Consider the following 115,343-nt stretch of genomic DNA (forward strand, 5'->3'; position numbering starts at 1 on the left):
AACCGCGCAACATCATCCTGACCGTGCGCTACACGCCGGCTTTGTAATCCAGGCAGGTTTCCGGCGCTACACTTTTCCACTCTCGATAAAGATATCCGATGCGACATTTCCGTTTTCAAGTTACCCCCCTCGCCCTGGCCGCCATGCTGGCCCTGGGCAACATCCCCCTGGCACAGGCGCAAACCTTGTTGCCCGTCAAACTGGCCATCGCCGCCCAGCCGCTGGGGCAAGCCCTGAATGAACTGGCGCGGCAAGCCAATCTGCAACTGCTGTTTTCACCCGACTTGGTGGCCGGCAAGACGGCACCCGCCGTCAGCGGCACCCTGAGCGTGGCCGACAGTCTGGAGCGCCTGCTGGCCGGCAGCGGCCTGATGGCTGCCATCGACGGCAACAGCGTCATCATCCGCCCGGCGCCCGCCGCCACGGGCAAGGTGGCGACCCTGGCGGAAATCACCGTCAGCGCGCGCCAGGACGCGACCATCGATACCGAGCTGACGAAGTCGTATGCGGCGCAGGCGGTGAGCATCGGCAAGGGCCGGCAAAGCCTGCGCGAGATTCCCCAGTCCGTCTCCGTGCTGACGCGCCAGCAATTGAACGACCAGAATTTACTGAGCCTGGACGACGCCATGCGCGGCGTGACGGGCATCACCGTCGAAGCGAGCAGCACGGGCGGCAACCACGGCAATTTTTACTCGCGCGGCCATGCGCTGGACTCGGTACAGGTCGATGGCGTGATGACGCCGGCCAGCACGGGCAACGATCTGTCGGCCGGCTTCGGCCTGGCCATCTATGACCGAGTGGAAGTGCTGCGCGGCCCCGCCGGCCTGCTCCAGGGCGCGGGCGACCCGGGCGGCAGCATCAACCTGGTGCGCAAGCGGGCGCGCGACACCTTCGCCGCCAGCGGCGTGCTCAGCGCGGGTTCCTGGGACCGCTACTATGCGGAAGCGGACGTCACGGGTCCCTTGAGCGCGGACGGCAAGGTGCGCGGCCGCCTGGTGGCCGCGTATGAACACCGGCGCTCCTTCGTCGACCATGTGTATGCGGAAAAACCGCTGCTGTACGGCACCGTCGCCATCGACGTGGCGCCGGGCACCGTGCTGACGGGCGGCGTCACATATCAGCAATACAAAGGCCGTCCCGCCTTCGGCCTGCCCGCCTATGAAGACGGGCGCCTGCTCGACGTGCCCCGCTCCACCTATCTCGACCCGGCGTGGAACCACATCACGGAAAAGGTCACGGAATATTTTGCCGAACTCGATCACAAACTGGACAACGGCGGCCAGTTCAAGGTGACCGCCCTGTACCGCGAGCAGGACGAGCCATCGCGCAACTTCGGCTGGCCCGATTGTTCGGCCGACCCCGTCACGGGCGACAGCTGCCTGATCAGCTGGACCTACCGCAGCCACTGGAAGACGCAGGGACTCGATGCCTGGCTGGCGACGCCGTTCCAGGCGTTCGGCCGCAGCCACGACCTGATCGTGGGCGCCGACTACCGCCAGGTGCACAAGAATTTCCGCTACGGCGGCGGCAACACTGCGCCCATCAATATCTTCCACCCGGATAACAATATCGCCCAGCCCAGCTACACTTTTACTGACGGCAACGACAACCGCACCAAACAGTTCGGCCTGTACGCGCGCACCCGCCTGCAAGCGACGGACCGGCTGGCCGTCAACCTGGGCGGACGCCTGACGCACCGGAACAACCATACCGTCAACCGCAATACGTATTTCAACCAGTTCACCGACGTCAGCAACACCATCAAGGCCAAGTTCACGCCGTATGCGGGCATGGTCTATGAGCTCGACAAGCAGGTCTCGGCCTACGGCAGCTACACGCGCATCTTCTCGCCCCAGATCACCACGGACGCTGCCGGCCAGCCCCTGAAACCACGCACGGGCCAGCAATTCGAACTGGGCTTGAAGGCGGAACTGTTCGACAAGAACGTCAATGCGCATGCGGCCCTGTTCCGCATGGAAGACGAGAACCGCGACATGCCCGATCCGGCCAACCCGCTGTTTTCCATCGGCGCCGGCAAGATGCGCAGCCAGGGCCTGGAAGCCGAGCTGAGCGGCAGCCCCCTGCCGGGCTGGAACATCACGAGCGGCTATTCCTACACCAGCACGCGCACCCTCGAAGGCAGCGATGACCAGAAAGCGCAACTGTATTCCTTCATCGCGCCTCGCCACAACTTCAACCTGTGGACCAACTATCGGCTGGCCGGCGCGCTCGACAAGATCAGCGTGGGCGGCGGCTTGCGCAGCGTCAGCAGCATGTACCGCCTGAACGGGCCCGTGAAATTCGAGCAGGGCCCCGTCACCACGGTGGGCTTGCAGGCGGGCTACCGCCTCAGCCCCACGCTGGAGCTGTCGTTGACGGTGAACAACCTGTTCGACAAAAAATACTACACGCGCGTGTGGGCCGCGTATGGTTCCAACTTCTATGGCGAACCGCGCAACGCCATGCTGACCCTGCGCGGCCAGCTGTAAAAACTCCCGCGCCCCCGCGTCCGCACGGCCGCCGCCAGCAATGGGGCGGTCGTTCTCGTTTACAACATCGCACTCTTGCATGTCTCGCAACCCCACACTATAATAAGAATAGTTCTCATTCACATTTAGACTCTCACCAGAGTCTGCACGCAGCCGGCTGGCTGATGCGCAGCTGGATGACACGCTGCGCCAGCCAGGCATCCCCGCCAAGCAAGCCTCCCCCTATCAATCAGGAAAAAAAGGAAGTTCCATGGCACGAATACGTTCGCCGGCCGGCGTAGCGCCGCCACTTCCCGGCACCGATGCGCCGCTGCGACCACCACGTTGCTCCTAACAAAACAAGGGATACACCATGCACATCACTTCCATCGCGCCCCCCGGCGCCCTCGCCACCGCCCTGCTGGGCGCGGCCTTCGCCTGCGGCAGCGCCAGCGCCCACCAGATCTGGCTGCAGCAGGACGGCAAGGCGGCCAGCGTGTACTTCGGCGAATTCGGCGACAACCTGCGCGAAGCATCGCCCGGCCTGCTGGACAAGTTCAGCATCAGGAACGTGACGTGGGTATCGGCCAAGGGCGCGCAGCCGCTGCAGGCAAGCAAGACGGCCGGCGCGTTCATCCTGAATGGCAAGGTGGGCGCCGGCGAAAGCATCATCGTCGAGGAAGACAACTACCCGTCGTGGGAAGAGAAGAAGGATGGCAAGGCCACGCGCACCGTGTGGATTCCCGCCGCGCGCCTGGTCGCCGACGGCAAGGCGCAAACACAAGCGCTGACCCTGGACCTGGTACCGACCGGCAAACCCGGCCAGTTCCAGGTCAGCTACCAGGGCAAGCCGCTGGCGCAAGCCAAGGTCAACGCCGTGGTGCAATCGGGCTGGGGCAAGGAAGCGTGGAGCGATGCGCAAGGCCTGGTCAGCTTCCCGCTGCCATGGAAGGGCACGTATGTGCTGGAAGTGCAGCACACGGACAAGACGCCCGGCCAGCGCGGCGCGCAAGCGTATGACAAGGCCATGTTCGTGACCACCCTGAGCCTGGTGCAGCCGCAAGGCGTGACGCCGCTGCCGGCCGGCCCGGCCCTGCCACCGAGCAAGGATCACGACTGACCATGCAAGCGCCTGCCATCCTTAAAATGCCGCGCCTGCGGCTCTCCGCCGGCGCCGTCTACCGCCTCGGCGTGGCCTCGCGCAGCGTTGCGGCCATCGGCGGCGGCTACGTGCTGGCCGCGCTGGTCACCATGCTGCTGTCGGTGAGCCTGCCCATGGCCCGTTCCGAAGCCGTCATGACGGCCACCCTGCTGTCGTTTGCCATCTACACCTGCGCCGTGATGTGGGTCTTTGCCACGCGCAGCGCCCTGCGCGCCTGGCTCGGGCTCGCAATCCCCGCCGCCGTCATCGCCGCCATCCTGCAGTCGATGGACGCACTCTCCTGGAGTCTCGCATGAAAGAAGGTTTCCGCCAGTCGATGGCATGGCTGCATACCTGGTCCGGCCTGCTCGTCTGCTGGATCTTGCTGCTGGTGTTTTGCGCCGGCACGGCCAGCTACTACCGCAATGAAATCACCTTGTGGATGCAGCCCGAACTGCATGGCGCCGCCGCCAGCGACGTGACGACGGAAGTAGCGGCCACCGTCGCGCAACAAGCGATGCAAGAGCGGGCCACGGGCGCCACGCGCTGGTTCATCAGCCTGCCCGGCGAGCGCAATCCGGCCACGCAGCTGGGCTGGAGCAAACCCTCGAAGCCAGGCGAAAAGAAACGCGGACGGCGCGGCAATTTCCATAGCGAGCAAGCCGACCCGGCCACGGGCGAGGTGCTGTCCAAGCCGCGCGAGACGCGGGGCGGCGAATTCCTCTACCGCCTGCATTTCGACCTGCACTACATGTCGGCCATCTGGGGCCGCTGGATCGTGGGTTTCTGCGCCATGTTCATGTTCGTCTCCATCATCAGCGGCATCGTCACGCACAAGCGCATCCTCAAGGATTTGTTTACCTTCCGGCCGAAAAAGGGCCAGCGCTCGTGGCTCGACGCGCATAACGTGACGGCCGTGCTGGCCCTGCCTTACCACATCATGATCACCTACACGGGCCTGGTCACGTTGATGTTCCTGTACATGCCATCCGGCGCCACGGCCGCCTACAAGGGTGACAAGGACGCCTTCTTCGCCGAAGCCTTCCCGGGCCGTTCGGGCGACAGCAAGCCGGCCGGCGTGGCCGCGCCCCTGACGCCGATCGCTCCCCTGGTGCGCCAGGCGGAGCAGCACTGGGGCGGCAAGGTCGAACGCATCTCCGTCAACCACCCGGGCGACACCAACGCCACCATCACGCTGTCGCGCGCGTCCGGACGCGACATGTCGTCGAAGCAGCCGTCGATGGAATTCGATGGCGTTTCCGGCAAGCTGCTGGCTACCGACGGCGACGCGCTGCCCGGCGCGGCCGCCACGCACGGCGTGATGTATGGCCTGCACATCGCGCATTTCGGCGGCCCGCTGCTGCGCGCCCTGTTCTTCCTCTCCGGCCTGGCCGGCTGCGCCATGGTCGCCACGGGCGCCCTGCTGTGGGCCGTCAAGACGCGCCAGAAGCAGGCCAAGGCGCTGGCCGCCGGCAAGCGCGCCAGCTTCGGCCTGCGCCTGGTGGAAGCGCTCAACATCGGCGCCATTGCGGGCATCCCGATCGCCTTCGGCGCCTACTTCTGGGCCAACCGCCTGCTGTCGGTGACGATGGAAGAGCGGGCGAAAGAAGAAATCGCCTGCTTCTTCGGCGCCTGGGCCCTGGCCGCCATCATCGCCCAGCTGCGCCCCTCGCGCGCCATGTGGCGCATGCAGCTGGCCGCCGGCGCCTTCCTGCTGGCGTCCCTGCCCGTGCTGAACATGTTCACCAGCGATGCACACCTGGGCGTGACCCTGTTCCTGGGGCGCGGCCCCGTGGCGGTGGCCGCTTTCGACCTGGTGGTGCTGGTGCTGGGCCTGGGCCTCGCGTATGCGGCGTTCAAATTGAAACCGCTGCCCGTGAAGACGGCCAAGGCGGCACCCGTAAAACCGGCGCCAACGATGGAGGCCGCGTGATGGAATTACTAGCCAATTTCCTCGTCTTCGCCCTGTGCTATGCGGGCCTGTCCGCACTGTGCCTGGCGATGGACCGCCACTACGCCGATCTGCACGGACGCGGCGCCGAACCGCCCGCCCCGCTGCGCCGCCGCTTGCAATGGACCGGCTGGCTGGCGCTGGCGGCGGCCCTGGCCTGGGCCATGCACATCGCCGGCGGCGGCTACGGCCTCGTCTACTGGGTCGGCAGCCTGACGGGCTGCGGCTTGCTGCTGATCTGGCTGCTGCCCTACGCCCCCCACCAGGCCATGCGCCTGGCGCGCATGATCGGCGTGGCGGCCGTGCTGGCCGCCGTCGCGCTGGCCATTCTGTGAACTACGCCGGGGCGCCGCACCTGAGCAGCGCCTCGACGCCTTCAGGCCCCATGGCGCGGCCGAGAAAATAGCCAAACGCCTCGTCGCAGCCCATCTCGGCCAGCAGCTCCAGCTGCTCGCCGCTTTCCACGCCGCCGGCGATGGTGCGCAGTCCCAGCGTGCGCGCCATGGCCACGATGGCGCGCACCATGGCGCCGTCGCCGCCCGGCTTGCCCACGTCGTCGACGAAGCACTTTTCAATCTTCACGGCATCCGTGGGGAAGCGTTTCAGGTAATTGAGCGACGCATCGCCCGTGCCGAAATCGCTGATGGCAATGGCCATGCCCAGCTGGCGGAACTGGCGCAGTATCAGTTCGCAGTTCTGGTTGCGGTCGATCAGGATGCCGGCGGCGATTTCCAGTTCGATGCAGTGCCCCGGCACGCCGGCCGCCTCCAGTGCGGCGGCAAAATTGCGCGCGATATCGCGCTGGTAGAACTGGCGCGCCGACAGGCTGACGGACACCGTCAGCATCTGCCCCTGTGCGATCCAGCTGCGCGCCTGTTGCACCGCCGTGGCCATCACCCACGCCCCCACCGGCAGGATCAAGGCGCTTTCCTCCAGCACCGGTAAAAAGTCGAGCGGCATCATCAGGCCCAGTTCCGGGTGCTTCCAGCGCAGCAGCGCCTTCACGCCCGTGATCCTGCGCGTCTTCAGGTCCATGCGCGGCTGGTAGTACAGCGCGAATTCGTTGCGTTCGAGTGCATGGCGCAGGGCCGTCTCGAGGATGGTGCGCGAGTATGTTTGCGTCTGCATGCGCGCGGCGTAGCGCAGACAGGTGCCCGGCGCATGGCGCTTGGCCGCATACATGGCCAGGTCGGCCTTTTCGATCAGCGCGTTGACGTCGTCGTCGTCGTCCGGGTACAGGGCCACGCCCACGCTGGCCGCCACCGACAGGCTGTATTCGCCGATGACGAAGGGGGCGGCGATGGCGCCGACGATCTTTTCGGCCACCCGCTCGGCGTCGTGCGCCGTGCGCAATTCCGTCAGCAGGATGATGAATTCATCGCCGCCCTGGCGCGCCACCGTGTCGACCTTGCGCACGCATTGCTGCACCCGGCGCGCGAACTCCGTCAGCACCTGGTCGCCCACGTCGTGCCCCAGGCTGTCGTTGATGGATTTGAAGCGGTCGATGTCGACGAACAGCACGGCCAGCAAAGCCTGGTGGCGGCGCGCATAGGCGATGCCGTGCTCGAAGCGGATCTGGAAATGCAGGCGGTTCGGCAAGCCCGTCAAGCCGTCGTGGTGGGCGATGAATTCCAGCTGCTGCTCGGCGCGCCGGCGGGCCGACACATCGTGCAGCAGCAGCACCGCGCCGCCCTGCGCCAGCGGCGCGCAGCTGTACTGCACGTCGATGCGCTTGCCGTCGAGAGGACGCAGCAGCACGGCGCCGCGCGCCACCTCCAGCACTTCCTGGCGCGCCACGCAGTCGCGCACCTGGCGCGCCGCGTCGATAGGCGTACCGTCGTGGAACAGCGGCAGCAGCCCGGTCACGGGCTGGCCCAGGCCATCGTCGCCCAGCAGCCCGCCCATGGCGCTGGCGCGGGGATTCAGGTACTGCACCATGCCATCGTGGTCGGTGCCGATGACGGCGGCCGGCAGCGCATGCAGCAGCGCCAGCGCCTCTGCCATGCGCTGCGCCTGGGCCGCCTGCAGCACCGCGCCGGTCGCATGGCGCATGCGCCACATGCGCGCCGCCTGCCACTGGCAAGCCAGCAGCACGCTCAGCATCACGGCCAGGGTCAGGCACAGCGCCAGCAGCAGCGCCGTCATGCGTCACCCGGCAGGCGGAAAGTACGGGACATGGTTTTCCTTTGCAACGCGCGCCATGCGGCCGGGCGCAGATCCATGCGGAAAGGAAATAGTATAAGAATTTCGGCAAGAATTTTGCCTGATGAAGCGCCGCTTGACTGGCATCAAGCGGCGCTGGGCACGCCCGCCTCAGGCCAGCGACAGCCTGCGGGCCTGCGCGGCGCCAGCCGGTACGGCCACGCCGGGCGTCCCGTGCAGCTGGAAGATACTGACGGCGTCGGCCAGGCTGGCCGCCTGCTGCTGCAGCGCATCCGCGGCGGCGGCGGCCTGCTCCACCAGCGCCGCGTTCTGCTGCGTCACGCCATCCATCTGGCTGATGGCGATGCTGATCTGCTCGATGCCGTCGCGCTGCTCCACGCTGGCCACGGCGATCTCGCCGATGATGGCGTTCACGCGCTGCACGCTGCTGACCACGTCATCCATCGTGCGCCCCGCCTGGCTGGCCAGCACGCTGCCCTCTTCCACCGTGCGCACGGATTCGCCGATCAGCTGCTTGATTTCCATGGCCGCTGCGGCCGAGCGGTGCGCCAGGCTGCGCACCTCGGTGGCGACGACGGCGAAACCGCGCCCCTGCTCGCCCGCGCGCGCCGCTTCCACCGCCGCATTCAGGGCCAGGATATTCGTCTGGAAGGCGATGCCGTCGATGACGGCGATGATGTCGACGATGCGTTTGGAGGAGGCATTGATATGGCTCATGGTCTGCACCACCTGCGCCACGGCCGCGCCGCCGCGCTGCGCCACGTCGGATGCGCCGCCGGCCAGCTGGCGCGCCTGGTCGGCGTTGTCGTTATTCTGCCGCACGGTGGACGTCAGCTCGATCATCGAGGCGGCCGTCTGTTCCAGCGAGCTGGCTTGCTCTTCCGTGCGCGAGGACAGGTCCATATTGCCGCTGGCGATCTCGCCCGACGCCATGGCGATGGCGTCCGTGCCGGTGCGCACCCGTCCCACGATGGCGGCCAGGTTGCCGCTCATGGCTTTCAGGGCCCGCAGCAGGTCGCCGATTTCATCGCGGCTGCCGTCGGCCACCACGGCGCGCAAGTCTCCCGCCGCCACTTGCTGGGCGATGCCGACGGCCGCGCCCAGCGGCACGGTGATGCTGCGGATCAGCCACCACACGGTGACGCTGCCGACAACGAGCGTCACCAGCACCGTGGCCAGCATGGCGATGCTGGCGCTGCGGTGCGCCGCGTCATCCTGCTCCTTCATCTGCGCCATCAGGCCGTGCGACTGCTTGCCGATGGCCGCGACGATGGCGTCGATCTGGCGCGTCGGTTCGCGATCCATGCCCTTGACCAGGGCATCGACCGTGTGGGCGCTGTCGGCGCGCGCACCATCATACTTTTGCAGCGCCGCCAGGTAGCTCACGCCCAGCGCGCCGTGCGCCTGCAATGCATGCTCCACGGGCGCCGTGTCGAGCTTCAGCGCCCCCATCATGGCTTGCAGGCTTTTCAATTCCTTGCGCGTCTGCGCGCCGCTGGCGACGAACGCTTCGCGGTAGCGCTGGAAGGCTGCCGCATCGCCGCCGCGCAGCAGGATGTTTTTCCATTCCTGCACCTGGATCTTGAATTCCACCTGCGCGCTGCGCGCCGCGTCGACGGCTTCCGTCAGGGCCACGGCGCGCTGCATGGCGTCCGCGCTGCGCGCGCTGGCCGCGTCGAGCGCGCTCCAGCCGCGCGCGCCAACGAACACCAGTGCAAGAAAGAAGAAGGTGCCCAGCAGACCCAGGCGGATGGAAATTTTCAGGTTCGCGAGTTGCATGTGTTTCTCCCGGCGGCAAGAACAGGATGGCAACAAAGGCGCCGCCAAATCTATCCAATTCCCACCAAACAAGGAAATCATGCGGCGCGCCCCGTGAAAAACCAAGCAGTGCTTTCGCTAGAGAAACACTTTCAACATAGAAACAACAAATTACAAGGAAAAGTTGACTAAGCAGCCACATCGCCGGCCGCAGCGCCCGCGAACTCCTCGCGCAGCAGCGGATACAAGCGCCGGTAGCGCGCCAGCCGTTCGTCGAGCACGCCGGACGGCTGCGGCGCCACCGTTTCCTGCATGGGCGGGCGCGTGCACACCTGCGCGGGCGGCAAGCCTGTCACCGCCATCTGCGCCAGGCGCGCCGCGCCCAGGGTGCCGCCGGCCACGCCGTGGTCGTGGCGCAGCACGTGCAAGCCCGAGGCGTTCGCGCACAGCTGCGCCCAGAAGCGGCTGCGCGAACCGCCGCCCACGAACGACGCTTCTGTCAGGTGCGTGCCGGCGCCGCGCAGGGCTGCATTGCCGTCGGCCATGGCAAAGGCCACGCCTTCCATCACGCTGTAGGCCAGTTCCGCGCGTCCGTGCTCCGTCGACAGGCCGAAAAACACGCCGCGCGCCGCAGCGTCGTTGTGCGGCGTGCGCTCGCCGCTCAAATACGGCAGGAAGACGGGCGCCGTGCGCGCCTCGACGTTTTCCGCCAGTTTCACCAATTCTCCGATGTCGTTCGACTGCGTCAGCCGCGCCACCCAACTGAGGCTCGACGCGGCGCTGAGGATCACGCTCATCTGGTGCCAGCGCCCGGGCAGGCAATGGCAGAACGCGTGCACGCCCTGGCCGGGATTCGGTGCAAAACCGTCGCTGCCGGCGAACAGCACGCCGGACGTTCCCAGCGACAGCAAGCCCGCGCCCGGCTCCACCACGCCCAGGCCCACGGCCGCCGCCGCGTTATCTCCCGCGCCGCCGGCCAGCAGCACCGTGTGCGCGATGCCCCATTCCTGGCACAGGGCCGGGCGCACCTGCGCGGCCGCCTGGCTGCCTTCCACCAGGCGCGGCATGTGTTCGCGCAAGAGGCCGGTGGCGGCCAGCATGCGCTCGGACCAGTCGCGTTTGGCCACGTCCAGCCACAGGGTGCCGGAAGCGTCGGACATGTCGGAGACATACTCGCCCGTCAGGCGCAGGGCCACGTAATCCTTGGGCAGCAAGACTTTACTGATGGCGCGGAACAGCGCCGGTTCGTGCTTTTGCAGCCACAGCAGCTTGGGCGCCGTGAAGCCCGGCATGGCCTGGTTGCCCGTGATGGCGCGCGACCCGGGCACCAGCGCTTCCAGTTCCGCGCATTCGGCGGACGCGCGCGTGTCGTTCCACAGAATCGCCGGGCGCAGCACGCGCTGCTGCTCGTCGAGCAGGGTGGCGCCATGCATCTGGCCCGACAGGGCGATGCCGCGCAAGCCGGAAAACGCCAGCGGCTGGGCGCTGCGGATGGCGGCGATCACGTCCAGCGTGGCCTGCCACCAGTGTTCGGGATGCTGTTCCGACCAGCCGGGATGGGGACTCGACACGCGCAGGGCCACGCCGCTGCTGGCGAGGATGGTTTGCGCGTCATCGGTGAGGATGGCCTTGACTTCGGAAGTGCCGATATCGATGCCGAGATAGGTCACGATGGTTCCATGAAAAGTGTATGGGCGGCCGCGTGCGGCGGCGATGTCACGCTATGGTAAGCGCCCGGCGCCGCCGGCAGCGGGCTTTTCCGCATACTTTTTCCCGCTTTGCCGGTACGCGCCGGCCAAGCTAGCCAACCAATCTAGCCATGCTGGCGGAAATCGCGGCGGTAGACATTCGTATCCTTGCCGTCCGGCTGGCGCCGCGTAAAGCGTTCGAAGCGCAGCCCCAGCTTGTTGAGCAGATTGATCGACGCCTGGTTCTGCAGCGAGGTGATGCCGTACAGCGTGGGCAGGCGCAGCACGTGCTGCGCATGCCGCACGATGGCCGCCGTCGCTTCCCAGGCATAGCCCTGGCCCCAGTAGGCGGGACGCATGGCGTAGCCGATATCGGGGCCGGGCAGGCTGTCGCGGCGCACCAGGCCGGCCATGCCCACGGGCGCGCCATCGCTGCGCCGCTCGACGATGTACAGGCAGTCGCCATGCGCGCGGAACTGCGCCATCGGTCCCGACTCCAGCGCGGCGCGGGCCGCTTCCAGGGTATGGATGTTGCGCTGGCCGATGTTGGCGATCCACGACGGGTCGTTGACCAGCTCCATGTAGAAGGCCGCATCGTCCAGGGTGGCCGTGCGCAGGCGCAGACGGGACGTCTCGATCACAATGACGGCGCCGCTCATGCCGGCCACTGCATCGGGTCGGTCAACAGCTGGTACATCACGTAGGCATCGACATAGCCCAGCTGCGCATGGCGGTAGGCCAGCGGCAGGGTGGCGACCACCGTGAAACCCAGCTTTTTCCACAGGGTGACGGCGGCCAGGTTGGTGCTGACGACGAAGTTGAACTGCATCGCCAGGTAGCCCGCGCGGCGCGCCTCTTCCATGCAGTGCACGCCCAGCAGGCGGCCCACGCCCACGCCCTGCGCGGCCGGATCGACCATGAACGAGGCATTCGCCACGTGCGATCCATGGCCCGGCTGGTTCGCCACCAGCTTGTACATGCCCAGCAGGCGCTCGCTGCCCATCACGGCGACGAAGCTTTGCACGCCGGGGCCGAACCAGTAGGCGTGGCACTCTTCGCGCGTAGTATCGGCGGGGAAGGTGTAAGTGTCGCCGCCGGCCACCAGGGTCTGGAAGATCGGCCACATGGCGTCGAAATCGGCTTCGTTGGCCGGGCGGATATCAATTTCTTTCAAGGCGGTGCTCCCGATAACAAGTGATGGCCGATTGTATCAGCGCCCCAGGCGAAAGTTCACACTCTCGGGCCGCCCCGGCAGGTGCAGGCGCGATTGCGCGCGCGGCGCCTCGCTGACGACTTTCCCGCGCCGCAGCACCAGACGCCGCGCCGCGCGCAGGCGCAGCGCTTCCACGGTGCTGCCGCAATCGAGGATCAGCAAGTCCGCATGGCAGCCGGGCGCGATGCCGTAGCCGTCCAGGCCCAGGATGGTCGCCGGCGTTTCCGTCACGGCCAGGAAGCACTCGTGCATCGCCTGCTGGCCCGTCATCTGCGCCACGTGCAGTCCCATGTGCGCCACTTCCAGCATGTCGCCCGAACCGAGGCTGTACCACGGGTCCATCACGCAATCGTGGCCGAAGGCGACGGGAATGCCGGCGGCCAGCATCTCGGGCACGCGCGTCATGCCGCGCCGCTTCGGATACGTGTCGTGGCGCGCCTGCAAGGTGATGTTGATGAGGGGGTTGGCGATGGCCGCCACGCCCGCCTCGCGGATCAGGGGCAGCAGCTTGCTCACATAATAATTGTCCATCGAGTGCATGGAGGTCAGGTGCGAGCCCGTCACCCTGCCCTGCATGCCAAGGCGCTGGCTGTGGAAGGCCAGGGTTTCAATGTGGCGCGATAGCGGGTCGTCCGACTCGTCGCAATGCATGTCGACCATCAGCCCCCGCTCGCAGGCAAATTCGCACAGCAGGCGCACGGATTCCGCGCCATCGGCCATGGTGCGCTCGAAATGCGGGATGCCACCGACCACGTCGACGCCCATGGCAATCGCGCGTTTTAAATTATCGAAGGCGCCCGGGCTGCGCAGGATGCCGTCCTGCGGGAAGGCCACCAGTTGCAGGTCGAGATACGGCGCCACTTGCCGCTTGACGTCGAGCAGCGCTTCCACGGCCAGCAGGCGCGGGTCGCAGATGTCCACGTGCGAGCGGATGGCCAGCAGTCCGCGCGCCACGGCCCAGTCGCAATACTGCAGCGCGCGCTCCACCAGCGCGTCCTGCGTCAGCTGCGGCTTCAGCTCGCCCCACAGGGCAATGCCTTCGAGCAAGGTGCCGGAGGCATTCACGCGCGGCAAGCCGTAGCTGAGCGTGGCGTCCATGTGGAAGTGGGCGTCGACGAAGGGCGGCGTGACGAGGTCGCCGGCGGCGTCGATCTCTTGCGCACCCGTCACGGGCAAGGCGGGGCCGACGGCGGCGATGCGGCCGCCCTCGATGGCGATATCGATGGCGCGGCGCCCGTCGGGCAGGCTGGCATTGCGGATGACAAGGTCCATGCGGACACTCCTTCGGTTGACTACGGTATCGGGTGCTTCCAGTGCATTGTCAGCTTATCTTCCTCAAGGATGCTGCAGTGCACGAATATAGTCACTGGCAAAAGCGTAGCCATAGATTTCATGACAACGCTTTGCGCGCGCGCAAACTTCCTGCAAATGCTGCCAGGCGCATGAATACATGCGAACATGCAGAAAACACGCGGTGCACGCCCTTGAGAAAATAGCTTTCAACTAACTCGAATCACCGCTAGAATATTCATATTGCGTTGCATCATAATCAGTCCATGTTTAGCTGTTCAGCACGCTACCCATTTTACAAAACGCGGCCAACTCTGGTTTTCGGGATTTTGCAGAGCGTTTTGCCAGCATTTTAATCCGTACAAAGGAGTAAATATGTTTCCGCTTCCAGAACACATTTCCAGCGCCGCCAAGTCGCAACTGGAAAACCAGCTGCAAATCTTCAGCCTTCTGACCAGCAAAGTCTTTGAAAGCGCCGAGAAAATCATCGCGCTGAACCTGAACGCCGGCAAGGCCGCCATCTCGCAGACGGCAGAAACGGCGCAGCACCTGCTGGTCACGCAGGATCCGCGCGACTTCTTCAGCTACAGCACCAGCCAGGCGCAGCCGAATATCGCTAGCGTGCTGGCCTACAGCCGCCAGTTGTTCGGCATCGCCTCGGGCACCCAGGCGGAATTGCTGGCCTCGGCCAAGGCCCGCCTCGATGCGGCCGCCCCTGCCGTCGCTCCGGCCCCTGCCGCAGCCAAGCCCGCGCTGGCCGTCGCCCCGCCTGCACCAGCGCCGGCGCCGGCGCCGGCAGCGGCACCTGCCCCCGTTGCCGCCAAGCCTGCCGAAGTAGCCAAACCGGCCGCCAAGGCCGCGCCAGCCCCCGCTCCTGTTGCCGCGCCGGCAGCCAAGCCAGCGGCAGCGCCTGCCAAGGTTGCCGAGAAGGTTGCCGACAAGCCTGCCGTGAAAGCCGTGGAAGCCAAGCCGGCGGCCAAACCGGCAGCCAAGCCGGAAGCGGCCAAGCCCGCACCGGCTCCTGCCGCAGCACCAGCGAAAGCGGCCGCGGCCGCGGCCGCGCCAGCCCCCGCCAAGCCGGCCGCGAAATCATTTCCTACGAGCAAACCGGCCGCCAAGCCGGCCAGCGCCGCCGGCAAGACCGTGGCCAGGGCCGCCGTGAAGCACGCCCCTGCGCCGGCGGCCAAGGCGGCAGCCAAGGCAGCGCCCAAGGGCACGCCATCGAAGCAGCTCGACATGCTGGGCGGCGGCAAGGGCAGCGGCCGCAAGTAAGCCTCCTGCACGGCAGTGACGCAGCAAAACAACGGGCTACGGCCCGTTTTTTGCGTGCCCGTCCACAGCGCGCTTTTCCGCCTTGTTGTATCCTACGCGTACTTTTCCGTCCGCGTGCCCGTCCTTCCGCCCCGCGACACCCCATTACTCAAAACAAAAGGTAACCATGAGTTTATCGAGGCTCATCGCCGGCTTCGTGCGTCAGCATTGGCCGGCGTATGCCGCCGCCGCCGTCATGCTGACCGGCGTGGCAACACTGACCGTCTGGATCCCGCGCCGCGTGGGCGCCATCATCGACGCCCTGGCCGCGCACCGCATGACGGCCGCCGAACTGTGGCTTGAGCTGCTGACCCTGCTCGCCGTCGGCGTCGTCATCTACTTCCTGCGCGTGGGCTGGCGCATCACCCTGTTCAAGGCCGCCTACCAGCTGGGCGTGATGCTGCGCACGCGCTTCTACACGCGCATGTCGCAGCAGGGCGCGTCGTTCTACCAGAACCAGCGCACGGGTGACCTGATGGCGCTGGCGACGAACGACATCGACGCCATCGAAATGGCCGCCGGCGAAGCCATGCTGGCCGGTTTCGACGGCACTTTGACCCTGCTGATGGTGCTCGGCATCATGCTGCTGGGCGTGGACTGGCGCCTGGCCTGCATCGCCTTGCTCCCCTTCCCGCTGATGGGACTGGCCTTCTGGCGCATTTCCAGCCATATCCATACGGCGTCGACGGATTCCTTGAAGCGCTTTTCGGCGCTGAACGACCATGTGCAAGAGTCCTTGTCGGGCGTGCGCACCTTGCGCGCGCTGGGCCTGGAAGAGCGCAGCAGCGCGCAGTTTTCCACCCTGGCCGGCCACGCGGCCAACGCCAGCCTGACGGCGCAGCGCTGGGAAGCGGCGTACGAACCTGCCGTCGGCCTGACCCTGACGGCCGCCACGGCGCTGACCCTGGGCCTGGGCGGCTACCTCGTGTGGCAAGACCAGCTGACCATCGGCGCGCTGACGAGCTTTTCCATGTACCTGGGCCAGCTGATCTGGCCCATGTTCGCCGCCGGCTGGGTGCTGTCGTTGATCGAACGGGGCCGCGCCGCCTGGCAGCGCCTGCAGCCGATGTTAGATGCGCCGCTGGCCATCGACGACCATGGAACGATTGATACGCTCACGCCCGGCCCCCTGCAATTGCAGGACATCGGCTTTGCGTATGCGGGCCAGACGGCGCCCGCGCTGTCCGGCATCTCGCTGCTGTTGCAGCCGGGCCAGACCCTGGGCCTGGTCGGTCCCACGGGCAGCGGCAAGTCGACCCTGCTGCGCGTGCTGCTGCGCCAGGTCACGCCGCAATCGGGCACGGCCACGTGGAACGGCCAGCCGCTGGACGCCTACACCCTGCATGCGCTGCGCGCGGCCATCAGCTGGGTGCCGCAGGAATCGTTCTTATTCTCCGCCACTATCGCCGACAATATCGCGCTGGCCCGCCCCGGCGCCACGCGCGAAGAAGTGGAACGGGCGGCGCAGCTGGCCGATATCCACGCCGATATTTTGCAGTTCCCGGACGGTTATCAAACGCACGTGGGCGAAAAAGGCATCACCCTGTCCGGCGGCCAGCGCCAGCGCGTGGCGATTGCCCGGGCCCTGCTGGCCGACAACGGCCTGCTGCTGCTCGACGATGCCTTATCCGCCGTCGATACGGGCACGGAAACGCGCATCCTGCAGCACCTGGAGGAATTGCGCCGCAAGCGCCCCGAGCGCAGCGCCATCATCGCCAGCCACCGCCTGAGCGCCGTCGTCAACGCGGACCTGATCCTGGTGCTGCGCGACGGCCACGTGACGGAAACGGGCAACCACGACGCGCTGATGCAGCGCGACGGCTGGTATGCCAGCCAGTGGCGCTATCAACAACTGGAGGCCAGCCTCGATGCCATCTAAGAACGACCAAGCCACCACCGCCACGCCATCCGTGCGCCGCCAGGCCGCGCAAGCCGTCGGCCTGCTGCGCCGCGCCGCCGCGCCCGACCTGCGCCATTTATATTGGGCCACGTTCTGGCTGATTCTCGCCGCCGCCCTGGAAGTGACGGGCCCCATTTTAGGCAAGGCCCTGATCGACCAGCACTTGCTGCCGCGCAACCTGGACTGGACGCGCATGTCCCTGCTGCTGGGCGGCTGCCTGCTGACGGGCTGGGTCGCGTCCGGCCTGCGCTATTTGCAGCTGGTGCGCCTGTCCGGCCTGGCCATGCGCTCGGTGCAGCGCCTGCGCGAAACCGTCTACCAGCACGTGCTGCGCCTGCCGATGAGTTTTTTCGACCGCGCCATCACGGGCCAGCTGGTCAGCCGCGTCACCAACGACACGGAAGCCGTGAAATCGCTGTACGTGCAGGTGCTGTTCGTCATCCTCGACAGCTCCATCGTGCTGGTCGGCACCATGGCCGCCATGGCCTTCCTCGACTGGCGGCTGATGCTGATCGTGCTGGCGCTGCTGCCGGCCGTGCTGCTCATCGTCTTTTTGTACCAGCGCTGGAGCGCGCCGGCCGTCACGCGCGCGCGCGCCCTGCGCAGCGAGATCAACGGCCAGATCGCCGAATCGATCGGCGGCATGAGCGTGCTGCAGGCGAATAATGCGGAAAAGCGCTTCGGCGCGCGCTTCACGGGCATCAACCAGGACCATTACACGGCGCGCATGCAGGAATTGCGCGCCAACGCCTGGCTGCTGCGCCCCGCGCTCGACATGCTCAACATCGTGCTGCTGGCCGTCGTCATCTTCAGCTTCGGCCGGCGCGAGATGGGCGCCGTGGAAGTGGGCGTGCTGTATGCGTTCATCAGCTACATCGCGCGCGTGATCGAACCCTTGATCCAGATCACCATGCAGTTCAGCCAATTGCAGCAATCTGTGGTGGCGACGGCGCGCGTCTCGGCCCTGCTCGATGAAGCGCAGGCGCTGGAACACGCGCCCGGCAAAGCCGCGCCGGCGGCACGCCATGGCGCGCATGACGGCAACACGCCCGCCGTGGACATCGCGCGCCTGACGTTTGCGTATGTGGAAAACCAGCCCGTGCTGCACAAGCTGTCGCTGAGCATCCCGCAGGGCGCCTTCTTTGGCATCGTCGGCCACACGGGCAGCGGCAAGTCGACCCTGCTCTCCTTGCTGCTGCGTTTTTACCCCGTCACGCAGGGCAGCATCGCCATCAATGGCGTGCCCCTCGACAGCATCGACAACGAGCAGTTCCGCGCCGACGTGGGCCTGGTGCCGCAAGACCCGTTCCTGCTGGCCGCCTCGGCGCGCGAAAACATCGACATGGGCCGCGGCTACACGCAGGCGCAGATCGAGACGGCGGCGCGCGCCGCGCATGCGCACGACTTCATCGCCGCGCTGGAGCACGGCTACGACACGCCGCTGGGCGAAGGCGGTTCGCGCCTGTCGTCGGGGCAGAAGCAGCTGATCGCGATTGCCCGCGCGCTGGCCGGCCAGCCGCGCATTCTGCTGCTGGACGAAGCGACCTCGCGCATCGATAGCCAGACGGAGCAGATCGTGCAGACGGCCCTCAATGAATTGCGCGGCAAGGTGACCATCATCGCCATCGCCCACCGCCTGTCGACCATCCGCGAAGCGGACCGGATCATCGTGCTCAACCATGGCCGCATCACGGAAGCGGGCCCGCACGACAGCCTGATGCAGATCGAAGGCGGCCTGTACCAGCGCCTGTATCTGCTGCAGCAACTGGCAGTCTGACAGGCAGGGGGCGCCGTTGCATGGCGCCACTTTTTTTCTGTACGGCATTAGAAATGCCGTACAGACGGGAGTATATTCATCTGGCGGGCAGCGCCGACGGCCCCAACCACACTTCCGGGGGGCACCATGCGCAGCAAACTGTCGATCAAGAATATCTTCACCGCCATTTTCCTGCTCAGCCTGGCGCTCTCCGTCATCAGCCTGTGGGCGCTGTTCCGCGTGGCGGGCAAGCAGGCCGAGGCGAACCGCGTCACGGAAACGCGCTACCAGTCCTACCTGCTGGCAGACGAACTGCGGCAAAGCTCGGACGACCTGACGCGGCTGGCCCGCACCTACGTCGTCACCGGCGACGCCAGGTATGAGCAGCAATATCTGGACATCCTCGACATCCGCAACGGCAAGAAACCGCGCCCCGACCATTACGAACGCATCTACTGGGACTTCGTGGCGGCGGGCATGCCCGTGCCCGCGTCGACGGGCCCCGCCGTGCCCCTGGCCGAGCTGATGCGCAAAGCCGGCTTCAGCGAGCAGGAATTCGCCAAACTGCAGGAGGCCCAGGCCAATTCCGACGGCCTGGTCAAGACCGAGGTGATCGCCATGAACGCCGTCAAGGGCCTGTTCGACGATGGCAGCGGCAACTTTACCAAGAAGGGGCCGCCGGATCCGGAAATGGCCCGCACCATCATGCATGATGCCGCCTACCACAGCAACAAGGGCAAAATCATGCAGCCGGTGAATGAATTCCTCACGCTGCTCGACCAGCGCACGAGCACAGCCGTGCAGACGGCGATGAGCGGCACCATGGCCGCCTACTCCGTCACGGTCGGCGTGCTGCTGGTGTCGGTGATGGTCTCGCTGCTGTGCCTGTTCCTCGTGTACCGCCACATCAAGCGCAGCCTGGACCAGGCGATCGCCACGGCGCAGCTGATCGCCGGCGGCGACCTGAGCATCGACGCCGTCATCGAAAGGGCCGACGAAATCGGCGTGCTGCTGCATGCGATGAACACCATTAACGCCAACCTGACGGGGCTGATAGGCGATATCCGCAGCAGCACCGGCGAAATGTCGGTGGCCACGCACGAAATCGCGCTGGGCAATGCCGACCTGTCGGCGCGTACTGAAGCGCAAGCCAGTTCCCTCGAAGAAACGGCCAGTTCGATGGAAACGCTGACGGCGACGGTGCGGCAAAACGCCAGCAACGCCGGCGAGGCGAACCAGCTGGCCGCCACCGCCTCGGCCGTCGCCGTGCAGGGCGGCGCCGTCGTCGCCCAGGTGGTCAGCACGATGGGCGCCATCAAGGAAAGTTCCAGCCAGATCGCCGACATCATCGGCGTCATCGACGGCATCGCCTTCCAGACGAATATCCTGGCACTGAACGCGGCCGTCGAGGCGGCGCGGGCCGGCGAACAGGGGCGCGGCTTCGCCGTCGTCGCCGGCGAGGTGCGCAGCCTGGCTCACCGCAGCGCTGCCGCCGCGCAGGAAATCAAGACCCTGATCGGCGCCTCCGTGGAACGGGTCGACGCCGGCAGCAAGCTCGTCGACGAGGCGGGGCGCACCATGGCGCTGGTGGTGGAATCGATCCAGAAGGTGGCCGCCATCATGAGCGAGATCACCAGCGCCAGCCACGAGCAAAGCGCGGGGATCAGCGAGGTTAACCAGGCCGTCACGCAGATGGACAACATCACGCAACAGAACGCCGCCCTGGTCGAGCAGGCGGCGGCCGCTGCCGAGAGCCTGCAGGAACAGGCGCAAGCCCTGATCACGGCAGTCGCCATCTTCCGCCTGAAGGGCAGCGCGCCAGGCCCGGCGGCCCTGGCCCTGCGCTGAAGCGCAGCCAAAGTGTGCATTTTCGCAAAAATCTGCACATGCCATGATATTTCTTGATTGCAACATCATATAATCGCTGCAGACAAGCATGGTCATTGCGGGGGCGGGACGTTGGCAGGCAGACAGAAACGGGCATCATGGGGCAAGGCGCATTGGCTGCTGGCATTGGCCTGCCTGCTGCCGCCCGCCGCCCATGCCCAGGCCGGCAACCTTGAGCAGCATATCGCCGCCGTGCGCGAGGATGGCCGCTTCGTGCCCGCGCGCGCCCTGCAGCGCCTGCAAGAGGTGGAAACGCAGGCGCGCAGCGCCCCCCTGCCCGTACGCGCAGAATTCCTTACCCAGCTGAGCAACGCCCGCATGCGCCTGGGACAGAACGACCTCGCCATGCAGCTGGCCGAGGAGCTGATCGGCTATGCCCGCATGAACAAGAGCGACGTGGCACTGGCGAAAGGCATACTCTGCAAGGCCTACATCACGTTCGCCATGAACGAACGCCGCGCCTCGCACCTGCTGGCCTTCGAAGCGGAACGCATCGCCAACCGCACGGACGACTTGCCCGTGCGCGTGCAGGCGACCATCAGCGCGGGCCAGTCCTGGGCCGAGGAAGGCAATTTTCCGTTTGCGCTGGCCAAGCTGCAGGCGGCCGTCGACCTGGCGCGCCAGAGCAACTCCCCCTCCAGCCTGGCCGCCGCCCTGAACGCCCTCACCCTGCTGTACACGCAGATGCGCGAATACGACAAGGGCTTCGAGGTGCTCGACGAGCTGCTGGCCGTATCAGGCACGCTGGCATCGCCGGGCCGCATGGCGCAGGCCAAGAATACGGAATACGGACTGGCGCTCGATGCGCAGCAGCCGCAGCGGGGCCAGCGCGCCCTGCTGGCGGCCCTGGCGCTGGAACGCCAGCTGGACGCGCGCGGCATGGTGGCCGTCACCCTCGTCAATCTGTCGGACAGCTACCTGAAGGAAAACGACTACGCGCGCGCCCTGCGCTACGCGAATGAAGCCATCACGGCGGGGCGCCTGGTCAACAACGAGCAGGTGGAGGCGACGGCGCGCCTCAACATCGGCCAGGCGCTGATCGGCCAGGGACGCTTGCAGGAAGGCAAGCAAAGCGTGGCCACGGGCCTGGCCTACTACGAACGCACGGCCAACCAGCCGGATATGCAGGCCGTGCTGCTGGAATACGGCACGGCGCTGGAAAAGGCGGGCGACCTGCGCGGCGCCGTCACGGCCTACCACCGCGAGCGGAGCATTTCCAACCAGCTGTTCGAGAAACAGCGGCAGAAGGCCGTGTATGAATTACAAGAAAAATATGAAGCGGAAAAGAAACAGCGCCAGATCGAGCTGCTGAGCCGCGAAAATCAGCTGAAAAGCACGGAAATCGACAACCGCCGCCTGCAGCAGCGCGTGTGGTGGCTGCTGGCGCTGGTGCTGGCGATGGCGTCCGTCATCGTCGGCTTGCTGTACCGCAAGGTGCGCCACGCGAACGTGCAGCTAAAGGTGAAGAACCAGGAACTCAAGCGCCAGAGCTCGCGCGACCCGCTGACGGCCCTGTACAACCGCCGCCATTTCCAGGAATTCATGCGCAGCCATGCGGGCAAGCCGCAGCAGACGCACACGGGCAGCGACGTGGTGGGCGCGCTGTTCCTGCTCGATGTCGACCATTTCAAGCACATCAACGACCGCTACGGCCATGCGGCGGGCGACCTGGTGCTGACGACGATCGCCGAAACCCTGCATGAAGTGTTGCGCGAAACGGACATGATCGTGCGCTGGGGCGGCGAAGAATTCCTCGCCTTCCTGCCGGCCGTCGCGCGCGACGGGCTCGACGATATCGCGCGGCGCATCCTCAACGGCATGGCGGCGCAACGCATCGACTACCAGGGGCAGAGCATCGAGGTGCACGTGTCCGTGGGCTTTGCGCCCTATCCGCTGGCGCCGCTGGGACGGCCGCTGACGTGGGAACGCAGCGTCAACCTGATCGACATGGCCCTGTACCTGGCCAAGGCGCACGGGCGCAACCGGGCGTATGGCTTGCGCGGTTTCCATCACGTGGAACGCACGACCCTGGAAGCGGTGGAGCAAGACCTGGAACGCGCGTGGCGCGACGGCTATGTCGATTTGAGCGTGGTGCTGGGGGGAACGGACGGGATGGATGCTGCAAGTACAGGGACAGGGACAACGGCGCACGGCAGGCCAGCGGGCGCCAGCGATGGCGTGGCCGCGGCCGCCATCACCTGACGGTTGCCGCCGTGACCGGACCGGCGGCAGCCGGCCCTGGCGCGCTTATTGCGGTGATTACTTGTGCGCGGCGTCCTGCATCTTTTCGCCGGCTTTTTCCACTTTCTTGCCCACGGCATCGGCCGCTTCGCTCATCTTCTTGTCGGCGTCAGCGGCAACCTGGTCCATCTTGGCGCCCGTATCGGCTGCAGCCTTGCTCACGGCGTCGTCAGCCTTGGTCGCGGCAGCCTTGATGTCGGCTTCTGCCTTGGCAGCGGCCGCATCGATCTTCTGGCCAGCTTGTTCCGCAGGACCGGCGGCGACATCGTCCTTCTTCTGGCAGGCAGCCAGTGCCACAACCATCATCCCGGCGGCGCACACGGTCATCCAATTTTTGCTTACTTTCATGATATTCCCTTTCATTGTTATCAAAAGACACAGATCAGTTCGCAATATACACCCGCCTAAAATTTTCTAGCGTGCGCTAACGCACATAAAATCAGGCTTTTGTGGCGTAGTTGTAAGCAATGGTATCTTGACATCGTCATGGCACCTTGCACGCTGGGCACAATGTTGCTGTGTGCTATTGGCCCGGCGCAGCGTCCAGCAGCGAACGTTCGAGCAATTGCGACAGCGCCGTGCGCAGCGCCTGCGTGCGGGCCGCCAGTTCCGGCCGCTTGTAGCGCTCGGCGGCGATCAGGCTGCTTTCCAGGCAGGTCCGGTCCGATCTGGCCAGGCAGGCGTCGGCTGCATCGAGCTGGGCGCTCGCTTGCGCCACTTTCACCCTGGCGTCGAGTTCCAGGGTGTCGGGATCGTCGCCCCAGCGCTTCACATGCGCGGCCAGGCGCGTGGCGGCCAGGTCCGGCTTGCCCGCGTCGAGCGCCTGGTTGACGCTGCCCTGCAGCACCATCCACGCCTGCGCCCGCTGCTGTTGCCTGTCGCAGGCGGCGGCGGACTTGGTGATGCTTGCTTGCAAGCGTTTGATCTGCGCGGCGGGCGCCTTGGCGCTTTTCAGCACGGCCAGCGCGCTGCGCGCCCCGTCCAGGTCGCACTGCACCGCCAGCGCAGCGGCGGCCTCGACCTGTTCCGCCACGCTGGCCGGCTTGTCGGCGGGCTTGTTATAAAACCAGATACCGGTCAACACCACGGCCGCCGCGATCCACGTGCGCAAGCGCACGGGCGGGCGCGGCGGCGGCACCGATCCCCTGGCCGCAGGCTTGGCGGGCGGCGCTTTGGCTGGTGCGGATGCCGGTGCGGGAGCCGGTGGCGGGACTGGCTGGGGCGCGGAAGCTGGCTGGGGCGCGGGAGGAGGCGTGGGCGTGGGCGCGGGAGCCGGCACCGGCGGCGGCACGCGCGGCACCGGCGGCGGCACGGGGTCCAGCATCACCGGGGCCGGCGCCGCCACCTTCGTCAAAACAGGCGCAGCCCCCGCCTGGCGCTCGCCACAAAACGGGCAATGCACCACGCGCAGCGGCAAAGTCCGGCCGCAAGCGGCGTTGATGCAAACGTCATTCACTGTTTCAGACACGTTCCAACCTTTGTTGCTCATGCAACGAAACAGGGCATACCATCATATCGAATACCCTCTCCGTTACACGAACTCTGCTTATCTCTGCTGGCGGAGATAGCGCAGACTTAACGCTCCGCCTTCACCAGCCCTAATGCTCGTTCCTTTTCCAATATTACCTCACGATCACGGTTCAGCAGCTTCGCACGTGCCAACCACTTTGCAGCCGCACCCAGATCATTTGATGCCGCACTTTTTTCCGCCAGTTTGATGTAATGATCAACTATCTTGCTAGCGAGGCCTTTGACCTCTTCGCCACGATATTGCCCATCAGGATCAATCTGCCGGATTTGATCAAGCGAAGCCTTGGCCGAACTTTCCGGAGGATCAGTATATTGAGCTCGCTCGATATAAAGAGAAGCACGACGCAACTGATCATCGATTTCAGAGCGATCCCCCTCATTAAGCTTAACGGCCTTCGTATCCACCGCGCGACTTTCATTGACTTGCGCCACCGTGCTTGAAGCCTGTACATCCTTTGATGATCGCATCGCAAAAAAAATGACTGCACCAACAACCGCAACGGCGACAATCACCAATCCCGCTTGGGAACCGAGCCATTTTTTTGTATCCGTCGAGCGCGAAGCACCGTTTGCCTTGCAAAAACTAGCCACATACTCCTCTGCTATGCGTGGATCCAGCCCGGCACGTTTTCCTGGCGCCTTGTTCACTACCTTACTCAAGGCCAGACGTTCTTCCTTCTGGTCCAGCTTCTTGTCATTGTCCGTGAACTGGTGCAGCAGCCTATCCAATTCCTCCACAAGCGCACGCTCAGACACGGCAGAATACTCATCCAACTGCTCACGGATCACCAATTCTATTTCTCTGCTCACAATACCGCGTGCGGCCGCTTCTTCTTTAATACGCCGCTCTTCACCACGATCCAGATAATAATCATCGTCCACAGCCGCAGCGACACGGTTCTTCAGCCAATCCAGATCCGATTGATTCATGTTTTCCTCGTTTATTAAAAATTATGATTTGAACATTCAAGCAAAAATCATTCTTCACTACTACAAAATTTTCCAGCCCCAGATACCTGACCTCTGCATTACGCTATTTTCCCGGCAAAAGTCGTTGATGTACTTCTCCGCCATCTCAGGATCAACCCCCTTCATCAGGCCCGAACGCGGTTTACAGACACTTTGCAAAGCATCCACACGACTCTTTTTATCCAGTTTTTTCTCAGTATCGGTAAACACGTGCAACAGTGCAGCAAGCTCATCCAACAATGCTTTTTCATTGACGACATTAAAACGTTGCAAAGTCAACGACAAAATCGACTCAACCCGCTTCACGTCTAGTCCCAGATTATTTTTTCCATATCGCAACAAAATACTAAAAGTTGCGCTATCGCAATATGAATCGGCAATATTGTCGACGATATGAAGACTGAATTTTTTCTGTGCATCCTCCGTCAGGACGAGAGCTGGTAAGGGCTCTCCTTTCGGCGCACTAACGCTGTATCGGCCGGAAACGGCATTGCCTACCTGTTCATGCATAGGTATCGGGAATGGCGTATTCTTATCGATGCTTGGAGGGACGAATAGTGGTGACACTACTTTCACTTTAATGGAGGTTTGCTTCACGCCACAAAAAGGACAAAAACTCACAGTCCAAGGAAATGTCGACTGGCAAGTCAATTCTTGGCATTGATATTCAATTTCCTGTTTCACAAAATACCTCTTCATACGTCCCTCATACGCCACAGGGAAAAATCATCCTGTCATGACGATGAAATCGGCATCAATAAACTTGCAATCAAACATCTTAAATTATCTTTCAAATAATAACGCATCCTCTGCCACCAACACCATCTATTTCCAACATAACAAAACGTATAGCCCCAGGTCTGCTCTGTCCGCCTATGAAAGTCCGCATCACGTGCCGCACAAATAGCTGCCGCCACAATTCAGGAGGTTTGAGACTGATCAATCCTTGTTTCATCGCCACGTCCTAAGCTACAAGCACAGGCCACGGACAAGGAGATTGCCATGCCAGCCCACCTGATCATCGAAGACGGCCAGCCCTCGTGGTGGGACAGCGCCGATATCTGGGTCGTGCCGGGCAATGATCCGAATGGCCCGCCCGGCGCGCCCATTGCCGGCATCAGCAATTACCTGTGGGGCCGCGTGCACAACACGGGCAACAGCGTCTCGAACGGCGTGCGCGTGGACTTTTACTGGGCCGACCCTTCCGGCCAGATCGCCGTCGGCGCCGCCACGCTGATCGGTTCCGCGTTTGCCGACTTGCCGCCCGGCGCCACGCAGGAAGTGCTGTGCCTGGTGCCCTGGATCCCCGTCATCGTCAATGGCGGCCACGAGTGCCTGCTGGCCGTGGCCCACGGGCCTGGCGACGTCAACCCGCTGCCCGATCCCCTGCCCAACGGCTTTCCCTTCCAGCCCAAGCAGCACGAGCAGATTGCCCAGCGCAACGTCACCGTGGTGCTGGCGGCAAGGCGCGCGCAATTGCTGTCCATCGCGGTGGCCGCCCTGCCCCGCGCAACGAAAAAAGTGGAACTGCAGATCGAGTATGGCGGCGAGCTGCCGGAGCGCCTGCTGGCCACGCTCGGACTTGAGCGGTGGCAACCGGCCAGGGATGCCCAGCTGGTCGCGGGCCTGGCGCGCACGCCCCACTGCAATGGCGACGTGCCCGGCGAGCAAAAACTGGCGCTGGAAGTGCCGCGCGGCCAGGCGCAGGCCGTGTACCTGAGCCTGCGCGCCGAAGCCTTGCCGCCACGCCAATATGCGCTGCTGCGCGTACTGGAAACGCAGGAAGGCAAGGTCATGGGCGGCATCACGTATGTCGTCACCGATCTGGAAAAAGAACAAGCTCAAGAACAGCAAAGCCCCGAGGAGCAGGCATCATGAGCGATACCCCCATGCAGGTGCTGACGCGGCCGTTCGCGATCGAGCCCGTCACCAATATCATGCTGCCCGATGGCATCTTCGACAATGCCATCTATGGCTTGCGCATCGCCGCCCACGTCACGAACACGTCCGGCAGCCCGCTGACGAATGTCACGGTGTACCTGGAAAGCGTGGGCGACCCCGGCATCGTGCCCGTGGCGCGCACCTTCTTCTTTGCCAGCGTGCCCGCCGGCGCGGCCATGCTGGTGATGTGGGACGCCGACTTCCAGCACGCCACGCCCCGCAAGCGCCTGGTCAGCTTTGTCGCCAAGGCCGACGGCTACACGCCGCACCGCTCGATCCAGCAAATCTTCGTCTCGCAGACGCGCTTCGACAGCATGAGCAATACCTATACCTGCACGGTCGAGGAAGGCACGCTGGAACTGTCCAAGCCGCAGGGTCACCTGCCGGGCAAGCGCTGGGGCAGCACGGGCACGGATGGGAAGGAGTGCCGCTGCCCGCCCGGCTTCGGGCCCATCGTGCCGACCGGCATGACCCTCGTCTGGACGCCGAATCCCGCCTACGGGGGCACGCATGGGGATTTGCCGTTTTCCGATCCGTGGTGGAAGATTCTCGCCATCATCATTGCCATCATCGCCGCGCTGGTGGCCATCATTTCGGCGGCGCTCGGCTCAGGCAAGGCCAGCTTCAGCGTGGGCGGCACCTTCGAGGAAACAGATCCCAGTGTCGATTGCTGCTCGCTCGAAGGGGCCGGCTCGGGCCAGCCCGAGTTCACGGTCGCCGGCGTGGCCTCGGCCATCGCCTCGGGCGCCATCGCCGTCGCCTGCTCCGATATCGCGGACCCGTTCTGGCGTGGCCAGGAAGCAACACCACCGGCCGCCGGCGAACTGACCCTGGCCGAAAGAGTGGTGGCGAAATGGGTGTTACCGGAAGCGCCGAACGCGGGCCTGCCCTACACGGCCGACATCAGCTGGGAGTATGAGCGTTTCACCACGGGCGCCACCTACCAGCACGCCGTCACCGAAACGCAAGTCAACATCCATGTGGCGGGGCCGGTGGAAACGGATACGCCCGCCGTCGTGCAAGCCTATGAACCGTTGTGGCTGCGCGCCAGCTTCAAGCGCGACGATGGCAATGTCTTCCGCGGCACGGAACTGTACGCCTTCGTGCTGTTCCAGGCGCCGCAGGGCCTGTACTTCGTGGAATCGCTGACCGACGACGGCCTGGGCTTCGACCCGGGCGCCAATGACGGCGTGTACGCAGGCAGCCTGGACTTGAAACGGGCTTACCGCACCCTGCTGCAATACGATCAAAAGGTCTTTGGCACCTGGCGAGTCTTCGTCTTCGCCCAGGACGTCAACCTGACCAAGCCCGGCACGCCGCCCGAAATCGCCGCCCAGCACATCGGCGGCATGTTCGTCGCCAGCGCCATCGAAATCACCTTCGACGACACCCTGCCCTGCCCGCTCAAGGCGCAGGCGAATATCATCGTGGTGTGAGGGGGAAAATCGAAAACGGCTGGGAAAAACGCGCAGGGCCAAGCGCCGCCCCCAAGACAGTACGCCAGGACCGAGGGAAAGGCTACAAACTGTGGCCTTTCGTACAGCCGTTCGTAAGCGCGCCAAGAGCGGCTGAGAAAATGCTCAGGGCTAGGCGCCGCCTCGAAGACAGTACGTCAGTACGGCGAGAGGCAGGCAACAACGCCTTGGGCGTTTTATCAGCCGCTCTTAGACTTTGACGGCGTCAACTTTTGCAATCACGGTACGCGGGATGATATCCGTAACCGGACACGTATCCATCGCATCCGAATACGCGAGCCAGCGCTGCAGGCTTTCCATGCGGCGGATGGTGATGCCCTTGCCGTTAATGTAGCCGATCTGCTCGAAATAGGCGGGGTTGGTGGTCAGCTTCGACACGGTGGGCGCATTGTCCACCAGGCGGTCGTAGGCCTTGCGCGCCTTGTGCTCCCACTTGGCCAGCACGGGGTCGTCGAAGCGGTTGCTTTCAAAATACACGGTGATGGTGCGGTCGTGGTTGGCAAAGCCGACGATGGCCGCACCCTTGCGTATGGTCAACAGGACATCTTCCTTGACGCCCGTGACGGGAACAAAGACGGCAGCGCGCCCATCCGTATCTGGCCGCTCCATGGGAATATCTTGTCCGATTATGCTCATCACATCACACTCTTTGTAATCGCCTGTTGGCCTGTTGTATTTGTATCTGGTTTTTGAAAGCATGTCGTACGCACGCGGACGGGGCCGCTGCGACTGGCCGCTGCCAGGCTCGCTGCCATGCCCTGTCATACCGTTTCATACCATTTTTCAAATAATACATTGCTGTAAAGCACTACACAAGATAATCAGGGCCGCGGCGCCCCCATGTCCTCCGCCGGATGGGGAATGGTGTGCCCCGCAGCAATCGCCTTATAATGCTGCGATTACTTCACGCCCCCACCTTCGCACCATGACGCTTCCCGAGAATGACACCAGCCGGCTCGACGCCATCAGCGCCGCCGCCACCGAAGTGGCCGCGCAAAACGTGGCCGACCTGCTGGCCATGGCCATCTGCCACCGCCCGGACGAACCATCCCTGATCGTCTGCGACAAGCGCAGCTGGCTCAATGTCGTGCTGACGGAAGCGTACCGCCAGGCCTTGCCGGACGCGAGCTTCATCGACTTCGACGAGGTCACGCCGGACGCCGTGCTGGCCGCGTTTGCCGACCTGCCGGCCGGCAGCCTCGTCGTGCTGATCCAGTCGACCAGCTTCCGTCTGGAAGCGTTCCGCATCCGCATCGAGCTGTTCAAGCGGGGCCTGAAAGTGATCGAACACGTGCATTTGTCGCGCATGCCCGGCGTGCAGGGACTGCACTACATCGCTTCGCTGGCCTACGATCCCGCCTACTACCGGGGCGTGGGCCACGCGCTGAAGGCGCGCATCGACGGCGCCCGCCACGGCATGGTCGACAGCGGCGGCGAGCAGCTGGTCTTCGCTTCCCCCTTCGAAGCGGCCAAACTGAATATCGGCGACTACAGCGGCATGAACAACATCGGCGGCCAGTTCCCGCTCGGTGAAGTGTTTACGGAAGCGCAGGACCTGGAAGCGGTGAACGGGCGCGTGCGCATCTTCGTCTTCGGCGACACGCACTTCATGGTCAACCGCCCCGACACGCCAATTACCCTGATCATCGACAAGGGCAGAGTCACAGGCACGGAAAACGCCACGCCGGAATTTACCGCCATGCTCGAGATCATCCGCGCGCATGAAGGCGAAGTGTGGGTGCGCGAACTGGGCTTCGGCATGAACCGCGCCTTTTCGCGCGAACAGCTGGTCAACGACATCGGCACGTATGAACGCATGTGCGGCATCCACCTGTCGCTGGGCGCCAAGCACGGCGTGTATACAAAACCGCAGTTTAAGCGCAAGGATGCGCGCTACCACGTCGACATCTTCGCCGTCACCGAAGCCGTTTATCTGGACGACGAGCGCGTGTACGCCGATGGCGCGTGGACGCTGGAAGCCGTCGCGTTCAATTGACCGTCAGCTGAAAAATCCGGCGGCGTCCAGCTCGCGGTCCCACGGCGGCACGGGCTGGTATTCGGCCACCAGGAAATCGATCAGCGCGCGCACCTTGGGCGACATTTGCCGGCTGGCCGGATACAGGGCGCTCAAGTGATTCAGCGGCAGCGCCCAGCCGGACAGCACGGGCAGCAGGCTGCCATCGAGCAGATTGCGCCAGGCGAGGAACGTGGTGCTGTAGACGATGCCCAGTCCCCGCTGCGCCGCCTGATGCAGCACCAGGCCATTATTGGCCGTAAAGCCCGCCTGCACGCGCACGCTCACTTCCTCGCGCTGTTCCCCTTCTCCCCGCTGGAAATGCCAGTTCGTGCCATCGGTCAGGTGGCTGAAATGCAGGCACTGGTGCTGCAATAAATCCTGCGGCGACTGCGGCACGCCCCATTGCGCCAGGTAGGCGGGACTGGCGCACAGCACGGCGCGGCACGGCGCCAAAGGCCGCATGGCCAGCGCGCTGCTGTCCGGGATGCCGCCCACGCGGATGGTCAAGTCGAAACCGTGGCGTATCGGGTCGAGCAGGGCATCGTCGACAAACAGCTCGGCCCGCACCTGCGGGTGCAGCAGGCTGAAACGGGCGACGGCATCGGCCAGCCACGCGCTGCCGAAACTCGATGGCGCCTGGATGCGCAGCGGCCCGGCCAGCTCCGCCCCCGCTCCCGCCTGCGCCACGTGCGCCACCATGCGCGCCGCTTCCTGCGCCTGGCTGACGGTGGCCATGCACGGCGCCAGGTAGGCGCGGCCCGCATCCGTCAGGCTCACTTCGCGCGTGGAGCGGTGCAGCAGGCGCGCATTGAGGCGCTCTTCCAGCTGCATGATGGTCTTGCTGACCATGGCGCGCGTCAGGCCCAGGCGCTGTCCCGCCGCCGTGAAGCTGCGCAGGCGCGCCACTTCGACAAAGATTTCCATCGCTTTTAGTTGATCCATGTCAAAGATTGTCTGCGTTTTGGCGACAATCTGTCAACCAGAGGGCGATTGTTTGCCACCCTCGTCCATCCTACAATGGCGCTTTCCACTGACCTTCCGGAGCCGCCGCCATGCTAACGATCGAACAACAAGAACAATACCAACGCGACGGCTATATCATCCTGCCCGGCTTCAAGGGCGCGGATGAAATCGCCGCCCTGCGCGCGCGCGCCGGGCAGATTGTCAACGAATTCGATCCCAGCGTCAGCCAGTCGATCTTCACCACGCGCGACCAGGCGAAGAACACCAACGATTATTTCCTCGCCTCCGACAACACCATCCGCTGCTTCTTCGAGGAAGAGGCGTTCGGCCCGGACGGCCAGTTGAAACAGGACAAATCGCTGTCGATCAACAAGATCGGCCACGCCATGCATGACCTGGACCCCGTCTTCCGTGCCTTTTCGGCCGACCCGAAACTGGCCGACGTGGCGCGCGACCTGGGCCTGGCGCAAGCCCAGGTCTGGCAATCGATGTACATATTTAAGCAGCCCGGCATCGGCGGCGAAGTGCGCTGGCACCAGGACGCCACGTATTTCGAGACCACGCCGATCAGCGTGACCACCTTCTGGTTCGCGCTGGAAGACGCGACCCTGGACAACGGCTGCCTGTGGGCCGAGCCGGGCGGCCACCGCGGCCCCCTGCGCGAGCGCTTCATCCGCAACGGCGACCAGGTGCGCGTGGAAAAACTCGATGCCATGCCCTGGCCCGACGACAGCACGGCCGTGCCGCTCGAAGTGAAGGCCGGCGCCCTCGTCTGCTTCCACGGCTTGCTGCCTCACTACAGCGCGCCGAACCGCTCGCCCGTCTCGCGCCACGCCTACACCTTGCATGCGACGGACGGCCAGACCGAATACGCGGCGCATAACTGGATACAGCGCGACGCGGCGTTTCCCGTGCGGGGCTTCGTCTGATGCGCATCCAGGTTTTCGCCGCCCACTGGGGCAATAACGACCTGGCGCCCGAGGTCTTCATCGACAAAGTACTGACGGCCGGCTTCGACGGAATCGAGATGTCGCTGCCGCTGGACGCCGCCCTGCGCGAGGAATGGACGGACCGCATCGCCAGGGCTGGCCTGGACTTGATCGCCGCGCAGTGGGAAACCGTCTTCCACGCTGACTTCGCCCTGCACCGCGCCGCCCTGGCGGAATTGCTGGAAAACGCCTGCCTGGCGCGCCCCGTGCTGGTCAACACCCACACGGGCAAGGATTTTTATACGCCGGCGCAGAACGGGGAATTGATCGACCTGGCCGCCGCCATCTCGGAAAAGCACGGCGTGCCCATCGTGCATGAGCTCCACCGCAGCCGCTTTTCCGGCCACCCGATGCTGCTGCTGCCGTATCTGCAGCAGTATCCGCAACTCCCCTTGACGGCCGACCTGTCGCACTGGTGCTGCGCCTGCGAATCGCTGCTGGAAGACCAGCCGCAGACCCTGGCGCAGGTGCTGCCGCTGGTACACCACGTGCATGCGCGCGTGGGCCATGCGCAAGGGCCGCAGGTGGCCGACTTCCGCGCGCCGGAAGCCAAGCCGGCGCTGGACGCCCACCTGGCGTGGTGGGACGCCATCGTCGCCCTGCGCCGCGCCTCTGGCGCCGAACGCATGACGTTTACGCCGGAATTCGGCCCCGCGCCGTACACGCAAACGCTGCCCTGGACGCAGCAACCGGTGAGCGATGCGTGGGAACAGAACGTCGCCATGCTCGCCCTGCTGCGCGCGCGGTACGCCGGGTAAAGCGCCCGCGTCCCGGCGCCGGATCGCCAGGTCCGGCGCCGCGCATTGCAATTAAATAGCGCACTATATATACTGTGCCCATGGATACCACCCCCGCCCCCAACCCCTTGCACCAGGTGCCGCGCCTGGACAGCCAGCTGTGCTTTGCGCTGTACTCGACCTCGCTCGCCATGAACAAGCTGTACCGCAAGCTGCTGCGCAAGCTCGGTCTTACCTATTCGCAATACCTGGTGATGATGGTGCTGTGGGAGCGCGACGGCCTGACGGTGTCGGAAGTGGGCGAGCGCCTGTTCCTCGACTCGGCCACCCTGACGCCCCTGCTCAAGCGCATGGAGCAATCGGGCCTGTTGACGCGCACGCGCGCCGCCAGCGACGAGCGCCAGGTCATCATTTCGCTCACAGAGCAAGGCGACCAGCTGCGCCACGCAGCGGCCCTGCTGCCCGAAGCCATCCTGACGGCCAGCCACTGCAGCGTGGAACAAGTTGTGGACATGAAACAACAGCTGAACCAGTTGCGCGACAGCCTGATGAAAAGTGAGTAAACGCACTGCTTTTCCGAGCAAAATAAGGCGAAATATCCCCCTGACAGCGCCAGGCAAAAGCTGGCGCACAATCCGCCTTTCTTTATTACAAATCGATACAAGGATGGCCCCACCCTGCGTATAGAATAGTTGCCACTATTTCCTTACAACAACATCAGGGTGAATATGCGCATACCTTTCGGCTCCGTTGCCTCGTTGGCTCTCTGCTTTACCGTGTCGGCCTTCGCTGCCGAACCATTCGACGACAAGTTCCGCCAGCTCGAAGAGGTGCTGCCCACCCCGAATACCTACCGCACCGCGTCCGGCGCCCCTGGCCACGCCTACTGGCAGCAGCGCGCCGACTACACGATCCGCGCCACCCTGGACGAGGCCAAGCGCGAAATCGCCGGCAGCGGCAGCATCACCTACCATAACCAGTCGCCCGATACCCTCGGCTACCTGTGGCTGCAGCTGGATCAGAATATCTACAAGCCCGATTCCGACGCGCGCCGCATGACCACGGCGCCCTCGCGCCAGGCATGGGCCAGGACGGCGGGCGAAGACACGATGAAGTTCGAAGGCTTGCGCGGCATGCTGGCGCGCGGCGACTTCCAGGGCGGCTTCAATATCCGTGCCTTGAAGGGCGCTGACGGCCAGCCTTTGAAGTATGTAGTGAACCGCACCATGATGCGCGTCGACTTGCCGCAGCCCCTGAAGCCGGGCCAGGACTTCGTCTTCCAGGTCGACTGGGATTACCGCATCAACGAACAGAAGGTGCTGGGCGGGCGCGCCGGCTATGAAGTCTTCGACGACAAGAATGCGCTGTTCGAAGTGGCGCAATGGTTCCCCCGCATGGCGGCCTATTACGACGCGGCCGGCTGGCAGCACAAGCAGTTCCTCGGCTCCGGCGAATTCACGCTGGAATTTGGCGACTACGACGTGCAGCTGACCGTCCCCGCCGACCATATCGTCGCTTCCACGGGCGAGTTGCAAAATCCGCAGGACGTGCTGTCAGGCGCACAGCGCGAGCGTCTTGAAAAGGCGCGCCGCAGCGACAAGCCCGTCGTCATCGTCACGCAAAAAGAGGCGGAAGCGGCCGAGAAAACGGTGAGCCGCGCGCAAAAGACGTGGCACTTCAAGGCGGCCAATGTGCGCGACTTCGCCTGGGCCTCGAGCCGCAAGTTCATCTGGGATGCGCAGGGCTACAAAAAGGGCGGCAGCGACGTGATGGCCATGTCCTACTATCCGAAAGAGGGCAATCCGCTGTGGGAAAAATACAGCACGCAAGCCATCGTGCACACGATAGAACAGTACAACAAGTACAGCATCGACTACCCATACCCGACGGCCATTTCCGTCAACGGTCCGGTGGGCGGCATGGAGTATCCGATGATCTCGTTCAACGGCCCCCGTCCCGTGAAGGACAAGAAAACGGGCGCGCTCACGTACTCCAAGCGCACCAAGTATGGGCTGATCGGCGTCATCATCCACGAAGTGGGCCACAACTACTACCCGATGATCATCAACTCGGACGAACGCCAGTGGACATGGATGGACGAAGGCCTCAACACCTTCGTGCAATACCTGGCGCAGCAGGCGTGGGAAGAAAATTACCCGGCCTCGCGCGGCGAACCGCGCGAAATCGTCGACTACATGCGTAGCCGCGACCAGGTGCCCATCATGACCAATTCTGAATCGCTCTTGCAGTTCGGCAACAACGCCTACGCCAAGCCGGCGGCGGGCCTGAACATCCTGCGCGAGACCATCCTCGGGCGCGAGCTGTTCGACTACGCGTTCAAGGAATATGCGCAGCGCTGGAAATTCAAGCGTCCCACGCCCGCCGACTTCTTCCGCACCATGGAAGACGCCTCCGGCACGGACCTGGACTGGTTCTGGCGCGGCTGGTTTTATACGACCGACCCGGTCGACATCAGCATCGACGGCATCAGCGAATACGGCGTGAGCTCGAAAGATCCGGCAACGGAAAAAGCCTGGAAAAAGGCGCAAAAGGACGCCCAGCCGGAATCCGTCACGAGCCGCGCCAACAAGGGCATGCCGCGCCGCGTCGACGCGCATCCTGAGCTCAAGGATTTCTACAACCAGCACGACGATTTCACGGTGACCAACAAGGATCGCAACGCCTACGCCGAAGCGCTGGCCGGCCTGGAACCGTGGGAGAAGGATTTGCTGAAACAAGGCAAGCACCTGTACCTGGTCGACCTGTCGAACGTGGGCGGCATGGTCATGCCCCTGATCCTCGAGATCGAGCTAAAAAGCGGCAAGAAGTACGTCGAGCGCGTGCCGGCCGAAGTATGGCGCTACTCGCCGAAGAAAATCACCAAGGTCGTCATCACGGATGAGCCGATGGTGGGCCTGGTGCAGGACCCGTACTGGGAAACGGCCGACATCGACACCAGCAACAATAGCTGGCCGAGAAAAATCACGCCCTCGCGCCTGGAACTGTTCAAGAGCGAGAAGTCGCCCAGGGAGAACCTGATGCGCGATTTTCATACGCCGTTGAAAGACAGCGGCAAGGCCAGGGGCGACGAGGCGTGAAGCGCTGGCGCCTCCTCGCGGCGAGCCTGCTGGCCTGCGCCAGCATGGCGGCCGGCGCCCACAATTTTCACATGGGCATCGCCGACATCAGCTACAACGGGGCCAGCGGCAGCACCGAAGTGGTGCACACCTACACGGGCCACGACGTCGAGGCGCTGCTGACGAACCTGTACCAGCGCCAGTTCGACCTGGGCCAGGAAGACAGCGAAGCGGCCCTGCGCCGTTATGTCGAAAAACAGTTTTACCTCGTGGGGCCGGACGGCAAGCGATTGCGCCTGAACTGGGTCGGCATGAAGGTCAATGCCGACAACGTGGTGATCTTCCAGGAAATCGAGCACACGCGCCTGGTCCCCGCCACGCGCATCCACAACCAGTTGCTGATCGACTTCCTGCCCAGCCAGCGCAATACCCTCAACGTGCAGGACAGCGGCAGCATCCAGACGCTGATCTTCGACCGCCAGAACACGGAATTGCCGATCCGCCAAGCCCCAGTACACCCATGACGCCACGCTATCTGCCCCTCTTCCTCGCCGCCCTGTTTTCCGCCACCGCCGCCCATGCCGACGACATCTTCCAGCGCGTGCTGGTCGACGGCTCCCGCCTGAACCAGCTGGGCGTGGCCGATTCGGCCAACGCGGGCAGCGTCACGCAACAGCAGCTCGACGCGCGCACCAGCTACCGGCCCGGCGAATTGCTCGAAGCCGTACCGGGCTTGATCGCCAGCCAGCATAGCGGCGAGGGCAAAGCCAACCAGTTCTACTTGCGCGGCTTCAACCTCGATCACGGCACCGACTTGCGCACCACCGTCGACGAGATGCCCGTCAACCAGCGCAGCCATGGCCACGGCCAGGGCTGGACGGACCTGAACTTTTTGATCCCCGAACTGGCCATGCGCCTCGATTACAAAAAGGGGCCGTATTCGGCGGCGCAAGGCGATTTTTCCTCGGCGGGCGCGGCGTCCGTCATCTACGCGAACCGACTGACGCAGGGCATCGCCAGCGCGGGCATCGGGCAAAACGGCTTTCGCCGCGCCCTGCTGGCCGATACGCTCGATGCGGGCGACGGAAGCCTGCTGTACGCGCTCGAAGCGCAGCACAACGATGGCCCGTTCACGCAGCCGGACCGCTACCGCAAGCGCAATGGCGTGCTGCGCTACAGCGAAGGCTATGCCAACAACGGCTTCAACGTCACGGCCATGGCGTATGACGCCAGCTGGAACGCCACCGACCAGATTCCGCTGCGCGCCGTGCAGGACGGCAGCTTGGGCCGCTTCGACGCCATCGATGCCAGCGATGGCGGCAAGGCGCAGCGCTACAGCCTGTCGGGCGCCTGGCGCCAGACGACGGACGACGCGTCGTCCAGGGTCAGCGCGTATGCGATCGCCAACCGCCTGGCCCTGTTCTCGAATTTTACGTATGCGCTGGACGACCCGCTCAACGGCGACCAGTTCGCCCAGCCCGACCGGCGCGTGACGGCCGGCGTCAATGCCAGCCACACTTGGCACCGCCACACGGACAGGGGCAGCAGCGACACCACCATCGGCCTGCAGCTACAGAACGACAATATCCACAATGGCCTGTACAACACGCGCCAGCGCCAGATCCTGTCGACCACGCGGCAAGACCATATCGTTGAAACCAGCATCGGCGTGTATGGCGAAAACAGCACGCGCTGGTCGCGCACGCTGCGTACCGTGGCCGGCCTGCGCGCGGACGCCTACCGCTTCGACGTGCGCAGCGACCGCGCCGCCAATGCGGGCACGGCCAGCGACCATTTGTTCAGCCCCAGCCTGAGCGTGATCGCCGGTCCGTGGCGCGAGACGGAAGCGTATTTCAACATTGGCAATGGTTTTCACAGCAACGACGCACGCGGCACGACCATCACGGTCGATCCGAAGACGGGCGAGGCGGCCGGCAAGGTCACGCCATTGGTACGCTCGCGCGGCCTGGAACTGGGCTTGCGCAGCGCCGCCATCGCCGGCCTGCAAACGTCGCTGTCGCTATACCGCCTGGACTTCGATTCCGAGCTGCTGTTCATCGGCGACGCCGGCGCCACCGAGGCGGGCCGCCCCAGCCGCCGCTACGGCATCGAGTTTTCCAGCTACTACAAGGCGGCCAGCTGGCTGTCGCTGGACCTGGACCTGGCGTATGCGCGGGCACGCTCGCGCGGCAGCGACCCGGCGGGCGACTTCATCCCCGGCGCCATCGAAGGCGTGGCCCAGCTAGCCATGACGCTGACGCCGCAGGGGCCATGGTCAGGGTCCTTACGCCTGCGCTACTTCGGCCCGCGCCCCCTGATCGAGGACAACAGCGTGCGTTCCGCTGCCAGCGTGGGCTTGAACGGGCGTATCGCCTACCAGATCGACAAGACCCTGCGCATGGAACTGGAAGGCTACAACCTGGCCAACCGGCGCGACTCGGCCATCGATTACTACTATGCCTCGCGCCTGCCCAGCGAGACGCAGCCGGTCGACGATATCCACTTCCATCCGGTGGAATCACGCTCGCTGCGCCTGACCCTGGTAAAGAATTTTTAACTCAACAAGAATAATTCGTATCGCACACTGCACAGGAATCGCCGCGAAGTCGTAGAATGCCAGGCTGGATAAACTGATACAGGCCGCGTTCCGGCCGGCACCGCCATGAGCACTTCCGCACCGATCTTTACCGACCCGTCCCACGTCAAGGACGCCTTGCGCGATGACGGCTATGCCGTCCTGCGCCCGCAGGACGTAGCCGCGCTGGCAGGCTGCCCGCTCGACGCGCTGCGCGCGCTGGAACCAAGCTGGAATACGCTGACGCTGGACAATTACCTGAAGGATGGCGGCCGCTACCGCCGCCGGCGCCACTCATGCTTCGTGCAGGATGGCGAGCGCCTGACGCAGACGGCGCACCGTCCGCACTGGCAACCGGTGGAATACAACGCTCTGCACGGCGGCATGCACCGCCTGTTCGAACCGGTCGAACCGGCTATCGTTGCGCAAGCGGCCTGGCAGCAGCTGATCCGCGCGCTGGGGGACGCCTGCTCGCAGGTCAAGGGCCGCCAGCCGTGGTTCATCGAGGCGCACCAGTTCCGCATCGATACGACCGATGGCATCGGCCGCCCCACGCCGGAAGGCGCGCACCGCGACGGCGTCGACTTCGTCGCCGTGCTGCTGATCGGGCGTGAACAGGTCAAGGGCGGCGAGACGCGCATCTTTGAAGCGGACGGTCCCAACGGCAAACGTTTTACCCTGACCGAGCCGTGGTCGCTGCTGCTGCTCGACGATGCGGCCGTGATCCATGAATCGACGCCGATCCAGCCCGTCGGCGAACATGGCCACCGCGACACCCTCGTGCTGACCTATCGCGCCGGCCAGTTCCAGGGCGAAAACTGATAGACGGCCACAGCATTCCCATGGGCCAAAATAGTTACTTGGAAGTTACTTTTACAGACCTAAATCCGATATAGTCACAGGATGTCGATCTTGCGCGCTCAACGCGCCCAGCATCACCACACTGAAATCCTAGGAGAGGTCTGTGGACTCCAACAACCAAATCAAGCCTGACGAAATCGAGATCCTGATCGTCGAGGACAGCCCGACCCAGGCGGAGCGCTTGCGCCGCCTGATCCAGTCGCTGCACTACAACGCGCGCGTGGCGGCGAATGGCCAGCTGGCCCTGGCCGCCATCCGCGAGCGCAAGCCGCACCTGGTGCTGTCCGATATCGTCATGCCTGAAATGAATGGCTACGACCTGTGCCGCGCCATCAAGTCCGATCCGACCCTGCGCGACATTCCCGTCATCCTCGTCACCTCGCTCAACGACCCGAAGGACATCATCCGCGGCATCGAGTGCGGCGCCGACAATTTCATCCGCAAGCCCTATGCGGAAGACTACCTGCTCAACCGCATCAGCCACATGCTGATGAACCAGAAGCTGCGCAAGAACCAGAACGTGGAAATCGGCATCGCCCTGTACCTGGGCGACCAGAAGCACTTCATCAATGCGGAGCGCCAGCAAATCCTCGACCTGCTGATCTCCACGTATGAACAGGCGGTGCAGGTCAACGGCGAACTGCAGGCGCGCGAACGCCAGGTGATCGAGCTGAACATGCGCCTGGCGCACCATGCGGCCGAACTGGAAACCATCAACCGCGAAATCGCCCTGAAAAACCTGGAACTGGCCGAGGCGAGCCGCATGAAGTCCGCCTTCATCGCCAACATGTCGCATGAATTGCGCACGCCGCTGAACGCCATCATCGGATTCACGGGCGCACTGCTGATGAAACTGCCCGGCCCCCTGACGTCGGACCAGGACAAGCAGCTCAATACCATCCGCGCCAGCGCGCGCCATCTGCTCTCCTTGATCAACGACATCCTCGACGTGGCCAAGATCGAAGCGGGCAAGCTGACCCTGTCGATCGAGCCGGTGCACTGCCAGGACCTGATGGCCGAAGTGGCCGACACCCTGCGCCCCCTGGCCCAGCAAAAGGGCCTGGCGCTGGAGATGGCGCTGGGCGAAGCGGGCCAGCCGCCCGCCATCATCGACACGGATCGCCGCGCGCTGACGCAAATCCTCATCAACCTGCTCAACAACGCCATCAAGTTCACGGAACAGGGCACGGTGCGCATCAGCCTGGCCCAGCGCGAGGAAGACGGCGTGCTGGTGACGGAAATGAGCATCGCCGACAGCGGCGCCGGCATCAAGGAAGAAGACCAGGCCAAGCTGTTCCAGGCCTTCTCGCAGCTCGATTCCACCTCCACGCGCCACGTGGAAGGCGCGGGACTGGGCCTGTACCTGTGTCAGAACCTGGCCAACGCCATCGGCGGCGCCCTGTTCTTCAACAGCGACTACGGCTCGGGCAGCACGTTCACCCTGGCCCTGCGCAGCAAAACCTGAACTGCGATGCACCGCAACATGCCATTGTGATGTTTGCCATCCTGGAGAGATAGATACAGTAGTTCTACGGTATTGCACTGCAACATATTCAGCGCTATAGTGAACCTGTCTCCTCCAATTCGTTCTCCGAACATTGGATTCAGCCCGCGCCAGTTCGCGGGCTTTTTTTTGCCTGCGTTGTCCATGATCTTCATCTTTCCTTAACTAAATCAAGCGATTTAGTTATATCAATCGTTTGAGATATATGATTAAATCTCCGACATGATTGAAAAAAACATTTCCCCAACACCAAGCGCCGACGACGGGCGCAAGCCCCGCTCCGATGGCGAGCAGTCGCGCGAGCGCCTGCTGCACAGCGCCATCCGCCTGTTTGCCGAGCAGGGCTACGCCAAGACCTCCACGCGCGAACTGGCACAGGCGGCCGGCACCAACGCGGCGGCCATCCGCTATTATTTTGGCGACAAGGCGGGCCTGTACCGCGCCGCCTTCTCCCATCAACTATCGAATCCACAAGACAATATCGCCCTGTACGAGCAACCGCATTTCACCCTGCGCCAAAGTCTGGAAGGCTTTTATGCGCAATTGCTCGCCCCCATGCAGCAGGGAGAAATCGCGCGCGATTGCATGCGCCTGTGGTGCCGCGAGATGCTCGAACCGACGGGCCTGTGGGCGCGCGAGGTCGACCAGAACATCCGTGCCGAACACGAGGCGCTCACGCGCGTGCTGGCGCGCCACCTGGGCGCCCCCGACGACAGCGACGACATGCACCGCCTGGCGTTTTCCATCGCCTCGCTCGCCCTGCAGCACATGGTCGGCGCCGAGGTGCTGCACACCCTGCGTCCGCAACTGATGGAATCGGCGCACGCCATCGATACCTGGCTGGCGCGCATGACCGACTACGCGCTGGCCATGGCCGACGTGGAGCGCCGGCGCCTGGCCCTTCCTCCCTCCCCCCCCACCGCTCAACGACAAGCACAAGGACCAGCATGACGACTATTCGATGCACCGTTCAAGGCGCCCTGGCCGCCGGCATCGCGCTGGCGCTGGGCGGCTGCGCCCTGCAGGGACCGCCCGCCGCGGTGGCCGCCAGCGCGCCCGCGCAGTGGCAGGCGCCGCTGCCGCACGACGGCAAGCTGACGGACCTGGCCAGCTGGTGGCAGGGCCAGGGCGACAGACTGCTGGTGGAATTGATCACCGATGCGCAGCAGGCCAGCCCCACCATCGCCGCCGCCGGCACGCGCATCGCGCATGCGCGCGCCGACAGCATCGCCAGCGGCGCCGCGCTGGCGCCCAAGCTCGATGCGACGGGTAGCGTGGTGCGCACCAGCCAGCAATCGGCGCAGCCCGGCGGCACCACCTCGCAGGCGGCCTTGCAGGCGTCATGGGAAATCGATGTATTTGGCGCCAACCGTGCCACGCGCGATGCGGCGCAGGAGCGCTACGACAGCGCCAGGGCAGGCTGGCATGAGGCCCGCGTCTCGGTGGCCGCCGAAGTGGCAAACCAGTACTACGCCTTGCGCACCTGCCAGCAATTGCAGGCCGTGGCCGAACAGGATGCCGTCTCGCGAAGCGACTCGGCGCGCCTGACGGCATTGAGCGCCGGCGCCGGCTTCCAGCCGCCCGCCAATGCCGCCCTGGCCCGTGCCAGCGCCGCCGAAGGCGCCAGCCGCGCCATCGAACAGCGCACCGCCTGCGACGTGAATGTCAAGGCGCTAGTGGCCCTGTCGGCCCTGCAGGAAGAGACGCTGCGCCAGAAGCTGGCGGCCAGCCCCTTTGTTGCGCCCTCGCCCGTGGCGATTGCGCAACTGCCGGCGCAAACCCTGGGCCAGCGTCCCGACATTTACAGCGCCGAACGCGAAGTGGCGGCCGCCAGCTTCGAAGTACGCGGCGCGCAGGCGCAGCGCTATCCCCGCCTGAGCCTGGCAGGCTCCATCGGCAAGGGCAATATCCGCGCCGGCGGCAGCAGCATCACGGCCAGCACCTGGAGCATCGGTCCGCTGGCCGTCAGCCTGCCCATCTTCGACGGCGGCACCCGCCGCGCCCAGGTCGATGCCGCCACGGCGCGCTACGACGAAGCGGTGGTGAAGTACCGCGCCGGCGTGCGCCAGGCCGTGCGCGAAGTGGAGGAAGCATTGGTCAACCTGGCCAGCACGGACGAGCGCAGCGGCCACGCGAAAACGGCCCAGGAAGGCTACCGCGTGTCGTTCGTCGCCACCGAAGACCGCTACAAGAATGGCCTGGCCAGCCTGATCGAACTGGAAGACGCGCGCCGCACGCGCCTGGCCGCCGAAAACACGGTGGTCAACCTCGAGCGCGAACGCAGCGCCGCCTGGGTGGCGCTGTACCGCGCCGCCGGCGGCGGCTGGAACAGCAGCAGCGCCATCGCCAACAACGCCCCCTGACGGATACGACAACATGAAAAAAATGACCTTGAAACCGATGGCGCTCGCGCTGGCCGCCCTTTGCGTGGCGCTGGGTGCCGGCGTGGCCCTGTACTCCCCGTCGTCCACGGCGGCCGACGAGGCAAAGGACAAGAACGCGGCGCAAAAACCCGCACTCACCGTCACCACGGCCAAGCCGCAGACGGCCAGCCTGCCCATCAAGCTGAGCGCCAACGGCAACGTGGCCGCCTGGCAGGAAGCCGTCATCGGTAGCGAATCGAACGGCTTGCGTCTCACGGACGTGCGCGTGAATGTCGGCGACGTGGTGCGCGCCGGCCAGGTGCTGGCCGTGTTCTCCAACGACACGGTGAACGCCGACGTGGCGCAGGCCAGGGCCGCCGTGCTGGAAGCGGAAGCGAATGCGGCCGAAGCAGCCGCCAACGCCCAGCGCGCCCGCTCGCTGCAAAGCACGGGCGCCATCAGCGCGCAGCAGATCAGCCAGTACCTGACGGCCGAACAGACGGCCAACGCGCGCATTGCGTCGGCCAAGGCGCAGCTGGCGTCGCAGCAGCTGCGCCTCAAATACACGCAGGTGGTGGCGCCCGACAGCGGCATCATCTCTGCGCGCTCGGCCACCGTGGGGTCGGTGGTGGGCGCCGGTACGGAATTGTTCCGCATGATCCGCCAGGGCCGCCTCGAATGGCGCGCCGAAGTGACGGCCACCGAGCTGCTGAACCTGAAACCGGGTACCCTGGCGCAGGTCAAGGCGGCCAACGGCAGCGTCTTGACGGGCAAGGTGCGCATGATCGCTCCCACGGTCGACCCGCAGACGCGTTCCGCCCTCGTCTACGTGGACCTGCCAGCCAGCAGCGGCAACAACGCGCCGTTCAAGGCCGGCATGTACGCCAGCGGCGAATTTGAACTGGGCACCTCGGGCGCGCTGACGGTGCCGCAGCAGGCCATCGCCGTGCGCGACGGTTTTAGTTATGTCTTCCGCCTCAATGCCGACCAGCGAGTCAGCCAGATCAAGGTGCAGGCCGGACGGCGCCTGAGCGACCGCATTGAAATCCTTGGCGGCATCACGGCCGACACGACGATCGTCGTCAGCGGCGCCGGCTTCCTCAATGACGGCGATTTGGTCCGTAATGTGAAAAACCCGGTTCAGACGCCGGTGGCTGCACCGGCAGCGAAAAAGTAAGGAGAGGCCATGAACTTTTCCTCCCTCTCGATCAAGAATCCGATCCCGGCCATCATGCTGTTCGCGCTCTTGACCCTGGCCGGCCTGCTGGCCTACAAGGCCAATCCGGTGCAGGATTTCCCCGACATCGAACTGCCCATCGTCACCGTCAGCGCGGTACTTCCCGGCGCCGCGCCGGCGCAACTGGAAACGGAAGTGGCGCGCAAGATCGAAGACTCCGTCGCCACCCTGCAAGGCGTCAAGAACATCTACACCAAGGTGCTCGATGGCGTCGTCACGGTGACCGTCGAATTCATCCTGGAAAAGCAGATCGCCGAAGCCGTCAACGACGTGCGCGACGCCGTCGCAAGGGTCAAGGCGGACATGCCGGCCGAACTGCGCGACCCCACCGTCACCAAGGCATCCACGGCAGGGCGCGTGGTGCTGACCTTTATCGCCACGGCAAAACCCGGCGTGGACAACCCGCTCGACTCTCCCGACCTGTCCTGGTACGTCGACAACACGGTGGCCAAGCGCCTCTTGACCGTGCCCGGCGTGGGTGCCGTCACCCGCGTGGGCGGCGTCTACCGCGAGATCCAGGTGGAACTCGACGAGGCGCGCATGGCGGCGCTGAAAGTGTCGGCGCTCGACGTCTCGCGGCAGCTGCGCCTGGTGCAGCGCGAAGCGCCGGGCGGCCGGGGCGACGTCAGCGGTGCCGAGCAGTCGGTGCGCACCATCGCCACCGTGAAAACGGCCGATGAACTGTCGCGCGTGGAAGTGCCGCTGCCGGACGGACGCCATGTGCGCCTGGACCAGGTGGCCAGCGTGCGCGACACCATCGCCGAGCCGCGCGCACTGGCCGAGCAGGATGGCAAGACCGTCGTCGCCTTCGAGGTGTTCCGCACCAAGGGCGCCAGCGAAGTGGCCGTCGCCAACGGCGCGCGCGCCGCCATCGCCGACCTGCAGAAGGAAAACCCCAGCGTGGTGCTGCAGCAGTCGATCGACAATGCCTTCCCCGTCGAGGAAAACTTCGACGGTTCGATGGAGCTGCTGTACGAAGGCGCGCTGCTGGCCGTGCTGGTGGTGTGGTGGTTCCTGCGCGACTGGCGCGCCACCCTGGTCGCCGCCGCCGCCCTGCCCCTGTCCGTGATGCCGGCCTTCCTCGGCATCTACTGGTTCGGCTACACGCTCAATACCGTCACCCTGTTGTCGCTGGCGCTGGTCGTCGGCGTGCTGGTCGACGACGCCATCGTGGAAATCGAAAACATCGAGCGCCATCTGCGCATGGGCAAGTCACCGATGGAAGCGGCCATGGAAGCGGCCGACGAAATCGGCATGGCGGTGATCGCCACCACCTTCGCGCTGGTGGCCGTGTTCCTGCCGACGGCCTTCATGAGCGGCATTCCCGGCCTGTTCTTCAAGCAGTTCGGCTGGACGGCCGTGCTGGCCGTGCTGGCCTCGCTGGTGGTGGCGCGGCTGCTCACGCCAATGATGGCGGCCTACATATTGAAACCGCTGCCGCACAAGGAAGAACAGGATGGCTGGCTGATGACGCGCTACCTGACGGTCATGCGCTGGTGCCTGAACCACCGCGGCATCACGGCCATCGCCGCGGCCCTGTTCTTTGTCGGCGCCATCGCGCTCGTGCCGCTGCTGCCGACCGGTTTCGTGCCGGCTGCCGACCGCGCGCAGACGCAGATCAACCTGGAACTGCCGCCCGGCTCCACCCTGGCGGAAACGCAGGCCGTGGCAGCCATGGCGCGCGACGCGGCCATGCGCACGCCGGGCATCCAGGGCGTCTTCAGTTCGATTGGCGGGGGCTCCAGCGGCGACGCCTTCGCCCCCGGCGCGGCGGCCGAGGCGCGCCGCGCCGTGCTGACCCTGACCACCGTGCACCGCACGGAGCGCAAGGAATCGATGGCGGACCTGGAAACGCAGCTGCGCCACAAGCTCGATACGATCCCCGGCGCCCGCTTCACGGTGGGGCCGCCCGACACGGGCGTCAAGATGCAACTGGTGCTGCGCTCGGAAGACCCGGTGGCGTTGATGGCGGCGGCGCAAAAGGTCGAGCGCGAGCTGCGCGGCCTGAAAGGCATCGGCAACGTCAATTCCAGCGCCTCGCTGGTGCGTCCGGAAATCATCGTGCGCCCCGATTTCGCCAGGGCGGCCGACCTGGGCGTGACGGCGGCAGCCATCGGCGAGACCGTGCGCGTGGCCACGGCCGGCGACTACGACACGGACCTGACGAAAATGAACCTGCCCGAGCGGCAGGTGCCGATCCGCGTCAAGCTGCCCAACAGCGTGCGCGCCGACCTGGCCGCCATCGAGCGCCTGACCGTGCCCGGCAAGAATGGCCCCGTGCGCCTGGCGAACGTGGCCACGGTGACGATGGAAAGCGGCCCGGCGCAGATCGACCGCTTGAACCGCAGCCGCAACGTCACGCTCGACGTGGAACTCGGTTCGCGCACGCTCGGCGAACTGAATGAAGAAGCGCGCGCGCTGCCGTCGATGAAGAATCTGCCGCCGTCCGTGAAGATCGCCGAACTGGGCGACGCGCAGGAAATGGCGTCGCTGTTCGCCAGCTTCGGCCTGGCCATGCTGATCGGCGTGCTGTGCATCTATTGCGTGCTGGTGCTGCTGTTCAAGGACTTCATGCAGCCGGTGACCATCCTGGCGGCGCTGCCGCTGTCGATCGGCGGCGCCTTCGTGGCACTCCTGATCACGGGCAGCGCCCTGTCGATGCCGTCGATGATCGGCCTGATCATGCTGATGGGGATCGTCACGAAAAACTCCATCCTGCTGGTCGACTATGCGATCCTGGCGCGCCAGGCCGGCATGAACCGCTTCGATGCGCTGGTTGACGCCTGCCACAAGCGCAGCCGCCCCATCCTGATGACGACGATCGCCATGGGCGCCGGCATGATGCCGCTGGCGCTGGGCTGGGGCGCCGATCCCAGCTTCCGTTCGCCGATGGCCATTACCGTCATCGGCGGCCTGATCACCTCGACGTTATTGAGCCTGCTGGTGGTGCCGGCCGTGTTCACCTATATCGACGACCTGGAGCACCTGCTCAAGCGCGGCATGGCGAAACTGCGCCGCCAGCAGGCGCCGCTGCGGCGCGATGACAGAGTGGCGCTGGAAAAATAAGCGCCACGGCTGATTGCAAAAACGCCCCCTGCGGGCAAGGAAGCGGGGGACCGGCCACCAGGCCGCGCTCCCCCGCTTTCATCTATCTGGCATACTGCGCCCATTCTCCATGAACGCAATTTGCCCTGCCTATGAATTACCCCACTCCGCTGGCCCTGCTGTTGATATGCTCCCTGCTGGGCGCCTGCTCGGAAAAAACCGCGCCCGCCAAGGCACAGGAAGCCGCCGACGCGCCGGCAGCAGCCGTCGAACCGGCGCCGGCCGACATCGTGCCGCCGCCTGCCGCCACCGCGCCCAAGACCGACGAAATGAACACGCCGCAGGCACGCGAACACGAAGCGGCCATGATGCGCGCCGTCTTCGGCAAGGCCTACCGCGGCGACAGCGACGACGCGCTGGCCGACCTGCCCGATCCGGACAACCACGTCGACAAGCTCAGTTACGTCGTCAGCGCCGTCAGCCACAAGCTGCTGCCCGATGGCGGCGCCATCCTGGTGGCGAATGCGGAAACGGCCAATACGGAAGGCACGGCCGAATCGGCGCATGCCTCGCCGGGACTGCTGAATGTCTTTTTCCTGGCGCCCAAGGGCGCGCCGGAAGACGGCCAGTGGCAAGTCGTGAAACGCCTGGAAAACATCGCCGCCCTGGGCTCGTCGGGGCAGCTCGGCGAAGTCCACTGGGTCATGCTGGGCGCGAACAAGCCGGGACTGGCGATCCGCCACGGCTATACGGGCCAGGGCTACACCATCACGCAACTGGCCCTGTTTGAAATCGGCGACGGCAAGGTCAGCTCGCTCGATGGCGCCATCGACCTGTACTCGGACAATATGGGCGCCTGCGGGCCTGAAACGGACGAGTGCTGGATGGTCAAGGGAAACTGGCGCTTCGCGCCGGCGCGCAATGGCGGCGCCTACGATGACTTGCTGATCGATTTCAAGGGCGCGTCCGAAAAGATCAAGCCGGGCGTCACGGTCAAGCCGGACGAAGACCCGCCGCGCATCGCCACGCCCCTTAACGGCCACGCGCGCTATGGCTTCGATGGCAAGGGGTACAAACTGCTTGAAGGGAAGAATACGGTGCCTGGCGTGTAAGCGTATCCGCACCAGGCACCGGCAAGCCAGCTACCGGCGCGCCGCGTCCAGGCGCGCCAGCAGCGGCGCATACATCGAACGCGTATGGCTGCTCCAGCGGGCCATGGCGCTGTCGATATCGAGCAGCAGGCGTTCCGACAACACCTTGTCGCCCTGCTGCAGCGCCCAGATCGCGCACTCGGCGCGGCACTCGAAACTGTTGTAGCGCGTCAGCGCATCGTCGAATTCCGCCTTCGCTTCCACCTGGCGCCCGCTTTGCGCCAGCGCGCGCGCCGTCAGCAGGGACACCATCTCGGGACGGAAATGGATATCCGTGCGGCGGATGAATTCCAGGTGCGTCAGCGCTTCGGCGCCGCGCCCGCACTCCAGATAGGCGCGCGCCGCGCCCAGGCGAATTTCCAGGTCCGATGAAAACGCTCCCCGCAGGCAGGCTTCGTACGTCGCTGCCGCTTCCTGCGCATCGCCCGCTTCCAGCTGCGCGCTGGCCAGACGCATCTGATTTTGCGCCGTCGGCGTGTACTCGAAGGCGGCCTTCGCCTCGCGCAATTCGCGGTTCGGATCGAGCACCTGCACGGCCACCGAAGCGACCTTGCGCGCGCCTTGCGGCAGGCGCGAATTGGGCAGGTAGATGGCGAAGAAATACACCACGCTGCCCAGCAGCGGGAACATGAATAAAATGAGCAGCCAGTACAGCTGCTGCCCGTTGCGCACCACGTGAATCGCAAAGAATACCGCGATCAGGATGTGGATGCCTATGCCAAAAATCGTCATACTGCGACCTCGTTCGTTCGTGATGGAAGCGGCTGGCACCATGCCGCCGCTTTTCCTGGTGAGAATATTACACTGGCCGCGCCGTGCACACGCCCCTATTGCGCCTTGGCCGACCAGCCGCCGCCCATGGCGCGGTACAGGTCGACCGAGGCGACGAGGATGCGCGTCTTCAGCTGCAGCAGTCCCACGTCGGCGCTGTACAGGGTGCGCTGGGCGTCGAGTTCTTCCAGGTAGGAGGCGTAGCCATTGCGGTAGCGGTTATGCGCGATGCGCAGAGTATCAAACGCCGCGGCGCGGCGCGCGTCGTTTTCCACGGCTTGCTGCTGCAGCCGGTAGAGGGCGCCCAGGCTGTTCTCCGTTTCGGCGAAGGCGTTGCGCACCACGTTTTCATACGCGTACACGAGCTGGTCGCGCTGCGCGCCGGCGGCCTCCGTCTGCGCCTGCACGCGGCCGCCATCGAACAAGGGCGCGGCCGCCAAGGCCGTCAGGCGCCACAGGGCGGTCGGCGCATGCAGGAAATCGGTCAGGGTCGTGGCTTGCCCGCCGCCCGCCGCCGTCAGCTTGAACGAGGGCAGCAGCTGGTCGCGCGTGGCGGCCAGGCTGGCGTTGGCGGCCGCCAGATTGTGTTCCGCGCGCGCGATGTCGGGCCGCCGGCGCAGCAGTTCGGACGGCAGGCCGGCCGGCACGCCAGGCGCGGCCAGCTCGGCCAGCGGCAAGCCGCGCGCGATGGGGCCGGGATTGCCGCCGACGAGGACGGCCAGCGCGTTTTCCTGTTCAAATATCTGCCGCTGCAGCTGCGGCACCTGCTCGGCCGCCGCATGGTATTCCGATTGCGCCTGCAGCCATTCCAGGCGCGAGCTGTAGCCCACCTCGAACTGCTTGCGCGCCAGTTCGCGCGACTGTTCGCGCAGCTGCAGGGTCGATTGCGTCAGCGCCAGCTGCGCGTCGAGTCCCCGCAGGTTCAGGTAAGCGGTCGCCACGCTGGCGGCGATCGACAGGGCCGCCGCATCGAGGCTGGCCTGCTCGGCGCGGTAGCTCTCGCCGGCCGCATCGCTCAGACTGGCCAGCCGGCCCCACACGTCGATTTCATAGCTGGCCTGCAGTTCCGCCTGGAAGACATTCGTCACGTACGGCTTGCCGCTGGAGGCCAGGGTGCGCGTGCGCGTGGGCGAACCGTCGAAGGCCAGGTTGGGCGCGCGGTTCGCGTCGGCCTGCGCCAGACGCGCGCGGTACTCCTGCACGCGGGCGCGCGCCACGCGCAAGTCGCCATTGCGCGCCAGCGCTTCGCCCACCAGGTCGCTCAGCACCGGGTCGCCGAAGGCTTGCCACCACAGCTGCTCGACATGGGCGTCAGCCGCCGCAGGTGCGCCGATGGCTTGCGCGCGCCAGCCGGAAGGCAGCTGCAGTGCCGATGCAGGCTGAGGCGGCGCCTTGGCGGCGCAGCCTGCCAGCGCCAGCGCGGCGGCCATCAGCAGGTGACGGCGCTTCATGGCTTGGCCTTCTTCGGCGGTGGCGGCGGCGCGGGATTGTCCGCCGAGTCGTTCAGCACGGCCGACGTGTCGACGCTGACCACCACCGACATGCCGGGCACGAGGCGGCGCGCATTCGCCTGGCCCGGATCGATGCGGATGCGCACGGGAATGCGCTGGGCAATTTTGAGGTAGTTGCCCGTCGCGTTATCGGCCGGCAGCACGGAAAACTCGGACCCGGTGGCCGGCGAGATGCGCTCCACCTGGCCCGTCAGCACGGCGCCGTCGAGCGCGTCGACGTGGAAGGTGGCGCTTTGCCCTTCCTGCACGCCGTTCATCTGCGTTTCCTTGAAATTGGCGATCACCCACATCTGGCGCGGCACCAGCGCCATCAGCTGCGCGCCCGAATTCACGTACGCGCCCTGGCGCACCGTCACCTGGCCCAGCTGGCCGTCGGAGGGCGCCACGATGCGCGTGTTATCGAGGTCGATCTTCGCCGCCTTGACGGCCGCCTGCGCGTTGGCCACGGCAGCCTCCAGCGCCTGCTTGTTGACCACCACCGAATGCACGCTTTGCTGGGCGATGTCGAGATTGGCCCTGGCTTGCGCCAGCGCGGCCGCCATCTGCGCCTGCGTGGCGCGCGACTGGTCGTGTTCGCGCTGCGACAGCGAACCGTCAGCCACCAGCTGCTCCACGCGATTCAAATCGGCGCTGGCCTTGCGCGCCTGCGCTTCCGCGTTGGCCAGCGCCGCCTCGCTGACGGAAATGCCCGCCTGCGCGCTGGCCTTCTGCTGCGCCCAGTTCGACAGGGCCGCCTGCTGCGCGGCCAGCTGGGCCTGCGCCTGCTCGTAGCGCTGCTGGTAGATGCGGTCGTCGATGCGCACCAGCAGCTGGCCCTCCTTGACGTCCATGAAATCCTGCACCGTCACTTCCACCACATAACCGGACAGCTGCGTGCCGATGATGGTCACCTGCCCGCGCACGGTGGCGTTTTCCGTCGTCACGATGGGGCTGGTGAACGGCGGCAAACGCCATGCATACAGCACGATCAGCACGCCCACCAGGGCCACGGCGGCAAAGGCCAGCGCGGACAGCCACTGGTGGCGCCGGTCCGGCTGCGCCGTCGAAGGGGCGGCGGGTGCGGGTGCGGTGGGAGGTACTGGTGGCGTGGTGTTATTTTCTGTCATTGCTCGGTTCCGAATTGGTAATGGGGACGATGGACATGGCCGTCTGCGCATCGCGCACGGGGCCGACCAGGCGGCGCGCGCCGGTGGTGATGCGGGTCCAGGACTGGCTGACCAGCATCCACAGCAAGGTGGCGATGGCGACGCCGGCGATCATCAGGAAAACGTCGTTATAGGCGAGGACATTGGCTTCGCGCGTGGCGACGGCGCCCAGGCGCGCCACGCCCTGGGTGCTGCGCAGGGCCGGGTCCATCAGCACGCCGCCGTAGCTGGCGGCACCGGACTGCACGCGCGCGGCCACCTGCGGGTCGAGCATGGTGAGGTGCTCGACCAGGTAGCTGGAATGGTATTTCTCGCGCGCCGTCTGGATGGTGCCGACGATGGCCGAGCCAAGGAGTCCACCCAGGTTCTGCGTCATGGTAAACATCACGGAAAAACTCACCAGGTTGCGCGGTTCGGCGATCACGGCGCCCATGCCGGCCACCATGGTGGGGCCGAGGAAATACGTGCCGCCAAAGGCCAGCAGGAACTGGCTGACATACATGTTGACGGGGCGCGTCTGGCTGGTGGCGTGCGCGTCGATCAGGGCGCCGGCAGCGATCAGCAGCAGCGCGAACATCAGCGAGCGATTGAGGGTGGCCGGATTGATCGTCAGCGCGCTGACCACCAGGCCCGCCACGCTTCCCAGCAGCACCACGATGAACAGGTTCTGCATCTGGTCCGTGTTCAGGCCCAGCGCCTGCAGGAAGCCCACGGCGCCCGTCGATTCGGACAGCACGATGCGAAACAGCAGCACGGATAAAAACAGCTTGGCGATCTTGCCCGTGGTGAGCCAGCGCGTGTTGAGCAGCGGGCGCGCGCGGTTATGCTCGATGGCCAGCGATGCGGAGATCAACACGATGGAGCCCGCCAGGCACACGCCCACCCACTCCGATTCCATCCACCACGCCGTGCGTCCCTGCGCCAGCACGGCGCACAGCAGGGCCACGCCGGGCGCGAACAACATAAAGGTGAGGAAATCGAGCGGCTCGAACGTTTGCACCCTGTCGCCGGGCGGCAGTTTCAGGGCCAGCACGCAGCCCAGCGCCAGCAGGGCCAGCCCCAGCTCGAACAGGTACAGGCCGTGCCATTCGCCGATCTGCAGCAGTTCGGACGTGAAGATGCGCGCCAGGGGCAGCGCCAGCTGGGCAAAGCCCAGGCCCAGCACCACGCCCTTCAGGCGGTGCCGCGCGGGAAACGCCTGCAAGGTGTAGTACAGCCCCAACACGCCCAGCGCGCCACCCACCATGCCATGCGCGGCGCGCACGGCGATCGCCGACGGCAAGGTATTCGCATACAAGTGGGCGAAGGTGACGAGCGCATACAGCACCAGGAACGCTTCCGTAAACAGGCGCAGGCCGAACTGCTGGCGAAACTTCACCAGCAGCAGATTCATGGACACGATGGTCATCACGTAGGCGGCCGGCAGCCACTGCATCTGGTAGGCATAGGCGGCCAGCGAACCTTGCAGGTTCAGCAAATTGGCCGTCACCAGGCCGTTGCCGAGCCCCCCCGTCAGCGCGACGATCAGCCCGACGATGAAATACGCGACACGCTTGGGCGTCGAATGCTCGGGCATCGATGGCGACCCGGGCAAGGTCGGGCGTTCGCCCGGCCCCCAGGTGCGAGGTGTGTACTTGTCCATGCGGTAATCGCGATCCGGTTTGCTGAAGCCGTTCTTTGCTGCAGTGATAGAAATAGTTGCAAATGAACAGTTCTAGTCAGCAGCATATCATCGCAGGACGTTTTTATTGTTTACATTGTTGCGCACCGTCGCACACGGTGACGCCAGCGGGGCAAGCCAGGCCTGCCCCCCTGACGCTCACGCGGACATCATATGCGCGGCGGGTCCGTCTCGCGCGCAAACGCCCGGTGCGCGGCCAGTGCCTTTTTAAAGGCCGCCACGCCTTTCAGCACGTCGCTCGAAGGCACGACGATGACGGCGGGATCGGGCTTGCCATCGGGCAGGGTCGTCGGCACGCCGGCCTTGTCCAGCAAGCCCTTGCCCGCGCCGATGGCCAGTAGCGGCTTGCAGTGGCGGTATTGCAGGCGCAGGAAGTCGAGCGCATTGGCGTCGCTGCCCAGCTGCTGCACGGCGCCCTGGCCGTCCGGCACCACGACGGCGTCGAACACCACGGAAGGTCCCGTTTCCAGCGATATTTCCACGGCCAGCGGCGCGCCGCCGCTCGTGTCGACTTTCCCTAGGTTGCTGCCCACCAGGCGCGGCACGGCGCCGTCCGCCAGCAGCGAGGCATAGATGCTGCGCACCTGCGCGCCATCGCTGCCCGGCCCCACGAGGATGGCCACGCGCAGGGTGTGGATGCCCGTCTTGCCAGGGCGGAAAAAGAGCGACAGCGCCGGCGACGGCGGATACGTGGGAATCGGCAGCATGGACACGGGCGGCATGAGGGGCGGCAGCGCCAGGCCCAGCGCGTCGGCCAGGCGCTGCGCCAGGGTCTCGTCGACGTTGCGCAGCATGGCGACGATGCGCTTGCGGATGGCCACCGTCTGCACCTTGCTCAGTTCAAAGCGGAACGCATGCACGATATGGTCTTGTTCGACGGGCGTCTGGCTGATCCAGAACAGCCGCGCCTGGCCAAAGTGCTCGGCGAATTTCTCGGGCTTGCCGCGTACCTTGTCGCCTTCGGTCGGCGCGGGAAAACTGTTGAAGCCCTTCGCGCCCGCCTGGAACGGACAGCCGCCCGCCAGCGAATTGGGCTCGTACGCGACCCGGCCCCGGTTGATGGCCTGGCGGTGGATGCCGTCGCGCTGGTTGTTGTGCAGGGGCGCCAGCGGAGAGTTGATGGGGATTTCATGGAAGTTGGCGCCGCCCAGGCGCGTGATCTGCGTGTCCACGTACGAGTGGATGCGGCCCTGCAGCAGCGGGTCGTTGGAAAAATCGATGCCGGGGACGATGTGCGCCGTGCAAAAGGCCACCTGCTCCGTCTCGGCAAAGAAATTGTCGGGATTGCGGTTCAAGACCATTTTCCCGACGGGGATCAGCGGCACCAGTTCTTCGGGGATCAGCTTGGTGGGGTCGAGCACGTCGAAGGCAAACGCCTCGGCCTGCGCTTCCGTGAATACCTGGAAGGACAGCTCGTATTCGGGATACTCGCCGCACTCGATGGCTTCCCACAGGTCGCGCCGGTGGAAGTCGGAATCGGCGCCGCTGAGCTTGACGGCTTCGTCCCACACCAGCGAGTGCGTGCCGGCCATGGGCGACCAGTGAAATTTGCAGAACACGGATTGTCCCTTGGCGTTCACGAGGCGGAAGGTGTGCACGCCGAAGCCCTGCATCATGCGAAAACTGCGCGGGATGGCGCGGTCGGACATGACCCACATCAGCATGTGCGTGATTTCCGGCGACAGCGAGGCGAAATCCCAGAACGTGTCGTGCGCGCTGGCCGCCTGCGGAATGCCGTTATTGGGTTCGGGCTTGACGGAGTGGATCAGGTCGGGGAACTTCATCGCGTCCTGGATGAAGAAGACGGGGATGTTGTTGCCGACCAGGTCCCAGTTGCCCTCGTCCGTATAAAACTTCACGGCGAAGCCGCGCACGTCGCGCGCCGTGTCGGTCGAGCCGCGCTCGCCGGCCACCGTGGAAAAGCGCACGAAGACGGGCGTGCGCTTGCCCGCCTTGGCGAACGGCGCGGCGCGCGTCAGCTTACTTTGTTCCTTGTAGCATTCAAAGTAGCCGTGGGCGGCCGAACCGCGCGCATGCACGACGCGCTCGGGGATGCGCTCATGGTCGAAATGCGTGAGCTTTTCACGCAAAATAAAATCTTCCATCAGGGTGGGGCCGCGCAAGCCCGCCTTCAGCGAGTTCTGGTTGTCGCCCACGGGCACGCCCTGGTTGGTCGTCAGCACGCAGCCGCTGTCGTCGCTGCGGGCGCCGTCGAGCGAGGCATTGCGCGCATTCTCGCCCAGGGCCGGCTGGCCATCGCCCGTCTTCGGCGACGGTATCGTTTCACCCGTCGTGCTGGCCGTGGCCAGCGCTTCGCCCGACGCCACATGCACGCCTTCGGCCGGCGCGCGCGCCGCGTCGCCATACTGGCCGGCGAGATTCGGATTGTCGGGCATGCCGGCGGCCAGCGCCTGTCCGGCGGCAGCCTTTTTCAACAGCGCCTGCGCGGTGTCGCTATCGCTGCCCAGGCTGTGCGGCGGATCGCTCTCGGATGGACCGGACATGCTGCTCAAAACGGAACCCGCACCGTCCGTGGACGGCGTTTTTTTATTGGTAGCCATTACGTCTCCTGTGAGTAGTTTGCCCCGGGAGAACGCTACAACTCCCTCATTCAGCGCACGAACAGGGCAATCAAAACAATGATGGGAATAGGTACACCAATCAACCACAACAAAATGGAGCGCATCTTCACTCTCCTTTACTGCCTGCTACTACCTTGTGCACGTGGGCACTGTTTCCTCCGCCATGACGGCGAAGGGAACAGCGCCCACGACAAATACTTCCAGGAAAGCGTAAAACTTATTTACGCGAACCCAGCAGCTTCGACAGGCCATAACCGGCCGCTGCCGCAATCAGCAGGGACACGGCCGGGCGTTCGCGCACATAATCGCGGCCCGTTTCGCCGGCGCGCTGGCAGGCGGCGCCCAATTGCTTGCCGCGTGCCATCAGGCGTTCGGAAGCCTTCGACATCGTGTCGCTGACTTGGTCGATGCGCTCGCCCACCTGGTCCACGCCGTCATGGGCCCGCGTGGCGACCTTGTCGGCCAGGGGCTGGGCCTGGCTCGCCACCTTGTCGATGGCGCGGTGCAATTCCTGGCGGGTATCCTGGGCGGTGCCGTTCATCTCGGAGCTGGTTTTTTCAATCGCGTTCATGATGGTTTCCTTCAAAGGTGAATAAATCAACCATGCTCGATGCCGTGACCGAATCATGATTCTCCTCGCTTCTGGGAAAAAGAAGCGACTAAACGCTGCCGGGCTGAGCCATATCAAATGCTGGATCAGCAGCAAGCTGTTGCCACCACCTTAACCGCGCCCGCCGGGTGCCACCGTGCGGTGTCACACCTTGAAGCGCAGACTTACATTCCTGATGGAAATAACTATCCCCGCCTGCCTGGCGGGGCGGGCGAATGCCTTGACAAAGCGGTCCCTGCTGCTGGCGCACAAGCCGGCCGTGCGACGCGAGTTCGTGTATAAGCCGACAAGGCAGGGGCAGGCAAGACCGTCCCCTGCCTCCCCCGCCGTGCTCCGTCCTGTGGCAAAACGTCCACGGAAAACCCGTGCCTGCCCCCTTGCCGACAATTTGATTGCTTGTCCGAATAGTTCTATGCGACGATACAAACCGCTTTGACCGTCCGCCCGGATGGCCGATTGCAGGCGCTTTCTTGCCAGCGGGGGACATGAATAAATTGTTAGACCTCAACACCCTCAAGCTTGCGCCCCCCTCTACCGCCCGCCCCCTGATGGAGCGGGAACAGGTGTTGCGCAAGCTCTCCTCCCTTGGCGCCTTCCGCCTGGTGCTGCTGCGCGCACCGGCCGGCTACGGCAAGACGTCGCTGATGCGCATGATCCGCGCCGATGCCAGCGCGGCCGGAGGGAACGTGGCCTGGCTGACCTTCGACAGCAGCGACAACGATCCCGCCCGCCTGCTGCTGGGCATGCGCGCCGCCCTGCTCGTCACGCCCGAGCCGCCGCAGGACAACTATGTCCGACTCGGCGATACGCGCGTCACCCACCTCTTCCTCGACGACGTGGAACTGCTCGACACAAGCAATATCGCCCTCGTGTTCACGCTGATCGCCGACGTGCTGCCGGCGCCGATGAGCGTGTTCATCGGCGCCCGCTCGCTGCGCGGCCACAGCGTAGCGGCGCTGAAAGCCAATGGCGCGCTGCTCGAGCTGGACATGGAAGACCTGCAGTTCAGCCAGGCCGAGACGGCCAGCTACCTGCAGCGCGCCCAGTTCGACCTGTCCGCAGCCGACGTGGCCCTGCTGCAGCGGACCAGCGAAGGCTGGCCCGCCGCCGTCGAGCTCATCGGCCTGGCCTGGAAACGGCTGCAAGGCCGCGGCCATGTTGCGTTGCCGCAATTGCCGGGCCTGCGCGACCTGGGCGAATACCTGGCCGAGGAAGTGTTCGAAGCGCAGAGCGACGATATCAAGGAATTTCTCATCGCGACGGCGGCGCTGAGCTCTTTTCACGCCGAACTGGCCGACTGCGTGCGCGCAAGCGGCGACAGCGCGCGCCTGATCGCCGCCATCCGCGCGGCCGGCCTGCCGATCCAGCCGCTGCAAAACAACTGGTTCCGCTACCACCCGCTGTTCGCCGAGCACATCGTGCTGCACCACCGGCCGCCGCCGGCCATCTATGTGCGGGCGGCGGAATGGCTGACGGGCCATGGTTACGCCTTCGAGGCGATCGATTACTTCCTCAAGGGCGGCGAATACGAACAGGCGGCCGATACCCTCGAAAGCATCGTCGGCCAGCTGCGCCTGCACGGCCAGTTCCCCAGCATCATCCAGTGGTGCGACCAGTTGCCCGACGCGTTGCTGAAGCGCCGCCCGGCCCTCACCAGCGCGCTCGTGGTGGGCATGGTGTACTCGTCGCGGCGCGACGACCTGGCGCGCTGGCTCGACTACTTCCGCCAGCAGGCAGGCAAGCCGGACGCCGACCCGCTCTACGGCGAAGGCTTGCGCGCGCTCGACCCCGTGCTGGCCTTTCTCGACGGAGATACCGCGCGCACCATCGCGCTGGCGGACCGCGACTGGCCGCAGCAGCGCCAGGCCAATCCGAACGACCGCGCCACCCTGGCCTACGTGGCGGCCTACACCTGCCTGTGGCGCGGCATGCTCGACGAGGCAGCCGCGCTGCTCATCGAGGCGCGCCGCGCCTGCCGCGAGTCGGGCACCATTTCCGGCCTGGCCATCGTCTACTTCCTGCAAGCCTACCTCGATGCGATCCAGGGCAATTTCGACGCCGCGCTGCAGCAGCTGGCGGCCATCGACGCGCTGGCCCAGCGCCACAGCGACAAGATCTCGCCGGCCCTGCTGTACCCGTTCAGCGCGGGCCTGATCCTGCTGATCGACTATGAGCGCAACGCCCTCGGCCTGGTGGCCTCGCGCCTGACCTTCGCCCGCAGCCTGATCCCGCTGGGCTTGCCATGGGACTCGCTGAGCGCCGTCTCCATCGTGCAGGCGCGCATGCTGGCCATCAAGGAAAATCCCGCCGCCGCGACGCGCTGGCTGGAAGGGCAGATCATGCAGGGCCATCCGCGCTCCGCCTCGCCCGCGCGCGCGGCGCTCGAGGGCGAACTGTCGCGCATGGCAATCCAGACGGTGCGCCCCGAGTCGGTGGCCGGCTACGCCGCCCTGCTGCTCGATGCCAGCTGGCCCGGGCACGAACGCTGCATCGTTTCCTGCCAGGAGATCGACGGCGCCGGCATCGTCCAGGCGCGCCTGATGATCCATGCGGCGCCCGGCGAAGCGCTGGCGCGCATCGGCCAGTTGCTGGCGCACGCGCTGGCGGCCGGGCGCCTGTGGCGCGCCACCAAGCTGCGCGTGCTGCTGGCGATCGCCTTGCAACGCAGCGGCTTGCCCAAGGACGCGCAGCGGGAACTGGCGCTGGCGCTGGAGCAGGCGGCGCGCTCGGGCATGGTGCGCAGCTTTCTCGACGAAGGCCCCGACATCCTTCCGCTGCTGGCGCACATGCAGGCCAAGTCGCGCCACCTGCTCAGCATCGCCGCCGCCGCCCACCTCGATGCCGTGCTGCGGGCGGGCGGCGCGGCCACCGACGCCGCGCCGCCGGCGGTGACGCTGACGCAGACCGAGTACGCGCTGCTGTCACTGGTGGCGCAGGGCAAATCGAACCAGGAAATCGGCGCCAACCTGTTCCTCTCCGTGAGCACGGTGAAGTGGCATCTGGGGCAGATCTTCCGCAAGCTGGACGCCGGCAACCGGGGCCAGGCCGTCTTCAACGCGCGCCAGCTGGGCCTGCTGCCCCAGCAATAGCCTGTCCGCCCTGCCCCGGGAATCCGTCCGCCTCACTTCGCCGCCGTGCCGAGCCAGCGCCGCGCGATGGCATCATAGGCGCCGTCGCGCTTCATGCGCTCGAGCGTGCGCTGCCAGCGCAGCACCAGGGCAGGATCGGTCGACAGGGGGAAAGTGAGATAGCTGCCGATCGAAAAGATCGGGTACGCGAGTTCGACGGCATCGGCGGCCACGCCCGCCTGCTCCAGCAGGGCCGGCAGCTGTTCCTGGTCCAGCGCCATCAGCGGGTGCCGGCCGGCCAGCAGCATGGCCAGCATGGTGGCCGAGTTGTTCACCGCTTCCAGGTTGGCAAAACCGGCCTGCTGCAAGTAGCTATAGGAATAAAAGGCACGCGGCGCCATCACGCCCGACAGGGCCTTGGCGTCGTTCACACTGCCCAGATGGATGCCCGCGCCGCGCCTGGCATAAAAATTCGTTTGCGACACCAGCAGCGGCCCCACCCATTGGAATTGCCGCTCGCGCTCGGTCGTGCGCTTGGGGCACACCAGCACCACGTTGGCGCCGCTCTGCGCCATCAGATAAGCGCGCGCCCACGGCATCAGGCGCATCGGCGAGCGGTCGCCGAGGCGGCGCTGGATTTCCGCCACCATCTCGACGCAAAAGCCCGTCACCTTGCCATCCTTGCTGAAGGCCAGGGGCGCAATCTCGGCCGTCAGTATCTCCAGCGCCTGCGCGCGCGCAGCGCCGCACAGCGCCGCCGCCAGCAGCACGGGAGCCAATAACCACGTCGGCAACATCGCGTCCTCCTTTCCGCCGGCTCGCCGCCGGCAGAGACCGGCGCAGGCCGGCTTGCGCCGCTGTCCACGCCCTCGCATCCATGATAGCAGCGTGGCCGGCGCGGCGCCAGGCGCGCCAAAAACCGTACTTTAGTAGGGCGCAAAGGACGCCGCATTTGACTATATTCGTCGCTTTTTCATCTGTCTGCCGCCACCTTGCTTCCCTGGAGCGCACACCTTGCCGTATCCCCATTTACTGAAGCTGACGCCGCCATTCGGCAACGTCCCCCAGATGGAACGCGAAGTACCATTGCGCGAACTGTCCGCGGACGGCGCCTTCCGCCTCGTGCTGCTGCGCGCCCCCGCCGGCTACGGCAAGACGGCGCTGCTGCGCGCCGCCCATGCCCGGCGCGCACGCGCGGGCGCCCACGTCGCCTGGCTGAACCTGGACCACGCCGACAACGATCCGGCCACGCTGCGCCGCAGCCTGCATGCCGCGCTGCGCCTCGCTCCAGTGCTCGCGCCCGACAACGACGCCCTGTTGGCCAGTTCAAGCGTCACCCATCTGTACCTTGATGCCGTCGAGCATCTTGACGGCGCGGCCATCCGCGACCTGTTCGCCCTGATTGCGTGTGTCCTGCCGCCCTCGATGCGCATCTACCTGGCGGCCCGCGCGCTGCACCACGGCGGCATCGCCGCGCTGAAGGTGGCCGGTACGCTGGTCGAGCTCGATATGGACGATCTGCAGTTCTCGCCGGCGGAAACGGCAAGCTACCTGCAGCAGCAAACGATCGATATTCCACCCGATGATGTTGCCCTTTTGCAACGCGTCAGCGAAGGCTGGCCAGCGGCTATTGCACTGATCGCGCCGGCATGGAAAAAGCTGCGCCGCCACGAGGGGGCGGACAGGTTCATCCTTTCCGCCTTGCCCGAATTTAACGCTTACCTGCAGCGCGAAGTGCTGGGCGCGCTGGACGAGCCGATGCGCCGCCTGCTGACCACGGCAGCGCCGCTGGCCACCTTTTGCGCCAGCCTGCTCGAGGCGGCGCTGGGAAGCGGCGACGGCGGACAACAGATGGCATGGCTGCAAGCGGCCGGCCTGCCCCTGCGGCAACTGCCGGGCGGCTGGCTGCGCTGCCATCCGCTGCTGGCCGGCCACCTGGCCCTGCGCCAGCCCGTGCCCGGCGCCGTGTACGCCAGGGCGGGAACCTGGCTGGTGCGCCAAGGCCACGTCGAGCAAGCCATCGATTGCTTCCTCATGGCCGGCGCCCACGCGCAGGCGGCAGACGCACTCGAGCGCGTCATCGCCGCGCTGTCCGCCAGCGGCCAGTTCGAGCGCATCGTGCACTGCTGCGAACAGTTGCCTACCGCCATGCTGCAACAGCGACCGGCGCTGTCGGGCGCCTTGCTGGTCGGGTTGCTGTGCGCGGCGCGCGGCACCGAACTGGCAAACTGGCTGCATTTCTACCGCCGCCGCAGCGCCCTCATCGGCGCCGACCCGCGCTACGCCGCCAGCCTCGACGGCATCGCTCCGCTGCTGGCCTTTCTGGCCGGCGACACCGACCGCTGCATCGCACTTGCCGCAGGACACAAGTCGCACGCGACGATGGCGCCACCCGCTCCGGCCGATCCGCGCCACCTGGCCGTCTATACCTGCCTGTGGCGCGGCGAGCTGGCCGAGGCGGCGGCACTGCTGGTGACGGCGCGGCGCGATTGCGCCGCTTCCGGCTCGCCCATCGGCATGGCCTTGGTCGGCTTCCTGCAAGCATATCTGGATGCCATCGGCGGCAATTTTGACGCGGCGCTGCAACAACTGGCGGCCGCCGATGCATTGGCGCAACAGCACGCCGAACAGATTCCCCCCTTCCTCTTCCATGGCTACAGCGTCGGGCTGGCCCTGCTGATCGCCTACGAGTGCAACCGCCTCGACCTGGTGACGGCGCGCCTCGCGCTGGCGCGCAGCCTGCCCGCCGCCGGACTGCCCTGGGACGCGCGCGCCGCCATGCTGGTGATGCAGGCCCGGATGCTGGCGCTGCAACAGGGCCAGACGGCCGCGCGGCAATGGCTGGAAGCCGCCTGCCGCCAGGGGCGCGCACGGCTGCCGGCCCCCGCACGCGCGCTGCTCGAAGCCGAACAGTCGCGCATGGCGCTACTTGCCGGCAACCACGATGCCGTCTCCTGGCACGCCTCGATCCTGCTGCAGCCCGTCTGGGCCGGCGATGAACGCTGCATCCTGCCCAGCCAGGAAATCGATGGCGCCGGCATCGCCCAGGCGCGCCTGCTGATACGGCTGGGGCCCTTGCCCGAAGCCGAGGCCCTGATCGGCCGCCTGCTGACGCATGCGCTGGCCACCGGGCGCCGCTGGCGCGCCACCAAGCTGCGCGTGCTGCTGGCCATCGCCCTGGCCCAACTGGGCAAGGCCAGGGAAGCGGAAGCCGAAATGGCCCTGGCGCTGGAACAGGCGGCCGCTTCCGGCATGCTGCGCCTGTTCCTGGACGAAGGCAGCGATGCGCTCGGCTTGCTGCGCATCATGCGCGGCAAGGCACGCCGCCTGCTCAGCACCCAGGCCGCCACGCACCTGGACGTGCTGCTGCGCGGCGCCGACACCCCCGCCGCCGCCTTGCCTGCGGCACAGCTCACGCCCACCGAAGCCACCCTGCTGGCCCTGGTGGCGCTGGGCCGCACCAACGGCGCCATCGCCGACCTGCTGGACTTGTCCGTCAATACCGTGAAATGGCACCTGGGGCAAATCTTCCGCAAGCTCAGCGTCAGCAACCGCGGCCAGGCCGTCTGCAAGGCGCGCCGCACCGGTGTGTTGCCAATGCAATAGATGTTGCGGATCACGCAACAGATAGCGCAAATCCATACTTAAGTATGGTGACCCCCTACCGCCTGACAAATATGATTTCAATCACTTGCTGGCCAGCGCCAGCCGCCCCGCATCGCACTTAGTTCCTGAAAGAAACATGTCAAAAAAGACCACCATTCAAACGCGCCCGGCCGGTGCCGTCCAGCGGCCGCCGGCCGCCGCTGCGCCGCCGTCACCGGACGCGGCGAAGATGGAGCATCCTCCTGCCGCCCGGCCGCTGCCCGGCCTGCTCAAGAAGCTGGGCACCATGACAGCCATCCGTGACATGCAACTGGTAGAGAAGAGCTTGCTGCGCACGCTCGGGCCGATGCTGGGCGTGCTGCAGACATCGCTCTACCGCACCGACGAAAACCGCGACGTCGTGCGCGTGCTGCGCCATTCGCGCAGCAGCGGCCCGACCACCGACGGCACCGAACGCATCACCGAGCAGGTCGAAGAGGTGCGCAGCGGCGCCCATGTGCCGCCGCACGTGGCGCAATTGCTGGCCGACATGCGCCTGTTGGGCCGTTCCTGCAGCCGGGCGCTGGAGTCGCATCTGATGATCGGCTACCCCTTACATGGAGGCAACGAACTGTGCGGCTATCTGATCTTCGAGCGCAGCCACGCCGTCACCCCGGTCGAGGACGCCGTCATCCACGGCGTGCTGGAAGTGTTTTCCAACTATTACGCCTTGCTCGATACGAGCCAGCGCGACCGCCTGACGGGCTTGCGCAACCGCCATTCGCTGGAACTGAACCTGGAACGCCTGTGGGATGAACTGGCGGCGCAATCGGGCGACGCCGCCGAGGTGCCCGAAACCTATTGGCTGGCCTTGCTTGACATCGACCACTTCAAGCGCATCAACGACAACTACGGCCACATGATCGGCGACGAAGTACTGTTGCTGGTGGCGCGCCTGCTCGACGGCGCATTCCGCAGCAGCGACCTGCTGTACCGCTACGGCGGCGAGGAATTCATCGCCGTCATCGCCGCCAGCGACCTGGAGCAGGCCACGCTGGCATTCGAACGGGCACGCCTGACGATTGCGCAATTCAACTTTCCGCGCGTGGGTGCCGTGACGATCAGTGGCGGCTTTTGCCTGGCCAGTTCCGCGGTCCTGGCCAACGCCATCGTCAGCCGCGCCGACCAGACCCTGTACGAAGCCAAGCGCGCCGGACGCAACCGGATACTCCACTACGGCAGCCTGGTCGACGCCGGCATCCTCACGGAAGTCGAAGCCGGCACCATCGAGCTCTTTTGAGCCCGTTCCCCCGTTCTCATGGAGACACAATGAATAATTCTCAGCAAGCCTTCCTGGCGCAGCGCAAGCGCTTCGAGGCAGACATGCTTGCCCGCTACGACATCGATGCGGCCACCTACGCGGCCGTCAGCATCCTGCTGGCGCCGCTCGCCGTCGCCGTCTCGCTGGACAAGGGCGACTATCTGCAGCGCGCCGGCTCGCCGGCCAGGCACGTGTACTGGATTACCTCCGGCATCGTCTGCTGCGGCGTCAACACGCCTTCCGGCGACGATATCACGGCGGCCTTTTCCACCGAAGGCCACAACGCCACGCCCTACCACGACCTGCTGCAGGGCGCCAGCGGCTTGCCCGCGCTGCACTCGCTGACGGCCGAAACGGCGGTGGAAGCCTTTCGCCTCGATTGGGACAAGGTCGTCACCCTGCGCGCCAGCCACAGCGTGCTCGACGCTTATCACCTCAAGGTGATCGAATACATGCTCAAGCAGCAGTCGCGGCGCAGCCATGCCCAGTACGGCGCGTCGGCGCAAACCCGGCTTGCCTCGTTCCTGCGCGACTACCCCGGACTCGAGAGGCGCATCTCGCAAAAGACGCTGTCCTCGTATCTGGAGATCACGCCGCAATACCTGTCCCAGCTCTTGAACAAGGGCAGGCGCAAGGATGAACCCAGGCAAGACAGTCCCATCCGGCCCATGGCCAGGCTGATGGCATGACGCGCGCCGGCGCGCCAGCGCGACCGCGCTGAACCGGCGCCCGGGCTCCACGGAGACGACAAGGATGAACGCAAACAAATGGCGCAGTTGGACCGGTTCGCCTTACATGCGCAAGGTACTGAAGGTTTCCTTCAGCAACATTGCGTTTTATGCGCTGGCGGCCCTGACCCTGTTCCACAGCGCACGGCACTACGAAGAACAGGCCGCCCTCGCCACGCAAAACCTCGCCTACGCGCTCGAAACGAGCGTCGCCGAGGTCTTCGGCAAGGTCGACCTCGTCCTGCTCGGCATCCAGAGCGAGGCGCAACAGCAGCTCGCCGCGCACGGCATCGACGCCGCGACACTGCATGCCAGCATGCTGCAGCAGCGCGCGCAGATCCATGAAGTCGAAACGGTCGGCGTGGCCGACGCCAGCGGTGCCATCCTGTACGGCCCGCAGGCGCCGGCCGGGCAGCCGCCGCTGCGCCTGCGCGACGATATCCTGCGCGCCGCGCGCGACCCGCATTCGCAGCTGATCATCGCCGCGCCGGGCAGCAGCAGCGCCAGCGGCAAGCGCGTAGTGCTGATGGCGCGGCGCCTGAGCCACAGCGATGGCAGTTTCGCCGGCGTCGTCTACGCGGAGCTGCCGCTGGACTACCTGGCACGCCTGATCGCCGCCTTCGACGTCGGCCGCCACGGCATCATTTCCCTGCGCAGCGCCGACATGGCGCTGGTGGCGCGCTTTCCCGAACAGGCGTGGAATCGGCTGGTCATCGGCAGCCGCACGGTTTCGCCGGCCACGCGCGCCCACATCGCCGCGGCGCCGGCGGCCGGCAGCTACCGCACCGTGGTCGCGCTGGACGGCATCGCGCGGCGCATGGCTTACCGCAAGAGTCCGCGCCAGCCCTTCTACATCTTCGTCGGCCTGGCCACGCAGGACTATCTGCAGCCCTGGTGGCAGCAACTGGCGGTGCTGTCGCTGCTGGCCGCCGCCTTCACCGCCTCGACCATCATCCAGGGACGCAAGGCTTACCGCCGGCGCAAGGCCGAACTGGCGGCGATGGCCGAGCTGCGCGGCAACCGGGAAGAGCTGCAGCACTCCGAATTGAAATTGCGCACCTTGTACAACTCGATCAGCGACGCCGTCTGGCTGGTCGACGCACGCGGCCTGCTCGACTGCAACCGCGCCACTCTGGACGTCTTCGGCTGCGGCAGCAAGCCCGCCTTCCTGGCCAACAGTCCCGGCGACCTGTCGCCCGCGCAGCAGCCATGTGGCAGCGGCTCGGTGGCCCTGTTCGAATCGCAGATCGCGGTGGCGCTGGCGCAGCGCGTCGTGCGCTACGACTGGGTCTACCGCCGCCTCGACACGGGCCGCGACTTCCACGCCGAAGTGCTGCTGAGCGCGATAGAACTGGAAGGCGCGCCGGTCGTCCAGGCCGTCGTGCGCGACATCAGCGAGCGCAAGCTGGCCGAAGAACGCATCCGCCACCTGGCCTACTATGACTGCCTGACCGATTTGCCGAACCGGCGCATGATAATGGAGCGCCTGGGCCAGGCCCTGGCCGCCAATCGGCAGGACTACGGCGCCATGCTCGTCATCAACCTCGACAGTTTCAAGGGCCTCAACGACATCGAGGGGCGCGCCGCCGGCGACCGCCTGCTGTGCGAGGTGGCGCAGCGCCTGCGCGACTGCGCCACCCCGGCCGATACGGTGGCGCGCGTGGGCGCCGATGAATTCATCATCCTGCTGGCCAATCTGGCGTGCGACGAAGCGGACGCTGCCGCACAGGCCGGTGCCGTGGCGCAGCGCATCCGTGGCGAACTGTGCCACCCTTACCAGTTCTGCGCCGACGCCCAGTTCTGCCATGCCACGGCCGGCATCGGCATTACGCTGTACCGCGGCCAGCGCCTGTCCATCGACGACATCCTGCGCCAGGGCGAAGCAGCGCTAGCGCACGCCAAGCAGGGAGGACGCAATGGCATCTGCTTTTTCAACACGGCGATGCTGGCGGAGATCGAATCGCGCGCGCTGCTCGAGGCGGCGCTCGGCAAGGGCCTGCACCGCGATGAATTCCAGCTGTATTACCAGCCCCAGGTGGACCTGGCCGGCCGCCTGGTCGGGGCCGAAGCGCTGCTGCGCTGGCTGCCGCCGGACCGGCCGTCGGTGTCGCCAGCCCAATTCATTCCGCTGGCCGAGGAAAGCGGCCTGATCGTGCCGCTGGGCCTGTGGGTGCTGCATACGGCCTGCGCCCAATTGCAAGCCTGGGCCGGCGCGCCGGACAGCGCGCAACTGACCCTGTCCATCAACGTCAGCGCACGCCAGTTCCGCCGCCGCGACTTCGTCGAGCAGGTGCGCGAGGCGCTGCAGCAGTACCAGGTGCGGCCGGCGCTGCTGAAGCTGGAACTGACCGAGAGCGTGCTGCTCGACAGTGTCGACGACGTCATCGAACGCATGCACGACATCCGCGCGCTCGGCGTCAGGATGTCGATGGACGACTTCGGCACCGGCTTTTCCTCGCTGTCCTACTTGCGCCGCCTACCCCTGGACCAGTTGAAAATCGACCAATCCTTCGTGCACGACGTCACCGCCAACGCCAGCGACGCCGCCATCGTCCACGCCATCATCGTCATGAGCCAGTCGCTCGGCCTGCACGTGATCGCCGAAGGCGTCGAGACCGAACCGCAGTACCGCTTCCTCGCGGAAAAAGGCTGCCATGCCTTCCAGGGCTATCTGTTCGGCAAACCAGTGCCCATCGCCCAGTGGCCCGCGCGGCAATTGATTCCCAACTTCAACTAGTTGATTTTTACCACGCCCAATTCTATTTAGACTGGGCAATACCACAGCGCCATGCGCGCCATCGTTACAGGAGAATGCATTGACAGACCATACGCAGAAGGCCATGTCAGGCCCGCCCACCGACCTCGAGGCGACGATCAGCCATCTGCTGCGCTTGCGCGACACGCTGGTCACCGCCGCGCAGACCCTGCGCGACATGCACTTTGAACAGAACACGCCGGCGCGCCGCGCCGCGCTGGAAGACACCAGCATGCTACTGGACAAACTGTCGCGCATGTATGGCGCACCACCCGTTCAACAACAACAACAACAACAACAACAACAACAACAACAACAACAACAACAACAACAACAACAACAACAACAACAACAAGGAAGAAAACCATGAAATCGTCCAGCATCAAGTTCATGTTCGCCACGGCCCTGGCCGTCGTCGGCCTCGTCATTGCCCTAGTGGGTTTCGGCATCTACCGCGTCAGCCTGGCATCGGCGGCCGTCAGCGCCGCCCACGATTCGCGCTATGCCTCCTACCTGCTGGCGGACGAAATGCGTCAAAGCTCGGACGACCTGACCCGCCTGGCGCGTACCTATGTCGTGTCGGGCGAGCCGAAATGGGAACAGCAATACCTGGAAATTCTCGATATCCGCAGCGGCAAGAAGGCGCGCCCCGCGCAGTACGAAAAAATCTACTGGGATTTCCGCGCCGCCGACATCGACCCGGGCAAGGGCTCGGACAAGGCCATCGCGCTGACGAGCCTGATGAAGGCGGCCGGCTTCAGTGAGGCCGAATTCGCCAAGCTCAAGGAAGCGGAAGTCAATTCCAACGAGCTGGTACGCACTGAAACGGTGGCCATGAACATGGTCAAGGGCCTGTACGCGGACCAGAGCGGCGCCTTCACGCGCCAGGATGCCCCCGACCTGGCCAAGGCGCGCAGCATGATGCACGACGCGGCCTACCATGCAGCCAAGGCCCGCATCATGCGCCCGGTCGACGAGTTCCTCGGCATGCTGGACCGCCGCACGGGCCAGGCCATTGAAGAAGCGGAGCAGGCCAAGCACTTCTGGTTCGGCGCGCTGAGCGCCGTCGCCGTGCTGCTGATCGCCACGCTGGCGGCGGCCCTCTGGTATGTGTATCGCCAGATCGCCGTTTCGCTCGACCACGCGGTACGCCTGTCCGACGTGATGGCTTCGGGCGACCTGTCGGGCGACATCCGGCGCCAGGGGCCGGCCGAAGTGGCCCGGCTGCTGGGGGCACTGGCCAGCATGCGCGACAGCCTGACTGCCGTGGTCGCGACGGTGCGCCACAACTCGGAAAGCGTGGCGCTGGGCAGCGCCGAAATCGCCGCTGGCAACCAGGACCTGAGCGCCCGCACCGAAAGCCAGGCCAGTGCACTCGAGCAGACCGCCGCCTCGATGGAAGAACTCAGCTCCACCGTCAACCAGAATGCCGATAACGCGCGCCAGGCCAACACCCTGGCGCAGCAGGCATCGCAGGTGGCACTGGCCGGCGGCGCCGTGGTCGCCCAGGTAGTAGAGACCATGCGCGGCATCCACGCCGCCAGCAAGCGCATCGCCGACATCATCAACGTCATCGACGGCATCGCCTTCCAGACGAATATCCTGGCGCTCAATGCGGCAGTGGAAGCAGCACGCGCCGGCGAGCAGGGACGCGGCTTTGCCGTCGTCGCCACGGAGGTGCGCAGCCTGGCCGGCCGCAGCGCCGAAGCGGCCAAGGAAATCAAGTTGCTGATCAACGACAGCGTGGCCCGCGTCGAACAGGGCACGACCCTGGTCGACCAGGCCGGCAGCACCATGACGCGGGTCGTCGACAGCATCACCCGCGTCACCGACATCATGGCCGAAATCAGCTCGGCCAGCGTCGAGCAGAGCGCCGGCGTCGCGCAGATCGGCGAGGCGGTGACGCAAATGGATGAAGTGACGCAGCAGAACGCGGCCCTGGTGGAACAGATGGCGGCGGCGGCCATCAGCCTGAAACAGCAGGCCGGGGAGCTGGTGCAGGCCGTCAGCGTGTTCCGCCTGGCGGCACCCGCTGCTGCCGCGCCGCGAACGAACGCGGTCCCTGCCCGGCGCCCCGGCACCACGCCCGGGACGCAGGTGACGCGCATCAGCAGCGCCAGGCCGGCCGCACGCCGCAAGGCCACGGAGCCTGATTGGGAAGAGTTTTAAGAGGCTGCAGCGACGAAGTGCCGATGGCCGGCAAACAAAAAACCCGCTGACCTTTGCAGGTAAGCGGGTTTTCTGATGAAACTTGGTGCCGTTGGCCGGAATCGAACTGGCGACCTTCACATTACGAATGTGCTGCTCTACCAACTGAGCTACAACGGCGAAGACCCACATTCTACAAACAATGCACAAAATTTGCTAGTGTCAACGCGAACTTTTTTCATTTTTTTTAGCGGCCCGGCTGCGGGCCGCTGAAAATCGCGGAAAAGTGCGGCTTTTACTCGGCGTGATACGCCGTCACGCGGGCCACTTCGTCCTTCGAGCCGAGGAAGACGGGCACGCGCTGGTGCAGCTTGTGCGGGGCGATGTCCATGATGCGCTGCTGGCCGTCGGTGGCCGCGCCGCCGGCTTGCTCGACGATGAAGGCCATCGGGTTCGCTTCGTACATCAGGCGCAACTTGCCCGGCATCGAGGTGTCGCGCAGGTCGGCCGGGTACATGAAGATGCCGCCGCGGTTCAGGATGCGGTGCACGTCGGCCACCATCGAAGCGATCCAGCGCATATTGAAATTGGTGCCGCGCGGGCCCGTGTCGCCGGCCAGCAGTTCGTCGACATAGCGCTTCACGGGCGGATGCCAGTGGCGCGCGTTCGACATGTTGATGGCGAATTCCTTCGTCGTGGGCGGAATCTGCATATTGCTTTGCGTGAGCACCCACGACCCCATCTCGCGGTCCAGGGTGAAGCAGTTCACGCCATTGCCGAAGGTCAGCACCAGCATGGTTTGCGGGCCGTACACGGCGTAGCCGGCCGCCACTTGCTTGCAGCCTGCCTGCATGAAGTCCTGCTCCGTCGGCTGGCCCATGCCGTCCGGCGCCTTCAGTACCGAGAAGATGGTGCCGATCGAGACGTTGACGTCGATGTTCGACGAGCCATCCAATGGGTCGAACAGCAGCATGTATTCGCCCTTCGGATAGCGGTTCGGGATCGGGTGGATCGATTCCATCTCTTCCGACGCCATGGCCGCCAGGTGGCCGCCCCATTCGTTCGCCTCGAGCAAAATCTCGTTGGAGATGATGTCGAGTTTTTTCTGTACTTCGCCCTGCACGTTTTCCGTGTCGGCCGTGCCCAGCACTTCACCGAGGGCACCCTTGCCGACAGCGTGGCTGATGGTTTTGCAGGCGCGCGCGACGACTTCGATCAGCAGGCGCAGTTCGGCCGGAATGCTGTTGTTCGAGCGCTGCTCTTCAACCAGGTATTGCGTAAGACTGATGCGTTTCATGAAATCCCTTTTATTTTAATGAGTTATTGCAGTGTTAATTGGCCAATGCCTTGCTGACCACTTCCATCACGTCGTTCGACAAACTGGCCTGGCCGGCGACTTGCTCCAGCGCGTCGCGCATGTGGCTTTGCAGCGCCGGCACGTAACGGCGCCAGCGGTCCATGGAGCGCGCCAGGCGGGCAGCCACCTGCGGGTTCAGGGCGTCGAGCGCGATGACTTGCTCGGCCCAGAAAGCGTAGCCGCTGCCATCAGCCGCATGGAACTGCGACGGATTGCCGTTGGTGAAATTGAAGATCAGGCTGCGCGCGCGGTTCGGATTTTTCAAGGTGAAGGCCGGATGCGTCATCAGCTGGCGTACGGCTTGCACGTCGGTCGTCGGCGCGGCCGCCTGCATGGCGAACCACTTGTCGACCACCAGCGCCTCGTTCTCGAAGTCGGCATAGAAACTGGTCAAGGCAGCCTGCGCATGCGGCTGCGAGCCGGAATGAATCAGCGCCGCCAGCGCCGCGGCGCGGTCCGTCATGTTGCCGGCATTATCGAACTGCAGCCGCGCCAGGTCCAGCTCCGCCGCTTCGGGCGCAATCAACAGATACGACAGGGCCAGGTTTTTCAAGGCGCGCTTGCCGGCCGACAGGGCGTCGGGGCTGTACTCGCCCGGCGTCTGGTTGGCGTGGTATTGCGCCAGCAATTCAGGTTTCAGGGCCGCGGCGATGGTGCGGCGCATGAACTGGCGCGCCGCGTGGATCGCCTGCGGGTCGACTTGCGCCATGCGCTCGGCGATGATGGTTTCCGACGGCAGGATCAGGGCCAGCTCGCGGAAGGCAGGATCGAGCGTCTCATCGGCCAGCAGGGCGCGCTGCGCTGCGATGAAGGTGTCGTCCAGCGCCAGGGCCTCGCCGGTGGCGACGGCGGCGGTCAGTTTCAGCAGGCGCTCCATGGCCAGGCGCTGGCCCGCTTCCCAGCGGTTGACGGGATCGCTGTCGTGGCGGAACAGGTGCAGCAGCTGTTCATCGGTGTAATCGTATTCCAGCACCACGGGCGCGGAAAAGTCGCGCAGCAGCGATGGCACGGGTTCTTCCGCCACATGCGTGAAGCGGAACGTCTGCGACGCCTGCGTCAATTCCAGCACGACGCTGGTGACGCCGCCCGATGCCACGCCATCCACGTGCAGCGGCAGGTCGCTGCCGTCGGCAGCCAGCAAGCCGACGGTGACGGGAATGTGGAAAGGCAGTTTTTCCGGCTGGCCCGGCGTGGCGGGGCAGCTTTGCGCCAGGGTCAGCTCGAACGTCCGGCTGGCGGCGTCGTAGTGCGTGGAAGCGGCCACCACCGGCGTGCCGGCCTGGCTGTACCAGCGCTCGAATTGCGTGAAATCGCGGCCATTCGCGTCCGCCATGGCGGCGCGGAAGTCGTCGCACTGCACGGCCTGGCCATCGTGGCGCTCGAAATACAGGTCCATGCCCTTGCGGAAACCGTCGCGGCCCACCAGGGTCTGGTACATGCGCACCACTTCGGCGCCCTTTTCGTAGATCGTGACCGTATAAAAGTTATTGATCTCGACGAAAGAGTCGGGACGCACGGGATGCGCCATCGGGCCCGCATCCTCGGGGAACTGCGCCTGGCGCAGGGTGCGCACCTGGTCGATGCGCGTGACGGCGCGGCCCGTGTCCGTGCCAATCATGTCGGCCGAGAATTCCTGGTCGCGGAACACCGTCAAGCCTTCCTTCAGCGACAGCTGGAACCAGTCGCGGCACGTGACCCTGTTGCCGGTCCAGTTATGGAAGTATTCATGGCCCACCACCGCTTCGATGCCCGCGTAATCAACGTCGGTCGCCACGCGCGGATTGGCCAGCACGTACTTGGTGTTGAAGATGTTCAGGCCCTTGTTTTCCATGGCGCCCATGTTGAAATCGCCCACGGCGACGATCATGAAGCGGTCCAGGTCCAGTTCCAGGCCGAAGCGCTCCTCGTCCCAGCGGATGGAGTTTTTCAGCGACTGCATGGCGTAGTCGGTTTTATCGAGGTTGCCCTCTTCCACCCACACTTGCAACAGCACTTCGCGGCCCGACTTGAGCGTGTAGCGCTCTTCCTGGCACACCAGGCGCGCCGCCACCAGGGCGAACAGATAGGACGGCTTCTTGAACGGGTCTTCCCACTTGGCGTAATGGCGTCCGTCGCCCAGGTCGCCCTCTTCGATCAGGTTGCCGTTCGATAGCAGCACCGGATAGTGTTCCTTGTCGGCGCGCAGCATGACCGTGTATTTGGCCATCACGTCCGGACGGTCCGGGAAGAAGGTGATGCGGCGGAAGCCCTCCGCTTCGCACTGCGTGAAGAAATTATGGTTCGACACGTACAGGCCGGACAGCGAGGTATTGTCCTGCGGCGCCAGCACGGTCTCGATATCGAGCAGCACCTCGTCCGGCGCCTTGGGGATGGTCAGCATGCCGGCCGTCAGCTTGTATTGCGACGGTTTCAGCTGCTTGCCATTCAGGCGCACCATGACCAGCTCGATGTGTTCGCCGTGCAATTCGATGCTGCGGCTGGAGCTGGCCGGGTTGTGGCGCATGCGGATCCGGCTCGCCACCACTGTGCGGGCGGGATCGAGATCGAAACCAAGTTCGACGCTGTCGACCAGGAAGCTGGGCGGCGTGTAATCTTTGCGGTAAATCGTCTGAGGGCTGTCTGTGCGCATAGGGATTTGGGTGGGAGCGGAGGCAAAAGCCTATTTTACCAACACCAGCCCCCGCTCGTCGCGATTCAGCTCAGGAATGTTGGATTCCCTTACACGGCGACATACCAGGTAACATTCTGTAATAATGAATGGAAACAAATGGAACTATTCTTATAATACTAAGCGATAAATTGCGTCTACTAATCAGGAGGTCATGCAATGAAACGATATCTCACCATCATGATGGCCGCATTGACCGTGTTGCTCACCGGATGTGCCACCACCATACGCAGCGATGTGACCGTTTTCCATGAGTGGCCTGCGCAATTGCAGGACAAATCGTACGTCTTCGAAGCGCCAGCGGCGGAAAACGACACGCTGGAATACCGCAGCTACCAGAACCTGGTGCGCGCGGAACTGGCCAAGCACGGCTTCGGCGAAGCATCCGGCCCTGCGGCAGCCAATTTGCGCGTGGCGATGCATTTTTCCACCGTCGACTATCCTGAACGCGTGCTGCAGGCCAGCGACCCATTCTGGTATGGCCCTGGCTACTGGCCTGGCCGCTATGGCTACCGCTACGGCGCATGGCCAGGCTATGGCCGCTTCGGCTACAACCCTTACTGGTATGGTCCGATGGAGGTGGAAGAGAGCGTACGCCATAAGTACGAACGCGAATTGCGCGTGACGATCAATGACCGCAACGGCAAGAAACTGTACGACGTGACCGTGCAATCGACCAGCAACAAGCGTGCCACCTCGCAAGTGATGCCGGCCATGGTGGCAAGCGCCTTTGCCGACTTCCCCGGCCAGAGCGGCGTGCCCCGTAAAGTCGAAGTCAAGGTGGAATAAGTCACTGACGCTCAAAAAAACCGGCTGGTGCAGCGATGCGCCAGCCGGTTTTTTTATGCCTGTTTTACGGCTATGAGTAATACGCCTCGGCCGCAAAGGTCAGCGCGCCGATCAGGGCCACGGCCAGCACCAGCACGATCAGCAGGCGGCCGAACTTCGGCGTGCCGTCACTGCCGCCGCTCATGGCACGATGATGGTCGAGCCGGTCGTCTTGCGCCCTTCCAGATCCGTATGCGCCTGGGCGATATGGGCCAGATTGTAGCGCTGGTTGATCTCGATTTTGACTTCGCCGCTGCTGACGACGCCGAACAGCGAGGCAGCCATCTCTTCCAGGTTGGCGCGGTTCGAGGCATAGCTGAACAGGGCCGGGCGCGTGATGAAGAGCGAGCCGCGCGATGCCAGCTCGCCGAGGGTGAAGGCCGGCACGGGACCGGAGGCGTTGCCGAAGCTGACCATCATGCCCAGCGGCGCCAGGCAGTCGAGCGAACCAATGAACGTGTCCTTGCCGATGGAATCGTAGACCACGGAGACGCCCTTGCCGCCCGTGATCTCGCGCACGCGCTCGACGAAGTTTTCCGTGTTGTAGTTGATGACGTGTGCCGCGCCGTGCGCCTTGGCCAGCGCCGCCTTTTCATCGGAACCGGCCGTGCCGATCAGGTTTACGCCCAGCACTTTCGCCCACTGGCAGGCGATCAGGCCCACACCGCCCGCGGCCGCGTGGAACAGGATGGTATCGCCCGCCTTCAGCGCCACCGTGCGGTGGAACAGGTATTGCACCGTCAAACCTTGCAGCATCATGGCGGCGGCCGTATCGAAAGCGATACGCTCGGGCAGCACCAGCAGCAGGGCCGCCGGCAAGTTGCGCTGCTGCGCATACGCGCCATTGATGCGTGCCGCATACGCCACACGGTCGCCGACCTTCACTTCCGTGACGCCCTCGCCCACCGCCTCGACGATGCCCGCGCCCTCGACGCCCAAGCCATTCGGCAGCGGTTGCGGATACAAGCCGGTGCGGAAATACACGTCGATGAAATTGAGGCCGATGGCCTCGTGTTTCACGCGCGCCTCGCCGGGCCCCGGCGGCGGCAGTTCCACATCCACGTATTCCATCACATCCGGGCCGCCCACGCGCTGTACGCGGATGGCTTTGGTGGTAATCGTTGCGCTCATGCTTATCTCCTTGTCTGGGTAAATCAGGCGGCAGCAACGGCCCGCGCCTGCAGTTGCGACAGCACCAGGTGCGCCGACGACAGGTTCGTCGCGCACGCCACGTTGTGCACGTCGCAGGCGCGCACCAGGGCGTTGATGTCCGGCTCGTGCGGCTGCGGCGTCATCGGGTCGCGCAGGAAGATCACGCAATCGATCAAGCCCTCCACCAGCAGCGAGCCGATCTGCAAGTCGCCGCCGAACGGGCCAGAATGCTTGCGCTCGACCGCCAGGCCCAGCTCGTTGATCAGGCGGCCGCCCGTGGTGCCCGTGGCCGACAGTTCACAGCCCTTGAGAAAATCCAGGTATTCGCCCGCCAGGGTAATCATGTCATCTTTTTTCTTGTCGTGGGCAATCAGGGCGATGCGTGTTTTCATGGTGGAGACCATTTCAGTGGTTGGAGGAATTATTTCTTTTTCGACAGCAAGTAAATACCGGCCAGGACCAGGCTGGTGCCAGCCAGTTGCCAGTTGGTGATCGGTTCGTCGAGGATCATGGCGCCCAGGAACAGGGTCGACACGGGGCCGATCATGCCGGCCTGCGAGGCGACGGGCGCGCCGATGCGCTCGACGGCGATCATCGTCATGAAGACGGGCATCACGGTGCAAAAGATGCCATTGAGCAAGGACAAGCCATACACGGGCATGGGCTGGATCAGCAATTCGACGGGGCGCAAAATGAAAAATTGAGCGATGCAGGCAAAACTGGCCACGCACATCGCATAGCTGACCAGGCGCATCGAGCCGATGCGTTTCACCAGCTCACCGGAACCGAGCAGATACACGGCATACGAACAGGCCGAGCCCAGCACCAGGGTGGAACCGAGCGCCACATTGCTGGCGCCGCCCTGCAAGTCGTGCACGAACACCAGCACGATGCCGCAATACGAGGTGAACAGGGCCATCCATTGCAGGCGGCTGATGCGCTGCTTGAAGTACACAGTGGTAATCAGCAGCACGAAAGTGGGCGTGAGGAACAGGATCAGCCGTTCCAGACCCACGGAAATGTATTGCAGGCCAAGGAAGTCCAGATAGCTGGACAGGTAATAGCCGACCAGGCCCAGCCCGACCAGGCGCCAGCGGTCGCTGGTCGACAGCGGCGGCTCCGTGCGCATCTTCCACCAGGCGATGACGGCGAACACGGGCAGCGAAAAGATCATCCTGAAGGCGATCAGGGTGACGGCGTCGATCTGGTAGCGGTACAGCAGCTTGGCGACGATGGCCTTGGTGGAAAACAATACCGCCCCGCCCACGGCGATGGCCAGGCCACCGAGGTAGACGGAACGGGGAATAGATGGAGGGGTTGCTTGCGGGGAACTGGAGCTCATGCCCAGATTGTAATGGCAAAAGCGAAAGCAAGCTGATAACCCCAACGGCAAATACCGGGGTCGGCCCCTGAGGGTCCGACCCCAGCCTTCTTTGGGGTTGACGTTTAAGAAATAAGTTTAAGAAATGACCACCGCCGCCGCACCCGCCGTCACCGTCGCCGTCGTCACCCGCGCAATCACGTTCGCCGGCGCCGCCGTGCCGACCAGTTTATTCACCTGCTTGAACTGCGCCACCAGCTTGCCCGGCGTCAAGGTCACTACCGTGTAGCCCTGCGCATCCGTGTTCAGGTGCTTGATCCACGGGTTGTTGCCCAGGCCGGATAATTGCTGCGCCAGGCCCAGCAGGGTCGTATTGAAGTCAGTGCTCGCTTTCAAGCCCGCCTGCACGGCAGCGACCGTCGCGTCCAGCTGGGCTTCCGGCACGCCCTTGGCGGCCAGGGCGCCGCGCAGTTGCACGTGCAATTGCTCCAGCAGGCTGTCGACGGTGGGAGCGGCCTTGCCCATGGTGTAGTCGAGCAGGTTGACGTCGAGATTGACGGTGCCCAGGCCCGCGACGGGAATGGCCAGCGGATAGCTGACGAGGGTGCCGATGTCGCCCATGGCGCCGGCGGCCGACTTCAGGTAGCTGAAGAAGGAGTCGGAGCTGACCCCGGCCGACACCAGGTCCACCATGACAGGCGTGCCACCGCCAGCGGCGTCGAAATCATCGCTGACAGTGCCGGCAAAGAATGAGTGGATATCGCCGGTCAGCGCCACCACGTTGCCGATGGCATTCGTTTTCAGGTGCGCCATCAGGTTCTTGCGTTCGCTGTTGTAGCCATCCCACTGGTCGCAATTGAGCAGGAAACGCGTAAAGAACGGCGCCAGCGCCGCTTGCTGGCCGGAAGCGGCGACAAAGCCCGATGCGGCGCCCTTGGCCTGCACGTCGGGCTTGATCCAGCCGAAGGCGATCACTTGCGCGGCGGAGGTCGGCGAGCCACTGTTGTAGGCGGCCACCGTGATGCCGGCCTGGGCCGCGCTCAAGCCGGCGCCCACGGCTGCGGCGCCCTGCGCGCCTGTGTTGGCTGCCGCAGCGGCAATCGCCATGGCCGCTGCCTGCGCCACGGTCGTCGATGCACCCGCCGTCGAGGCGGCCACGATAGCGGAAGCCAATGGCACGCTGCCGCCCACCAACGGCAAGGTGCTGGCGATGCCCTTGCCCACGTTCGCCATGGCGCTCAGGGCCAGCAAGGTGGCAATCGCATCCGTGCCATTCAAGCCCATGCGCAGCAAGGACACTTCATTGCCCCACAGTTTCCAGGTGGACGTGGCCGCCTTCATCTTGCCCTTCCACCAGTCGCGCTGCGTGCTGCCCAGCATGCCGACGGCCGCCAGCGGGTCCGCGCCGGCTTTCGTGGCGGCCGCCATCTTCTGGCCTTCCACGCTGTCGAACAGCGCCTGCGGCACCAGGTAGCGGCTGCCGATGCTGCCCAGCGGCTTGCCCGTGGCCGGATTGATGGTCGATTCGGCGATTGCATGGTCGGCGCGGTACAGGCGCTCGTCCGTCATCACCAGCTGCATCAGTTTGCCGAACTGGAAATCGCGGTAGATCTGGATGTTCTGGAAGGTTGTCGCGGCGCTATCGAACGTGACGTCGGCCGGCATGTATTCGAACCAGGCCTGGTTGGCGCTACGGCGGCGGGCCGGCTGGTGCAGGTCGCTGCCGTCGGCGGCCACAAGGCCTTCATAGGTGGAAGCGTCCTGCCAGGCGTCGTCCGTGAATTCATGGTCATCCCAGACGGCGATGAAGGCAAAGCGTTCGTGCACGGCTTGCAGACGTGCATCGGTGCGGTATTTCTTGTACAGGTAGCGGTAATCGGCCACGGTGGTCGCGTATTTCGCGCCAGAGTTGCCGTTTTTATACGTGCCGTCGGGCAATTTCAGCTGGTCGTGGCGGCTTTCCACGGCGCCGCTCTGGAAGGCCTCGCCCACCGTTTCATAGATGTAATCACCGAGGTGGACGATGAAATCGAGCGCTTCGTTGGCGGCGATGTGCGACAGCGCTCCCCAGTGGTTGATGCTCCAGTCCTGGCACGTCAGGTAGGCGAACTGCAGCTGGGATACGTCAGCCGTGGCGGCGGGCGCCGTCTTGAAGCGGCCCACGTTCGAGCGCACGTCGCCGGCGATGAACTGGTAAAAATACACCTGGCCAGGCTGCAAGCCCGTGACCTTGTGGCGCAGAGTGTTGTCGAAATCGGCCTTCAATGGCAACTTGGCATCGACGATCGGCGTGCCGGCCAGGGCCGTGTTGCCGCCCAGGGCGGCCGTATTGTCGCTGGCGCTGACGATCAGGCGCACGGCCACGTCGGACTTGCCGGCCACGGCGGGCGCGACGGCGTCGAAACTGGCGGGCACGACGCGCGTCCACAGCATGGCGCTGTCGGCGCGCGGATCGCCCGAAGCCACGCTTTGCGGGAATTTCCAGTCGCTGCCCGAGGCCAGCGGCACGCCAGGATCGCTGTAATCGGTGCTGCCGCAGGCGGCGAGGCCGACGGTGGCCACGGAGACGGTAATGAAGCCGCCCAATTTCAGAAATTGCCGCCTGTCCATTTGACTTGCCATGATGTCGCGCCCTCGATATGGTGAAAGCGCGTCACTTTAGCAACAGATTGTGTCATCCTGATGACGCGGCCATGCCGCTTCGCAGGGGGCCGATATGCTAAAATGTCGGCCACAATTGAACACCCGTCTAAGGAAGATTCGACATGGCAGGACATAGCAAATGGGCCAATATCAAGCATAAAAAGGCTGCCACCGATGCCAAGCGCGGCAAAATCTGGACGCGCCTGATCAAGGAAATCACGGTCGCGGCCCGCATGGGCGGCGCCGACGCCATCACCAATCCGCGCCTGCGCCTGGCCGTCGACAAGGCGGCTGACGCCAACATGCCGAAAGACAACGTCCAGCGCGCGATCAACCGCGGCAGCGGCGGCGTCGATGGCGCCAACTATGAAGAAGTGCGCTACGAAGGCTACGGCGTGGGCGGCGCGGCCGTCATCGTCGAATGCATGACAGACAACAAGGTGCGCACGGTGGCTGAAGTGCGCAACGCCTTCAACAAGAACGGCGGCAACATGGGCAACGAAGGCTCCGTCGCCTTCATGTTCCAGCACTGCGGCCAGCTGCTGTTCGCGCCGGGCACCGACGAAGACAAGCTGATGGAAGCGGCCCTGGAAGCGGGCGCCGACGACGTCATAGCCGACGAAGAAGGCGGCTTCGAAGTGGTCACTCCCGTGCACGATTTCGCCGCCGTCAAGGAAGCGCTGGAAGCGGCCGGCTTCAAGGCGGAAGTTGCCGAAGTCATCATGAAGCCGGCGACGGAAACCGTGTATGCGGGCGACGACGCCATCAAGATGCAAAAGCTGATCGATGCGCTGGAGCTGCTGGACGATGTCCAGGAAGTGTTCACCAACGCCCTCATTGAGAATTAATCACTCTGCACACAAGGGCGGCACCGCCGCCCTGCAACCCACACTGAACGAACGGTCCCTATGAAAATTCTGGTAGTCGGCTCTGGCGGCCGCGAACACGCCCTGGCCTGGAAACTGGCCCAGTCCGAACGCATACAGATGGTGTATGTCGCGCCGGGCAACGGCGGCACCGCGCGCGATGCGCGCCTGGTCAATCTCGACATCAGCGACCCGCAATTGCTGGCCGATTTCGTTCAGCAGGAGCACATCGGCCTGACCGTCGTCGGCCCGGAAGTGCCGCTGGCAGCCGGTATCGTCAACCTGTTCCGCTCGCGCGGCCTGAAAATCTTCGGCCCGACCAAGGAAGCGGCACAGCTGGAGTCGTCGAAAGACTTCGCCAAGGCCTTCATGCAGCGCCACGGCATCCCGACGGCCGCCTACCAGACCTTCTCCGACGTCGCTCCCGCGCACGCCTACGTCGACGCCATAGGCGCGCCGATCGTCATCAAGGCCGACGGCCTGGCCGCCGGCAAGGGCGTGGTCGTCGCCATGAGCCTGGAAGAAGCGCACCAGGCAGTCGACATGATGCTGTCCGATAACCAGTTCGGCGACGCCGGCGCGCGCATCGTCATCGAGGAATTCCTCGCCGGCGAAGAAGCGAGCTTCATCGTCATGTGCGACGGCAAGAACATCCTGCCGCTGGCCACCAGCCAGGATCATAAGCGCCTGAAGGATCACGACCAGGGCCCGAACACGGGCGGCATGGGCGCGTACTCGCCGGCGCCCATCGTCACGCCGGCCATGCATGCGCGCGTCATGCGCGAAATCATCGTTCCGACCATCCAGGGCATGGCCAAGGACGGCATCACGTTCACGGGCTTCCTGTACGCGGGCCTGATGATCGACGACAAGGGCACGCCAAAGACGCTGGAATTCAACTGCCGCATGGGCGACCCGGAAACGCAGCCGATCATGGCGCGCCTGAAAACCGACCTGGTCACCGTCATGGAACACGCCGTCAACGGCACGCTGGACGCCGTGGAACTGGAATGGGACCGCCGCACGGCCGTTGGCGTCGTCATGGCCGCCGCCGGCTATCCGGACGATCCCGTCAAGGGCACGCCGATCGGCGACATCCCGGCCGAAACGGTCGATTCCGTCACCTTCCATGCGGGTACCCGCATCGAGGGCGAGCGCCTGGTCACCAACGGCGGGCGCGTGCTGTGCGTGGTGGGCCTGGGCGACAGCATCAAGATGGCGCAGAAGCAGGCATATGAAACCGTGGAAAAAATCCATTTCGACGGCGCGCAGTACCGCCGCGACATCGGCTGGCGCGGCCTGAAGCATTGATCGCCGCATAACGATCACACGGCGGGCCGGCGCGGAATTCATCCGCCCGGCCCGTTTTCATTTTGATTGCCCCATTCCTCGCCATGAGCATACCAACCGGCCTTGCCGCACCAGACTACGATGCCCCGGTGAGCCCCCTTGCCTGGCTGGCGCTTGCCTCGCTGCTCGTTGCCGGCCTGGCTTGGTACTGGTTCAGCAGCTATGCCGTGCCACGCTGCGACACCCCACAAACCGTGGCCGCGGTCACGGATGGCAAATTCAGCCTGCACGATATCCAACAGGCCGGCTATGCCTGGTCGCAAAAAACCCGTGGCTGCCTGGCCACCGTCATCGAGGACGGCAAGCCCATGCAGTACGCCTGGACCATTTCGCGCGTGGAAGGCCGCCGCAAAAGCCGGCTGGCGTATGACCACGCGCATCCGGGCATCGTGCAAACGCGCTTTGCCGACATCGCCTGGCATGGCGGCTTTGCGCAGCAGGGCCAGCCCATCGGGCGCGATGGGCTGAAGCATGCGGTGCTGGCCGGCATGGATGCACTGCGCGGCAAGCCGCTCTACCATGCCAACCTCAACGCAGTGGTATCGCCGCAGCACTACCGTGAAATTGGCGATATTGAAGCGCTGGCACCATGCAAGGAAGTATTGCCCGGCGTGGTTTCCTGCCGCCTGCTGCTGGCCCGTAACGACCTTGCGCCCGCTGCCGCAAGCAAGGTGCTGGCAGTCTCCGTGCTGCAGCGAGGCGACTTTACTTTCCAGCGCAGCAAAAATGGCAAGAACTGGTCAGTAACACCGCAGTTCAGGACAGAACTGGATCAGGCGCAACTTCAATAGTACGCTGAGGAAACGAGATTGCATTGTAAAATTTATCATCTTGATTCTTGATAAAGCCCCTCCGATGACAAGCAATCTACCTGAGTCCACGCATACTTCCGTCGAAGCGCTGCATGTGCTGAAGCTGCTGACGCGCCGCCAGCGCGAGCAGGCGCTGGCGCATCCCGACTTGCCGCAGCTCGCCATCGGCACGCCGCTACCCGACACCTTGCTGTGGCTGTACCGGCGCCAGATCGTTACGTCCGAGGATGTGACGAGCCTGTCGTTGAGCGTGGCGCGCCACTTCAGCGGCGACGAGCTGGCGCTGCGATTGTCGATCTTGCAGCAGGTGGTGGAAGTGCTCAATCGCGAATCGCTCGATCATCTGCGCGACGAAGCGATCATTACGCCAGAGCTTTATCAACAGGCGCTGCCGCACCTGCCCGGCGATGTTTTGCTGCCCACGCCGGGCGAGGCACTGAACTGGATGCTGCATGTGGGACTGCTGCCGCGCGCGCAATTCAAGTCCGTGGCCCAGCGCATCGAGTCCGGCGGCAGCGACGACGCAAAACGTGTGGTCCGGCATGCGCAAGGGCGCCAGGATGAGCACAAGAAGGCGGTACACGGCGTGATCCTCGATGGCCTGTTTCCCGGCTCGCGCCTGGCCTGGCTGATCGGCGCGCCGCTGGCGTTGGCCGGCATGGTCTGGTATGCGATGAGCGGCAATTCCGTGCCCGAGTGCGACTCCGCCAACACGCTCACCAACGTGACACGCATGCTCAATAACGCGGCGCCGGAAGGCACGGGCAAAGCAAGCCTGCACGACGTAAAAGAAGCGGGTTACGCCTCGTCGCACAATATTCGTGGCTGCCTGGCCACGATAGCACTCGATGGCAAGAAGATGGACTATGCCTATACTGTCGCGCGCGACGACAGCGGCAGCAAGCGCCGCATCAGCTATGTGGGCGCACAGCCAATGCTGGTCCAGGCGCGCTTTGGCACCATCCAGGATGGCGACTTTGCCCAGCAAGCCACACCCCTGGGACGCGAGGCGCTGGAAAAAGCTTTCCGCAACGGCATGGACGGCGCGCGCATCATGCCCCAGCCGCGGCAAGCTTTTTCGCTGACGCGATCGATGCAGCGCACGCGCGAAATTGCCGAAATCGAACCGCTGGCGCCATGCAAGGAAATCTCGCCGGGCGTCTATTCCTGCCGCCTGCTGATCGAACGCAATGACGCCTTGCTGGGCATGCTCAACGGCGGCACGGCAGTGATGCAAGAAGGCGAGTTCACCTTCCAGCGCGACGCGAGCGGCAATGGCTGGTCGGTGACGCCGCAATTTGCCGGCGAACTGCGCCAGGCCAAGGTCAAAGAGTAAGGCCATGCATATCGAACCGCCCCACGCATCGCTGCTGCAGCTGCACCAGCTTGGCCTGATCACCGCGCAGGAACTCGACGAGGCCAACTCGGAACGCGATGTCGCCGCCCATGAGCGCCTGCACCCGCCCGAGGAGCCGGTCGACATGCCGGAACTGGCGCAGGATGCCGACCTGGTCAGCACCCTGGGCTGGCTGCTGCTGACCGATCTGCTGCCCAAGAATGACTTCGACAAGCGCGTGGCCACACTACCACCCCGGCAACAGGCACTGGCCGCCGAGGGCGTGCGGCACTATAACCGCCGCGAGGTCGACGCCTTGTACGAGCTCGAGTTGCTGAACCCGTTCCAGCGCGATGCCGCGCACGCGGCGGTGCCAGCAGACCGCATGTTTTATACGCCCTGGATCGCCATGCGCTGGCTGGTGGTCAACGACATCCTGCCTGCGGCGCAGTTCGAGGCGCTGGAAGTGCACGTGCGTGAACATGGCAGCGCACTGGCGCGTGAAATCATGGAAGCGTCCAGGCTGCGCCATGGTCACGACCGCATCGCGTACCAGCGGCCACCGGCCTGGAAAGGCGCGCTGATCGTGCTGGGGCTGATCCTGGTGATGTCCATGGTGTATGGCTTGTTGACCGGAGGCCTGCAGCCATGAGTACCGATCCGCGCCTCAAACCGCTCGGCGAACTGCGGCAGCTGGACCTGATCACCAGCGACGAATACGACGATACGCTGGCCGAGCTGCAGATCATTGAGATCCAGCGCGCGCACAACGCCGCCGAAGACATCGATGTGCCGGAACTGGCGATGAATGCCGGCCAGGTCAGGACGCTGGCCTGGCTGCTGAGCGCCGAACTGGTGCCCGAGGAGCGTTTCTTCAAGATGCTGCGCCAGCTGCCTGCCGACGAACCACGCCGGCAACTGGCCAGCGCCGCGCTGCAGCAGGTGAACCGCGAGGCGGTCGACGCGCTGTACGAGCAGAACCTGATCAACCAGTTTCAGCGCGACGCCGCCCACGACAGCCTGCCGGCCGGTCACCTGGCCGCCACGCCCGTCGCGGCCTTGCGCCATATGCTGAAACAGGGCACGCTATCGCCGTTGCAATACAAGGCGCTGCAAGCACGCACGCGCGCGCACGGCTCGGAACTGGCGCGCGTGATCGTCGATGCTGCCGGTAAACCGCCGCCCCAGTATGGCCGGCCCCGCCCGCGCCCTTCCACCATCATGGCTGCGGCACTGCTGCTGGCGATACTGACGATGCTGACGTATGCAGGACGCGCATGGTTCAAGCACGAGCAGCCAGTGCCTGTGGCACCGCTGGCGCAGCCGGCCGACACGATCGAACGCCCGGACCTGCAACAGCGGGCGGCAAGCATGGTGGAAAACGCCCGCCAGCCAGGCGCGGATGCGCCCCAATTCGAGGTACAGGTAATACAGGACAAGCCGCCTCAATAAAGCAGGGCCGGCAACAGCATCGCCGGTTTTGCTATCACAAAAATCCGTAACAGGGTACAATCCGTCCTTACTTTTTTATTTCGGCCTCGTCGGCCCACGCGATGTCGTCAACTCCCTCTCCTTCGGCCGTCAAGGCTTATTTGCTCGATTTGCAAAGCCGTATCGTGCAGGCGCTCGAAGCGCAGGACGGCAAGCCCTTCCTGACCGATGCCTGGCAGCGCCCCGAGGGCGGCGGCGGCATTTCGCGCCTGATCGAGGAAGGCAATGTGTTCGAACGGGGCGGCGTGAATTTTTCGCACGTCACCGGCGCCGCACTGCCGCCATCGGCCGCGGCCGCGCGCCCTGAACTCGGTGGCAAGGCATGGGAAGCGATGGGTGTGTCGCTGGTACTGCATCCGCGCAATCCCTACGCACCGACGGTGCACATGAACGTGCGCTTTTTCAGCACTCTGAATGCCGATGGTGCCCCCGTATGGTGGTTCGGCGGCGGCATGGACCTGACACCGTATTACGGCGACGCGGGCGACGTGAAGCACTTTCACCAGGTGTGCCATGATGCGCTGGCGCCGTTTGGCGCGGAACTGCATCCGAAGTTCAAGCAGTGGTGCGACGATTACTTCTACCTGAAGCACCGGCGCGAAGCGCGCGGCGCGGGCGGGATCTTCTTCGACGACTTCAACGCCCTGGGCTTTGACGACAGTTTCGCCATGCTGCGCAGCGCTGGCGACGCCTTCATCAACGCCTATGTGCCGATCCTGGCACGCCGCAAGGACACGCCCTACGGCGAACGCGAACGCGATTTCCAGTGCTATCGGCGCGGACGCTATGTCGAGTTCAACCTGGTGTTCGACCGCGGTACCCTGTTCGGCCTGCAGTCGGGCGGACGCACCGAGGCGATCCTGATGTCGATGCCGCCCGTGGTCAAGTGGCGCTACGACTGGCACCCGGAAGCGGGCAGTCCCGAAGCGGCGTTGTATACTGACTTCCTCGTGCATCGCGACTGGCTGCAGGCGTGAGGGAAACTGGTACGGCGGGCAGTATGCCCTGTGTGACGCTGCTTGGCGGCAGCTACGATCCGGTGCATATCGGCCATGTCGCCCTGGGCAAGCATTTTTCCAGCCTGCTGCACGCCGATGAACTGCGCGTGATTCCGGCCGGCGCGCCCTGGCAAAAGGGTAAGCTGGGCGCCACCGGCCGGCAGCGCGCCGAGATGGCCGGCCTGGCCTTCGCCGGCCTGCCCCTGCCCGTGGTGATCGACCGCCAGGAAATCGAACGCAGCGAACATGGCCAGGCCAGCTACACCATCGATACCTTGCGCCAGGTACGCGCCGAGCTGGGATCGCGCGCCTCCATCGTTTTCCTGATGGGTGCCGACCAGCTGCAGCGGCTCGCGACCTGGCGCGAATGGCAGCAATTATTTGAATACGCGCATATCTGCGTCGCGGCCCGCCCCGGCTTCGCGCTGAATGACGCCGCAGTGCCGCAAGTGGTCGCCGATGCATTTTCGCGCCGCCTGGGGTCTCTGGAAAGCATCCGCAACACGCCGCACGGTCTGACTTATCTGGCACAGGACTTCGCGGTGGATATCTCCGCCACCGAAATACGTGCGGCATTACAACGGGGGAATCGGGCAAACCCGCTTGTTTCCCCGCTAGTGCTAGACTATATTGAACAACATAATTTATACAAAAGCTAAATGGATATCAAAAAACTGCAAACCCTCGTCGTTGACGCCCTTGAAGACGTCAAAGGCCAAGACATCGCCGTCTTCGAAACGAGTCACCTGACCAGCCTGTTCGACCGCATCGCGATCGTTTCCGGTACCTCGAACCGTCAAACCAAGGCGCTGGCCGCCTCGGTGCGCAACAAGGTCAAGGACGCCGGCGGCGACATCATCGGCATGGAAGGCGAGGACACAGGTGAATGGGTGCTGGTCGATCTGGGCGACATGATCGTCCACATCATGCAAGCACCTATCCGCGCCTACTACCGCCTGGAAGAAATCTGGGGCGACACCCCGGTCAAGCTGGGTGCCGCCAAGCGCGCGCCGAAAAAAGCCGCTGGCGACGAGCCGAAGAAGGTCAGCGGCCATCTGGCGGCAAGCAAGGCCAATGTGGAAGCTGCGCCCGTGATCGAAAAGAAAGCGCCAGCGAAGAAAGCCACGGCCGCCACCGCCGCCAAGAAAGCCCCGGCGAAAAAAGCCGCCGTTTCGAAAGCCGTCGGCAAGACCGTGAAAGTCGCGCCTACCAAGACCGAGACAGCCGCCGTGAAAGCGCTGAAAGCGCTGCCGGAGAAAAAAGTACGCGCCCCACGCGCGGCCAAGCCGGCAGCCGATGCTGCACCGGCAAAAACCGTGATCAAGCGTATCAAAAAAGTCGAAGCGTAAGCCTCGATGCAGCTCATCATCGCTGCGGTCGGCCATAAAATGCCGGCCTGGATAGAGACGGGCTTCGCGGAATACGCGAAGCGCATGCCGCCGGAATTGCGCATCGTGCTGAAAGAAATCAAGCCGGTGGAGCGTTCCGGCAGCAAGACCGCCGCCACGGCGATGGCGCTGGAACGCGAACGCATCGAAGCCGTCCTGCCCAAGGGCGTGCGCATCATCGCCCTCGACGAACGCGGCAAGGATCTGACCAGCGTCGGCCTGTCGCAGCAGTTGATGGCGTGGCAGCAGGATGGCCGCGACACCGCCTTTTTGATCGGCGGCGCCGACGGCCTCGATCCGCAACTCAAGGCGCGTGCCGAGGGCATGCTGCGCATTTCCAGCATGACCCTGCCGCACGGCGTGGTGCGCGTGATCCTCGCCGAGCAGCTCTATCGCGCCTGGTCGATCACGCAAAACCACCCCTACCACCGCGTCTGAACTCCCCATGAAAACGGCTGATCACAAGATCTACCTCGCCTCCAAAAGCCCGCGCCGGCGCGAACTGCTGCGCCAGATCGGCATCGATTTCGAATTGCTGCTGCTGCGCAGCGACGGCCCGCGCGGCGCCGACGTCACCGAGGAAGTCCTGCCCGGCGAATCGGCGCTCGACTATGTCGCCCGCGTGTCGAATGAAAAAGCCGCCTTCGCCTGGGACCTGGTGCGCCGCCGCCACCTGACCCCGCGCCCCGTGCTGGCAGCCGACACCACCGTCACCATCGACGGCATCATCCTCGGCAAGCCGGCCGACCGCCTTGAGGCCGTGGCGATGCTGCAGCAGCTGTCGGGCCGCACGCACGAGGTGCTCACCTCGATCGCCGTGCACTACAAGGATTTCGCCGAGCAGCGCACGCAAGTGTCGCAAGTGCGCTTCGGCGTGCTCTCGCCCGCCTCGATCGCCGCGTATTGCGCCACGCCGGAACCGTACGACAAGGCCGGCGGCTACGGCATCCAGGGCAGCGCCGCGCTGTTCGTCGAGCATATCGAAGGCAGCCATTCCGGCATCATGGGCCTGCCCCTGTACGAAACTGCACAGTTGCTACGGCTGGCAGGTTTGCCCCTGCCCTGATCGGGTATGATGTCATTCGTTGCCTCCACTCCCGCGCCCCCATGAACGAAGACATCCTGATCAATATCACGCCGCAAGAAACGCGCGTCGCCCTCATCCTGCAGGGCGCCGTGCAGGAATTGCACATCGAGCGCACGCTCACGCGCGGCCTGGCCGGCAATGTGTATTCCGGCAAAGTGGTGCGGGTGTTGCCGGGCATGCAGTCGGCTTTCATCGACATCGGCCTGGAACGCGCCGCCTTCCTGCACGTGGCAGACATCTGGGAAGCGCGCGGCCACGATGGCCAGAACGCCACGCCCGCTCCCATCGAAAAAATCCTGTTTGACGGCCAGGTGCTGACGGTGCAGGTGATCAAGGACCCCATCGGCACCAAGGGCGCGCGCCTGTCGACGCAGATTTCCATCGCCGGGCGCATGCTGGTGTACCTGCCGCAAGACAAGCACATCGGCATCTCGCAGAAAATCGAAAAGGAAGCGGAGCGCGAACAGCTGCGCGTGCGCCTGCAAAGCCTGCTGCCGCCCGACGAAAAGGGCGGCTACATCGTGCGCACCATGGCCGAAGACGCCTCCGACGCAGACCTGAAGGCGGACGTCGACTACCTGCGCAAGACCTGGAGCACCATCACGCACGGCGCGCGCACGCGTCCCGCCACCAGCCTGCTGCACCAGGACTTGAACCTGGCGCAGCGCGTGCTGCGCGACTTCGTCGGCGATGAAACGGCCACCATCCAGGTCGATTCGCGCGAAAACTACGTGAAATTGCGCGAATTCGCGGAAATCTATACGCCTAGCGAGCTGACGCGATTACAGCACTACACGGGCGAGCGCCCCCTGTTCGACCTGTACGGCGTGGAAGAAGAAATCCTGCGCGCCCTGGGCCGCCGCGTCGACCTGAAATCGGGCGGCTACCTGATCGTCGACCAGACGGAAGCGATGACCACGATCGACGTCAACACGGGCGGCTTTGTGGGCGGGCGCAACTTCGCCGACACGATTTTCAAGACCAACCTGGAGGCGGCGCACGCCATCGCGCGCCAGCTGCGCCTGCGCAACCTGGGCGGCATCATCATCCTCGACTTCATCGACATGGACAATGCCGAGCACCGCAACGCCGTGCTGGCTGAGCTGAAACGCACCTTGTCGCGCGACCGCACCAAGGTTTCGGTGAGCAATTTCTCGCCGCTGGGCCTGGTGGAAATGACGCGCAAGCGCACGCGCGAATCGCTGGCGCACATCCTGTGCGAACCGTGCCCCGCCTGCGCCGGCAAGGGACAAGTCAAGACTTCGCGCACGATCTGCTATGAAATCCTGCGCGAACTGCTGCGCGAGGCAAAACAGTTCAACCCGCGCGAATTCCGCATCCTCGCCTCACAGGAAGTGGTCGATCTGTTTTTGGAAGAGGAATCGCAGCACCTGGCCATGCTCGGTGACTTCATCGGCAAAAAAATCTCGCTGCAGGTGGAGAATGCTTACCACCAGGAGCAGTACGACGTGATTTTGATGTAGTCATGCCGGGCACCACCGCCTTCTGGCGCGACCCGTTTCTCCCCCACGTGGAAAGCCGGCGCGCCTGTCACAGCCGGGCGTGCTACAAGCCCCACAGCCATCCCACGTTTTCCATCGGCGCCGTCGACGCGGGCAGCAGCGTGTTTACGGGCAGCCACGGCCGCCAGGCAGCGCTGCGCGCCGGCAGCCTGGTACTGGTGCCGGCCGGCTGCGTGCACGCCTGCAATCCCCTGCCTGACGCCGTCTGGAGCTACCAGATGCTGCATCTCGATGCGCAGTGGCTACAGGCGAATATCCCCCCGCTTTGCACAGACAGCGCCAGCGTGCTGCACGATCCTGCCCTGTACGCGCAGTTCTGCGCCATGAATGCGCTGCTGTTCTCGCCCGCGCCCCCGGCCGAGAAGCAAGCCGCGCTGCTGGCCTTCCTGCACGCCTGCGCCGGTGCCAGCGGAGCGACCTCCTTGCCCTCGCGCGCGGCCCGCATCCCCGCGCAGCTGCGCCAGGTACTGCAGGCGCTGCAGGAACAGCCCCTGGCCAGCCTGGAGTCCTTGTCCGCACTGGCCGGCATGAGCCGTTACCAATTGATCCGCGCCTTCCGCGCCGCCACCGGCATGACGCCGCATGCCTACCAGCTGAATCTGAGTGTCAATCGCGCGCGCGACGGCGTGCAGGCAGGTAACGCACTGGCGGACATCGCTTGCGAACTGGGTTTTTCCGACCAGAGCCATCTGCAGCGCGTCTTCAAGGCGCATGCAGGCATCACGCCGGGGCGCTATCGCGGCCAGGGCGGCTAGAACACCTGCAATTTTCTTCAATACAGGCTGTCGCCAGCCCCTGCATACTCGCGCATCGCCATTGCCGGAGCCGACTTACATGCAGGATTTTCTCTTCATCGCCGCCGCCCACTTTCTTTCCCTGCTGTCGCCCGGTCCCGATTTTTTCCTGATCGCACGCACCTCGCTGGCCTACGGCTGGCGCGGCGCCGCCGGCACCTGCATGGGCATCACCGTGGCCAATGCGGTGTTCATCGTGGCGGCGTTTGGCGGACTATCGGTGCTGCGGGCAGGCAGTACGGCATTCATGGTGGTGCGGCTGGCAGGATGCGCCTATCTGCTGTACCTGGGCTGGCTGTTCCTGCGCCATGCGGGCAAGAGCAGCCTGGATGCAAAGCCCGCCAGCGGCAAGGCGCGCTGGCGCGGCGGTATCGTGATGGGGTTTGTCTCCGCCATCCTGAACCCGAAGAATGCGCTGTTCTATGTCAGCCTGGCCACCGTGCTGGCCAGCAGGCAAACGAGTCCCGCTGCGATGGCGGCGTATGGCGCGTGGATGGTCTTTGTCGTGCTGGCGTGGGATATGACGGTAGCGCTGGCCATCGGCAGCACCGCCCTGCGGCAGCGCTTTACGCGCGCGCTGCCGTCACTGGAACGGCTGTCGGGCGTGATGCTGATCGTACTGGCGCTGGTGCTGCTGGTTCAGGCGGGCAGCGGATCCAGGTAAAACACGGCATACACTTTCAAGGGCGTGGTTTCCGTGGCTTTTTCCGAACGCACGACGGAGCAGTCGTCTGCCGCCAGGCTGCGCCAGTTCTGGATGCCCGCCTTGGCAAACATGGCGTGCGCGGGCGCGTTGGCGGCCAGGTCCAGCACCAGGCAGGCGTTGCGCGGGCCGGCGCCGTAGTTGACGGCGCGGATCTCGATGCCGAAGGTCGTCATCCACGGCTCCCACAAACCTTTTTCCTTGCCGGCGGCCATGCGCTCGAGCATTTCGCCAAAGCTCAAGCCTTTCTTGACGGTGCTGCGCAGGGCTTGCAACGACGGCGCCAGGCGGGGATCGGCTTGCTTGTTGCCGGCACGGATCTCGGCGATCGCTTTCAATTCCTTGATGATGGCCGCATCGCGCTCCGTGTAGTCGCGCATGCGCGCGTAAAACTCGGCATCGAGGAAGGGATTGACGGTCAGCTTGACGGCGCCCTCTTCGCGGCGTTTGGGGGAAGGCGTGTTGGTTTTGGTCATGGCGATGGAGGGGCAAAATACGTTGAGGGGCGCCAGTGTACCACCTTGCGGCGGCGCGGCCCCAGGCGCGGCATCAGCCCCTGGGAGCGGCCGTCGATTCGCGCACCACCAGTTCAGGTTTCAGGCGTACGTCGAGCACCGGGGAATCGGGCGAGGCTATGGTTTGCAGGATCAGCCGGGCCGCTTCCGTGCCGATGCCATGGTGGCGGATGCGGATGGTGGTCAGGGGCGGACGGATCATGTCCATGTATGGCATGTCGTTGTGGCCCACCACGGAAATATCTTCAGGGCAACTCAAGCCCAGTTCACGGATGGCGTCGTAGCAGCCGATGGCCACCAGGTCGCTGCCCGTCACCACGGCCGTCGTCTGCGGCGACTGGCGCAGCAGTTCCAGCAGGGCCGCCTTGCCGCATTCGCGCGAATAGCCGCTGCTTTCAAACACGAACGCTTGCGAGGGATCGAGCTCGCTGGCCTGGATGGCGGCCAGGAAACCGAGGCGGCGCACGTGGCCGGTGGACAGGTTTTCCGGACCGGCAATGTGGGCGATATGGCGGTGCCCCAGCGCCAGCAAGTGTTCCACGGCCAGTCGCATGCCGACCACGTCGTCGCTGACGACGCAGGACGCGACGCCCGTCTCGTCGCTGCGGTTGACGGTGACGACAGGCACATTCTGGTCGATGCACATCTTGATGACGGGATCGTCGCGCCGTGCGGTAGCCAAAATCAGGCCATCGACCTGCTGCCCCAGCAGGCGGTTGATGACGAACAGCTGTTCCTCCTCGTCGGCGCCCACGTTGGCGACGATGGCCAGGTAGCCATGCTTGCGCAAGCCTTCCTCGATGCCCAGCAGGATCGGCGGGAAAACGGCATTCGTGATGTCGGGCAAGACCACGCCGATGATGCGCGACTTGCGCGTGACGAGGGTGGAGGCGGCGCGATTCGGCCGGTAGCCGAGCCGGCCCGCTTCGGCCAGCACGCGCGCGGCCACCTCGGCGCTGACCATTTGCCGCGTTGCCGGGTTCATCACGCGCGAGACGGTGGAAAAGTGCACGCCGCTGGCCCGCGCGACGTCGCTTAAGGTGGGGTTCTTGTTTGTCATGGGCTTCCCGGATCGCAATACCGTGATTTTATCGCAAAAAATCCCCGCTCCGTCAAAAACCGAGCAAACGCTTGCATTGAAAGAATGCCGTTGCTCAAAGCGGTTTTGGTCGACTTAAGCACAATCCAGCCTTGACAGCGTGCAAACGCTTGCATACCATGGCTCGGATTGACCACTCGGGCCTTGTATGCCCTTCCCAGAATTCCTATGTCTACTTCGCACAGCAAGCACGCCGAACAGAACGGCGAAACCTTCAACCTGAAAGAAGCCGCCCTCGCCTATCACGCGGAACCCCGCGCAGGCAAGATTTCCGTCACGCCAACCAAACCACTGGGCGACGCCCGTGCCCTGACCCTGGCGTACTCGCCGGGCGTGGCCTTCGCCTGCGAAGCCATCGTGGAAGATCCGCGCACGGCCGGCACCTACACCTCGCGCAGCAACCTGGTGGCCGTGATCACCAATGGCACCGCCGTGCTGGGCCTGGGCGACATCGGCCCGCTGGCCAGCAAACCCGTGATGGAAGGCAAAGCCTGCCTGTTCAAGCAGTTCGCCGATGTCGATGTGTTCGACATCGAACTGGCCGAAAACGATCCCGACCTGTTCATCGACACCGTGGTGCGCATGGAGCCGACCTTCGGCGGCATCAACCTGGAAGACATCAAGGCGCCCGACTGCTTCTACATCGAACAGCAATTGCGCAAACGCATGAACATTCCCGTCTTCCACGACGACCAGCATGGCACGGCCATCATCGTCGCGGCCGGAATCCTGAATGGCCTGGAACTGGTGGGCAAGGATATCGGCAACGTGAAAGTGGCCGTCTCGGGCGCCGGCGCGGCGTCGATCGCCTGCCTGGACCTGCTCGTTTCGCTGGGCCTGAACAAATCGCTGCTGAAGGTCTGCGACAGCCAGGGCGTGATCTACCCTGGCCGCGATGCCAGCATGGAAGAGAACAAGGCGCGCTACGCGAATGACACGAGCGACCGCGACCTGGCCGACGCCATGGTCGGCGCCGACATCTTCATCGGCGTCTCGAAGGGCGGCGTGGTCAGCGCGCAGATGGTCGAATCGATGGCCGCCAAGCCCTTGATCTTCGCCCTGGCCAATCCGCATCCGGAAATCGCCCCTGAGAAGGTGCATGCCGTGCGTGACGACGCCATCGTGGCCACGGGCCGCTCGGATTACCCGAACCAGATCAACAACGTGCTGTGCTTCCCGTACATCTTCCGCGGCGCGCTCGACGTGGGCGCCACCACCATCAACGAAGAAATGAAGCTGGCCTGCGTGCGCGCCATCGCCGCACTGGCCAAGGAGCCATTGCCAGGCCACGAAAGCAGCGCGCTGACGCCGCTGCAACTGATTCCATCGCCATTCGATGAACGCCTGCGCAGCTGGGTCGCGCCTGCCGTATCGCAAGCAGCGATCGCCACGGGCGTGGCGACGCGCGTGCCCGCGACAGCCTGATGCGCATGGCAAGGACTTTCTTGCCTTAGCAAAATAACAGCAAGTTACCATTGCTTACAAAAAAACCATGGCTAAAAACCATGGTTTTTTCGTTTCTGCCCTTGGATACGGTCAAATCGTTATTAATAAGCACATATCATGCGAGCGTTTTGGCATGAACCTTCGATTACAATGGCGGCTATTTTATGTTGCTACAGTTGCCATTGTGGCGACAACATGCGTTAACAAGGATATTCATGCTCGGCCTGACTTCTGTTTCTGTTTTTCTTTTTTTTGCATTGGCGCTGGCTGTCAATAGCGGATATTCCCTTGGTGCACTGGTGCTCCTGCTCGCAAGCAGCTGGCTGCTATGGAAACGCCCCCGCCTGAACCTGCAACGCCGGGATTATCTGATGCTCGGTACACTGCTACTGTATTTCGCCATTTTTACGGCCAATATGCTTTATCACGCCGATCCGGCGCGCGAACTCGACATTCCCCTGCGTGCCCTGCTGGCCGCACCAGTGCTGCTGCTGCTGCTGGCATACCCACCCCGGCCGGAGGCATGGTGGAGCGGCCTGGTCATCGGCGCCATCAGTGGTACGGCTCTGGCTTCCTGGCAATTTTTCGCACTCGATGTATACCGCCCGCAAGCGGCAACCAGCAATGCCATCCACTATGGCAATGTCAGCATGCTGCTTGGCATGCTAGCCCTATGTGGCATGGGATGGGCAAGTAAGCAGCGCCACCGCCTGGCATGGAGCCTGCTCCTGCTAGCCGGTGGCCTGTCCGGCATTCTGGGATCCGTCATCAGCGGCAGCCGTAGCGGCTGGCTGGTGTTACCCGCCTGTGGCTGCCTTTTTTCATACTATTATTCGAAGGGCCGCGGCGCACGCTATCTGGCCGCTCTGCTCGGTGCACTGCTGGCGGCATTCCTGCTTGCCTATACACTTCCCAACTCCCGCATGCCCCAGCGCGTGGAAGTGGCTGTCAATGAGATCAAACAGTTCCAGGACAGCGACAATGTGACCACGTCGATTGGCCAGCGCATGGAAATGTGGCGCACCGCGATAGACATGTACCAGCAACGCCCCTGGACAGGCTTGGGCCGCAACGGTTACATGGAACAAAAATCGATGCTGGTGGATGAAGGCAAGGCCAACGTTGCCATACGCCGGCATACCAATGCCCACAACGACTACCTCGATACGCTGGTCAAGCGCGGCATCATCGGCGTAATGGCCTTGTTGGCGCTCTTCCTCGTGCCGTTGCTCCTGTTTGCACGCGCCCTGCGCCAGAGTGCGCCCGCAGCCCAGCCCTATGCGCTGGCCGGCGTGGTGCTATGCACCTGCTACATGATTTTTGGCCTGACGACGAGTTCGCTAACCCTGAATATCGGCATCATCATGCTGACCTTCCCGATGGTGATACTGTGGGCCATGTTGCGCCAGCAAGAACGCCTTGCCTGAGCTCGTTTTCCGCCTGACCGTTTTTGCTGTCCCTTGCAAGGAACCATACCGATGCTCACGCCCGACCTGAAGCGCCTCACCGCGCTGCACGCGCCCTATAAAAAACACCTGGCCCTGGCCCTGCTGGCGATGGTCGTCACGGCGGCGACGGAACCACTGTTGCCATATGCGCTCAAGTTGCTGCTCGACAATGGTTTTGGCGGCAAGGTCAGTTTTTCCTTCTGGCTGGTGCCGCTGATCGTCATCGGCATCTTTACCATGCGCGGCACCTCGACCTTTGCCAGCAGCTACCTGATGAGCTATGTATCCACGCGCATCCTCAACGAGTTGCGGCGCAGGATGTTTGCCAGCATGCTCAACCTGCCTATCGACTTTTACAACACGCACACGGTGGGCAAGGTCATCAACTCCATCATGTTTGAGGTGCAACAAATCATCGAGATGGTGACCAAGGTATTTACCTCGATCGTGCGCTCCTCGCTGACCGTGCTGGGCCTGCTGGCCTGGCTGCTGTACCTGAACTGGGCACTGACCCTGGTGACCCTGGTGCTGCTGCCCGTGCTGACCATCGTCGTGCGCACCACGGGCAAGCGCCTGAAAAAACTCAACCGCGACTCGCTGGCCGTCAACGCCGAACTGACCCAGGTCATCGAGGAAACCACGCGCGCGCAGCAAGTGATCAAGATCTTCGGCGGCCAGCAGTACGAGAAGGCCCGGTTCGAGGAGCGTGCCGAGCAATTGCGCCGCTACAGCATGCGCATGACCACGACCTTTTCCGCCACCGTGCCCATTACCCAGGTGATCACGGCCGCCGCCGTGGCCCTGGTCATCGTGATGGCCCTGTTCCAGTCGGAACAGGGACAAATCACGGTCGGCGGCTTTGTCTCCTTCATCACGGCGATGTTGATGCTGCTGACGCCCTTGAAGCAATTGGCCGAAGTCAACGGCCCCCTGCAGCGCGGCATGGCCGCCGCCGAGGAAGTCTTCCAGCTGATCGACAAGACGCCGGAACGCACGGGCGGCAAGCCGCTTGCTGGCCGCTGCAGTGGCCGCATCGAGTTCAAGGATGTGAGCTTTGCCTATCCCGGACATCAGGAACCAGCCCTGCAACATATCGACCTGAACATTGCGCCAGGACAAACCGTCGCCTTTGTCGGCATGTCCGGCGGCGGCAAATCGACCCTGGTCAGCCTGCTGCCCGGCTTTTATTCAGTCAGCAGCGGTGAAATCTTGCTCGATGGGCAGAATATTGACGACATCGCCCTGACCAGCCTGCGCAGCCAGATCGCCATGGTCAGCCAGCAGGTGGTGTTGTTCGACGATACCCTGGCCGCCAATATCGCGTATGGCGATGCGGCGCCGGACCGGCAGCGCGTCGAAGCGGCCGCCGCGGCCGCTTTCCTGTCGGACGTCATCGATGGCTTGCCCGACGGACTGGAAACGCGCCTGGGCGACAACGGCTCGCGCCTGTCCGGCGGCCAGCGCCAGCGCGTGGCCATCGCCCGCGCCATCTACAAGGATGCTCCCATCCTGATCCTCGATGAAGCCACCTCGGCACTGGATACGGAGGCGGAACGGGCCGTGCAGGCAGCGCTGGAGCACCTGATGCAAGGCAGAACGACATTAGTTATTGCTCATCGACTATCTACAATTGAACGCGCGGACCGTATCGTGGTATTGTCACATGGGAAAATAATGGAAACCGGCAGTCATCAGCAATTATTGGATGCCGACGGCGCGTATGCCAATCTGCATCGCCTGCAATTTTCCCAGCAAGTGGTTTGACACCATCGAATGAATACCTGAAATCGTACTGATACATGACGCCTTTGATTCCCGCCGAACTGTTACAAAAGTCGGACAAAATTCTTTTCATCGCCCATCTGGCGCTGGGAGACTTTACTTACCTGCAAAATGGTTTCCGCGCCTTTGCCGCGGCCTACCCCCATATTCAGATCCACCTGTGGGTCGACGAAGTACGCCGCACGTCCGATGCCAGGCAATGGGAAGGCTTGCGCACCTATTCGCTGTACGACTGGGTAGAGCAGTCGGGCCTGTTCGCCAAGGTATACCGCAAGACCTACAGCCCCGCGCTCTATGAAGAGTCGCTGCGCGAGGCCAAGGCGGAGCACTATCCTGTCGTCGTCTCGCTGGCCCACGTACGGCCACAGCAGTATGCGGATCTTGCGCGCGCAATCAGCCCGAACGGGCTGGTGATCGGCACGCGCAAGCCGTTCAGCCCGCTTCGCCCCTGGCATTACCTGGCCTACCGCAAGATCGATGCCGTACTGGCATCGTATGCGGGACAGGATGCCGGCGAACACCATATCAGCAGCGTGTATGCGGATTGGTTCCATCAATTGACGGGACTCGACATTCCCGTGGCCGAACGCTACCCTTTCGTGCACATCCCCGAGCACGCACTGCAGCAGGCGCAGGAGCAGCTGGCCGCCTGGGGCTTTGCCCCGCGCCAGGGTCCGCTCGTACTCCTGAACCCGTTTGCCAAGTCGCACAAGCGCGGCTGGCCGCTGGAGCGCATTGCCGAACTGATCGCGCGCATGCAAGCGATGCCGAAATGGCAGCATGCCTGCTTCCTGATCAATGCCATGCCGCAGGAACTGGCCAAGGTGAATGCCGTCGTGCAGGCGCATGGCTTGCCGCGTACACACGCCTTCAGCGCCGTCGACAACTTCTTCCAGCTGCCGGCCATGCTGGCGCAATGCGACCTGATTATTTCGGTGGAAACATCGATCATGCACCTGGCGAACGCCGTGCATGTGCCCGTGGTGGCATTGATGCGCAAGAAGAATCCGGAATGGGCTCCCTTCGACAGCGCCAACAGCACCGTCATCACGGTGGCGCGGCGCAGCGACTGGGTCAAGGCGATCTCGGTCGATCAGGTATTGCAGACCATCGCCTAGACGGCTCTAGCGCGGCTAGCCGGTGCCCAGCATGCTGATGCGCACCAGGTCGGCCACATTATCCACACCGAGTTTGTCCATCAGGCGCGCCTTGTGCACTTCCACCGTGCGCACGGAAATGCCGAGTGCCGGAGCGATATCGCGGTTGTGCTGGCCCGTCACCACCAGCTGCATCACTTCGCGCTCGCGCGGCGTCAGGGTGCGCAGCAAGGCTTGCCCCGCCACCTGATGCTGCAACTGGCCGCGCGCATGCGCCTCGCGCGAAAACGCTTCCTCGATGGCGGCCAGCAGCTTGTCGTGGTCAAACGGCTTTTCCAGGAAATCGCTGGCCTGCGCCTTGAATGCCTGGCGTGCCAGCGCCACGTCGCCATGTCCCGTGATGATAATAATTGGCAACATGCAATCGAGCTCCAGCAGGCGGCGCTGCAGGCTCAGGCCATCCATGCCGGACATGCGGATATCGACCAGCAGGCAGCCGGCCCAGTCGGGCCGCCAGCTGTGCAAGAAATCCTCGCCGCAGGAAAACAGGGCCGTGCGGTAGCCGCGTATGCCCAACAGCAAACCCAGCGCATCGCGCACGGCGGGATCGTCGTCCACGATAAACACCGTCAAATTACTTGTCACCATACTCTCCTGTAGCGGCCGCGCTGGCGCGCGCCAGGGGCAGGATAAAACGAAAAATGCCATGCTTGCCCACTTCGGCCCATAGCTGGCCGCCATGCGCTTCGACGATGCTGCGGCTGAGCACCAGCCCCAGTCCCAGGCCGCTGGCCTTGGTCGAGACAAACGGTTCGAACAGGCGTGCCGCCAGGCTATTGGAAATGCCGGGCCCGCTATCTTCCACGGACAGACGCAACCGCCCGCCTTCGAGGCGCTCGGCCGACACCGTGATGCGGCGCTGGCCGCGCGGCTGGCCCATCACCGCATCCTGTGCATTGGCCAGCAGATTACGCAGCACCAGTTCAATTTGCAGGCGGTCGGCATTGACGGCCAGCGGCGACGGCGGCGCCAGCACCAGCTCGATGCCATGCTCGTGGAACAGCGGCGTGAACTGGCGCGCCATGCCCGCGATCAAGGCACTCGCTTCCACCGCTTCGAGCTGCATTGCGCCGGTACGGAAAAAGTCGCGCAAGCGGCGCACCACGTCCGCGGCGCGTCCCGATTCCACGATCATGTGCCCGATGGCGCCTTGCAGCAAGGCGCCTTTCTCGCCCCGTTCCAGCAGGTATTCGCACGCCTTGCCATAGGTCGACAAGGCCGTCAGCGGCTGGTTCAGCTCGTGCGCGAGCGCGGCCGCCATCTCGCCGGCGGCCGCCAGGCGCATCGTGTGTTTCAGTTCGTCAGCCACTTGCCGCATTTCATCGACGACGATACCGATAAAAAAGCCCACCAATGCCAGCACGGCATCGAGCAGCTGCAATTCATAAAACTGGATATCGACCGCATGCGTCCATTTCACCAGGGTAATGATGCAAAGTTGCAATACAAACACGGCCAGCATGGCGCCATGCAAGCCCTGGCGCGAGGCAGCCCAGATCACGGGGAGAAACAGGAAATAGAAATGCTTGTATTCGGAACGCACGATGGAACCGAAAACGCTCCAGAGCACGAAGCTGGCCAGGGCCAGATACGCCAGGGTTTCCCAGCGCCAGACGGCGGCATGCAGGCGTTCGCGCCCCCGCTCGCTGAACAGCACCCAGATCAGCGGCATCGACACCAGCATGCCGACCGTGTCGCCGATGCCGAAACGCCATACGGCCGTCCCCCATTCGCCAGCCGGGATGCGCCCCGTCAGCGACAGCAGGGAAATATAGCCGAGCGCATTGAGCACGGTGCCCGACAGGACGATCCCCACCCAGGCGCTCAGGCGGCGCCGGTTGTCGAAGATATCGCTGCTGCTGAAACTGCAGCGCAGTGCCGCGCCGATACCGCCATAGCCGAGCACCAGCCACGCCGAACAGAGCAAGGTCAAGGGCAGACCTGCCGGCATGCCGCGCACCAGCACCTCGCCAGCCACGAGGGCAATAAACCACGGCAGTGCCGCCTTGCGGCCGTGGATCAGCCAAAATACCAGGCCCAGCGCGGGATCGGGATTCCACGGGGTGATGTTCAGCCCGTACATCGGGTCGATATACGTCGCCCAGTCAAACAGCAGATACAGGCCGACAAAGGCGGGATACGGCAAGTAGCGGGACAGGAATGGGTGCATAACGGTGTTTTTTTAACTGTCCCGCATTATGCATCGCAAGCGTGCGCCACGCCATGCCATCTTGCGTTATAAGCACATGAAATAATTTTCAGACAATATCGCAAGCGCTGCCAGCACGATCAGGCGTCGGCCAATGGCAAGCGCACCTCCACCAGCAAACCCAGGCCGCCATTACCGCGGTGCAACTGAATCGTGCCACCGTGCTGGCGCACGACGGAAGCGACGATGGACAAGCCCAGGCCGCTGCCTGGCTGCGCCTGCTGCGGCGCGCGGAAAAAGCGGTCGAACACGCGGTCATACAGCGCCGGCGCAATGCCCGGCCCCTGATCGGCCACATGCAGCACGGCCTGGCCCCGCTCCGCATGCAGCGACACCGTCACGCTGCTGCCGCGCGGACTGTACTTGATGGCGTTTTCCACCAGGTTGTCGATCAGCGAAACGAGGCTCTCGCGCTGTCCGGGCACACTGAGCGAGATGCTGGCTTGCAACTCAAGCTCGATCTCGCCCGCCTGGGCCAGGCCGGACAGCGCCGCCAGGCGGTCTTGCAACAAGGTATCGAGCGCCTGCCGCCGCGGCAGTTCGCCCGCGCCCGCCTGCACTTCGCTGCGCGTCAGCTGCAGCAGCTGGCCCACCAGGCGCGCGGCCCGGTTGCCGCTGTTCAAGATACCGTCCAGCAGCTCTTGCTGGCGCGCATCATGTACCTGGCCCTGCAAGGCCTCGACATTCACGCGCATGGCCGCCAGCGGCGTGCGCAGCTCATGCGTGGCATCGGCGATGAAGCTGCGTTCGCGCGCGGCGCTGGCATCGACCCGCTGCAGCAGGGCATTGATATTGTCGACCAGTGCCGCCAGTTCGCCATGCGGCGGCTTGAACTCCAGCGGACGCAAGTCCTGCGGCCCGCGCGCCGCCACCTCCTGCGCCAGCTTGCGCCAGGGGCGCATGGCCAGGCGGATCGACAGCCAGGCCGGCACCAGCAGGAACGGCAGGCTGATCAGCAACGGCAGCAGGTAGTAACCGCGTGAATTGATCGTAATGAACAATTGCCAGGCGCCTCCCGCTTCCAGCACCGTCACGCGCGTGTTGCCCTCGGCCAGGCTGCGGCTGCGCCAGGCCTGGCCCTTGATGTACACCACTTCCATCTGTTCCGGGCCGGCGCTGCGGATGCCGCTGGGCGCATCGGGCGACTTGTAGACCAGCTTGCCCTCGCGCCAGACCAGGATGCGCGGCGCCAGTTCCGGCACTTTTCCCGTTTCAAACTCCTCGCGCAAGGCTGCGTCAATGGCGCGCAAGCTTTGTTCCTGGCGCTGCGGCTGCTCGGCCAGATTATCGGCCACGCTGATAATGGCGTGCAGGACGCTGCGGCTCACCGTGCTCGCTTCGTCCGCTCCCTCGACCAGCACATACGCCACGGCCAGGCTCCACACCATGGTCAGCATCAGCATTTGCGCCATCATCAGGCGGCGCACCAGGGTAGGCTGGCGCAGCGTGGCCCAGAAACGCCCCATCATGCGCCGGCACCCGGCTGGGCCGATGTCTCGCCCTGCTGGTCGATGACATAGCCGACGCCGCGCACGGTACGGATATAGCCTTCGCCTATCTTGCGGCGCAGGTTACCCATATGCACATCCAGGGTATTGCTGGCATTGGCCAGCCCGCCGGGCAGGATATGCTCCTCCAGCACGCGGCGCGTGATGACCCGGTTGGCGCGCATCAGCAAGGTCTTCAGCAAGGCATATTCGCTGGCCGTCAGCTCCACCGGCCGCCCGTGCACGCTGACACGGCGCGTGGGCACCTGCAGCAGCAGGCCGCGCAGCTCAATGGTGTCGCCGTCGAAGCCATAGCTGCGGCGCGCCAGCGCGCGCACGCGCGACAGCAGCTCGGCCAGCACGAAGGGCTTCACCAGGTAATCGTCGGCGCCGCCATCGAGGCCCCGCAAGCGCTGTTCCAGCGTGTCGCGGGCGCTGAGGATCAGCACCGGCAGGCGGGCCGCGCGCAACCGGGCCAGCAAATCGAGGCCATCGCCATCGGGCAAGCCCAGATCCAGCAGCACCAGTTCGCAACTGTCGTGCTCGATGCTGCGCGCCGCGTCTTCCAGGCTGCGCACCCAGACTACTTGCATGCCCTGGTCGCGCAAGGCAATCCGCACGCCGTTGCCCAGGTCCATATCGTCTTCTATCAGCAGTATCTTCATGGTGAGTATTAAACCACCGCAAGCTGAAGAATGGGTAAAGAAGCCTTCTTCATGCAATCTTAATAAAAGGCTCATTTTTCCTTCATGGCAAGGACCGATACTGTCCGCAGTCAATCGAGCCACTCCGGACTCGGTTCTCCACCTGACGGAACACTCCATGCACGCACCCACAACCCTGCTGACCTCGCTGGCACTCGCCAGCGGCATGATCCTCAACCCGCTGGCCGCCGCGGCGGCCGAACCGCCAGCGGAAAATGTCTTCACCATCGGCGGCGGCGTCGCCGCCGTATCCAGCTACTCCGGCTCCGACAAGCTGTCGGCCTCGCCGCTGATCATCCTCGACTACGCCATGGCCAATGGCGTGTTCATCAGCACCTCGCGCGGCATTGGCTATGGCGGCCAGGCCGGACCCTTCAGCTACAGCGCCGGGCTGGGCTACCGCGGCAAGCGCGAAGACCACAAGCGCACGGGTGTGAACGGTTTCGGCGGCAGCGATTATCTGAAGGGCATGGGCGAAGTCAAGGGCAACGCCAGCGCCCTGCTCAGCGCGGGCTATTCGCCATTGCCGGGCCTGTCGCTGAGCGTGTCGAGCGATATTCCCCTGTCGAACCGCGAAAATGGCGCGAATGTGCATTTCGGCGCGACTGGCCAGGTGTACGGCCGGGCCGATGCCAAGGGCGTGCAGCAAGACAGCGTGAGCATCGGCGGCCAGCTGGGCTGGGGCGAGCGCAAGTACGTGCAAACCATGTATGGCGTGACGGCCACCCAGGCCGCCAATACCTCGTTCAAGCAATACACGCCCAAGGGCGGTTTCTATGAGGCGCAGGCCACCATCAACTGGGAGCACCGCTTCGATGCGCGCTGGGGTATCAATACCCTGGTCGGCGTCGAGAGCCGCCTGGGCGACGCGGCCAAGAGCCCCATCGTGCAGCGCAAGACGGCGCCGATCGGTGCCGTGTACGTCACCTACCGCTATTGAAACGGGGGCGGCATAAGGGGAACCCGTACGCTGTTTCGCCAATTTACAGGGGGGGGGTGGCATGGATAAGATGACATGATTTTCCGACCAGATCCTCCCTGCCATGCATGCATCGCGTCTTGCCCCGCAACGCCACCGCGCCGCCGACAGCGCCGCGGGCGCGTGCGGCATGCCGGGCCAGGATACCTTGCTGCTGCTCCTGCCCGTCAAGCGCGCCAGCGACATCATCTACGGCGCGCGCTATGCCAGGCGCCTGCAGGAATGGGGCATCAAGGTTCGCGTCAACCTGTTGCACGTGACACCGGCGCCGCCACGCCAGGCCGACGGCCTGCCCCGGCACGGGTCCAGCGCATGCCAGGCACTGGACCTGGCCACGCAGCAGATGATGCACGAGGCAGGACTCTACCTGAGCCGTTCTGATCTCGCCTTCAGTACCCATATTTTCGCCGGCGAGCTGCTGTTTACGATACTCGATACGGCTGAATTGCTCGGTTGCCACGAAATCGTCCTGCCGGCCCTCCGGCACAGCCCCTGGCAGCGCCGCTTCGCCAGCGCGCTGGCGCGCAAGCTGGCGCGCGCCACGCGCAGCGCCACGGTATTGCTGGCCGATACCGACGGCATGAGCGGGCCGCCGCCCGCCTGAAGCGCCGCTGGCGCCACGCCCCATTCACATTCCTCATGGAAACTAATTAATGACACCAACCATCACCCTGCACGCAGGCTTGACCGATATGCCGCCAGGCATGTCGCGCACGCGCGAGCTGCTCAAGCTGCAATTGCGGGCACAGCTGCAGCGCCGGCAGACGCGCATCTGGCTGCAGCTGCTCAATTCCCATCCCGTGTTCCACGAGCTGCTGCAAGCCTATCCGCGCATGATGCACAAGGTGTACCGCCATTATCTGAGCACGAATCTGTCGTGCCGCCAGCGCGTCGCCATGCTGGTCGAACACTATGATTTCATCCTGCAACAAGGCTGGGGCAAGCTGATGGCGCAAGCGGCGCGCGCGCCGGTGCGGCTGGGCACCGTGCCGGGAAAGTCGGGCGCGCCCTACCATTTGCAGTTATGTTCGCTACAACCGATGGACCGCGAAGGCGAGATGGTTCTGCAACTGGTGCATGGCGATGATATGCTTTACTCGGTCGCGTTTACCTTTTTCGGTTCCCGCGCGCGCGCCAGCATGGGCGTGGGCATCGGCTGCATCCAGGGTCCGCACGGCGCGGAAGGCTTGCGCCGCGTGCGCGAGGCGACGCGCGACCTGCATGGCATGCGTCCCAAGGCCCTGATGGTGCGCCTGGTGCGCCAGTTGGGACATGAACATGGCTGCCGCACCATGGTGCTTGTAGGCAACGCCAACCGCGCCGTGCATCACGCCGCAAAAAAGAGCCGTCTGTTCGCCGACTACAATTCCCTTTGGCAAGAACTGGGCGCCCAGGCACGCCAGGATGGCGACTTCGAATTGCCATGCGAAAATCTGCCCTTGCCTGCCCTGGAAGAAATTCCTTCAAAGAAACGTTCGGAAGCCCGCAAGCGCCACGAACTGACATTGGCCATGATCAGCAGCCTGCGTAGCGGTCTCGACGCCCATCGCAGCCCCGTGCAGGTCGCCACGGCAGGCGCTGCCGCAGCTGCCAACCAGGTGGGGCTATCGGCCGATCTCGACGACGACTACGCTTCCGCTGCCGCCTGAAGCTCCCCGGCCACCGCACGGCGCCCGCCCTCGCGTCGTTGCTCGCCGTCACTTCCGCATCGCCGTTCCTGTCGCACGCGCTTCAACCCGTGCGCGGCACAATCCTGTTACGCTAGCGTTATCGGCATGCACTGCGGTGCGCCGGTTCCCCCAACGCTTACTAGGAGGCATTCATGCGCGTAGACATCTACCGCCGGGCCGAGCACGACGGCATTTTTTCCTATCTCGCCGTGCCGGAAGGAAAGCTCATTCCGGAAGAAGTGACCAATACCGACTGGCAACTGGAAGTACGCGCCAGCGAAGTGGCCGACGATGCCCAGGTCTTGCCCGACTACCATATCGAACAGCCGCACCAGCAAATCGCTGCCAAGGGTTATGCGATCACGGGCCTGAAAGACATGTAAACGAAAAAAGCCAAACCTGCATGCCTGCGGTTTGGCTTTGCTGTACGCGCCGGGCAGTGCCGGTCAGTATTCGACCGCCACCTCTTGCGCGCCCAGCATTTGCTCCAGCGCCATCTGCAATTCATCCGATGGCGCCACTTTCCACTCGTCGCCAAACTGCAGCACGCAGCTGACGCCTTGCGGGCTGACCTTGGCTGCGATCGGCAAGCCATCCACAGCCCGGTGCGGCATGATCACGTCGCTGATGCGTTTCATGTCCAGCGTCGTGGGCAAAGTCAAACCCAGCTGGCGGCCATACTGCACGCGCGCGGCGATGATGTCGAAGGCGCTCTCGGCCGTGATGCGCAAGCCGCCCGAAAAACGGTCTTCCGACACCTTGCCCACGACGGCGAGGAATTCATCTTCCTTGAAGATTTTCCGGTTGGAATCGAACAATTCGCCGTACACCGTCACCTCGACGGTACCGCTCTTGTCGTCCAGGGTGACGATGAGGATCTTGCCGCGCTGCGTCATCTGCGTGCGCAAGCCCGTGATGACGCCGGCCATCATGCGCGGCTCGCGCGACGGCGACAGTTCGGACAATTTCGTGCGTGCAAAACGGCGCGCCTCGGGCGCATACGAATCGAACAGGTGGCCGGACAGGTAAAAGCCCAGCGCGATCTTTTCTTCCGTCAGACGCTGTTTATCGCTCCACACGGGCACCTTGACGTACTCGGGCGGCGCCACCATGTCGCTGTCGTCGCCGCCGAACAGGCTCACCTGGTTCGCCGCCTTGGCGGCCTGGTCGGCGCACTCCATGGCGAAGGCCACGGATGCGAGCAGGATGGCGCGGTCGACCTTCAGGCAATCGAAGGCGCCGCTGCGGATCAGCGACTCGATGGTGCGGCGGTTGATTTGCTTTTTATCAACACGCTTGCAGAAATCGAACAGGCTCGTGAAGGGCCCGCCGGCCTCGCGCGCGGCGATGATGGCTTCGATGGCGTTCTGGCCCGAGCCCTTCACGGCACCCAGGCCGTAACGGATCTGCGTGACTTTCTTGCCGCTCACGGACGGCGCCGCGCCGCTCGGCATGAAGCGGTAATCGGATTCGTTGATGTCTGGCGGCAACAAGGTCAGCTTGCAGATTTCCAGCGAGTCTTCCACCAGAATCTTGATCTTGTCCGTGTCGTCCATGGCCAGCGACAAGTTGGCGGCCATGAAGGCGGCCGTGTGGTGCGCCTTTAAATACGCCGTGTGGTACGACAGCAGGGCGTAAGCGGCGGCGTGCGATTTGTTGAAACCATAGCCGGCGAACTTTTCCATCAAGTCGAAGATCTCGTCGGCCTTTTCCGCCGTCAAGCCATCTTTCGCCGCACCGGCGCGGAAGATCTCGCGGTGCTCGGCCATCTCTTCGGCCTTCTTTTTACCCATGGCGCGGCGCAGCATGTCGGCGCCGCCCAGCGAGTAGCCGCCGACGATCTGCGCCATCTGCATCACCTGCTCCTGATACACCATGATGCCGTAGGTTTCGGACAGAATCGATTCCGTGCGCGGATCGGGATAATCGAAGCGTTCGCCGTGCTTGCGCTTGCAGAAATCGGGAATCAGGTCCATCGGGCCCGGACGGTACAGCGCCACGAGCGCGATAATGTCTTCGAAACGGTCGGGACGCGCATCTTTCAGCATGCCCTGCATGCCGCGCGACTCCAGCTGGAACACGGCCACGGTCTTGGCCTTGGTCAGCAAGTCGTACGACGGCTTGTCGTTCAGCGGCAATGTTGCCAGATCGAAATTAGCTTGCGCGGGATCAAGCTGCTTGATGTAGCGCACGGCGCGGTCGAGAATCGTCAGCGTGGTCAGACCCAAAAAGTCGAACTTCACCAGGCCGACGGCTTCCACGTCATCCTTGTCGTATTGCGACACGACGCCCGAATCGCCGCCCTGCGTGTACAGCGGACAAAAATCCGTCAGCTTGCCCGGGGCGATCAGCACGCCACCCGCGTGCATGCCGATATTGCGCGTGATGCCTTCGACCTGCTGCGCCAGGTCCAGCAGCTGCTTGACCTCTTCCTCGTTTTCCAGGCGTTCCTTGAGCAGCGGCTCTTCCTCGATGGCGTCGGCGATCGACACGGGCTTACCGGGCTTGAACGGGATCAGCTTCGAGATGCCGTCGCAGAAGTTGTAGCCGAAGTCCATCACGCGGCCCACGTCGCGGATTGCGCCCTTGGCCGCCATGGTACCGAAAGTGGCGATCTGCGAGACGGCCTCCTTGCCGTACAAATCCTTGACGTGCTGGATGACGCGGTCGCGCCCTTCCTGGCAAAAGTCAATATCGAAGTCGGGCATCGAGACGCGTTCGGGATTCAAAAAGCGCTCGAACAGCAGGTTGTACTGCAATGGATCGAGGTCGGTAATGAGCAGCGAATACGCGACCAGCGAACCGGCGCCCGAACCGCGGCCCGGGCCGACGGGCACGCCGTTTTCCTTGGCCCACTGGATAAACTCGGCCACGATCAGGAAGTAGCCGGGGAATTTCATGTTGCAAATCGTGTCCGTCTCGAATTTCAAACGCGATTCATAGCGCGGGCGCTCCTTTTCGCGGCGCTCGGGATCCGGATACAGCTGCAATAGCCGTTTTTCCAGGCCCGCCTGCGATTCGGCGACGAGGAACTGGTCGATCGTCATGCCGTCCGGCGTGGGGAAGTTTGGCAGTTGCGGCTTGCCCAGGGTCAAGGTCAGGTTGCAGCGCTTGGCGATTTCCACGGAATTGGCCAGCGCGGCCGGCAAGTCGGCAAACAATTCCGCCATGTCGGCCTGCGACAGGAAGCGCTGGCTGTCATTGAAGCGCTTTACCCGCTTGGCGTTGGCCAGCATTTCGCCTTCGGCGATACAGGTGCGGGCTTCGTGGGCAATAAATTCTTCAGGGGAAATAAATTGCACGGGATGCGTGGCCACCACGGGCAAGCCCAGCTTGGCCGCCAGGGCCACCGCATGGCGCACCTGCGCTTCCTGGTTGGCCTGGCCGCCGCGCTGGATTTCGATATAGAAATGTCCAGGGAAAATCTCGGCCCAGCGCTGCGCATTGCGCTCGGCCAGGGCCAGGTTGCCATTCTCGATGGCGATGCCGACGTCGCCGAAATGCGCGCCGGACAACACGATCAAGCCATTCGCCGCGCTCTCGCCCGGGTACAGGTCGTAGGTATTCGTCGCCAGCGCCTGCAGCCACTCGATGCGCAGTTCGGCGCGCCCCTTGTACTGGTTCGTCAGCCATGCCGTCGACAGCAGTTCGCACAGCTGCAGATAGCCCATGCGGTTCTTCGCCAGCAACAGCAGGCGCGACGGTTTTTCGCGGTTGTCGTCATTCGTGATCCACACGTCGACGCCGACGATGGGCTTGATGCCCTTGCCGCGCGCTTCCTTGTAGAACTTGACCATGCCAAACAGGTTCGACAGATCGGTGACGGCCAGCGCCACCTGCTTGTCCTTCGCCGCCGCCTTGACCACGTCGTCGATGCGCACCAGGCCGTCGACGATCGAATACTCCGAGTGCACGCGCAAGTGGACAAATGCGGGCCCTTGCGGGGCTTGCGGTGAACCTGCCGGAGCGCCGGCCTCTTGCATTACCATTTCCATCCTGTGTACCGTTTCGTGCAAAATTCAATGGGGTCTATTCTACCGCGTCGCGCGTACGGACCGGGTATCCTGCCTGGCCTGTCGGGCTTATAATATCGGCTGTTCAGTCTAAGCCGATCGCCATCATGCAAGCCATCACCCCAGCAACACCCGCCGTTTCCGCCACCGTCTGCCCGCCGGCCGCCACGTTTGTCAATATCGCCGCGTATAAATTCATCACGCTGGCCGATACGGAAGCCATGCGTCCCTTGTACCAGGAGCAATGCCTGGCGCTGGGACTGAAGGGCACGATCCTGCTGACGCCGGAGGGTATCAACATGTTCCTGTCGGGCACGCGCGAGCATATCGACAGCTTCCTCGCTTGGGTGCGCAGCGACGACCGTCTGGCCGATCTGGAATGGAAGGAAAGCTTGTCGAACGAGCAATCGCACAAGCGCATGCTGGTCAAGCTGAAAAAAGAAATCATCACCATGCGCATGCCGCTGATCAAGCCGGAACTGGGCCGCGCCCCGTCCGTCGACGCGCATACGCTCAAGCGCTGGCTCGATGCCGGCGTCGATGACGCGGGTAAACCGGTGGTCATGATGGAAACGCGCAACGCCTTTGAAGTGGACGTGGGCACGTTCAACAACACGCTCGATTACCGTATTGACAAGTTTACGGAATTCCCGGCCGTGGCCGCCGCCCACAAGGACGAACTGGAAGGCAAGACCGTCGTCACCTTCTGCACGGGCGGCATCCGCTGCGAAAAGGCCGCCATCCACATGAAGGAAATCGGCTACGACAGCGTGTACCAGCTCGACGGCGGCATTTTGAAATATTTCGAGGAAGTGGGCGGCGAGCACTACACGGGCGACTGCTTCGTCTTCGACTACCGCACGGCCCTGAACCCGAAACTGGAACCGACGGAAACCGTGCAATGTTTTGTGTGCCGCGCCGTCGTCACGCCGCGCCAGCAACTGGCGCCGGAATATGTCTACGAGGTATCTTGCCCGCATTGCTACAACAGTGACGAAAAATGAGAAGCGGCTCACCGCGCCTGCAGTAAACTGAAATGCCCATCCTGGCCGTTGCCTGCCAGGATGGGCATTTCCATTCCGCCAGCACATGGCGGTCATTGTGACGACAGTTAGTCAGCCAACTTCAACCGGTTTGCCCGCCACCAGCTACGGCCGAACACCAACAACGAGAAGAACGCCAGACCGGTCAGAAAACCCGCCAGCAAGCTATTCGACAAGCGGCTGGTGCGGCTTTCTGGCAAGGTGGGTCCCGCAATAAAGCGGCTCTTTTCCAGATAGACGGCCGTGGCTTTCTGATTATCGACCGTAATCGTATTGAACACCTCCTTGACTGACTCATCATTCAAGTCCCTCTTCTTGAAGACATTTTCCTTGATCGATTCGAGCGAACGCAAGACCGCCTCGCCGGACTTATTGCTATCGAGCACAACCTTGGCGCCATCATAGTATTCGCGCAATATGAGATTTTGCTTTTGTTCACGCAGCGCCTTGAGAATTGCTTCGTTTGCCATCAAGGCATCTACCTCGGTTGACATCAACTGCGTCGATGGCGACAGATAACGCGCATTGTCCTCGGTCACGCTGACCACCTGGCGGCTTCCCTGCCCCGCAGCATCAGGATAGCGCGAAACAATTTTTCTCAAGGTATCGCCTTTACGGGCAAAACTTTCCAGCTTCTCTTTGTTGCTGATAATCTCATTATCGAGCTTGGTAATCTTGCTCGTCAAATCCAGGTGTTTGGAACGCAAGAAGTCGGAATATACCAGGTAAATCACACTATCCATCGTATAACGGCCCAGCAGGGCAACCATACGTTGCCCATCCTGGGGCGTCGTCGCCTCGTAACTGATACGCAAACCGATAACATTATTGCTGATATCCTTGGCTGTATCCATCAACTCCTTGGCATCGAGCTTGGTCATCGGATAAATCGGCTCCAGAAATTTGGAAAAATTGTTGCGCACGATCAGCGTATGGCGTAACTCTTGCACTGTAGGGTCATTGTTCAGCTTAACTTGTTGCATATAGTCGTCAAAGCGACCACTACTGCTTAATGCCGCCACATAGCGCTTATAGTCGCCCAGCGCGATACCTGGAGGTGGCTCCTTTTCTTTTTCTTTTTCTTTCTCTTTATCCTTGTCTCTTTCACCATTGACCTGTTCTTTCAGTACCGGAATTGCACCGCCAAACTGGTAAAAGCCCTCGCTTTTGTACGTTGCCGTATACAAGGTAAATAATACGCACAATATCATCACGACCACCGTACCGCCCACGATCAATTTACGGCCTTTCCATAAAACGATCAGTACCTCCGTCAAGGAAAATTCAGGCGCACCTTGCTGCTCTGGCGCTTGTTTCATTTCTACCAATTTGTCCATGATTCTTCTTTAAGTAATAAGTACATCAAAAATAAAAGCAATTATCTGACCATCAGTCTGCATTGGCCTGGCGCGCCATTACCACGACCGGGCTATTGGATTGCGCAGTCCGCTGGGCATTCCAGACCCAGTCCTCGATACCGCACTGCGGTTCATATTCGGTAACGATTTCCAGCAACAACGTTCGTACGGCGGCCTGGTCAAACTGATCGCATGCCATCGTCAATGCGCTCAGCATACCTTCCAGCTTTGCCCAGGGGATTTCAACCTCGCGCGCACGCATGATCAACGGATGATCCGTACCTTCAACATTGTCTCCAATCAACAATTCCTCATACAGCTTTTCGCCTGGACGCAAACCAACATGATGAATTTCGATGGTGCCATCGGGCGCCTGTTCACTTTTGACTTCCAGTCCACTCAAATGCACCATGCGCTTGGCCAGGTCGACGATCTTGACAGGGTCACCCATATCCAGAACAAAAACATCTCCCCCCTGTCCCATGGCACCCGCCTGCAATACCAGCTGCGCGGCCTCGGGAATTGTCATGAAATAACGCGTGATTTCCGGATGCGTGATCGTAATCGGCCCGCCCGCCATAATCTGTTTGCGGAACAAGGGCACAACCGAGCCAGACGATCCCAGTACATTGCCAAAACGAACCATACAAAACCGCGTCTTGTCCTGTTTACGGGAAAATGCCTGCAAAATCAGCTCTGCCAGCCGTTTGGTGGAGCCCATCACATTGGTTGGACGAACGGCCTTGTCTGTAGAAATGAGTACAAAACGCTTCACCTGGGCATCGATCGCAGCACGCGCCATGCTCAGCGTTCCCAATGCATTGTTACGTATACCTTCGATTGGATTGTGCTCCACCAAGGGAACATGTTTATACGCAGCGGCATGATACAAAGTTTCAACACGGAAAGTTCGTAGTATTCTTTCGCACTTGGCTGTTTCCAGCACGGATCCCAGGAACGGCAGCAACTCCACCTCGACCCGCAGGATTTTTTTCAATCCTTGCAATTCT

91 protein-coding genes, 1 tRNA gene and 1 pseudogene (2 of these 93 running past the window's edge) are annotated in these 115,343 nt (G+C 64.2%); 58 read left to right on the forward strand and 35 right to left on the reverse strand.

Translation table 11 applies throughout. From position 1 onward, the window contains the following. From IGS61_RS12135 to IGS61_RS12160, 6 genes are all read left to right on the forward strand, one after another. Positions 1-47: the final stretch of a TonB-dependent siderophore receptor gene (locus IGS61_RS12135; RefSeq protein ID WP_230539802.1), read on the forward strand. 2,377 nt of this gene lie to the left of the window's left edge; 47 of the gene's 2,424 nt are visible here — the last part of the coding sequence; its start codon lies off the left edge, out of view; its stop codon occupies positions 45-47. Between the two features lie 51 nt (positions 48-98). Further along, a complete protein-coding gene (locus IGS61_RS12140) occupies positions 99-2,489 on the forward strand; it encodes a TonB-dependent siderophore receptor (RefSeq protein ID WP_230539803.1) in 2,391 nt (796 codons plus the stop codon). 352 nt (positions 2,490-2,841) lie between these two features. Continuing rightward, positions 2,842-3,588: a DUF4198 domain-containing protein gene (locus IGS61_RS12145; RefSeq protein WP_230539804.1), complete on the forward strand. Its 747-nt coding sequence runs from the start codon at positions 2,842-2,844 to the stop codon at positions 3,586-3,588. Between the two features lie 2 nt (positions 3,589-3,590). Further along, positions 3,591-3,926, forward strand: a complete 336-nt coding sequence (locus IGS61_RS12150; RefSeq protein ID WP_230539805.1) for a DUF3649 domain-containing protein — start codon at positions 3,591-3,593, stop codon at positions 3,924-3,926. After that, positions 3,923-5,542, forward strand: a complete 1,620-nt coding sequence (locus IGS61_RS12155) for a PepSY-associated TM helix domain-containing protein (protein ID WP_230539806.1) — start codon at positions 3,923-3,925, stop codon at positions 5,540-5,542. Before IGS61_RS12150 ends, IGS61_RS12155 begins: the two co-directional genes overlap by 4 nt. Beyond that, the gene (locus tag IGS61_RS12160) at positions 5,542-5,895 is read left to right on the forward strand and encodes a DUF3325 domain-containing protein (RefSeq protein ID WP_230539983.1); all 354 of its coding nucleotides are present in this window, start codon (positions 5,542-5,544) and stop codon (positions 5,893-5,895) included. Before IGS61_RS12155 ends, IGS61_RS12160 begins: the two co-directional genes overlap by 1 nt. 1 nt (position 5,896) lies before the next feature. Here IGS61_RS12160 and IGS61_RS12165 read toward each other — a convergent pair whose 3' ends face one another. From IGS61_RS12165 to IGS61_RS12190, 6 genes are all read right to left on the reverse strand, one after another. Beyond that, positions 5,897-7,705, reverse strand: a complete 1,809-nt coding sequence (locus tag IGS61_RS12165; protein ID WP_230539807.1) for a putative bifunctional diguanylate cyclase/phosphodiesterase — start codon at positions 7,703-7,705, stop codon at positions 5,897-5,899. A 168-nt stretch (positions 7,706-7,873) separates the two neighbouring features. After that, positions 7,874-9,502 carry a methyl-accepting chemotaxis protein gene (locus IGS61_RS12170; protein WP_230539808.1) on the reverse strand — a complete coding sequence of 543 codons (1,629 nt, stop codon included), beginning with the start codon at positions 9,500-9,502 and terminating at the stop codon, positions 7,874-7,876. Between the two features lie 167 nt (positions 9,503-9,669). After that, a complete protein-coding gene (xylB, locus tag IGS61_RS12175; protein ID WP_230539809.1) occupies positions 9,670-11,151 on the reverse strand; it encodes a xylulokinase in 1,482 nt (493 codons plus the stop codon). A 143-nt stretch (positions 11,152-11,294) separates the two neighbouring features. Beyond that, positions 11,295-11,828 (reverse strand): GNAT family N-acetyltransferase, encoded by a 534-nt coding sequence (locus tag IGS61_RS12180; RefSeq protein ID WP_230539810.1) that lies wholly within the window; start codon positions 11,826-11,828, stop codon positions 11,295-11,297. Beyond that, positions 11,825-12,343, reverse strand: a complete 519-nt coding sequence (locus IGS61_RS12185) for a GNAT family N-acetyltransferase (protein WP_070257992.1) — start codon at positions 12,341-12,343, stop codon at positions 11,825-11,827. Before IGS61_RS12185 ends, IGS61_RS12180 begins: the two co-directional genes overlap by 4 nt. A 36-nt stretch (positions 12,344-12,379) precedes the next feature. After that, the gene (locus IGS61_RS12190; protein ID WP_230539811.1) at positions 12,380-13,654 is read right to left on the reverse strand and encodes an amidohydrolase family protein; all 1,275 of its coding nucleotides are present in this window, start codon (positions 13,652-13,654) and stop codon (positions 12,380-12,382) included. A gap of 393 nt (positions 13,655-14,047) precedes the next feature. On the opposite strand from IGS61_RS12190, the gene phaP reads away from it, so the two are divergent. From phaP to IGS61_RS12215, 5 genes are all read left to right on the forward strand, one after another. Then, complete coding sequence (gene phaP / locus IGS61_RS12195; protein WP_230539812.1) at positions 14,048-14,944, forward strand: TIGR01841 family phasin; 897 nt, start codon at positions 14,048-14,050, stop codon at positions 14,942-14,944. Positions 14,945-15,110: 166 nt separating this feature from the next. Then, a complete protein-coding gene (locus tag IGS61_RS12200) occupies positions 15,111-16,862 on the forward strand; it encodes an ABC transporter ATP-binding protein (protein WP_230539813.1) in 1,752 nt (583 codons plus the stop codon). Next, positions 16,852-18,660 carry an ABC transporter ATP-binding protein gene (locus IGS61_RS12205; RefSeq protein WP_230539814.1) on the forward strand — a complete coding sequence of 603 codons (1,809 nt, stop codon included), beginning with the start codon at positions 16,852-16,854 and terminating at the stop codon, positions 18,658-18,660. Before IGS61_RS12200 ends, IGS61_RS12205 begins: the two co-directional genes overlap by 11 nt. 126 nt (positions 18,661-18,786) lie before the next feature. Continuing rightward, positions 18,787-20,487, forward strand: a complete 1,701-nt coding sequence (locus IGS61_RS12210) for a methyl-accepting chemotaxis protein (protein ID WP_230539815.1) — start codon at positions 18,787-18,789, stop codon at positions 20,485-20,487. Positions 20,488-20,598: 111 nt separating this feature from the next. Continuing rightward, positions 20,599-22,728 carry a sensor domain-containing diguanylate cyclase gene (locus IGS61_RS12215; protein WP_329958052.1) on the forward strand — a complete coding sequence of 710 codons (2,130 nt, stop codon included), beginning with the start codon at positions 20,599-20,601 and terminating at the stop codon, positions 22,726-22,728. A 57-nt stretch (positions 22,729-22,785) separates the two neighbouring features. Here the strand turns inward: IGS61_RS12215 and IGS61_RS12220 are convergent, their stop codons facing one another. The 4 genes from IGS61_RS12220 to IGS61_RS12235 all read right to left on the reverse strand — a co-directional run bounded on the left by IGS61_RS12220 (position 22,786) and on the right by IGS61_RS12235 (position 25,950). Beyond that, positions 22,786-23,115, reverse strand: coding sequence for a hypothetical protein (locus IGS61_RS12220; RefSeq protein WP_230539816.1), 330 nt, complete (start codon positions 23,113-23,115; stop codon positions 22,786-22,788). Between the two features lie 175 nt (positions 23,116-23,290). Beyond that, entirely contained in the window at positions 23,291-24,235 is a 945-nt protein-coding gene (locus tag IGS61_RS12225; protein WP_230539817.1) for a hypothetical protein, read from the reverse strand. A gap of 107 nt (positions 24,236-24,342) precedes the next feature. Beyond that, a complete protein-coding gene (locus tag IGS61_RS12230; RefSeq protein ID WP_230539818.1) occupies positions 24,343-25,227 on the reverse strand; it encodes a hypothetical protein in 885 nt (294 codons plus the stop codon). Between the two features lie 60 nt (positions 25,228-25,287). Continuing rightward, positions 25,288-25,950: a hypothetical protein gene (locus IGS61_RS12235; protein WP_230539819.1), complete on the reverse strand. Its 663-nt coding sequence runs from the start codon at positions 25,948-25,950 to the stop codon at positions 25,288-25,290. A gap of 318 nt (positions 25,951-26,268) precedes the next feature. Here IGS61_RS12235 and IGS61_RS12240 point away from each other — a divergent pair, with 318 nt between their 5' ends. Then, complete coding sequence (locus tag IGS61_RS12240) at positions 26,269-27,144, forward strand: hypothetical protein (RefSeq protein ID WP_230539820.1); 876 nt, start codon at positions 26,269-26,271, stop codon at positions 27,142-27,144. Continuing rightward, positions 27,141-28,643 carry a hypothetical protein gene (locus tag IGS61_RS12245; RefSeq protein WP_230539821.1) on the forward strand — a complete coding sequence of 501 codons (1,503 nt, stop codon included), beginning with the start codon at positions 27,141-27,143 and terminating at the stop codon, positions 28,641-28,643. The genes IGS61_RS12240 and IGS61_RS12245 overlap by 4 nt, the downstream gene beginning before the upstream one ends. Positions 28,644-28,871: 228 nt before the next feature. Here IGS61_RS12245 and IGS61_RS12250 read toward each other — a convergent pair whose 3' ends face one another. After that, positions 28,872-29,291, reverse strand: coding sequence for a hypothetical protein (locus tag IGS61_RS12250; protein ID WP_083708161.1), 420 nt, complete (start codon positions 29,289-29,291; stop codon positions 28,872-28,874). Between the two features lie 316 nt (positions 29,292-29,607). Here IGS61_RS12250 and IGS61_RS12255 point away from each other — a divergent pair, with 316 nt between their 5' ends. Further along, a complete protein-coding gene (locus IGS61_RS12255) occupies positions 29,608-30,678 on the forward strand; it encodes a hypothetical protein (RefSeq protein ID WP_230539822.1) in 1,071 nt (356 codons plus the stop codon). Positions 30,679-30,681: 3 nt separating this feature from the next. On the opposite strand, the gene IGS61_RS12260 is transcribed toward IGS61_RS12255, so the two are convergent. Next, positions 30,682-31,641, reverse strand: coding sequence for a LysR family transcriptional regulator (locus IGS61_RS12260; protein WP_230539823.1), 960 nt, complete (start codon positions 31,639-31,641; stop codon positions 30,682-30,684). A gap of 110 nt (positions 31,642-31,751) precedes the next feature. Here IGS61_RS12260 and IGS61_RS12265 point away from each other — a divergent pair, with 110 nt between their 5' ends. The 13 genes from IGS61_RS12265 (at position 31,752) to IGS61_RS12325 (ending at position 49,162) form a co-directional block, all read left to right on the forward strand. After that, positions 31,752-32,591 (forward strand): phytanoyl-CoA dioxygenase family protein, encoded by an 840-nt coding sequence (locus IGS61_RS12265; RefSeq protein ID WP_230539824.1) that lies wholly within the window; start codon positions 31,752-31,754, stop codon positions 32,589-32,591. Further along, complete coding sequence (locus tag IGS61_RS12270) at positions 32,591-33,409, forward strand: sugar phosphate isomerase/epimerase family protein (protein ID WP_230539825.1); 819 nt, start codon at positions 32,591-32,593, stop codon at positions 33,407-33,409. The genes IGS61_RS12265 and IGS61_RS12270 overlap by 1 nt, the downstream gene beginning before the upstream one ends. 80 nt (positions 33,410-33,489) lie before the next feature. Beyond that, the gene (locus IGS61_RS12275) at positions 33,490-33,951 is read left to right on the forward strand and encodes a MarR family winged helix-turn-helix transcriptional regulator (RefSeq protein WP_230539826.1); all 462 of its coding nucleotides are present in this window, start codon (positions 33,490-33,492) and stop codon (positions 33,949-33,951) included. A gap of 165 nt (positions 33,952-34,116) precedes the next feature. Continuing rightward, on the forward strand, positions 34,117-36,486 hold the full coding sequence (locus IGS61_RS12280; protein ID WP_230539827.1) for a M1 family metallopeptidase: 2,370 nt from the start codon (positions 34,117-34,119) through the stop codon (positions 36,484-36,486). Further along, positions 36,483-36,989, forward strand: a complete 507-nt coding sequence (locus IGS61_RS12285) for a DUF6702 family protein (RefSeq protein ID WP_230539828.1) — start codon at positions 36,483-36,485, stop codon at positions 36,987-36,989. The genes IGS61_RS12280 and IGS61_RS12285 overlap by 4 nt, the downstream gene beginning before the upstream one ends. Beyond that, complete coding sequence (locus IGS61_RS12290; protein ID WP_230539829.1) at positions 36,986-39,022, forward strand: TonB-dependent receptor; 2,037 nt, start codon at positions 36,986-36,988, stop codon at positions 39,020-39,022. Before IGS61_RS12285 ends, IGS61_RS12290 begins: the two co-directional genes overlap by 4 nt. A 105-nt stretch (positions 39,023-39,127) precedes the next feature. Further along, positions 39,128-39,862, forward strand: a complete 735-nt coding sequence (locus IGS61_RS12295; protein ID WP_230539830.1) for a 2OG-Fe dioxygenase family protein — start codon at positions 39,128-39,130, stop codon at positions 39,860-39,862. Positions 39,863-40,004: 142 nt separating this feature from the next. Next, positions 40,005-41,366 carry a hybrid sensor histidine kinase/response regulator gene (locus IGS61_RS12300; RefSeq protein ID WP_230539831.1) on the forward strand — a complete coding sequence of 454 codons (1,362 nt, stop codon included), beginning with the start codon at positions 40,005-40,007 and terminating at the stop codon, positions 41,364-41,366. A 261-nt stretch (positions 41,367-41,627) separates the two neighbouring features. Beyond that, complete coding sequence (locus IGS61_RS12305) at positions 41,628-42,356, forward strand: CerR family C-terminal domain-containing protein (RefSeq protein WP_230539832.1); 729 nt, start codon at positions 41,628-41,630, stop codon at positions 42,354-42,356. Next, positions 42,353-43,768 (forward strand): efflux transporter outer membrane subunit, encoded by a 1,416-nt coding sequence (locus IGS61_RS12310; protein ID WP_230539833.1) that lies wholly within the window; start codon positions 42,353-42,355, stop codon positions 43,766-43,768. Before IGS61_RS12305 ends, IGS61_RS12310 begins: the two co-directional genes overlap by 4 nt. Positions 43,769-43,781: 13 nt before the next feature. Further along, positions 43,782-44,945, forward strand: a complete 1,164-nt coding sequence (locus IGS61_RS12315) for an efflux RND transporter periplasmic adaptor subunit (RefSeq protein WP_230539834.1) — start codon at positions 43,782-43,784, stop codon at positions 44,943-44,945. Positions 44,946-44,954: 9 nt separating this feature from the next. Beyond that, a complete protein-coding gene (locus tag IGS61_RS12320; protein WP_230539835.1) occupies positions 44,955-48,071 on the forward strand; it encodes an efflux RND transporter permease subunit in 3,117 nt (1,038 codons plus the stop codon). Positions 48,072-48,202: 131 nt separating this feature from the next. Continuing rightward, positions 48,203-49,162 (forward strand): hypothetical protein, encoded by a 960-nt coding sequence (locus tag IGS61_RS12325; RefSeq protein ID WP_230539836.1) that lies wholly within the window; start codon positions 48,203-48,205, stop codon positions 49,160-49,162. A gap of 30 nt (positions 49,163-49,192) precedes the next feature. Here the strand turns inward: IGS61_RS12325 and IGS61_RS12330 are convergent, their stop codons facing one another. From IGS61_RS12330 to IGS61_RS12355, 6 genes are all read right to left on the reverse strand, one after another. Further along, positions 49,193-49,933, reverse strand: a complete 741-nt coding sequence (locus tag IGS61_RS12330) for a tetratricopeptide repeat protein (RefSeq protein WP_230539837.1) — start codon at positions 49,931-49,933, stop codon at positions 49,193-49,195. A gap of 95 nt (positions 49,934-50,028) precedes the next feature. Further along, positions 50,029-51,423 (reverse strand): efflux transporter outer membrane subunit, encoded by a 1,395-nt coding sequence (locus IGS61_RS12335; RefSeq protein WP_230539838.1) that lies wholly within the window; start codon positions 51,421-51,423, stop codon positions 50,029-50,031. After that, complete coding sequence (locus tag IGS61_RS12340) at positions 51,420-52,589, reverse strand: HlyD family secretion protein (protein WP_230539839.1); 1,170 nt, start codon at positions 52,587-52,589, stop codon at positions 51,420-51,422. The genes IGS61_RS12335 and IGS61_RS12340 overlap by 4 nt, the downstream gene beginning before the upstream one ends. Next, positions 52,576-54,270 carry an MFS transporter gene (locus tag IGS61_RS12345; RefSeq protein WP_230539840.1) on the reverse strand — a complete coding sequence of 565 codons (1,695 nt, stop codon included), beginning with the start codon at positions 54,268-54,270 and terminating at the stop codon, positions 52,576-52,578. Before IGS61_RS12345 ends, IGS61_RS12340 begins: the two co-directional genes overlap by 14 nt. Before the next feature lie 188 nt (positions 54,271-54,458). Continuing rightward, entirely contained in the window at positions 54,459-56,870 is a 2,412-nt protein-coding gene (locus tag IGS61_RS12350; RefSeq protein ID WP_230539841.1) for a catalase, read from the reverse strand. A gap of 238 nt (positions 56,871-57,108) precedes the next feature. Next, the gene (locus IGS61_RS12355; protein ID WP_230539842.1) at positions 57,109-57,462 is read right to left on the reverse strand and encodes a DUF883 family protein; all 354 of its coding nucleotides are present in this window, start codon (positions 57,460-57,462) and stop codon (positions 57,109-57,111) included. A 524-nt stretch (positions 57,463-57,986) separates the two neighbouring features. On the opposite strand from IGS61_RS12355, the gene IGS61_RS12360 reads away from it, so the two are divergent. Next, a complete protein-coding gene (locus IGS61_RS12360; protein WP_230539843.1) occupies positions 57,987-60,590 on the forward strand; it encodes a LuxR C-terminal-related transcriptional regulator in 2,604 nt (867 codons plus the stop codon). 32 nt (positions 60,591-60,622) lie between these two features. On the opposite strand, the gene IGS61_RS12365 is transcribed toward IGS61_RS12360, so the two are convergent. Next, entirely contained in the window at positions 60,623-61,366 is a 744-nt protein-coding gene (locus IGS61_RS12365) for a substrate-binding periplasmic protein (protein WP_230539844.1), read from the reverse strand. A 217-nt stretch (positions 61,367-61,583) separates the two neighbouring features. Here IGS61_RS12365 and IGS61_RS12370 point away from each other — a divergent pair, with 217 nt between their 5' ends. From IGS61_RS12370 to IGS61_RS12395, 6 genes are all read left to right on the forward strand, one after another. Continuing rightward, a complete protein-coding gene (locus IGS61_RS12370; protein WP_230539845.1) occupies positions 61,584-64,175 on the forward strand; it encodes a LuxR C-terminal-related transcriptional regulator in 2,592 nt (863 codons plus the stop codon). A 136-nt stretch (positions 64,176-64,311) separates the two neighbouring features. Then, entirely contained in the window at positions 64,312-65,454 is a 1,143-nt protein-coding gene (locus IGS61_RS12375) for a GGDEF domain-containing protein (RefSeq protein ID WP_230539846.1), read from the forward strand. A 29-nt stretch (positions 65,455-65,483) separates the two neighbouring features. Next, positions 65,484-66,164: a Crp/Fnr family transcriptional regulator gene (locus tag IGS61_RS12380; RefSeq protein WP_230539847.1), complete on the forward strand. Its 681-nt coding sequence runs from the start codon at positions 65,484-65,486 to the stop codon at positions 66,162-66,164. 64 nt (positions 66,165-66,228) lie between these two features. Then, the gene (locus IGS61_RS12385) at positions 66,229-68,940 is read left to right on the forward strand and encodes a bifunctional diguanylate cyclase/phosphodiesterase (RefSeq protein WP_230539848.1); all 2,712 of its coding nucleotides are present in this window, start codon (positions 66,229-66,231) and stop codon (positions 68,938-68,940) included. Between the two features lie 79 nt (positions 68,941-69,019). After that, positions 69,020-69,328: a hypothetical protein gene (locus IGS61_RS12390; protein ID WP_230539849.1), complete on the forward strand. Its 309-nt coding sequence runs from the start codon at positions 69,020-69,022 to the stop codon at positions 69,326-69,328. After that, positions 69,325-71,127 (forward strand): methyl-accepting chemotaxis protein, encoded by a 1,803-nt coding sequence (locus tag IGS61_RS12395; protein WP_230539850.1) that lies wholly within the window; start codon positions 69,325-69,327, stop codon positions 71,125-71,127. Before IGS61_RS12390 ends, IGS61_RS12395 begins: the two co-directional genes overlap by 4 nt. Positions 71,128-71,210: 83 nt before the next feature. Here the strand turns inward: IGS61_RS12395 and IGS61_RS12400 are convergent. The 3 genes from IGS61_RS12400 to pepN all read right to left on the reverse strand — a co-directional run bounded on the left by IGS61_RS12400 (position 71,211) and on the right by pepN (position 75,092). Then, a tRNA-Thr gene (locus IGS61_RS12400) sits at positions 71,211-71,286 on the reverse strand. A gap of 115 nt (positions 71,287-71,401) precedes the next feature. After that, entirely contained in the window at positions 71,402-72,403 is a 1,002-nt protein-coding gene (locus IGS61_RS12405; protein WP_230539851.1) for a class 1 fructose-bisphosphatase, read from the reverse strand. Between the two features lie 34 nt (positions 72,404-72,437). Then, on the reverse strand, positions 72,438-75,092 hold the full coding sequence (gene pepN / locus IGS61_RS12410) for an aminopeptidase N (protein ID WP_230539852.1): 2,655 nt from the start codon (positions 75,090-75,092) through the stop codon (positions 72,438-72,440). A 198-nt stretch (positions 75,093-75,290) separates the two neighbouring features. On the opposite strand from pepN, the gene IGS61_RS12415 reads away from it, so the two are divergent. Next, complete coding sequence (locus IGS61_RS12415) at positions 75,291-75,920, forward strand: DUF4136 domain-containing protein (protein ID WP_230539853.1); 630 nt, start codon at positions 75,291-75,293, stop codon at positions 75,918-75,920. Positions 75,921-76,100: 180 nt separating this feature from the next. Here the strand turns inward: IGS61_RS12415 and IGS61_RS12420 are convergent, their stop codons facing one another. The 4 genes from IGS61_RS12420 to IGS61_RS12435 form a co-directional block, all read right to left on the reverse strand. After that, positions 76,101-77,090 carry a quinone oxidoreductase family protein gene (locus tag IGS61_RS12420; protein ID WP_230539854.1) on the reverse strand — a complete coding sequence of 330 codons (990 nt, stop codon included), beginning with the start codon at positions 77,088-77,090 and terminating at the stop codon, positions 76,101-76,103. 23 nt (positions 77,091-77,113) lie between these two features. Beyond that, positions 77,114-77,503: a methylglyoxal synthase gene (locus tag IGS61_RS12425; RefSeq protein WP_230539855.1), complete on the reverse strand. Its 390-nt coding sequence runs from the start codon at positions 77,501-77,503 to the stop codon at positions 77,114-77,116. 29 nt (positions 77,504-77,532) lie between these two features. Continuing rightward, positions 77,533-78,453, reverse strand: coding sequence for a DMT family transporter (locus IGS61_RS12430; protein ID WP_230539856.1), 921 nt, complete (start codon positions 78,451-78,453; stop codon positions 77,533-77,535). 117 nt (positions 78,454-78,570) lie between these two features. After that, entirely contained in the window at positions 78,571-81,054 is a 2,484-nt protein-coding gene (locus IGS61_RS12435) for an alkaline phosphatase D family protein (RefSeq protein WP_230539857.1), read from the reverse strand. 143 nt (positions 81,055-81,197) lie between these two features. Between IGS61_RS12435 and IGS61_RS12440 the strand changes: the two genes are divergently transcribed. The 14 genes from IGS61_RS12440 to IGS61_RS12505 all read left to right on the forward strand — a co-directional run bounded on the left by IGS61_RS12440 (position 81,198) and on the right by IGS61_RS12505 (position 93,384). Beyond that, positions 81,198-81,923: a YebC/PmpR family DNA-binding transcriptional regulator gene (locus tag IGS61_RS12440; protein ID WP_100428161.1), complete on the forward strand. Its 726-nt coding sequence runs from the start codon at positions 81,198-81,200 to the stop codon at positions 81,921-81,923. A 60-nt stretch (positions 81,924-81,983) separates the two neighbouring features. Continuing rightward, positions 81,984-83,252, forward strand: a complete 1,269-nt coding sequence (purD, locus tag IGS61_RS12445) for a phosphoribosylamine--glycine ligase (protein ID WP_230539858.1) — start codon at positions 81,984-81,986, stop codon at positions 83,250-83,252. A gap of 83 nt (positions 83,253-83,335) precedes the next feature. Further along, complete coding sequence (locus IGS61_RS12450; protein ID WP_230539859.1) at positions 83,336-84,082, forward strand: hypothetical protein; 747 nt, start codon at positions 83,336-83,338, stop codon at positions 84,080-84,082. 64 nt (positions 84,083-84,146) lie between these two features. Beyond that, complete coding sequence (locus IGS61_RS12455) at positions 84,147-85,439, forward strand: hypothetical protein (protein WP_230539860.1); 1,293 nt, start codon at positions 84,147-84,149, stop codon at positions 85,437-85,439. Positions 85,440-85,443: 4 nt separating this feature from the next. Further along, entirely contained in the window at positions 85,444-86,091 is a 648-nt protein-coding gene (locus IGS61_RS12460; RefSeq protein ID WP_230539861.1) for a hypothetical protein, read from the forward strand. Next, complete coding sequence (locus tag IGS61_RS12465; protein ID WP_230539862.1) at positions 86,088-86,891, forward strand: hypothetical protein; 804 nt, start codon at positions 86,088-86,090, stop codon at positions 86,889-86,891. The genes IGS61_RS12460 and IGS61_RS12465 overlap by 4 nt, the downstream gene beginning before the upstream one ends. Before the next feature lie 101 nt (positions 86,892-86,992). Beyond that, entirely contained in the window at positions 86,993-87,907 is a 915-nt protein-coding gene (gene hemF / locus IGS61_RS12470; RefSeq protein WP_230539863.1) for an oxygen-dependent coproporphyrinogen oxidase, read from the forward strand. 23 nt (positions 87,908-87,930) lie between these two features. Next, positions 87,931-88,587 carry a nicotinate (nicotinamide) nucleotide adenylyltransferase gene (gene nadD, locus IGS61_RS12475; RefSeq protein ID WP_230539864.1) on the forward strand — a complete coding sequence of 219 codons (657 nt, stop codon included), beginning with the start codon at positions 87,931-87,933 and terminating at the stop codon, positions 88,585-88,587. Beyond that, complete coding sequence (rsfS, locus tag IGS61_RS12480) at positions 88,588-89,277, forward strand: ribosome silencing factor (protein WP_230539865.1); 690 nt, start codon at positions 88,588-88,590, stop codon at positions 89,275-89,277. It abuts the gene before it with no gap. Positions 89,278-89,283: 6 nt separating this feature from the next. After that, on the forward strand, positions 89,284-89,754 hold the full coding sequence (gene rlmH, locus IGS61_RS12485) for a 23S rRNA (pseudouridine(1915)-N(3))-methyltransferase RlmH (RefSeq protein WP_034747108.1): 471 nt from the start codon (positions 89,284-89,286) through the stop codon (positions 89,752-89,754). Between the two features lie 7 nt (positions 89,755-89,761). Next, the gene (locus IGS61_RS12490; RefSeq protein ID WP_230539866.1) at positions 89,762-90,382 is read left to right on the forward strand and encodes a Maf family protein; all 621 of its coding nucleotides are present in this window, start codon (positions 89,762-89,764) and stop codon (positions 90,380-90,382) included. A gap of 41 nt (positions 90,383-90,423) precedes the next feature. Then, on the forward strand, positions 90,424-91,887 hold the full coding sequence (rng, locus tag IGS61_RS12495; RefSeq protein WP_086143927.1) for a ribonuclease G: 1,464 nt from the start codon (positions 90,424-90,426) through the stop codon (positions 91,885-91,887). A 2-nt stretch (positions 91,888-91,889) separates the two neighbouring features. Further along, a complete protein-coding gene (locus tag IGS61_RS12500) occupies positions 91,890-92,681 on the forward strand; it encodes a helix-turn-helix transcriptional regulator (protein ID WP_230539867.1) in 792 nt (263 codons plus the stop codon). 79 nt (positions 92,682-92,760) lie between these two features. After that, complete coding sequence (locus IGS61_RS12505) at positions 92,761-93,384, forward strand: LysE family translocator (protein ID WP_230539868.1); 624 nt, start codon at positions 92,761-92,763, stop codon at positions 93,382-93,384. On the opposite strand, the gene IGS61_RS12510 is transcribed toward IGS61_RS12505, so the two are convergent. After that, positions 93,360-93,899, reverse strand: coding sequence for a hypothetical protein (locus IGS61_RS12510; RefSeq protein WP_230539869.1), 540 nt, complete (start codon positions 93,897-93,899; stop codon positions 93,360-93,362). The two genes, IGS61_RS12505 and IGS61_RS12510, sit on opposite strands and share 25 nt — an antisense overlap. 73 nt (positions 93,900-93,972) lie before the next feature. Further along, entirely contained in the window at positions 93,973-94,998 is a 1,026-nt protein-coding gene (locus IGS61_RS12515) for a LacI family DNA-binding transcriptional regulator (protein WP_230539870.1), read from the reverse strand. Positions 94,999-95,205: 207 nt separating this feature from the next. On the opposite strand from IGS61_RS12515, the pseudogene IGS61_RS12520 reads away from it, so the two are divergent. The 4 genes and pseudogenes from IGS61_RS12520 to IGS61_RS12535 form a co-directional block, all read left to right on the forward strand. Next, positions 95,206-96,444 (forward strand): annotated as a pseudogene (locus IGS61_RS12520) (malic enzyme-like NAD(P)-binding protein); the annotation flags it as partial. A gap of 254 nt (positions 96,445-96,698) precedes the next feature. After that, a complete protein-coding gene (locus tag IGS61_RS12525; RefSeq protein WP_230539871.1) occupies positions 96,699-97,910 on the forward strand; it encodes an O-antigen ligase family protein in 1,212 nt (403 codons plus the stop codon). A 51-nt stretch (positions 97,911-97,961) separates the two neighbouring features. Further along, positions 97,962-99,695, forward strand: a complete 1,734-nt coding sequence (msbA, locus tag IGS61_RS12530; RefSeq protein WP_230539872.1) for a lipid A export permease/ATP-binding protein MsbA — start codon at positions 97,962-97,964, stop codon at positions 99,693-99,695. 35 nt (positions 99,696-99,730) lie between these two features. Continuing rightward, positions 99,731-100,831, forward strand: a complete 1,101-nt coding sequence (locus tag IGS61_RS12535) for a glycosyltransferase family 9 protein (RefSeq protein WP_230539873.1) — start codon at positions 99,731-99,733, stop codon at positions 100,829-100,831. 15 nt (positions 100,832-100,846) lie between these two features. Here IGS61_RS12535 and IGS61_RS12540 read toward each other — a convergent pair whose 3' ends face one another. From IGS61_RS12540 to IGS61_RS12555, 4 genes are all read right to left on the reverse strand, one after another. Continuing rightward, positions 100,847-101,458 carry a response regulator transcription factor gene (locus IGS61_RS12540; RefSeq protein WP_230539874.1) on the reverse strand — a complete coding sequence of 204 codons (612 nt, stop codon included), beginning with the start codon at positions 101,456-101,458 and terminating at the stop codon, positions 100,847-100,849. Beyond that, a complete protein-coding gene (locus tag IGS61_RS12545; protein WP_230539875.1) occupies positions 101,445-103,040 on the reverse strand; it encodes an ATP-binding protein in 1,596 nt (531 codons plus the stop codon). Before IGS61_RS12545 ends, IGS61_RS12540 begins: the two co-directional genes overlap by 14 nt. A gap of 119 nt (positions 103,041-103,159) precedes the next feature. Then, a complete protein-coding gene (locus IGS61_RS12550) occupies positions 103,160-104,548 on the reverse strand; it encodes an ATP-binding protein (RefSeq protein WP_230539876.1) in 1,389 nt (462 codons plus the stop codon). Continuing rightward, positions 104,545-105,231 (reverse strand): response regulator, encoded by a 687-nt coding sequence (locus IGS61_RS12555; RefSeq protein WP_230539877.1) that lies wholly within the window; start codon positions 105,229-105,231, stop codon positions 104,545-104,547. The genes IGS61_RS12550 and IGS61_RS12555 overlap by 4 nt, the downstream gene beginning before the upstream one ends. Before the next feature lie 157 nt (positions 105,232-105,388). Here IGS61_RS12555 and IGS61_RS12560 point away from each other — a divergent pair, with 157 nt between their 5' ends. The 4 genes from IGS61_RS12560 (at position 105,389) to IGS61_RS12575 (ending at position 108,302) form a co-directional block, all read left to right on the forward strand. After that, on the forward strand, positions 105,389-106,210 hold the full coding sequence (locus IGS61_RS12560) for a MipA/OmpV family protein (RefSeq protein ID WP_230539878.1): 822 nt from the start codon (positions 105,389-105,391) through the stop codon (positions 106,208-106,210). A 103-nt stretch (positions 106,211-106,313) separates the two neighbouring features. Further along, entirely contained in the window at positions 106,314-106,853 is a 540-nt protein-coding gene (locus IGS61_RS12565; protein ID WP_230539879.1) for a universal stress protein, read from the forward strand. Positions 106,854-106,902: 49 nt separating this feature from the next. Further along, positions 106,903-107,898, forward strand: a complete 996-nt coding sequence (locus IGS61_RS12570; RefSeq protein WP_230539880.1) for a VirK/YbjX family protein — start codon at positions 106,903-106,905, stop codon at positions 107,896-107,898. A gap of 173 nt (positions 107,899-108,071) precedes the next feature. Next, positions 108,072-108,302, forward strand: coding sequence for a DUF6139 family protein (locus IGS61_RS12575; protein WP_230539881.1), 231 nt, complete (start codon positions 108,072-108,074; stop codon positions 108,300-108,302). Positions 108,303-108,365: 63 nt separating this feature from the next. Here IGS61_RS12575 and dnaE read toward each other — a convergent pair whose 3' ends face one another. Further along, the gene (dnaE, locus tag IGS61_RS12580; protein ID WP_442908059.1) at positions 108,366-111,914 is read right to left on the reverse strand and encodes a DNA polymerase III subunit alpha; all 3,549 of its coding nucleotides are present in this window, start codon (positions 111,912-111,914) and stop codon (positions 108,366-108,368) included. Positions 111,915-112,039: 125 nt separating this feature from the next. Between dnaE and IGS61_RS12585 the strand changes: the two genes are divergently transcribed. Beyond that, positions 112,040-112,936, forward strand: coding sequence for a sulfurtransferase (locus tag IGS61_RS12585; protein WP_230539883.1), 897 nt, complete (start codon positions 112,040-112,042; stop codon positions 112,934-112,936). 107 nt (positions 112,937-113,043) lie between these two features. On the opposite strand, the gene IGS61_RS12590 is transcribed toward IGS61_RS12585, so the two are convergent. Next, entirely contained in the window at positions 113,044-114,312 is a 1,269-nt protein-coding gene (locus IGS61_RS12590) for a lipopolysaccharide biosynthesis protein (RefSeq protein WP_230539884.1), read from the reverse strand. Positions 114,313-114,364: 52 nt separating this feature from the next. Then, positions 114,365-115,343, reverse strand: the 3' portion of a protein-coding gene (locus tag IGS61_RS12595) for a polysaccharide biosynthesis protein (RefSeq protein WP_230539885.1). The gene runs 968 nt beyond the window's last position; the window shows 979 of its 1,947 coding nt (coding positions 969-1,947); its start codon lies off the right edge, out of view; the stop codon is at positions 114,365-114,367.

Source organism: Janthinobacterium sp. FW305-129, assembly GCF_020858115.1.
In the GTDB taxonomy this organism is placed as follows: Bacteria; Pseudomonadota; Gammaproteobacteria; order Burkholderiales; family Burkholderiaceae_D; genus Janthinobacterium.

Bases quoted from the DNA above. Each gene is read 5' to 3' on its own strand.
- IGS61_RS12190 (WP_230539811.1), bottom strand. From the start codon at position 13,654: ATGGACCTTGTCATCCGCAATGCCAGCCTGCCCGACGGGCGCCGCGCC.
- IGS61_RS12540 (WP_230539874.1), bottom strand. From the start codon at position 101,458: ATGGTGACAAGTAATTTGACGGTGTTTATCGTGGACGACGATCCCGCC.
- IGS61_RS12290 (WP_230539829.1), top strand. From the start codon at position 36,986: ATGACGCCACGCTATCTGCCCCTCTTCCTCGCCGCCCTGTTTTCCGCC.
- IGS61_RS12360 (WP_230539843.1), top strand. From the start codon at position 57,987: ATGAATAAATTGTTAGACCTCAACACCCTCAAGCTTGCGCCCCCCTCT.
- IGS61_RS12510 (WP_230539869.1), bottom strand. From the start codon at position 93,899: ATGACCAAAACCAACACGCCTTCCCCCAAACGCCGCGAAGAGGGCGCC.
- IGS61_RS12150 (WP_230539805.1), top strand. From the start codon at position 3,591: ATGCAAGCGCCTGCCATCCTTAAAATGCCGCGCCTGCGGCTCTCCGCC.
- IGS61_RS12560 (WP_230539878.1), top strand. From the start codon at position 105,389: ATGCACGCACCCACAACCCTGCTGACCTCGCTGGCACTCGCCAGCGGC.
- IGS61_RS12450 (WP_230539859.1), top strand. From the start codon at position 83,336: ATGAGCATACCAACCGGCCTTGCCGCACCAGACTACGATGCCCCGGTG.
- IGS61_RS12280 (WP_230539827.1), top strand. From the start codon at position 34,117: ATGCGCATACCTTTCGGCTCCGTTGCCTCGTTGGCTCTCTGCTTTACC.
- IGS61_RS12355 (WP_230539842.1), bottom strand. From the start codon at position 57,462: ATGAACGCGATTGAAAAAACCAGCTCCGAGATGAACGGCACCGCCCAG.
- IGS61_RS12255 (WP_230539822.1), top strand. From the start codon at position 29,608: ATGACGCTTCCCGAGAATGACACCAGCCGGCTCGACGCCATCAGCGCC.
- phaP (WP_230539812.1), top strand. From the start codon at position 14,048: ATGTTTCCGCTTCCAGAACACATTTCCAGCGCCGCCAAGTCGCAACTG.
- IGS61_RS12590 (WP_230539884.1), bottom strand. From the start codon at position 114,312: ATGGACAAATTGGTAGAAATGAAACAAGCGCCAGAGCAGCAAGGTGCG.
- IGS61_RS12165 (WP_230539807.1), bottom strand. From the start codon at position 7,705: ATGACGGCGCTGCTGCTGGCGCTGTGCCTGACCCTGGCCGTGATGCTG.
- IGS61_RS12305 (WP_230539832.1), top strand. From the start codon at position 41,628: ATGATTGAAAAAAACATTTCCCCAACACCAAGCGCCGACGACGGGCGC.
- IGS61_RS12220 (WP_230539816.1), bottom strand. From the start codon at position 23,115: ATGAAAGTAAGCAAAAATTGGATGACCGTGTGCGCCGCCGGGATGATG.
- IGS61_RS12405 (WP_230539851.1), bottom strand. From the start codon at position 72,403: ATGAAACGCATCAGTCTTACGCAATACCTGGTTGAAGAGCAGCGCTCG.
- IGS61_RS12395 (WP_230539850.1), top strand. From the start codon at position 69,325: ATGAAATCGTCCAGCATCAAGTTCATGTTCGCCACGGCCCTGGCCGTC.
- IGS61_RS12265 (WP_230539824.1), top strand. From the start codon at position 31,752: ATGCTAACGATCGAACAACAAGAACAATACCAACGCGACGGCTATATC.
- IGS61_RS12155 (WP_230539806.1), top strand. From the start codon at position 3,923: ATGAAAGAAGGTTTCCGCCAGTCGATGGCATGGCTGCATACCTGGTCC.
- IGS61_RS12210 (WP_230539815.1), top strand. From the start codon at position 18,787: ATGCGCAGCAAACTGTCGATCAAGAATATCTTCACCGCCATTTTCCTG.
- IGS61_RS12295 (WP_230539830.1), top strand. From the start codon at position 39,128: ATGAGCACTTCCGCACCGATCTTTACCGACCCGTCCCACGTCAAGGAC.
- rsfS (WP_230539865.1), top strand. From the start codon at position 88,588: ATGGATATCAAAAAACTGCAAACCCTCGTCGTTGACGCCCTTGAAGAC.
- IGS61_RS12545 (WP_230539875.1), bottom strand. From the start codon at position 103,040: ATGCACCCATTCCTGTCCCGCTACTTGCCGTATCCCGCCTTTGTCGGC.
- IGS61_RS12465 (WP_230539862.1), top strand. From the start codon at position 86,088: ATGAGTACCGATCCGCGCCTCAAACCGCTCGGCGAACTGCGGCAGCTG.
- IGS61_RS12375 (WP_230539846.1), top strand. From the start codon at position 64,312: ATGTCAAAAAAGACCACCATTCAAACGCGCCCGGCCGGTGCCGTCCAG.
- IGS61_RS12140 (WP_230539803.1), top strand. From the start codon at position 99: ATGCGACATTTCCGTTTTCAAGTTACCCCCCTCGCCCTGGCCGCCATG.
- IGS61_RS12325 (WP_230539836.1), top strand. From the start codon at position 48,203: ATGAATTACCCCACTCCGCTGGCCCTGCTGTTGATATGCTCCCTGCTG.
- IGS61_RS12240 (WP_230539820.1), top strand. From the start codon at position 26,269: ATGCCAGCCCACCTGATCATCGAAGACGGCCAGCCCTCGTGGTGGGAC.
- IGS61_RS12385 (WP_230539848.1), top strand. From the start codon at position 66,229: ATGAACGCAAACAAATGGCGCAGTTGGACCGGTTCGCCTTACATGCGC.
- IGS61_RS12585 (WP_230539883.1), top strand. From the start codon at position 112,040: ATGCAAGCCATCACCCCAGCAACACCCGCCGTTTCCGCCACCGTCTGC.
- IGS61_RS12170 (WP_230539808.1), bottom strand. From the start codon at position 9,502: ATGCAACTCGCGAACCTGAAAATTTCCATCCGCCTGGGTCTGCTGGGC.
- IGS61_RS12310 (WP_230539833.1), top strand. From the start codon at position 42,353: ATGACGACTATTCGATGCACCGTTCAAGGCGCCCTGGCCGCCGGCATC.
- IGS61_RS12515 (WP_230539870.1), bottom strand. From the start codon at position 94,998: ATGACAAACAAGAACCCCACCTTAAGCGACGTCGCGCGGGCCAGCGGC.
- IGS61_RS12270 (WP_230539825.1), top strand. From the start codon at position 32,591: ATGCGCATCCAGGTTTTCGCCGCCCACTGGGGCAATAACGACCTGGCG.
- IGS61_RS12500 (WP_230539867.1), top strand. From the start codon at position 91,890: ATGCCGGGCACCACCGCCTTCTGGCGCGACCCGTTTCTCCCCCACGTG.
- IGS61_RS12420 (WP_230539854.1), bottom strand. From the start codon at position 77,090: ATGAGCGCAACGATTACCACCAAAGCCATCCGCGTACAGCGCGTGGGC.
- rng (WP_086143927.1), top strand. From the start codon at position 90,424: ATGAACGAAGACATCCTGATCAATATCACGCCGCAAGAAACGCGCGTC.
- IGS61_RS12505 (WP_230539868.1), top strand. From the start codon at position 92,761: ATGCAGGATTTTCTCTTCATCGCCGCCGCCCACTTTCTTTCCCTGCTG.
- msbA (WP_230539872.1), top strand. From the start codon at position 97,962: ATGCTCACGCCCGACCTGAAGCGCCTCACCGCGCTGCACGCGCCCTAT.
- IGS61_RS12440 (WP_100428161.1), top strand. From the start codon at position 81,198: ATGGCAGGACATAGCAAATGGGCCAATATCAAGCATAAAAAGGCTGCC.
- IGS61_RS12575 (WP_230539881.1), top strand. From the start codon at position 108,072: ATGCGCGTAGACATCTACCGCCGGGCCGAGCACGACGGCATTTTTTCC.
- IGS61_RS12555 (WP_230539877.1), bottom strand. From the start codon at position 105,231: ATGAAGATACTGCTGATAGAAGACGATATGGACCTGGGCAACGGCGTG.
- IGS61_RS12350 (WP_230539841.1), bottom strand. From the start codon at position 56,870: ATGGCTACCAATAAAAAAACGCCGTCCACGGACGGTGCGGGTTCCGTT.
- IGS61_RS12245 (WP_230539821.1), top strand. From the start codon at position 27,141: ATGAGCGATACCCCCATGCAGGTGCTGACGCGGCCGTTCGCGATCGAG.
- IGS61_RS12490 (WP_230539866.1), top strand. From the start codon at position 89,762: ATGAAAACGGCTGATCACAAGATCTACCTCGCCTCCAAAAGCCCGCGC.
- hemF (WP_230539863.1), top strand. From the start codon at position 86,993: ATGTCGTCAACTCCCTCTCCTTCGGCCGTCAAGGCTTATTTGCTCGAT.
- IGS61_RS12570 (WP_230539880.1), top strand. From the start codon at position 106,903: ATGACACCAACCATCACCCTGCACGCAGGCTTGACCGATATGCCGCCA.
- nadD (WP_230539864.1), top strand. From the start codon at position 87,931: ATGCCCTGTGTGACGCTGCTTGGCGGCAGCTACGATCCGGTGCATATC.
- IGS61_RS12455 (WP_230539860.1), top strand. From the start codon at position 84,147: ATGACAAGCAATCTACCTGAGTCCACGCATACTTCCGTCGAAGCGCTG.
- IGS61_RS12550 (WP_230539876.1), bottom strand. From the start codon at position 104,548: ATGATGGGGCGTTTCTGGGCCACGCTGCGCCAGCCTACCCTGGTGCGC.
- IGS61_RS12415 (WP_230539853.1), top strand. From the start codon at position 75,291: ATGAAACGATATCTCACCATCATGATGGCCGCATTGACCGTGTTGCTC.
- rlmH (WP_034747108.1), top strand. From the start codon at position 89,284: ATGCAGCTCATCATCGCTGCGGTCGGCCATAAAATGCCGGCCTGGATA.
- IGS61_RS12335 (WP_230539838.1), bottom strand. From the start codon at position 51,423: ATGAAGCGCCGTCACCTGCTGATGGCCGCCGCGCTGGCGCTGGCAGGC.
- IGS61_RS12525 (WP_230539871.1), top strand. From the start codon at position 96,699: ATGCTCGGCCTGACTTCTGTTTCTGTTTTTCTTTTTTTTGCATTGGCG.
- purD (WP_230539858.1), top strand. From the start codon at position 81,984: ATGAAAATTCTGGTAGTCGGCTCTGGCGGCCGCGAACACGCCCTGGCC.
- IGS61_RS12230 (WP_230539818.1), bottom strand. From the start codon at position 25,227: ATGAATCAATCGGATCTGGATTGGCTGAAGAACCGTGTCGCTGCGGCT.
- IGS61_RS12345 (WP_230539840.1), bottom strand. From the start codon at position 54,270: ATGGACAAGTACACACCTCGCACCTGGGGGCCGGGCGAACGCCCGACC.
- IGS61_RS12145 (WP_230539804.1), top strand. From the start codon at position 2,842: ATGCACATCACTTCCATCGCGCCCCCCGGCGCCCTCGCCACCGCCCTG.
- IGS61_RS12315 (WP_230539834.1), top strand. From the start codon at position 43,782: ATGAAAAAAATGACCTTGAAACCGATGGCGCTCGCGCTGGCCGCCCTT.
- IGS61_RS12330 (WP_230539837.1), bottom strand. From the start codon at position 49,933: ATGACGATTTTTGGCATAGGCATCCACATCCTGATCGCGGTATTCTTT.
- IGS61_RS12250 (WP_083708161.1), bottom strand. From the start codon at position 29,291: ATGGAGCGGCCAGATACGGATGGGCGCGCTGCCGTCTTTGTTCCCGTC.
- IGS61_RS12200 (WP_230539813.1), top strand. From the start codon at position 15,111: ATGAGTTTATCGAGGCTCATCGCCGGCTTCGTGCGTCAGCATTGGCCG.
- IGS61_RS12380 (WP_230539847.1), top strand. From the start codon at position 65,484: ATGAATAATTCTCAGCAAGCCTTCCTGGCGCAGCGCAAGCGCTTCGAG.
- IGS61_RS12565 (WP_230539879.1), top strand. From the start codon at position 106,314: ATGCATGCATCGCGTCTTGCCCCGCAACGCCACCGCGCCGCCGACAGC.
- IGS61_RS12205 (WP_230539814.1), top strand. From the start codon at position 16,852: ATGCCATCTAAGAACGACCAAGCCACCACCGCCACGCCATCCGTGCGC.
- dnaE (WP_442908059.1), bottom strand. From the start codon at position 111,914: ATGGAAATGGTAATGCAAGAGGCCGGCGCTCCGGCAGGTTCACCGCAA.
- IGS61_RS12275 (WP_230539826.1), top strand. From the start codon at position 33,490: ATGGATACCACCCCCGCCCCCAACCCCTTGCACCAGGTGCCGCGCCTG.
- IGS61_RS12160 (WP_230539983.1), top strand. From the start codon at position 5,542: ATGGAATTACTAGCCAATTTCCTCGTCTTCGCCCTGTGCTATGCGGGC.
- IGS61_RS12260 (WP_230539823.1), bottom strand. From the start codon at position 31,641: ATGGATCAACTAAAAGCGATGGAAATCTTTGTCGAAGTGGCGCGCCTG.
- IGS61_RS12365 (WP_230539844.1), bottom strand. From the start codon at position 61,366: ATGTTGCCGACGTGGTTATTGGCTCCCGTGCTGCTGGCGGCGGCGCTG.
- IGS61_RS12340 (WP_230539839.1), bottom strand. From the start codon at position 52,589: ATGACAGAAAATAACACCACGCCACCAGTACCTCCCACCGCACCCGCA.
- IGS61_RS12180 (WP_230539810.1), bottom strand. From the start codon at position 11,828: ATGAGCGGCGCCGTCATTGTGATCGAGACGTCCCGTCTGCGCCTGCGC.
- IGS61_RS12430 (WP_230539856.1), bottom strand. From the start codon at position 78,453: ATGAGCTCCAGTTCCCCGCAAGCAACCCCTCCATCTATTCCCCGTTCC.
- IGS61_RS12320 (WP_230539835.1), top strand. From the start codon at position 44,955: ATGAACTTTTCCTCCCTCTCGATCAAGAATCCGATCCCGGCCATCATG.
- IGS61_RS12425 (WP_230539855.1), bottom strand. From the start codon at position 77,503: ATGAAAACACGCATCGCCCTGATTGCCCACGACAAGAAAAAAGATGAC.
- IGS61_RS12460 (WP_230539861.1), top strand. From the start codon at position 85,444: ATGCATATCGAACCGCCCCACGCATCGCTGCTGCAGCTGCACCAGCTT.
- IGS61_RS12535 (WP_230539873.1), top strand. From the start codon at position 99,731: ATGACGCCTTTGATTCCCGCCGAACTGTTACAAAAGTCGGACAAAATT.
- pepN (WP_230539852.1), bottom strand. From the start codon at position 75,092: ATGCGCACAGACAGCCCTCAGACGATTTACCGCAAAGATTACACGCCG.
- IGS61_RS12435 (WP_230539857.1), bottom strand. From the start codon at position 81,054: ATGGCAAGTCAAATGGACAGGCGGCAATTTCTGAAATTGGGCGGCTTC.